The sequence below is a fragment of the Hymenobacter telluris genome (assembly GCF_017313265.1).
Lineage (GTDB): Bacteria > Bacteroidota > Bacteroidia > Cytophagales > Hymenobacteraceae > Hymenobacter > Hymenobacter telluris.
This window is the reverse complement of record NZ_JAFLQZ010000006.1, coordinates 1-115,343: the sequence shown is the minus strand read 5'-3', so window position 1 is coordinate 115,343 and position 115,343 is coordinate 1. Positions and strand designations below refer to the sequence as shown.

At 58.3% G+C, this 115,343-nt stretch carries 97 protein-coding genes, 2 tRNA genes and 1 pseudogene (1 of these 100 running past the window's edge); 39 read left to right on the top strand and 61 right to left on the bottom strand.

Features of this window, described 5'->3' with window-relative positions:
- Positions 1-1,371, top strand: partial view of a DUF349 domain-containing protein gene (locus J0X19_RS11385; protein ID WP_206984482.1) — the 3' portion only. 1,053 nt of this gene lie to the left of the window's left edge; only the last 1,371 of its 2,424 coding nucleotides appear in the window; its start codon lies off the left edge, out of view; it ends in the stop codon at positions 1,369-1,371.
- 167 nt (positions 1,372-1,538) lie between these two features.
- A complete protein-coding gene (locus J0X19_RS11380) occupies positions 1,539-1,952 on the top strand; it encodes a hypothetical protein (RefSeq protein WP_206984481.1) in 414 nt (137 codons plus the stop codon).
- A gap of 333 nt (positions 1,953-2,285) precedes the next feature.
- Here J0X19_RS11380 and J0X19_RS11375 read toward each other — a convergent pair whose 3' ends face one another.
- The 4 genes from J0X19_RS11375 to J0X19_RS11360 form a co-directional block, all read right to left on the bottom strand.
- Positions 2,286-3,203 (bottom strand): PAS domain-containing protein, encoded by a 918-nt coding sequence (locus tag J0X19_RS11375; protein WP_206984480.1) that lies wholly within the window; start codon positions 3,201-3,203, stop codon positions 2,286-2,288.
- A 57-nt stretch (positions 3,204-3,260) separates the two neighbouring features.
- On the bottom strand, positions 3,261-3,575 hold the full coding sequence (locus J0X19_RS11370) for a hypothetical protein (protein WP_206984479.1): 315 nt from the start codon (positions 3,573-3,575) through the stop codon (positions 3,261-3,263).
- A 179-nt stretch (positions 3,576-3,754) separates the two neighbouring features.
- A tRNA-Thr gene (locus J0X19_RS11365) sits at positions 3,755-3,827 on the bottom strand.
- Positions 3,828-3,916: 89 nt separating this feature from the next.
- Positions 3,917-5,350, bottom strand: coding sequence for a L,D-transpeptidase scaffold domain-containing protein (locus J0X19_RS11360; RefSeq protein ID WP_206984478.1), 1,434 nt, complete (start codon positions 5,348-5,350; stop codon positions 3,917-3,919).
- A 447-nt stretch (positions 5,351-5,797) separates the two neighbouring features.
- On the opposite strand from J0X19_RS11360, the gene J0X19_RS11355 reads away from it, so the two are divergent.
- The 6 genes from J0X19_RS11355 (at position 5,798) to J0X19_RS11330 (ending at position 15,615) form a co-directional block, all read left to right on the top strand.
- On the top strand, positions 5,798-8,209 hold the full coding sequence (locus tag J0X19_RS11355) for a malectin domain-containing carbohydrate-binding protein (RefSeq protein ID WP_206984477.1): 2,412 nt from the start codon (positions 5,798-5,800) through the stop codon (positions 8,207-8,209).
- Between the two features lie 137 nt (positions 8,210-8,346).
- Entirely contained in the window at positions 8,347-9,009 is a 663-nt protein-coding gene (locus tag J0X19_RS11350; protein ID WP_206984476.1) for an HD domain-containing protein, read from the top strand.
- Between the two features lie 52 nt (positions 9,010-9,061).
- The gene (locus J0X19_RS11345; RefSeq protein WP_206984475.1) at positions 9,062-9,298 is read left to right on the top strand and encodes a hypothetical protein; all 237 of its coding nucleotides are present in this window, start codon (positions 9,062-9,064) and stop codon (positions 9,296-9,298) included.
- 149 nt (positions 9,299-9,447) lie between these two features.
- Positions 9,448-12,072, top strand: coding sequence for a DNA gyrase subunit A (gene gyrA, locus J0X19_RS11340; protein ID WP_206984474.1), 2,625 nt, complete (start codon positions 9,448-9,450; stop codon positions 12,070-12,072).
- Between the two features lie 170 nt (positions 12,073-12,242).
- Positions 12,243-13,382: a tetratricopeptide repeat protein gene (locus tag J0X19_RS11335; RefSeq protein WP_206984473.1), complete on the top strand. Its 1,140-nt coding sequence runs from the start codon at positions 12,243-12,245 to the stop codon at positions 13,380-13,382.
- 1,153 nt (positions 13,383-14,535) lie between these two features.
- The gene (locus J0X19_RS11330; RefSeq protein WP_206984472.1) at positions 14,536-15,615 is read left to right on the top strand and encodes a hypothetical protein; all 1,080 of its coding nucleotides are present in this window, start codon (positions 14,536-14,538) and stop codon (positions 15,613-15,615) included.
- Between the two features lie 104 nt (positions 15,616-15,719).
- Here the strand turns inward: J0X19_RS11330 and hisIE are convergent, their stop codons facing one another.
- The 10 genes from hisIE to hisG form a co-directional block, all read right to left on the bottom strand.
- Entirely contained in the window at positions 15,720-16,361 is a 642-nt protein-coding gene (hisIE, locus tag J0X19_RS11325; RefSeq protein WP_206984471.1) for a bifunctional phosphoribosyl-AMP cyclohydrolase/phosphoribosyl-ATP diphosphatase HisIE, read from the bottom strand.
- A gap of 119 nt (positions 16,362-16,480) precedes the next feature.
- Positions 16,481-17,239, bottom strand: a complete 759-nt coding sequence (gene hisF / locus J0X19_RS11320; RefSeq protein ID WP_206984470.1) for an imidazole glycerol phosphate synthase subunit HisF — start codon at positions 17,237-17,239, stop codon at positions 16,481-16,483.
- A 123-nt stretch (positions 17,240-17,362) separates the two neighbouring features.
- Positions 17,363-18,079 (bottom strand): 1-(5-phosphoribosyl)-5-[(5-phosphoribosylamino)methylideneamino]imidazole-4-carboxamide isomerase, encoded by a 717-nt coding sequence (gene hisA / locus J0X19_RS11315; protein WP_206984469.1) that lies wholly within the window; start codon positions 18,077-18,079, stop codon positions 17,363-17,365.
- Between the two features lie 101 nt (positions 18,080-18,180).
- Complete coding sequence (gene hisH, locus J0X19_RS11310) at positions 18,181-18,768, bottom strand: imidazole glycerol phosphate synthase subunit HisH (RefSeq protein ID WP_206984468.1); 588 nt, start codon at positions 18,766-18,768, stop codon at positions 18,181-18,183.
- A gap of 143 nt (positions 18,769-18,911) precedes the next feature.
- The gene (gene hisB / locus J0X19_RS11305) at positions 18,912-20,018 is read right to left on the bottom strand and encodes a bifunctional histidinol-phosphatase/imidazoleglycerol-phosphate dehydratase HisB (RefSeq protein ID WP_206984467.1); all 1,107 of its coding nucleotides are present in this window, start codon (positions 20,016-20,018) and stop codon (positions 18,912-18,914) included.
- Between the two features lie 68 nt (positions 20,019-20,086).
- Positions 20,087-20,851: a tRNA(His) guanylyltransferase Thg1 family protein gene (locus J0X19_RS11300; RefSeq protein WP_206984466.1), complete on the bottom strand. Its 765-nt coding sequence runs from the start codon at positions 20,849-20,851 to the stop codon at positions 20,087-20,089.
- Entirely contained in the window at positions 20,841-21,290 is a 450-nt protein-coding gene (locus tag J0X19_RS11295) for an AAA family ATPase (RefSeq protein ID WP_206984465.1), read from the bottom strand. The genes J0X19_RS11300 and J0X19_RS11295 overlap by 11 nt, the downstream gene beginning before the upstream one ends.
- Before the next feature lie 6 nt (positions 21,291-21,296).
- On the bottom strand, positions 21,297-22,355 hold the full coding sequence (gene hisC / locus J0X19_RS11290; protein WP_206984464.1) for a histidinol-phosphate transaminase: 1,059 nt from the start codon (positions 22,353-22,355) through the stop codon (positions 21,297-21,299).
- A gap of 90 nt (positions 22,356-22,445) precedes the next feature.
- On the bottom strand, positions 22,446-23,783 hold the full coding sequence (gene hisD / locus J0X19_RS11285; RefSeq protein ID WP_206984463.1) for a histidinol dehydrogenase: 1,338 nt from the start codon (positions 23,781-23,783) through the stop codon (positions 22,446-22,448).
- 95 nt (positions 23,784-23,878) lie between these two features.
- On the bottom strand, positions 23,879-24,730 hold the full coding sequence (hisG, locus tag J0X19_RS11280) for an ATP phosphoribosyltransferase (protein WP_242582468.1): 852 nt from the start codon (positions 24,728-24,730) through the stop codon (positions 23,879-23,881).
- 562 nt (positions 24,731-25,292) lie between these two features.
- Here hisG and J0X19_RS11275 point away from each other — a divergent pair.
- Both J0X19_RS11275 and J0X19_RS11270 read left to right on the top strand, forming a co-directional pair.
- Entirely contained in the window at positions 25,293-26,216 is a 924-nt protein-coding gene (locus J0X19_RS11275) for a DUF2911 domain-containing protein (protein ID WP_206984462.1), read from the top strand.
- A gap of 203 nt (positions 26,217-26,419) precedes the next feature.
- A complete protein-coding gene (locus tag J0X19_RS11270) occupies positions 26,420-26,887 on the top strand; it encodes a MaoC family dehydratase (RefSeq protein ID WP_206984461.1) in 468 nt (155 codons plus the stop codon).
- A 62-nt stretch (positions 26,888-26,949) separates the two neighbouring features.
- On the opposite strand, the gene J0X19_RS11265 is transcribed toward J0X19_RS11270, so the two are convergent.
- Positions 26,950-27,630: an arylesterase gene (locus J0X19_RS11265; RefSeq protein ID WP_206984460.1), complete on the bottom strand. Its 681-nt coding sequence runs from the start codon at positions 27,628-27,630 to the stop codon at positions 26,950-26,952.
- A gap of 270 nt (positions 27,631-27,900) precedes the next feature.
- Between J0X19_RS11265 and J0X19_RS11260 the strand changes: the two genes are divergently transcribed.
- Both J0X19_RS11260 and J0X19_RS11255 read left to right on the top strand, forming a co-directional pair.
- The gene (locus J0X19_RS11260) at positions 27,901-28,608 is read left to right on the top strand and encodes an ABC transporter ATP-binding protein (protein WP_206984632.1); all 708 of its coding nucleotides are present in this window, start codon (positions 27,901-27,903) and stop codon (positions 28,606-28,608) included.
- Positions 28,605-31,172 carry an ABC transporter permease gene (locus J0X19_RS11255; protein WP_242582466.1) on the top strand — a complete coding sequence of 856 codons (2,568 nt, stop codon included), beginning with the start codon at positions 28,605-28,607 and terminating at the stop codon, positions 31,170-31,172. The genes J0X19_RS11260 and J0X19_RS11255 overlap by 4 nt, the downstream gene beginning before the upstream one ends.
- Before the next feature lie 108 nt (positions 31,173-31,280).
- On the opposite strand, the gene J0X19_RS11250 is transcribed toward J0X19_RS11255, so the two are convergent.
- Complete coding sequence (locus J0X19_RS11250) at positions 31,281-32,267, bottom strand: aldo/keto reductase (protein ID WP_206984459.1); 987 nt, start codon at positions 32,265-32,267, stop codon at positions 31,281-31,283.
- A gap of 89 nt (positions 32,268-32,356) precedes the next feature.
- Here J0X19_RS11250 and J0X19_RS11245 point away from each other — a divergent pair, with 89 nt between their 5' ends.
- Complete coding sequence (locus J0X19_RS11245; protein ID WP_206984458.1) at positions 32,357-32,911, top strand: NUDIX hydrolase; 555 nt, start codon at positions 32,357-32,359, stop codon at positions 32,909-32,911.
- 95 nt (positions 32,912-33,006) lie between these two features.
- Here the strand turns inward: J0X19_RS11245 and katG are convergent, their stop codons facing one another.
- A complete protein-coding gene (gene katG / locus J0X19_RS11240; protein ID WP_206984457.1) occupies positions 33,007-35,304 on the bottom strand; it encodes a catalase/peroxidase HPI in 2,298 nt (765 codons plus the stop codon).
- A gap of 642 nt (positions 35,305-35,946) precedes the next feature.
- On the opposite strand from katG, the gene J0X19_RS11235 reads away from it, so the two are divergent.
- The 3 genes from J0X19_RS11235 to J0X19_RS11225 all read left to right on the top strand — a co-directional run bounded on the left by J0X19_RS11235 (position 35,947) and on the right by J0X19_RS11225 (position 41,052).
- Entirely contained in the window at positions 35,947-38,208 is a 2,262-nt protein-coding gene (locus J0X19_RS11235; RefSeq protein ID WP_206984456.1) for a zinc metalloprotease, read from the top strand.
- 132 nt (positions 38,209-38,340) lie between these two features.
- On the top strand, positions 38,341-38,622 hold the full coding sequence (locus tag J0X19_RS11230) for a hypothetical protein (RefSeq protein ID WP_206984455.1): 282 nt from the start codon (positions 38,341-38,343) through the stop codon (positions 38,620-38,622).
- Positions 38,623-38,757: 135 nt separating this feature from the next.
- On the top strand, positions 38,758-41,052 hold the full coding sequence (locus J0X19_RS11225) for a gluzincin family metallopeptidase (RefSeq protein ID WP_206984454.1): 2,295 nt from the start codon (positions 38,758-38,760) through the stop codon (positions 41,050-41,052).
- A 23-nt stretch (positions 41,053-41,075) separates the two neighbouring features.
- On the opposite strand, the gene J0X19_RS11220 is transcribed toward J0X19_RS11225, so the two are convergent.
- From J0X19_RS11220 to mnmA, 12 genes are all read right to left on the bottom strand, one after another.
- Complete coding sequence (locus J0X19_RS11220) at positions 41,076-41,612, bottom strand: GNAT family N-acetyltransferase (RefSeq protein ID WP_242582463.1); 537 nt, start codon at positions 41,610-41,612, stop codon at positions 41,076-41,078.
- A 122-nt stretch (positions 41,613-41,734) separates the two neighbouring features.
- Positions 41,735-42,361 carry a hypothetical protein gene (locus J0X19_RS11215; RefSeq protein ID WP_206984452.1) on the bottom strand — a complete coding sequence of 209 codons (627 nt, stop codon included), beginning with the start codon at positions 42,359-42,361 and terminating at the stop codon, positions 41,735-41,737.
- 63 nt (positions 42,362-42,424) lie between these two features.
- A complete protein-coding gene (locus J0X19_RS11210) occupies positions 42,425-44,971 on the bottom strand; it encodes a TonB-dependent receptor (RefSeq protein ID WP_242582461.1) in 2,547 nt (848 codons plus the stop codon).
- 20 nt (positions 44,972-44,991) lie between these two features.
- Positions 44,992-45,696 (bottom strand): ribulose-phosphate 3-epimerase, encoded by a 705-nt coding sequence (rpe, locus tag J0X19_RS11205; protein ID WP_206984450.1) that lies wholly within the window; start codon positions 45,694-45,696, stop codon positions 44,992-44,994.
- 178 nt (positions 45,697-45,874) lie between these two features.
- Positions 45,875-47,020: a sensor histidine kinase gene (locus J0X19_RS25125; RefSeq protein WP_206984449.1), complete on the bottom strand. Its 1,146-nt coding sequence runs from the start codon at positions 47,018-47,020 to the stop codon at positions 45,875-45,877.
- Positions 47,021-47,034: 14 nt separating this feature from the next.
- Positions 47,035-47,481, bottom strand: a complete 447-nt coding sequence (locus J0X19_RS11195) for a response regulator (protein WP_206984448.1) — start codon at positions 47,479-47,481, stop codon at positions 47,035-47,037.
- 2 nt (positions 47,482-47,483) lie between these two features.
- A complete protein-coding gene (locus J0X19_RS11190) occupies positions 47,484-49,784 on the bottom strand; it encodes an ATP-binding protein (RefSeq protein ID WP_206984447.1) in 2,301 nt (766 codons plus the stop codon).
- Positions 49,781-50,350, bottom strand: a complete 570-nt coding sequence (locus J0X19_RS11185; protein WP_206984446.1) for a biliverdin-producing heme oxygenase — start codon at positions 50,348-50,350, stop codon at positions 49,781-49,783. Before J0X19_RS11185 ends, J0X19_RS11190 begins: the two co-directional genes overlap by 4 nt.
- A 277-nt stretch (positions 50,351-50,627) precedes the next feature.
- A complete protein-coding gene (locus J0X19_RS11180) occupies positions 50,628-50,948 on the bottom strand; it encodes a hypothetical protein (protein WP_022823705.1) in 321 nt (106 codons plus the stop codon).
- 193 nt (positions 50,949-51,141) lie between these two features.
- Positions 51,142-52,842 carry a S8 family peptidase gene (locus J0X19_RS11175; protein ID WP_206984445.1) on the bottom strand — a complete coding sequence of 567 codons (1,701 nt, stop codon included), beginning with the start codon at positions 52,840-52,842 and terminating at the stop codon, positions 51,142-51,144.
- A gap of 169 nt (positions 52,843-53,011) precedes the next feature.
- The gene (locus J0X19_RS11170; RefSeq protein WP_206984444.1) at positions 53,012-53,770 is read right to left on the bottom strand and encodes a hypothetical protein; all 759 of its coding nucleotides are present in this window, start codon (positions 53,768-53,770) and stop codon (positions 53,012-53,014) included.
- 10 nt (positions 53,771-53,780) lie between these two features.
- The gene (mnmA, locus tag J0X19_RS11165; RefSeq protein WP_206984443.1) at positions 53,781-54,950 is read right to left on the bottom strand and encodes a tRNA 2-thiouridine(34) synthase MnmA; all 1,170 of its coding nucleotides are present in this window, start codon (positions 54,948-54,950) and stop codon (positions 53,781-53,783) included.
- Positions 54,951-55,156: 206 nt separating this feature from the next.
- Here mnmA and J0X19_RS11160 point away from each other — a divergent pair, with 206 nt between their 5' ends.
- On the top strand, positions 55,157-55,744 hold the full coding sequence (locus J0X19_RS11160) for a beta/alpha barrel domain-containing protein (protein WP_206984442.1): 588 nt from the start codon (positions 55,157-55,159) through the stop codon (positions 55,742-55,744).
- Positions 55,745-55,853: 109 nt separating this feature from the next.
- Here J0X19_RS11160 and J0X19_RS11155 read toward each other — a convergent pair whose 3' ends face one another.
- The 5 genes from J0X19_RS11155 to J0X19_RS11135 all read right to left on the bottom strand — a co-directional run bounded on the left by J0X19_RS11155 (position 55,854) and on the right by J0X19_RS11135 (position 62,477).
- Positions 55,854-56,693, bottom strand: coding sequence for a maleylpyruvate isomerase N-terminal domain-containing protein (locus J0X19_RS11155; protein ID WP_206984441.1), 840 nt, complete (start codon positions 56,691-56,693; stop codon positions 55,854-55,856).
- Positions 56,694-56,774: 81 nt separating this feature from the next.
- On the bottom strand, positions 56,775-58,106 hold the full coding sequence (locus tag J0X19_RS11150; protein ID WP_206984440.1) for a carboxylesterase family protein: 1,332 nt from the start codon (positions 58,104-58,106) through the stop codon (positions 56,775-56,777).
- A gap of 304 nt (positions 58,107-58,410) precedes the next feature.
- On the bottom strand, positions 58,411-59,412 hold the full coding sequence (locus J0X19_RS11145) for a glycoside hydrolase family 43 protein (RefSeq protein WP_206984439.1): 1,002 nt from the start codon (positions 59,410-59,412) through the stop codon (positions 58,411-58,413).
- A gap of 63 nt (positions 59,413-59,475) precedes the next feature.
- A complete protein-coding gene (locus tag J0X19_RS11140; RefSeq protein ID WP_206984438.1) occupies positions 59,476-61,548 on the bottom strand; it encodes a beta-galactosidase in 2,073 nt (690 codons plus the stop codon).
- A gap of 245 nt (positions 61,549-61,793) precedes the next feature.
- Complete coding sequence (locus J0X19_RS11135; RefSeq protein WP_206984437.1) at positions 61,794-62,477, bottom strand: RibD family protein; 684 nt, start codon at positions 62,475-62,477, stop codon at positions 61,794-61,796.
- A gap of 480 nt (positions 62,478-62,957) precedes the next feature.
- On the opposite strand from J0X19_RS11135, the gene J0X19_RS11130 reads away from it, so the two are divergent.
- The 5 genes from J0X19_RS11130 to J0X19_RS11110 all read left to right on the top strand — a co-directional run bounded on the left by J0X19_RS11130 (position 62,958) and on the right by J0X19_RS11110 (position 70,092).
- Positions 62,958-64,577, top strand: coding sequence for a Na+/H+ antiporter (locus J0X19_RS11130; RefSeq protein ID WP_206984436.1), 1,620 nt, complete (start codon positions 62,958-62,960; stop codon positions 64,575-64,577).
- Between the two features lie 185 nt (positions 64,578-64,762).
- Complete coding sequence (locus J0X19_RS11125; RefSeq protein ID WP_206984435.1) at positions 64,763-65,482, top strand: NADPH-dependent F420 reductase; 720 nt, start codon at positions 64,763-64,765, stop codon at positions 65,480-65,482.
- A 668-nt stretch (positions 65,483-66,150) separates the two neighbouring features.
- On the top strand, positions 66,151-66,783 hold the full coding sequence (locus J0X19_RS11120) for a 2Fe-2S iron-sulfur cluster-binding protein (protein WP_206984434.1): 633 nt from the start codon (positions 66,151-66,153) through the stop codon (positions 66,781-66,783).
- Positions 66,780-67,760, top strand: a complete 981-nt coding sequence (locus J0X19_RS11115) for an FAD binding domain-containing protein (RefSeq protein WP_206984433.1) — start codon at positions 66,780-66,782, stop codon at positions 67,758-67,760. Before J0X19_RS11120 ends, J0X19_RS11115 begins: the two co-directional genes overlap by 4 nt.
- 97 nt (positions 67,761-67,857) lie before the next feature.
- Positions 67,858-70,092, top strand: a complete 2,235-nt coding sequence (locus tag J0X19_RS11110; RefSeq protein WP_206984432.1) for a xanthine dehydrogenase family protein molybdopterin-binding subunit — start codon at positions 67,858-67,860, stop codon at positions 70,090-70,092.
- Positions 70,093-70,263: 171 nt separating this feature from the next.
- Here the strand turns inward: J0X19_RS11110 and trmB are convergent, their stop codons facing one another.
- The 8 genes from trmB to J0X19_RS11070 all read right to left on the bottom strand — a co-directional run bounded on the left by trmB (position 70,264) and on the right by J0X19_RS11070 (position 81,007).
- A complete protein-coding gene (trmB, locus tag J0X19_RS11105) occupies positions 70,264-70,926 on the bottom strand; it encodes a tRNA (guanosine(46)-N7)-methyltransferase TrmB (RefSeq protein WP_206984431.1) in 663 nt (220 codons plus the stop codon).
- A gap of 72 nt (positions 70,927-70,998) precedes the next feature.
- Positions 70,999-72,300 carry a bifunctional folylpolyglutamate synthase/dihydrofolate synthase gene (locus J0X19_RS11100; protein ID WP_206984430.1) on the bottom strand — a complete coding sequence of 434 codons (1,302 nt, stop codon included), beginning with the start codon at positions 72,298-72,300 and terminating at the stop codon, positions 70,999-71,001.
- A gap of 57 nt (positions 72,301-72,357) precedes the next feature.
- Positions 72,358-73,278, bottom strand: a complete 921-nt coding sequence (locus tag J0X19_RS11095; protein WP_206984429.1) for a hypothetical protein — start codon at positions 73,276-73,278, stop codon at positions 72,358-72,360.
- 94 nt (positions 73,279-73,372) lie between these two features.
- Positions 73,373-73,783 carry an ExbD/TolR family protein gene (locus tag J0X19_RS11090; RefSeq protein WP_026880077.1) on the bottom strand — a complete coding sequence of 137 codons (411 nt, stop codon included), beginning with the start codon at positions 73,781-73,783 and terminating at the stop codon, positions 73,373-73,375.
- A gap of 104 nt (positions 73,784-73,887) precedes the next feature.
- Positions 73,888-74,619 carry a MotA/TolQ/ExbB proton channel family protein gene (locus J0X19_RS11085; RefSeq protein ID WP_206984428.1) on the bottom strand — a complete coding sequence of 244 codons (732 nt, stop codon included), beginning with the start codon at positions 74,617-74,619 and terminating at the stop codon, positions 73,888-73,890.
- Between the two features lie 93 nt (positions 74,620-74,712).
- Entirely contained in the window at positions 74,713-75,876 is a 1,164-nt protein-coding gene (locus J0X19_RS11080) for an HU domain-containing protein (RefSeq protein WP_206984427.1), read from the bottom strand.
- Positions 75,877-75,990: 114 nt separating this feature from the next.
- Complete coding sequence (locus J0X19_RS11075; RefSeq protein WP_206984426.1) at positions 75,991-77,694, bottom strand: hypothetical protein; 1,704 nt, start codon at positions 77,692-77,694, stop codon at positions 75,991-75,993.
- Between the two features lie 100 nt (positions 77,695-77,794).
- Positions 77,795-81,007: a tetratricopeptide repeat protein gene (locus tag J0X19_RS11070; protein WP_206984425.1), complete on the bottom strand. Its 3,213-nt coding sequence runs from the start codon at positions 81,005-81,007 to the stop codon at positions 77,795-77,797.
- A gap of 693 nt (positions 81,008-81,700) precedes the next feature.
- Here J0X19_RS11070 and J0X19_RS11065 point away from each other — a divergent pair.
- The 3 genes from J0X19_RS11065 to J0X19_RS11055 all read left to right on the top strand — a co-directional run bounded on the left by J0X19_RS11065 (position 81,701) and on the right by J0X19_RS11055 (position 83,510).
- Entirely contained in the window at positions 81,701-82,024 is a 324-nt protein-coding gene (locus J0X19_RS11065) for a hypothetical protein (protein WP_206984424.1), read from the top strand.
- A gap of 34 nt (positions 82,025-82,058) precedes the next feature.
- Positions 82,059-83,042, top strand: coding sequence for a helix-turn-helix transcriptional regulator (locus tag J0X19_RS11060; protein WP_242582458.1), 984 nt, complete (start codon positions 82,059-82,061; stop codon positions 83,040-83,042).
- Between the two features lie 75 nt (positions 83,043-83,117).
- On the top strand, positions 83,118-83,510 hold the full coding sequence (locus tag J0X19_RS11055; protein ID WP_206984423.1) for a RidA family protein: 393 nt from the start codon (positions 83,118-83,120) through the stop codon (positions 83,508-83,510).
- Between the two features lie 192 nt (positions 83,511-83,702).
- Here the strand turns inward: J0X19_RS11055 and J0X19_RS11050 are convergent, their stop codons facing one another.
- From J0X19_RS11050 to parS, 3 genes are read right to left on the bottom strand one after another with little or no spacing between them, the layout of a single operon-like run.
- Complete coding sequence (locus tag J0X19_RS11050; RefSeq protein WP_206984422.1) at positions 83,703-83,966, bottom strand: hypothetical protein; 264 nt, start codon at positions 83,964-83,966, stop codon at positions 83,703-83,705.
- 59 nt (positions 83,967-84,025) lie between these two features.
- Positions 84,026-84,487, bottom strand: a complete 462-nt coding sequence (locus J0X19_RS11045; protein ID WP_206984421.1) for an RES family NAD+ phosphorylase — start codon at positions 84,485-84,487, stop codon at positions 84,026-84,028.
- A 3-nt stretch (positions 84,488-84,490) separates the two neighbouring features.
- Positions 84,491-84,955, bottom strand: a complete 465-nt coding sequence (gene parS, locus J0X19_RS11040) for a type II RES/Xre toxin-antitoxin system antitoxin (RefSeq protein ID WP_206984420.1) — start codon at positions 84,953-84,955, stop codon at positions 84,491-84,493.
- Between the two features lie 329 nt (positions 84,956-85,284).
- On the opposite strand from parS, the gene J0X19_RS11035 reads away from it, so the two are divergent.
- Positions 85,285-85,923 carry an NUDIX hydrolase gene (locus J0X19_RS11035; RefSeq protein ID WP_206984419.1) on the top strand — a complete coding sequence of 213 codons (639 nt, stop codon included), beginning with the start codon at positions 85,285-85,287 and terminating at the stop codon, positions 85,921-85,923.
- A 37-nt stretch (positions 85,924-85,960) separates the two neighbouring features.
- Here the strand turns inward: J0X19_RS11035 and J0X19_RS11030 are convergent, their stop codons facing one another.
- From J0X19_RS11030 to holA, 3 genes are all read right to left on the bottom strand, one after another.
- Positions 85,961-86,383: a BLUF domain-containing protein gene (locus tag J0X19_RS11030; protein ID WP_219167765.1), complete on the bottom strand. Its 423-nt coding sequence runs from the start codon at positions 86,381-86,383 to the stop codon at positions 85,961-85,963.
- Positions 86,384-86,550: 167 nt separating this feature from the next.
- Positions 86,551-86,796: a hypothetical protein gene (locus J0X19_RS11025; RefSeq protein WP_206984417.1), complete on the bottom strand. Its 246-nt coding sequence runs from the start codon at positions 86,794-86,796 to the stop codon at positions 86,551-86,553.
- 398 nt (positions 86,797-87,194) lie between these two features.
- Entirely contained in the window at positions 87,195-88,274 is a 1,080-nt protein-coding gene (gene holA, locus J0X19_RS11020) for a DNA polymerase III subunit delta (RefSeq protein WP_206984416.1), read from the bottom strand.
- A 213-nt stretch (positions 88,275-88,487) separates the two neighbouring features.
- Between holA and tyrS the strand changes: the two genes are divergently transcribed.
- Complete coding sequence (gene tyrS / locus J0X19_RS11015) at positions 88,488-89,786, top strand: tyrosine--tRNA ligase (RefSeq protein ID WP_206984415.1); 1,299 nt, start codon at positions 88,488-88,490, stop codon at positions 89,784-89,786.
- A gap of 212 nt (positions 89,787-89,998) precedes the next feature.
- On the opposite strand, the pseudogene J0X19_RS25120 reads toward tyrS, so the two are convergent.
- Both J0X19_RS25120 and J0X19_RS11005 read right to left on the bottom strand, forming a co-directional pair.
- Positions 89,999-90,169, bottom strand: a pseudogene (locus J0X19_RS25120) (histone H1); the annotation flags it as partial.
- 246 nt (positions 90,170-90,415) lie between these two features.
- Positions 90,416-91,660: an aminotransferase class I/II-fold pyridoxal phosphate-dependent enzyme gene (locus tag J0X19_RS11005; protein WP_206984413.1), complete on the bottom strand. Its 1,245-nt coding sequence runs from the start codon at positions 91,658-91,660 to the stop codon at positions 90,416-90,418.
- 280 nt (positions 91,661-91,940) lie between these two features.
- Here J0X19_RS11005 and accC point away from each other — a divergent pair, with 280 nt between their 5' ends.
- Positions 91,941-93,449, top strand: a complete 1,509-nt coding sequence (gene accC, locus J0X19_RS11000; RefSeq protein ID WP_206984629.1) for an acetyl-CoA carboxylase biotin carboxylase subunit — start codon at positions 91,941-91,943, stop codon at positions 93,447-93,449.
- A gap of 97 nt (positions 93,450-93,546) precedes the next feature.
- Here the strand turns inward: accC and J0X19_RS10995 are convergent, their stop codons facing one another.
- The 10 genes from J0X19_RS10995 to J0X19_RS10950 all read right to left on the bottom strand — a co-directional run bounded on the left by J0X19_RS10995 (position 93,547) and on the right by J0X19_RS10950 (position 103,989).
- A complete protein-coding gene (locus tag J0X19_RS10995; RefSeq protein ID WP_206984412.1) occupies positions 93,547-94,011 on the bottom strand; it encodes a hypothetical protein in 465 nt (154 codons plus the stop codon).
- Positions 94,008-94,721: a membrane-associated protein gene (locus J0X19_RS10990; RefSeq protein WP_206984411.1), complete on the bottom strand. Its 714-nt coding sequence runs from the start codon at positions 94,719-94,721 to the stop codon at positions 94,008-94,010. The genes J0X19_RS10995 and J0X19_RS10990 overlap by 4 nt, the downstream gene beginning before the upstream one ends.
- 288 nt (positions 94,722-95,009) lie before the next feature.
- Positions 95,010-95,729 carry a bacillithiol biosynthesis deacetylase BshB1 gene (gene bshB1, locus J0X19_RS10985; protein ID WP_206984410.1) on the bottom strand — a complete coding sequence of 240 codons (720 nt, stop codon included), beginning with the start codon at positions 95,727-95,729 and terminating at the stop codon, positions 95,010-95,012.
- Positions 95,730-95,831: 102 nt separating this feature from the next.
- The gene (locus J0X19_RS10980; RefSeq protein ID WP_317194768.1) at positions 95,832-96,950 is read right to left on the bottom strand and encodes a M23 family metallopeptidase; all 1,119 of its coding nucleotides are present in this window, start codon (positions 96,948-96,950) and stop codon (positions 95,832-95,834) included.
- 142 nt (positions 96,951-97,092) lie between these two features.
- Positions 97,093-98,040 carry a thioredoxin-disulfide reductase gene (trxB, locus tag J0X19_RS10975; protein WP_206984409.1) on the bottom strand — a complete coding sequence of 316 codons (948 nt, stop codon included), beginning with the start codon at positions 98,038-98,040 and terminating at the stop codon, positions 97,093-97,095.
- 234 nt (positions 98,041-98,274) lie between these two features.
- Positions 98,275-99,138 carry a sigma-70 family RNA polymerase sigma factor gene (locus tag J0X19_RS10970; protein WP_022823752.1) on the bottom strand — a complete coding sequence of 288 codons (864 nt, stop codon included), beginning with the start codon at positions 99,136-99,138 and terminating at the stop codon, positions 98,275-98,277.
- Between the two features lie 113 nt (positions 99,139-99,251).
- The gene (pnp, locus tag J0X19_RS10965; RefSeq protein WP_206984408.1) at positions 99,252-101,414 is read right to left on the bottom strand and encodes a polyribonucleotide nucleotidyltransferase; all 2,163 of its coding nucleotides are present in this window, start codon (positions 101,412-101,414) and stop codon (positions 99,252-99,254) included.
- Positions 101,415-101,600: 186 nt separating this feature from the next.
- On the bottom strand, positions 101,601-101,876 hold the full coding sequence (rpsO, locus tag J0X19_RS10960; RefSeq protein WP_022823754.1) for a 30S ribosomal protein S15: 276 nt from the start codon (positions 101,874-101,876) through the stop codon (positions 101,601-101,603).
- Positions 101,877-102,027: 151 nt separating this feature from the next.
- On the bottom strand, positions 102,028-103,461 hold the full coding sequence (locus J0X19_RS10955; RefSeq protein WP_206984407.1) for an LptF/LptG family permease: 1,434 nt from the start codon (positions 103,459-103,461) through the stop codon (positions 102,028-102,030).
- Between the two features lie 114 nt (positions 103,462-103,575).
- Positions 103,576-103,989: an START-like domain-containing protein gene (locus tag J0X19_RS10950; protein WP_206984406.1), complete on the bottom strand. Its 414-nt coding sequence runs from the start codon at positions 103,987-103,989 to the stop codon at positions 103,576-103,578.
- A gap of 135 nt (positions 103,990-104,124) precedes the next feature.
- Between J0X19_RS10950 and J0X19_RS10945 the strand changes: the two genes are divergently transcribed.
- From J0X19_RS10945 to J0X19_RS10915, 7 genes are all read left to right on the top strand, one after another.
- Positions 104,125-104,198 (top strand) — tRNA-Met (locus J0X19_RS10945).
- 271 nt (positions 104,199-104,469) lie between these two features.
- A complete protein-coding gene (locus J0X19_RS10940; RefSeq protein WP_206984405.1) occupies positions 104,470-104,901 on the top strand; it encodes a hypothetical protein in 432 nt (143 codons plus the stop codon).
- Positions 104,902-104,913: 12 nt separating this feature from the next.
- Positions 104,914-105,258 (top strand): hypothetical protein, encoded by a 345-nt coding sequence (locus tag J0X19_RS10935; protein ID WP_206984404.1) that lies wholly within the window; start codon positions 104,914-104,916, stop codon positions 105,256-105,258.
- Positions 105,259-105,312: 54 nt separating this feature from the next.
- Positions 105,313-106,899: a T9SS type A sorting domain-containing protein gene (locus J0X19_RS10930; protein WP_206984403.1), complete on the top strand. Its 1,587-nt coding sequence runs from the start codon at positions 105,313-105,315 to the stop codon at positions 106,897-106,899.
- Positions 106,900-106,963: 64 nt separating this feature from the next.
- Positions 106,964-108,562: a T9SS type A sorting domain-containing protein gene (locus tag J0X19_RS10925; RefSeq protein WP_206984402.1), complete on the top strand. Its 1,599-nt coding sequence runs from the start codon at positions 106,964-106,966 to the stop codon at positions 108,560-108,562.
- A 155-nt stretch (positions 108,563-108,717) separates the two neighbouring features.
- Complete coding sequence (locus tag J0X19_RS10920) at positions 108,718-109,146, top strand: hypothetical protein (RefSeq protein ID WP_206984401.1); 429 nt, start codon at positions 108,718-108,720, stop codon at positions 109,144-109,146.
- Between the two features lie 507 nt (positions 109,147-109,653).
- Positions 109,654-111,819 (top strand): T9SS type B sorting domain-containing protein, encoded by a 2,166-nt coding sequence (locus J0X19_RS10915; protein WP_206984400.1) that lies wholly within the window; start codon positions 109,654-109,656, stop codon positions 111,817-111,819.
- Between the two features lie 38 nt (positions 111,820-111,857).
- On the opposite strand, the gene J0X19_RS10910 is transcribed toward J0X19_RS10915, so the two are convergent.
- On the bottom strand, positions 111,858-112,331 hold the full coding sequence (locus tag J0X19_RS10910) for a hypothetical protein (protein ID WP_206984399.1): 474 nt from the start codon (positions 112,329-112,331) through the stop codon (positions 111,858-111,860).
- A gap of 580 nt (positions 112,332-112,911) precedes the next feature.
- On the opposite strand from J0X19_RS10910, the gene J0X19_RS10905 reads away from it, so the two are divergent.
- The 4 genes from J0X19_RS10905 to J0X19_RS10890 form a co-directional block, all read left to right on the top strand.
- Complete coding sequence (locus tag J0X19_RS10905) at positions 112,912-113,232, top strand: hypothetical protein (RefSeq protein WP_206984398.1); 321 nt, start codon at positions 112,912-112,914, stop codon at positions 113,230-113,232.
- Positions 113,233-114,026: 794 nt separating this feature from the next.
- Positions 114,027-114,224 (top strand): hypothetical protein, encoded by a 198-nt coding sequence (locus J0X19_RS10900; protein ID WP_206984397.1) that lies wholly within the window; start codon positions 114,027-114,029, stop codon positions 114,222-114,224.
- 54 nt (positions 114,225-114,278) lie between these two features.
- A complete protein-coding gene (locus J0X19_RS10895; protein WP_206984396.1) occupies positions 114,279-114,590 on the top strand; it encodes a hypothetical protein in 312 nt (103 codons plus the stop codon).
- A 478-nt stretch (positions 114,591-115,068) separates the two neighbouring features.
- On the top strand, positions 115,069-115,343 hold a 275-nt coding region (locus J0X19_RS10890; RefSeq protein ID WP_206984395.1), incomplete at its 3' end, for a hypothetical protein.

Below are 115,343 nucleotides of genomic sequence, written 5' to 3'. Positions count from 1 at the left end.
ACCAAGGACAGCTCGGCCCGCATCAAGGCCCTGCAAAACGACTGGAAAGCCACCGGCCCCGTGCCGCAAAAAGACACCCAGGAGTTGTGGAACAGCTACCACGCCCTGCTCGACATCTTCTACAACAACCGCGGGTTGTTCTTCGAGATGAAAGAGCTGGACCGCCGCCGCAACCTCGAAGCCAAAGAAGCGCTTATCGTGCGTGCCGAGGCGCTGGCCCAGCAGTCGAGCATCAACAAAGCTCTCAACGACCTGCGCCAGCTACACGAAGAATGGAAGCACATCGGGCCCGTTCCGAACGAGCAGCGCGAAGCCCTGTGGCAGCGGTTCTTGCAAGCCTCCGAGCAAGTGCACAACCGCAAGAAAGAGTTTTTAGATGTCCGCTCCACCCAGGAAAATGCCAACCTAACCCGCAAAACGGCCCTACTGGAGCAGTTGGTCCCCTTCGGCGATTTTCACACGGAGCGTGTGAACGAGTGGCGCGCCAAAACCGACGAGCTGCAAAAGCTGAAAGAGGAGTGGGACGCCGCCGGCCTTGTACCCCGCGACAAGGCCGACGCCATGAACAAGCAGTTCTGGGGGGCTTACAAAGGCTTTTTCCAGCACAAAAACCAGTTCTTCAAGGCGCTTGATGAAGAGAAAAACGGCAACCTCAAGCGCAAGCTGGAGTTGATTGAACAGGCGGAAGCTGCCCTAGCCAACCCCGATTGGGAGCAGGGCCGCGAAGTGGTAATTCGGCTGCAAAAGGACTGGAAGACCATCGGCCGGGTGCCGGAAAAGCAGTCCGACAAAATCTGGAACCGGTTCCGTACCGCCTGCGACGCTTTCTTCGACCGTAAAAACCAGGAAGTGAAGCAGCGCCAGGAAAAGGTACAGCAGGCCAGCCAGGCTCAGACTGCCCACCTCGACCAACTAGCCGCGGATATTGCTGCGCTTTCACCCGATGCCCCTGGTAGCCTAGACGGTTTCCGGCAGCACGTGCAGGAGTGGCAGGCCGCTGGAGCCACGGAGGGCAACCCCCGCGGCGGCAACGAGCGCGCCGACGAGCGGTTCCAGGGCCTGATGGGTAAGTACCTTGATACCGTGCCCGCCTTGTCGTACCAGGAGCGGGCAGAGCTTCTCTTCAACTTGCAAGTGGAGCGCCTCAAAGCCAGCCCCGATTCGCAGCAGCAACTCTACAAGAAAGAGCAGGCGCTACGCCGCGAAATCAACGAGCTGGAAAACGATATTTCAACCTTGAAGACCAACCTGGAATTCTTCGCCCGCTCCAAAAACGCGGCGCAGCTCCGGGAAGAGTACCAGGGCCGAATCGACGAGGCCCAGGGCCGCATTGAAGCGTTGAAAAAGCAGCTACGAGTTATTCGAAGCTAGGCTCGCACCCAAAATCAGGAACGCAGAACGGGCGTTTGGTACTCCACCAAACGCCCGTTCTGCGTTCCTGATTTTGGGTATGATATGCTGCGTCAACGTAACCGCGGTTAAAAGTATATTAAAATGTGTATATAAGCGTACTTGCTGTTCCACTAACCACACTCCCTATGCAAACCTTATTTGAAAAACCCGGCATTACCATCATGTATGATATGGTGACTAAGTGGCTGTATGTAACCTGGCGCGGGGAACACGACGACGAATCGTCGTTGGCAGGGTGCGTAACCATCTTAAACAAGATACGCCAGACCAAGAGCAACAAGATTCTAAACGACAGCAGTCAAGTACTCGACGGCTGGAGTGAAGTAGTACGGTGGATTGGACAGGAATTTTTCCAAGCGCTAGCCGATGAGGGTGTAATAGCTATTGCCTGGGTTATGGCTCATGATTGGCCCGCTCGTGCCGATATCAATAAAGTTGTCGGCTATACCACGCGGCCGATAGTAGACACATTCGAGGATATTGAATCAGCTTATAATTGGTTACGGGCAGTGCCTGATAAACCAAGTCATGAGATATAAGATACGAGTAAATGAAATATATTTTACAATAAAGCCATATTAACAAGAATTAGTGATATTAATTGTTTTATATTTGATTGAATGATTTCAAAACTTTAAGAGTGGTTATCGATGAGATACATTATGATCTGGCTGCACCAGTGGTTTAAATTCGAAGAAGTACAGTCGGAAGAGTGGCAGGACGACCAGGAGTAATGAAAAAGCCCCGACCTACCCAGGCCGGGGCTTTTTCGTAGCAAAATAGCTTTGTTGAGAGAATCAAGGTAAAGTAGCCCTTCCCAGAAAGAGCCTGTGCATTAGGCAAGAAAGAGGCCGTATAAAGTTGGCAGTTGGTTACGACTCCTTGGATGGAATAGTAGCTGTTGAAAGACCTGGAGCCATTTGGGCGCGCAATTGTTGCACTTCGTGTTCGAGTTGCAGGGTACGAAAAGTGACTTTCACTTCCAAGTCTTCGTAAGCCTGGGTTAATTGCTCTTGTAACTGGCGCATCTCCGTCACGTCGGTATTGGTGCCAAACCAGCGGACCACCTGACCTTGTTCTCCGTACACGGGCACGGCCCGCGACAAAAACCAGCGGTAAAGACCGTCCTTGCCGCGCAACGGAAACGTGTCTTCCCAGGCCGTACCCGTGGCGAAGGCTTGGCGTAGACGTTCGGTAACCCCGTGTACGTACTCGGGGTGCTGCACCTGCTGCCAACCATCACCGAGCATCTGGGCCGCGGTGGTACCAGTATAGTCGTACCAGCGCTGGTTGTACCAGGTAATGGCCCCCGTCTTGTCGGCAATCCAGGCAAGTTGGGCAATGCTATTGGCTAGAGTGGCCAATTCGGTTTCACGCTGGCGTAGCAAGTCCTGGTTGGCTTTCTGCTCGGTGATGTCGGTAATAGTACCGATGAAGCGTTGGGCTTGTGTGCGGGCCGCATCGAAAAAGGCGCGGCCGGTGGCGTGGGTCCAGCGGGGCGGCGTGGCGGGGTCTTGCCACCGGGTGCGGTAGTCGATGGCATAGGTACCAGAACCAGACGGCCGTAATGCCTGCTCAACGGCCGCGTGAGTGAAGGCCCGGTCATCGGGATGCAGGCCTTCCAGAAACTGATCATAGCTTACGTCTTGATCCAGCGCAAAACCGAAGATTTCTTTGCAGCGGTCCGACCAGATTAATTCGCCGGTAAGCGGGTTGAAGTCCCAGGTGCCGGTACCAGCGGCATCTACAGCAGTTTGGAGGCGTTCGAATTTGGCGTCAGCAGTGGGCATTACACAACGATTAGGGTTGGACCAGAAACAACTCCAGGCCCGACTGGAAATACAAAGTCAAGGTGCGAAAGTGCCCATCGGCGGAAAACGCAGCCGCGTGATCAGGGCCGAAATTTCCTGCCCCGCCAAGTGCAGGAGTAGGTAGGGCCGACTCAACAGCGCATCGCGCTGCACGCGCCACTGACCGTTGGTAGCCTGGCCATTGGCATCGAGCCGTAGGAGTTGCGGCTGTAAGTGGACCTCCGTGGCTTGGGCTAAGGGGGATGTGGGGTCTTCGCGGCTTAAAACCTTGTTGACTACGCGCCACCGGCCTTCCAGATAAGGATCGGGCACTTGCTGCAGGTTAACATCGAGTAAGGCCGGAGTGGTCATAAATCAAGAAAAGTATACCTCAAAAATAAGACGCTAAAAACAGTTGTCCGTGCCTGACAGGCGAAAATAATATCGAGGGTTGCGTTGGTTGCCGCAACATAAGTACAGGCCGGCAAGCCAGCACACCAAGAAAAATCCCCTTGCAAATCATTGATTTACAAGGGGATTAAATTGCTGAGAGCCTCCTGCCGGGATCGAACCAGCGACCTACTGATTACAAGTCAGTTGCTCTACCAGCTGAGCTAAGGAGGCGTGCTGATGCTGCAAAACTAAGCTAGCAAACGAGTTTTTCAAACCCATTCAGCAACTTTTATCCTAATAAATAGGGAATCGTCTGATTGTCAAGGTTTGAAAAACGCAGCGGCAACGGCTTCATCCTGACAATATACATCGGCATAGTACCGAATGTGGTTGTTTTGTGCCTCACAGGTGTAATACCGTATCCGAATAGGTAACCCCCCAGCTAGGTCATAGCGGCACCGGTCGTGGGTGGCAATGCTGCGGCGAATATCGGGCAGCGCAGCCTGCTGGCCCTCACGCTTCAGCAGAAACGCCGCCAGCTCCAGTGGTTTCTCGATGCGGATACAGCCGTGGCTACGTGCCCGCTTAGGTTCCCGAAAAAGGGCACGGGCGGGAGTGTCATGCACATAAATGCCATGTTGATTAGTGAAGTAGAAAACAATGTTGCCGAGCGCATTGTGCCGACCCGCCGTTTGCCGAATGGTGTAAGGGAACGTTTGGGGGGTGATGCGCTGCCAGTTTACGCGCCAAGGATTTACCCGTCGCCCGCGGTAATCGAGTAGGAAATAGTTGTTGTCGGCCAGAAAACCGGGGTCGTTCTGGAGTTCTGGCAGCATCTCATTGACAGCAATGCTGTAGGGCACCCGCCATTCGGGAGCGGTGACAAAGACGGTAATGCGGCTGTCGAGGGTGGGAGTGGGGGTATCGGGTTTGCCTACTACTATCCGGTGACTTTGCACCACCTGCCCGTTCCGGATGAGTTGCAGCTGGTAGGCAGCAATATTAACCAGTGCATAGTCGCCGGAGTCGGGGCGTTGCAAGTCCCAGCGTAAACGCTCCAGATTAAGCGCGACCCGCCGGAAGTCGGCGGCGTTGCCGGTAGTAGGGTGCAATGAATCGGGGTGCTGACGCAGGGTGGCGCTCCAGGCCTGCTGCAACTGGCAGTACGCCCGGCTGGTTGGCTGGCAGCTCAGAAAAGCAGTAGTTAGTTCGGGACTGGCCAGGGCTTGCCGCAACCCATCCACGGCTTCCTGGGTTTGGGGCTGGGTGAGAACAATAGGAGTTAGCGTGAGGGGATGCAGACGGCCGTAACGCAAATGCGTGGCAAACCGGAGGAGGGCATCGGTGAGGCGCAGCTCATACCCAGCGAGCGTAGCAGTTTTTGCGGCGAGATAGTGCAGCGAGTCGGGGAGGGCTGACAGGATAGACCAGGAATAGGTGGCCGGATCGAGGCCGTATTCGGGGGCGCACCGCAGCAGTGCCAACGCCTGCCGGGCGTTGTGGTTCCAACCAGCCGAGTCGGCGTGTGTCCAGGCGGGCGTGAAGTCGCGCTGGGAGTAAAACTGTTGTACGGCGGGGCCGGCCTGCAATCCAAGCTGCGTATAGGTGGCCGCCGAACCCAGCGCTACCGTGTCGAGCGCTGTGCGTAGTGACAGGGCTGCAACCGGAGCCGGTTTGGGTTGGGGAGGGCCGGCGTGGGCTTGCGCGCTACCCAAAGAAAGTACGCCGCCCGTAACAGCTAGCCAAAGGAGCACTGTCCAAACGTTGCTGCTCAACCGTTCCATAGTATAAGGGCTGGTAGGACAGCCGGCGGGTAGAGTAAGTCGGCCGCCTCTGTTCTTCGTTTACCCTTCTAAAAGATACCAGCTTTACAGTGTGAAAGCAATAGGTATCGTGTTGATTTTCTGAGTCCTTTGTAAGGATTTCACCTGTTTTATTGATATATAAATAAATATTTGTATTATAATTCAAGATTTAAGCAAAGTATAATACATTCCTGCTGGAAAGTCTTTGTGTCTGCTCCGTATGCGGAAAGGATACAAGGCTGGATGAGGCTATTTCCTACTCGTTTTCTACTTATTTAGTACCACCTAATGTTGTCCAGGTTTACTGATCAGGGCAAGCAGGCTATTGGGGCTTTCTTGCTAGTGCTGTGTATATTATTTCCACTGACCGTAGCTGCTCAAAGTGCAGTTTACCGCTTGAATGCGGGAGGAGCGGCCCTTACCACCACCCTCGGCAATTTCAGCGCCGACCAGTACTTCTCGGGCGGTAGCACAGCCAGTGCTGCTTCAGGCGTTGGTATTGCTGGGACAAGCGACCCAGCCCTGTACCAGAGTGAGCGTACCGGTAGTTTTACGTACGCTCTGCCGGTAGCCAATGGGTCGTACACGGTTGTACTGCATTTCGCTGAGCTTACCTTCACCCGAAACAATCAGCGGGTTTTTGATGTGAATGCCGAGGGCAAGAAGGTGCTGGCCAACTACGACATTGCGCGCAAAGTAGGCGCCCTGACCGCCACCACGGAGCGGCTCACGGTCGGCGTAACGGATGGTGCCCTGACGCTGGCCTTTATTGCGGGCAAGGCCAGCGTGCCGAAAGTGTCTGCCATTGAGGTGCTCTCTACCAGCGTGCAGCCCTGTACCTTGCCGGCGCCCAGCGTTACGGCGCCCAGCGCGTATTGCGTGGGCAGCACGGCGGCGCTTCTGAGCAGCCACGTTACGTTGAGTGCGGGGGCCACGCTGCTGATTTACCCGAGCGCTACGCAAGGCAGCCCCATTCCCGATTTTCGACCGGCTACCACCACGGCGGGCACCAGCACCTACTATGTGGCCCAAGTGGCGAATGGTTGCGAGAGTGGCCGCACGGCTATATCGGTAACAGTTAACAGCGTGGCACCTCCCGCCGTGACTAGCCCGCTGACTTACACCCAAGGCGCAACGCCGGCCCCGCTAAGCAGCAGCGTATTATTGGCCGCTGGGGGAGCACTGCGTATCTATGATGGCCCTAGTGCTGGTACGGCGCTGCCGGCTACGTTCCAGCCGCCAACCAGCACGGTGGGTAGTGTGACGTACTATGTGGCGCAGGTGGTGAATGGCTGCGAAAGTAACCGGCAGGCCTTGGTCGTTACGGTTACGGCTGGGCCTACCACTCCGCCTACGTCTTCAACGTATACCATCACGGCTACTTACACAACGCTGCCTGCACTACGTACAGCTTCGTATGCGCTGCTGAAGTATAACAAGCGGATTGGGCTGCAACTTACCGATGACGACGGAGGCAAGGTGGATGTTACTTGTATTCCGCAGGTGCTCCACGGTGGTACTGCTGCCAACGGTGTCACGTACCCCGGTATTAGCTACACCGATGGCACCGGCCGTAGTTTGCGGCCCGGCTTCACATTTGCCGTTTCTACGCTCATTAACGGGCAGCCGGGCCGCGACGGTGCCCCTAACGCGGCGTATGCCACTTGGGCGGAACTACAGCCGCTTCGGGCCCAGCGTACCATTGGTTTTTCCAATCATTCTGCCAACCATGGCCCCGATTATCCGGCCACCCAGCTAGCCGATGCCGATGCTACTTTCTTGCAAAAGCTCGACCTTATTCCGCGTACCGTAACAATACCGGGGGGCTTCCCTGGTTTTGTGGCTGCCACTATTGCCGATGCTAAAAAGCTGGCCGTTATTTCGCAAGGCTACGGTTCCAACGGCGAGAGTGCCGATGGGCATTTCAGTGAGGTGCGGTATTTGGATAAAGTATCGGTCCCCTATGATCCGCCAACTATCCTGATTCTGACCCGCTACTTCCTGAACCAGGATTGGGGCGCGCCGGCCAGGGCCTGGGTTGACGAGAAGTTTCAGCTGGCTACCGACGAGTACAATGCCGGCCGGCGGGTGATGCTTTCGGCATTCGACCACTTCCCGGAGAGCCAAACCGCTAATCTGGCGGCTTTCTACGCGTACGTGCAAAACCACCCGCTCAACGTTGGTGGCGACAATGTCTGGTTTGCCAACCTACAGGAGTTTGCCGAGTACGAAGAAGTCAAGAAGAAATGCCCAATCAGCGCCCCGGTCGTGAGTGGCAACACCCTGACCTGGACCATTGATAAGTCGGCGCTGCCTTCGTACAGCTTGTATCAGGATGCTTCGTTGCTGATTCCGGCGGGTGGGCTGCAAAACGTTTCGGTGAGCGGCGGCGACAGTTTTACAGCCAACCTGGCTACGGGGCTGGTCAATATTGCCAAACTCAACGCCGCCACCCTCACGGCTACCCGCGCAGCTACAGGGGCGGTGCGTAGCACCTCGGCGCGGACGCAAGCCACTGCTGCCGCTCGGCCAACCCCAGGTGAAACGGCAGCGGAAGTCACTATCTATCCCAATCCGGCCACCAAAATAGCCACAGTGGCTTTCACGCTGCCAGCAGCTGAGCGGTATTCCGTGCACCTGTACAACAATAAAGGCGTGTTAGTGGAGCGCATAGCATCGGGGCAGGGGCCGGCCGGTGCGCAGTATAGCTACGGTATCAGTAGCAGCAAGCTACCGGCCGGAACGTACATGGTGCATCTGGTAATGGGTACTACCAGCAAGAAATTTCGGTTGAACGTTGGGCCGTAGCCTACCAGTAGCGGCTAGTACAGTAGGAAAGAAAGAAGGTAAATAGGGGAGGCGTGCCGGTTTCTCGTGGCTGTGCTGTTGCTTTGTGGTGCCCCGCCATTTTGCGGCTGGCTCCTTATTCCCGAGTTTTCCGCCTTATGGCTACTCCTGACTTGATTACCCGTACGGCCGATTTCGTCCGTGAAAAGTTTCTGCATGAAGGCTCCGGCCACGACTGGGAGCACATCCGGCGGGTGTGGCAGGTGGCCCGCGCCCTGGCCCGCGACACGCCCCAGGCCGACCCGCTCGTTACGGAGCTGGGCGCTTTGCTCCACGACGTAGCCGATTGGAAGTTTCATGATGGCGACGAGGAAGCCGGCCCGCGGGCTTCCCGTGCCTGGCTGGAAAGCCAGCACGCCGAGGAACGGGTTATTCAGGCCGTGGAGGCCATCATCCGCGAAATCAGTTTCAAGGGCGTGGGCGTACCAACACCCATGAGTACGGTGGAGGGCGAACTGGTGCAGGACGCCGACCGGCTTGATGCCATTGGCGCTATTGGCGTGGCGCGGGCGTTTGCCTACGGCGGCCACAAAGGCCGTCTGCTGCACGATGCCAGCATTGCGCCGGTGCAGCACACGTCGTTCGAGAGCTACAAGAACAATACGGCGCCTACCATCAACCACTTCTACGAGAAGCTGCTGCACCTGCGCGAGCGGCTGCACACGCCCGCCGCCCGCCGGGTGGGCGAGGAGCGCCACGCATTTATGGAGCAGTTTCTCGCCCAGTTTCTGCGCGAGTGGGACGGGCAGGACGTCGGTTAGGCGGCGGTTTGTGCCGGGGCCCTTGGGTTTGAATATCTTTGCCGCCATGAAAATGTCTACGCTATTTCCGCGGCTGCTCTGGCCGCTCCTGTTGCTATTTGTCGTTGCCTCGTGCCGCACGTGCCCCATCCTGTCGTGCCACACGCGTAAGGTGCATTTTCATGATGGTGTGAAGTACCGCGGCCAGCCAATCTTCAAAAAGCAGAACCCGGCCATCGGCGAGAAAATCAAGGTCTACAACCCCAAGTCCAAGAAGCGTAAAGCCGACAAAAGCAAGTCGTTGCGTTAAGGCGAAAGATAGGGGGGAGGAGCTGCCAAAATCGGGGCGGAAGCTGGGAAAAACGGGTTTTTTCACCTATCTTGCAGGCTTAACGCAACCATCATTCACGGGGTCGGAACTGCCGTTCAGGCAGGGGCCGGCCTCCTCAAGTTCTCCCTATGGCGGAAGGCGAAAAAATCATTCCGATTAACATCGAAGACGAGATGCGCGGCGCCTACATCGATTACTCGATGTCGGTTATCATCTCCCGGGCCCTGCCTGACGTGCGCGACGGCCTGAAGCCCGTGCACCGGCGCGTGCTCTATGGCATGAGCGAGCTGGGCGTCTCTTACAACAAGTCTTACAAGAAAAGCGCCCGTATTGTGGGCGAAGTACTGGGTAAGTATCACCCGCACGGCGACTCCAGCGTGTACGATACCATGGTGCGCATGGCCCAGGACTGGAGCCTGCGCTACCCGCTCGTGGACGGGCAGGGTAACTTTGGTTCCGTTGACGGCGACTCGCCGGCGGCCATGCGTTACACCGAGGCCCGCCTCAAGCGCCTGGCCGACGAAATGCTCGGCGACCTGGACAAGGAAACCGTTGACTTTCAGCCCAACTTCGACGACTCGCTGGAAGAGCCCAGCGTGATGCCCTCCAAGTTCCCAAACCTGCTGGTAAATGGCACGACGGGTATTGCCGTGGGCATGGCCACCAACATGCCGCCCCACAACCTAACGGAAGTGGTGAACGGCATCATTGCTTACCTGGATAACTCCGAGGTGACCATTGCCGAGCTCATGGAGCACGTCACGGCGCCGGATTTCCCCACGGGCGGTACCATCTACGGCTACGAGGGCGTGAAGCAGGCCTTTGAAACGGGCCGTGGCCGGGTAGTGGTGCGGGCCAAAGCGCACGTAGAAACCCTGGACAGCGGCAAAGAGCAGATCGTTGTCACCGAAATTCCCTACATGGTGAATAAGGCGTCGATGATCGAGAAAACCGCCAGCCTCATCAACGAGAAGCGCATCGAAGGCATTGCTGACCTGCGCGACGAGTCGGACCGGGACGGGATGCGCATTGTGTACGTGCTCAAGCGCGACGCCATGCCCAACGTGGTGCTCAACCAGCTCTACAAGTACACCCAGTTGCAATCCTCGTTCGGCGTCAACAACGTGTGCCTAGTAAAAGGCCGCCCGATGACGCTTAACCTCAAGGAACTGATTCACTATTTCGTGGAGCACCGCGCCGACGTGGTCGTGCGCCGGACGCGCTACGAGCTGGCCGAAGCCCAGAAGCGGGCTCACATCCTGGAAGGCTTGCTCATTGCGCTTGACCATCTGGACGAGGTTATTGCTTTGATTCGGGGTTCGCGCGACGGGGAAGTGGCGCGGGCGCAGCTTGTGGAGCGGTTCTCGCTGAGTGAAGTGCAGGCCCGGGCCATTCTGGATATGCGCTTACAGCGTCTGACTGGCTTGGAGCGCGACAAAATCGTGCAGGAATACGAGGAGCTGATGAAGCTGGTTGATTACCTGAAGTCGGTGCTGGCGTCGGACGAGTTGCAGCGGCAGATCATCCGCGACGAGCTGCTCGATATCCGGGAGCGGTACGGCGACAAACGGCGCACGGGTATCGAGTACGCCGGCGGCGACTTCTCGATGGAAGACATGATTGCCGACGAGAGCATGGTAATTACCATCTCCAACGACGGCTACATCAAACGCACGGCGCTGGCCGAATACCGCACGCAGGGCCGGGGTGGAGTAGGCGCCCGGGGGGCCGCTTCCAAGCAGGACGACTTCACGGAGCACCTGTTTGTGGCCACCACCCACGAGTACCTGCTGTTCTTCACCGAGCTAGGCCGGGTGTTCTGGCTGAAGGTGTACGAAGTGCCCGAGGCCGGCAAAGCCGCCAAAGGCCGACCCATTCAAAACCTCATCGAAATTCCGCGCGAAGACAGCGTCCGGTCGGTCCTCAACGTGCGCGGCCTGCGCGACCCGGACTACTTGGAGAACACCTACCTGATGTTCTGCACCGAGCAGGGTACGGTAAAGAAAACGCCGCTCGAAGCTTATTCGCGCCCTCGTACGGCGGGCATCAACGCCATTACCATCAACGAAGGCGACCGGCTGCTCGACGTGCAGCTGACCAGTGGCAACTCGGAAGTGGTAGTAGCCTTGCGCTCAGGCCGGGCGGTACGGTTCCCGGAAAGCAAAGTGCGCTCGATGGGCCGGACGGCCGCCGGGGTACGCGGCATCACGCTCGGCGACGAGCAGGATCGGGTAGTAGGCATGGTGTGCATTGCCAACGACAGCCAGGAAGAGTTGCTGGTAGTTTCCGAGAACGGCTACGGTAAGCGTAGTCCGCTGGAGGAATACCGCATCACCAACCGCGGTGGTAAAGGGGTGCGCGCCATGAAAATCACCGAGAAAACCGGCGCCCTGGTGACCATCAAAGCGGTGTCGGATTCCGATGATTTGATGATCATCAACAAGTCGGGCATCACTATCCGGATGAGTGTGGCCAAGGAACTGCGTTCCATCGGTCGGGCCACTCAGGGGGTACGCCTGATTCGGTTAAGTAATGGCGACGCTATATCGTCGGTGGCTAAAGTGGCGGCCGAAGACGAAAAAGAACTCGCCGATGAGGCAACAACTGCCGTTGCTGTCGACGGCGTTACGGATGCGTTGGTTGGCCAAGCGGCGGATGCTGATGATGCTTTGGACATCGAAGAGGCCGATGACGCGGATGAACTAGACGAGTTGGACGACGCTGACGACGACTCGGCTGACGACAACGAGTAAGTAATAATTGTACAGTTTTGGCAGGAGGGATGCTTCTCGGGCTTATAAGAGCGGTATCCTTCCTGTTTTAACTGAAAAAAAGATAGAAAACCGGCAAGCTGAACTTCCCGCCGGCCTTTCCCGTTTGTTCAGCAATTCCTTTCCACCACATTCTTCACGCAAAACTCCCCATGAAGAAGATTTTTCTGACCCTTGTTGCTGCGGCGGCACTCACTTCCGCTTCGGCCCAGAACTCGGCCGTAACCAACGCAATTCTATTCCAGCGCAACGGCACTCTCGATAAGGCCCGCACTGAAATTGACAAGGCGATTATCAACGAGAAAACCTCTACTAAAGCAAAAACCTGGTTTACGCGCGGAGAAATCTACGACGCCATGACCAGCAACCCGATTTATGGCAAAACACTGAAGCCCGGCGAAGGCACCAGTGTAGCCTACGAGTCGTACAAGAAAGCCATTGAGCTCGACGGTAAGGACGGTGAATTTGGCAAGCAAGCGGCGGCCAAACTCGACAACCTGTACGGTTTGGCGCTGAACGCTGGAGTAGAAAGCTACAACGGCAAAAACTACGACGAAGCGCTGAAGTCGTACAAAATGGCGCAGCAAATTCGTCCGCAGGACACCACGGCGTATCTGTACGCTGCTTATGCTGCCGAAGCAAAGCAAGATTATGCCTCGGCCAAGCAAACGTACGGCCAGTTGCAGGGCATGAATTACAAGTCGGCCCAGATGTACGGCCGGATGCTGGAAATTGCCCGTCAGGAGAAAAACGAAGCGGAATACAGCAAAGTCCTGCAAAGCGCTTTGGCCGCTTACCCGAACAACAAGAACTTCGTACTCGAGGACCTGAACCGTCTTATCAGCGCTGGCCAGGACAAGCAGGCAATTGATAAGCTCAAGCACGCCATTGAGTTGGATCCTACGAATTCCAACCTGCAAACTGTGCTTGGTTCGGTGTACGATAAACTGAAGCAGCCAGAGCAAGCATTGGCAGCCTATCAGAAAGCCGTTGAACTGGATCCTAAAAACTTTGATGCGCAGTACAACGCAGGCGTTTATTACTTCAACAAAGGTGCTGAAGTAAGCAAGGCGCTTAATGGTATGAGCTTGGCTACTTACCAAAAGGTAGGCAAGGCGAAAGAGGCTGAGTCGAAGAAATATTTCCAGCAGTCTGTTCCTTACTTTGAAGCAGGTTTAGCTGTTAATCCCAAAGACCAAGCTACGATGAAGGCCTTGCAGAAGGCGTACACTCAACTGGGCCGTACAGCCGACGCGAACCGGATGAATACTCAGATGTCAGGAGCTAACTAATAAGTAAACAAGCCTCTCATAACAGGAGAGGCTTGTTTTTAGAAATATTACTTAACATAATATAAATTATAAGACAAATTCCGTTTTGAAATCAGAGGCCCGGACAAGCGGACGTTAAGCTTGATTTTGAAATAAATCCTCAATAACCAGCTTGCCAGTGAGCACAGTATTTGGTGAAAAATTTTTCACCTGTCCGGGTGCTGTCTACGGAATAACAAAATCGCCGGGCGGATTATAGTTTATTGCGATTCGCGCAAAATCTTGGTAATAAGCTGATTCTCTTTCCTGTGTGTGCTGGTAGAGCCAGTAGCGGTCAATCCGCTTGGTAGTGTAATAATTGCCAGCACCTTCGACCCCGCCATTATTAGAGTAGAACTGGTAAATCTGCTCGTCTGCGCTCAGTTGGCCAATTGATTTGATTTGCGCGGTTTCACTAGGAGAAAGTTGGTCACCGCGGTGTATTCTCTCACAACTGCTTGGTTTATCTGTCGCAGCGGCTACTACTTAAACATATTCTTGTGGTTGGTCTAGAGGCCGGTGCTTAGTATTACTTAAGCGTGTTACAGGTTAAGCAGCAAAAAAATCTACTTAACATAATTCCGCCTAATTAAAATAATGTGATTGAGCGGCATCGTTTCCTAACGGCTACGCTGCTATGAGTTAACAGCGCAACGCTGTCCACCAGTGACAGGCCCAACGCGTGTGAACAAGTCAGAACTTTGCGCAGCTACCAGCACAGTTATCAGCAACACCTAGCCCCTCTCCTATTATTCTGCTCTGAAAAGCATTTGCCGAGAATGCCTTATTGCACACATTAGAGCTGTTGTAAGAGCGCCTACTAGTAAGTGGCCATTTTTCGATTTGAATAGGAATACTACTTTCATAATGCAGTTATTTAGGCTTAATAAGTTGGTCTAAACGAGCCAGGCCGTCCCGCCCACCCCAGATAATAGTTTGGTATATAATATAATGGCATATAAGCAGTAGAAAGCAGAGGGTTAAATAAAGTGAGTTGGCAGGCTGAATAAGTAAATAAAAGTATAAAAAGCACAAGAAAGTATAACTTATTTAAGCTATTTTATACTTTATACTACTTTTACATACTTATTATTCTTATACTTGTTTTCCATTTACCTAATAGCACTTTACTCTTATGCCTAAAACCATAGACTACCCTAGAACAACATACCAGAGCGCTTGGGAGGTTTCAGAAGTAGTTGATGATACTGGAGGTAAATGCTCCATCGAAACCTGTGCCCGCAAGCTTAATCGTAAGGTGAGCGGTTCTTTTAAAGCTATACTTGGCTCAGCAGTCAAGTTTGGCTTATTAACCAGCAAGCGGGAGTTACTGACAACCACCAATCTGTTTCGGCGCATTAAGCACGCCTATGACAAACAGGAAGAGATACTCTACCACCGCGAAGCCTTTTTGCATCCGCCACTATTCACGCAGATATGCCGCAAGTTTCGCAACCGGGAGTTACCGGTGCACATGTTCGACATCATGCTCATCCGAGAGTTTGGTGTTGAGGAGATAAATGCTCAGAATGTGTCCAAGGCTTTTGTGGAAGGCGCCCGTATGACTGGTATCATCGATGAGCGAAACATGATTGCCGATATCGATCAGCTTGCGGCGCAACAAGGCCCCCGACGTGAGTTGGCCAGTGGCGAGATGCCCCTGAATCTATTTAAAGGCGCTACGGCTACAGGCTCTAAACCAACTCCGATATCGACAACAGAACAAACTACTTCAGAAGAATCTGAAGAAGCACAAGAGACGGACAACGATTTAGAACTAGATAGCACTCCCCCTAGCATAAGACCCCCTAGCATGAGACCTAACAGGGCGTTTGTACCTGCGCCAGTGGTAAATAGGCCTGCTGCTCCTGAAAGCGCCGACACAGACCCCATATCTGCGTTATTTGGCCTGCATGGATCCACCTCCCCGGCTTCCGTAAACAACTCTGCTCCCGCCCCGGCATCTGAAGTATATAATAACACCCCTTCTTATACTCCTCCCGCATCCGAAGTTCCTTCGATAGAGCCTCCTGTTTACCGGCCAACTCCGGTTGCGACGCCTACACCACCTGCGCCATCCACCACGGCGGGTTCTCCCACCTTCATGATTCACATCAGCGGCCCGGGCCTAGACACCCAACTCCATATTCAGGATACTGACGACCTGGAGATTGTTCGTATTCTGTTAGATAAGATTCGCCGACAATTAACGTAACTGTACAAGCAAACCACTGTGTATCAAGAGTATACTAAAAAGCCCCCACTCGTACGATACGAATGGGGGCTTTTTAGTATGGCAGGCAGAGCTGCTGTTAGAGTTTATTCTTCCCGGCGGATGCCTTGCGAGATAACGCTGTGGCGCTGTCGGAGCACCTGCACGATGTCATCCAAGCCAAGGCCGGAGGCTGTGAGCAATACCACCAAATGGTAAAGCAGATCCGCCGCCTCTCCTTTAAGCCCTTCCTGGTTGCCACCGACGGCATCAATAACGGTTTCTACGGCTTCCTCTCCTACTTTCTGCGCCATCTTCGGAATGCCTTTCCGGAACAGAGAAGCGGTATAGGAATTCGGCTCCTCCTCGGGGAACTGCTGCCGACGCTGCACCAGCCGCTCCAGTTCCGCCACGAAGGTGATGGCCGGCGCTGGATACGCCAGCTGCTCGGGCTGCTCGAAGCAACTAGTGGTACCCCGGTGGCAGGTGGGGCCATCGGGAGTGGCCAGGATAAGCAGGGCGTCCTGGTCACAGTCGGGGTGGATGCTGACGACGGTGAGGAAGTGGCCGCTGGTTTCCCCCTTGGTCCAGAGCCGTTGCTTGGAGCGGGAGAAAAACGTCACGCGTCCCTCCTGCTGCGTTTTCGTTAAGGCTTCCTCGTTCTGGTACCCCAGCATCAAGACCTGCCCGGTATGGGCGTCCTGCACAATAACCGGCACCAGCCCATCGGACATTTTGGCGAAATCCATAGTTCGTTTTTCGTTATTGGTTTATCGTTTTCCGGTTGCGGGGACCTTTCGCTTACAACAGACGAGCTGGCTGGTAAGCCGACCTGCCGTACAGGGAAAGCCAACAACCGAAAACAAGCTTATAGCCGGACCGGAATCCCGTCCTGGCGCAGATGTTCTTTCAACTCCCGGATACCGATTTCGCCGAAGTGAAAGATACTCGCCGCCAAGCCCGCATCGGCATCGGCCTGCTGAAACACGTTGGTGAAGTCCTGCTTGGACCCCGCCCCCCCCGACGCCACCACCGGCACGCCTACGGCCCGGCTGACGGCGCCCGTAATATCGAGGGCGAAACCATCCTTGGTGCCGTCGTTGCTCATGCTGGTGAGCAGGATTTCGCCGGCCCCCCGGTCAGCGGCTTCCCGGCACCAGTGCACGGCATCAAGGGCCGTATTGTGGGTGCCGGCCCGGGTATAAATCTGCCAGCCGTCGGGGGCGTGGTAGCGGGCATCAGCGGCCACCACAATGCACTGCGACCCAAACCGCCGCGCCAACTCGTCAATCAGCGCTGGCCGGGCCAGGGCGGCGGAGTTGATGCTGACTTTGTCGGCCCCGTTCATCAGTAAGGCCTCCACATCCTGCACCGTCCCGATGCCCCCACCCACCGTGAACGGAATATCGAGTTCCCGGGCTACGTCCCGCACCAGCGCGACCAGCGTAGCCCGTTTCTGGTTGGTGGCCGTGATGTCGAGAAACACCAGCTCATCGGCTCCTTCCCGGGCGTAGCGCGAGGCCAGCGCCACCGGGTCGCCGGCGTCGCGCAGCCCCTCAAAGCGCACCCCTTTCACGGTGCGGCCATCTTTCACGTCGAGGCAGGGAATGATACGTTTGGTTAGCATTAGTTACGTTTTTTGTTGGTGATTTTCCGTTTTTTGTCTTGGCTGTTGTCTACTTCTTGTTCTAGTGGGCAAGGCCAGGGCTTTACCGTCGAAAAACAAAAACCCAACGACGAAAACCGAAACTTATAGCCACGGCTGCAACTCGGTTAGCGTGATGGTGCCTTCGTAGAGGGCCTTACCAATAATGGCCCCGTGCATCCCTACTTCCGCCAGGGCCTCAACATCGGCCAGGGTGGTAACTCCCCCACTAGCAATCAGGCGGGCTTGCGGTAATGCCGCCCGCAACGTTCGGTAGGTTTCCAACGCGGGGCCTTGCAGCTTGCCGTCCTTGCTGACATCGGTGCAAATGAACGTAGTGGCACCCACGGCCAGGTAATCGGCCAGAAACTCCTGGAGGGTCCGCTCACTTTGTTCGGCCCAGGCATTAATAGCAATGTAGTCGTCGCGGAAGTCGGCCCCCACGATGATCTTCTCCGCCCCAAACGAGTGCAGCCACTCTCCTACCAGCGCCGGCTCACGCACGGCAATGCTGCCCGCCGTTACCTGCTGGGCGCCGGCGTCCAGCGCCTGGCGCACAGCCTGCTCACTTTGCAAGCCCCCCCCGTAGTCAATCACCAACGACGTGCGGGCGGCAATGCGCTCCAGTATCGGCAGATTCACTGGTTGCTTGGCCCGGGCCCCATCCAGGTCCACCAGATGCAGCCGCTTAACGCCTTGCTGCTCGAACCGCTGAGCCACGGCCACAGGGTCGGTATCGTAGGTGGTTTGCTGGCTGAAGTCTCCCTCCGTGAGGCGGACACATTGCCCGTTAATCAGGTCGATGGCGGGTATTATTTCCATTTAGTTTGGTGCTTGGTGCTTGGTGCTTGGTGCTTGGTATTTAGGCCATTCTGCTCCAATATGCCAGAACGACCTAAGCACTACGCACCAGGCACCAGGCACTACATTTTCAGAAAGTTTTCCAGAATGCGGTTCCCAACCGGGCCGCTCTTTTCGGTGTGGAACTGCACGGCGTAGAAGTTCTTATGCTGCACTGCCGCACTAAAGGAGATTGGATAGGCCGCCTCGGCAATAGTGTATTCCCCCACGGGGGCGTAGTAGCTATGCACGAAGTACACGTAGTCTTCTTCGCGCAGGCCAGCAAATAAAGGCGACCGAAGCTGCTGCAAGGTGTTCCACCCCATGTGCGGTACCTTGAAGCCCGGAGTCGTGGGAAACCGTACCACATCGAAGGGCAGGATACCCAGCAGGTCGGCGTTGTTTTCCTCACTGTGCTGGCCCAGCAACTGCATACCCAAACAGATACCCAGAAAGGGCTGCGTAAGCGTTGGCAGCAGCTGGTCGAGGCCTTGGGCGCGTAGCTCCTGCATGGCAGAAGCGGCCTCCCCCTCACCAGGGAAAAGAATCTTGTCGGCCCGGCGAATGGCCTCGGGGTCGGCCGTTAGGGTAGCACGTACGCCTAACCGGTCGAGGGCAAAAAGCACGGACTGCACGTTGCCCCCTTTATAATCTATTACCGCTATTTCCATGGTCTTATTAACAAGATGCAGAAGGCTTACTCATATGTTTATACAAATGAAAAAGCTTGATTACTGCCGTTTTCCGTACTTCTCTTCGTGGCCAGCCGTGCAGAAACAAACCTTACTCATTTGTATAAACATATGGAAAAACTCTATAGAATGCCTTTGGTGCTTGGTATCTCCATCTTGCCGGCATCACGCACCAGAGCCATCTTTATAGCTTTAGCCACGGCCTTGAATATGGCTTCAATCTTGTGATGCTCGTTGGTTCCTTCCGCTTTAATGTTGAGGTTGCACCGCGCAGCGTCGGAAAAGCTTTTAAAGAAATGGTAAAACATTTCGGTAGGCATATCCCCGATCTTTTCCCGCTTGAACTCCGCCTCCCACACCATCCAGGGCCGGCCCGAAAAGTCGATGGCAGCCTGCGCCAATACGTCGTCCATCGGCAGCAGGAAACCATACCGGGCCAGGCCGCGCTTATCCCCGAGCGCCAGCGTGAAAGCTTCGCCGAGCGCAATTGCGGCATCCTCTATCGTGTGGTGTTCGTCGATGTGCAAGTCGCCCTGCACTTCAATCTTCATGTCCACGCCGGAGTGCTTGCTAAGCTGGTCGAGCATGTGGTCGAAAAAGCCCAGCCCGGTGTGCATCTGCGGCCGGCCGTTGCCATCCAGGTTCAACTCCACCCGAATCTTGGTTTCATTGGTATCCCTTTGTACTACAGCCGTGCGGGCAGGCAGGCGCAGGAATTGGTATATACTTTCCCAACTCGTAGTAGTTAAGGCCGCCCGCTCATCTGGCTCGTTCCTAATCAAGACAGATTGACAGCCAATATTTTCAGCTAACTCTACATCTGTGAGCCTATCCCCGATGACAAAAGAATTAGCAAGATCATACTCCCCTCTGTTACCCATATAATGTTGTAACATCCCAATTCCGGGCTTACGGGTTGGCAGGTTTTCGTGGGGGAAGCTCCGGTCAATGTGCTCACGGGCAAACTCCACCCCTTCTGAGCGCAGAATATCCAGCATCATGGTGTGAGCCGGCCAGAAGGTTTCTTCCGGAAAGCTGGCAGTGCCGAGGCCGTCTTGGTTGCTCACCAGTACCAGTTCGTAGTCTAGCTCACGGGCAATGCGGGCCAGCCCGGTAATAGCACCCGGTACAAACTGAAATTTGTCGGGCGTCAGGGCGTCCACCTGAAAATCGGTGGGGGGCTCTATCAGGATGGTTCCGTCCCGGTCGATGAAAAGAACTTTTTTCATGAAGTGAAAATCCCACCAGCGAATAAGCTGGTTCGGGAAAAGAAGATGAATGAAAAATAAACCATCCCTTACAAGAAGGCTGGTAATAAACTCTGCACAAACTCGCTGTACGGTTCGCCCAACGGTAGCTCCAGATTAGTTGCCAGCCGCCGCCGACTGGTTTCCACTATTTCTTGCCGAACCGGGTTCAACCCACTTTTACTGTACTCTTCCCAGTATACCCCTACTCCCCGCTTTTGCCAGGCCGGCAGGTTGTTGTAATTGATGCCGTTGGCAAACAATAGGTCGTGCTTAGTGGCAGTACGCTGCCCTTTCACTTGGGCCGTAGCTTGGGCTACCGTTTGTCCTTGCTTGCGGAGCAGCCAATAGCAATGCGCATTAAGCGAGTTGCGCCCCGCATCTTCCTGCCGCCACCGGAAATAATCAACGACATCCTGCGGGCGGGGCAACTGAGAAATCCGGCAGTCGAACACACCGAGGCTTCCTAACAGCAAAGAGAACTTGGCCGACGCCTCGCCCGCCAGCACCGAGGTATACTTGCGCAGCTTCCGCCCAAAAGAATCTTCCTCGGGATGTAGTAGCAGAGATATTTCGTCGCTCTGGGTGTAGCCGTATACCATACGGAAGCCGCACTCCAACAAATGGCGCGTAGTTTCCACCATATAGTCGCGCATACGCACATCGAAGGGAGCCTCGAAAGGGTGTACCTCTTTGGTAAGCCGGGTGAAACCGCGGCCGTCGAGGCGGGCCACCAGATAGAGGCCGGGCAACGCGCAGTGGTCGTGAGCGGTTTCGAATACGCGCAACCGCGTATCCAGGTCATCAAATTTCATCTTGCCACTCGTTAACTATGAATTCCTCGTTGCCGACGGCCCGCACAAAGTAGAGCTGGTTGAAGCCTTCGGCGCGGGTAGGTAGTTCCAACCGGTTGCGCGTCGCCCGAATGCCTTTATCCGGTACCTGCCGTTCTAGTGGGCGCAGCTGGTTGCGTACCAAGGCCTCAGCGGCCACCGACTGAAAAAAGTAGCCGACTACTTCGAATTGGGCGGCGCGGGCAGCTTGTATATATACGGCTCGCTCGGCCTGGGTGGGATTGGTATTATCAATGACGCAACGCATTTGCGTATCCAGGCACAGGTGCAGCAGCCGGTGCTCCCGGTGGCGCGTGCGCAGCAAATCCAAACTGATGCGCACGTGCGAATGAAAGAAGCGTTGCTGGTAGAAGGTGGACTTCCCCGTGGCCTGAATGCCGCAAAATACAACCAGTTGCATAACGGCTTAGCTGGCGAAATTAAACTCCCGCAAGGCCTGCACCAACAGCTCGTTTTCGGTGGGCGTGCCAACGGTCAGGCGCAACGTGCCGGCGCAGCCCGGCTGGGTGGTCCGGTTCCGGACCACCACTCCTTTTCCTAACAGATACTCGTAGACGGCCGTAGCATCAGGCCGGAACCGCGCCAGCAGGAAGTTGGCATCCGAGGGAAACACTGCCGCCACGATGGGCAATGCCGGTAGCTGCTCTGCTAGCCAAGTGCGGCCGGCCAGGAGCTGCTGGCGCATCTGCTCGAAATGCGGCGCATCGTGCAGGGCCGCCAAGGCGTGCTGCTGGGTGGCTTCCGATATATTATACGGCGGCTTGATTTTGTTGAGGTAGCCAATGATTTCGGGAGACGCGAAGGCCATGCCCAGCCGCAGCCCTGCCAGGCCCCAGGCTTTCGAAAAAGTCTGCATCACCACTAGGTTCGGAAATTCCGCCAGCCGGGTGGTCCAGCTGGGGGCATCGGTGAAATCGGCGTAGGCTTCATCTACCACTACCAGCCCGCGGAAACCGCGCAGAATTTCTTCGATGCCCGCGGCGTGCAGCAAATTGCCGGTGGGGTTGTTGGGAGAACACAAGAACACCAGCTTGGCCTCGGAGGCTACCACCCCGGCTACGATTTCCGGCGAGAGTTGAAAATCAGCAGTGAGCTGGATTCGCTCGATCCGCACATCATTCAGGTTGGCCGCCACCTCATACATACCATAAGTTGGGGGCAGGAGCAGCACGCTGTCCTGGCCGGGCACGCAGGTAAGGCGTACCAGCAGGTCGATGGCTTCGTCGGAACCGTTGCCCAGGAAGATGTGGGCGGGCTCCACCCCTTTCAGCTTGGCCAGCTCCTGCTTCACGGCCCGCTGCTGCGGGTCGGGGTAGCGGTTGAACTGCTCGGGGCCGGCGCTACCCAAGCTGTTTTCGTTGGCGTCGAGCATGACGCGGGCTTCACCCTGGAATTCGTCGCGGGCCGAAGAATACGGTTTCATGCCCCGGATGTTGGGGCGCACCAAACTTTCTAAATCAAACATGAAGTACAGAATCAAAAAATAGACAACAGAAAACCGAAGCTGGGGCAAGACGGGTGAACACCAACCCCGTGGCGCCACTCCCCGCCTTGCCTAGCTATGCGCCGCCGGGCGGGCCGAGGCGGTTGGCGTACTGCTGGCACTATGAATGGCATCGAGCCGCAACGTCACGGCGCGGGCGTGGGCCTGCAGGCCCTCGGCTTCGGCCATGATTTCCACTACCGGACCCACATGAAGTAAACCTTCGGCGGTGATGCGCTGAAACGTGATTTTTTTGAAAAAGGAATCCAGCGACACGCCGCTGTAGTTGCGGGCGTAGCCGTTGGTGGGCAAGGTGTGGTTGGTGCCCGAGGCATAGTCGCCGGCGGCTTCGGGCGTGAGGTGGCCCAGAAACACCGACCCGGCGCTGGTTACCCCCTCGGCCAACTCTTCGGGGTTGCGCACGGCCAGAATCAGGTGCTCGGGGGCGTACTGATTGGAGAAATACAGCATTTCCTCGGGCGTGCGCAGCAAAATGGCCCGGCTTTCGGTTAGAGCTTGGGTGGCCACCGCGGCCCGCGGTAGTGCGGCCAGCTGCCGCTGCACTTCCGCCTGGGTTTGCTCCAGCACCGTTAATGAATCCGAAAGCAGAATCACCTGCGAGTCGGGGCCGTGCTCGGCCTGGCTCAGCAAATCGGCCGCCACAAACACCGGATTGGCCGATTCATCGGCAATTACCAACACTTCCGACGGGCCGGCCGGCATGTCAATGGCCACGCCGTAGCGGGTAGCCAGCTGCTTGGCAGCCGTTACGTAGCGGTTGCCGGGCCCGAAAATCTTGTCAACTCCCGGCACGCTCTCCGTGCCGCCGCTCAAGGCCGCAATGGCCTGCGCTCCGCCGGCTTTAATAATGGTATCAATACCAAGTAAGTGGGCCGTGAACAGAATCACCGGATTCACCGAGCCATCTGGTTGCGGCGGCGTGCACAATACTACCTCGGGGCAACCCGCCAGCCGGGCCGGTACGCCCAGCATCAGCAACGTGCTAAACAACGGCGCCGTCCCGCCCGGAATATACAGCCCCACCCGTTGCACCGGCACCGCCCGGCGCCAGCAGCTCACACCCGGCATGGTTTCCACTTGCTTTTCTTCTTCGCGCTGGGTGGCGTGAAACTTCCAGATGTTGGCGTGCGCCTGCCGAATGGCGGTTTGCAGTTCCGAGGGCACCTGCGTTACCGCCGCGGCCAGTTCCTCGGGGCTCACCCGCAGCCCGGAGGCCAGGTCGGCCCCGTCAAACCGCTGGGCGTACTCAAGCAGGGCCGCGTCGCCGCGCTGGCGCACAGCCTCGAAAATCTGTTGTACCCGCTGCTCCACGTCCTGGGCTTGTTGCGCGGCGGCCCGCTGCTGCAACGCCGCCCACTGCTGCTGCGCCGGGTATTGAATAAGTTGCATGAGGTGAATTGTTGAAAGGTTGAATTGTTAAATGGCTGTCTCTTCTGTTAGCTTGTTGAACGGTTAATTATTTAACCATTCAACCTTTAAGCCATTTAACTAATCATCTTCTCGATGGGCAGCACCAGGATGCCTTCGGCGCCGACGGCTTTCAGCTGGCCGGTAATGTGCCAGAAGTCGTCTTCATTCACCACCGACTGCACCGACACCCAGCCTTCTTCGGCCAGCGGCGTCACGGTGGGCGACTTGATACCCGGCAACAAGGCCTTCACGGCATCGAGCGAAGCGGTGGGCGCATTCAGCAGAATGTATTTGTTGCGGCGGGCCCGGCGCACGGCCTGCATCCGGAACAGCAATTGCTCCAACAATTCCCGCTTTTCCGCCGACAGGTTCTCGTGGGCAATCAGCACGGCTTCCGACCGGAACACGGTTTCCACTTCGCGCAGACCGTTGCCGAGCAAGGTAGAGCCGCTGCTCACAATGTCGCAGATGGCTTCGGCCAGCCCGATGCTGGGAGCAATTTCCACTGAGCCGCTAATGGTATGCAGGTTGGCCTGCACGCCCCGCTCAGTGAGGTATTTGCCCAGAATGGCGGGGTACGAGGTGGCAATGTTCATGCCCTGCAAATCGGCCACCGAGTCGTAGGCGGCGGCGCGGGGCACGGCCAAGCTCAGGCGACACTTACTGAAACCCAGGGCCTGGATTTCCAGCGCCGGATAGCCGGCTTCCACCAGCACATTCTGGCCCACAATGCCCAGGTCGGCCACGCCGTCCTGCACGTAGCCCGGAATATCGTCGTCGCGCAGGTACAGGATTTCGAGGGGAAAGTTGGTGGCTTCGGTTTTGAGCTTGTACGAGCTGGCAACAAAGCTAATACCGCACTCCCGAATCAGGTTCAGCGAGTCTTCACTCAAGCGGCCCGATTTCTGGATGGCAAGACGAATCATGGTAGGAATTAAAAATGAAGAATTAAAAAGTAAGAATTGGCCAGCAGACCAGGTTCTGATTTTTAATTCAAGAGAGGGGAAAACCCGTGGCGGGCATACGTGCAAAACGGGCAAAAGGCCGGGCGAAATGCGCCACGACGAGCGGGGCCACCTTTTTGGGGAGACCGGGCCGCCACTTGCGGGCGCCCAACAGGACAATATGGTGCGTTATTCCTCTAAAAAGAGGAATGGTGGCCGTGCTGATGAGGATGCGCCGCGCGCAGCCCCGCTGCTTCGCTCAGGGCGAAAGCAGCCCGGGGGCTGATAGAGCAAGAAAATGGCGCGGCGAAAGCAGGCATATACTTGGAAACAGTGAGGCAAAAGTACACGCTCAACTCAGGAAACGAAATTTTTTTATGGAAAAACTTGCCGCCAACCAGGACCTTTGCAGCCGAGCGTACGTTTCAAGCTCGTTTTGGCACTATTGTTTCTTGGATTCTTTTGATCTTCGGTGCCGGCCGGTACGTTTTATAGGTGCTCGGTTGTTGCCTGTTCTGCTTTTCTTACCGCCTATTGCCTGCGTATGCGTTGTTTTCTTTCCCGGTTGCTGGCCACCGCTGGTATTACTCTCCTGCTAGCTCTGCCCCCCCTGGCCGTGGTGCGGGCGCAAACCACTACTCCTGCTGCCCCTGCGGCCCCCGCCGAATCGTTGATTCCGTTGCCCCAGGCCAGCCCGCAAGTGGTGCTCAAGCAAGCCGTGGGCCTCACCAACATTACGGTGGACTACCACGCGCCGAGCGTAAAAAACCGCACCATCTGGCAGGGCCTGGTGCCGTACGGGCAAGTGTGGCGGGCCGGCGCCAACGAAAACACGATTATCACGTTTTCGGATACGGTGCGGGTGAACGGCAAATCGTTGCCGGCCGGCCAGTACTCGTTCTACGTACTGCCCCGCTCCGACCAGGATTGGGACTTGATTTTCAACCGCGTCACTACCCACTGGGGCGCTGAAGGCTACCAGGAAAAAGACGACGTGCTGCGGGTGCCGGTGGTGCCCGAAGCCTCCGCGCACCACGAAACGCTGCTCTACTGGTTTTCCGACCTGACCACCGGCAGCGCCCACTTCAACCTGAGCTGGGAAAAGAAAACGGTGAGCTTGCTGATTGACACCAACGTGCAAGCCCGCGTGGTAGCCGGCATTACCAAGGCCGTGGCCGCCCGCCCCAACGACTGGCAGTTGCTGGCCCAGGCCGCCGACTACCTCGTGCAAAACAACCTCAATGCCGAGCAAGCCTTGCAGTATATCAATGAGTCTATCCGGTTGCAGGATGTGTACACCAACAACTGGATTAAGGCCCGCCTGCTGGCTTCCAAGCAGGATTTCGACACGGCCATTGTGTACGGGCGCAAGGCCATCAAGCTCGGCGACAAAGACGACGACGCCTTTAAAAGCAAGCTCCCCAACATGCGCGTAGCGCTGATTGAGTGGCAGTCGAAGGCGTATTAGGTAGCTGGTAGTAAGTAGTAGGCAGTAAGATGGCCGCCAACTTCCTTTTCAGCTGACGCAGCTACGCAGCCTACCAATTAACGGCTTCCTGATTCTTCAGGAAGCCGTTTTAATTTTTGTAGCGGTGGCGAGCCACGTTGCCAAACAGATGTAGGGCTACAGTATCTTTCGCCCGCCAACTCACCTAAACCGCGCCCTTCTACATGAACAAGCTTACAATCCGCAGCCTCACTGAACTTGAACAACACGTAGGCCAGGAACTGGGCGTGTCCGACTACCACATTATCACGCAGCCGCAAATCAACAGCTTCGCGGCCGCCACCCTCGACCACCAGTGGATTCATGTGGATGCGGAGCGCGCCGCCACCGAGTCGCCGTTCAAAGCCACCATTGCCCACGGTTACCTCACGGTGTCGCTCTTGCCCTACCTCTGGCAGCAGATTGTCACGATTGAGAACCTGAAAATGCAGGTGAACTACGAAATTGAGGCCCTCCGCTTCAACCAGGCCGTAACGGTGGACAGCGCCGTGCGGCTGCGGGCCAAGCTGGTAGCCGTGAAAAACCTGCGCGGCATTGCCAAAGCCCAGCTGGAAGTAACCCTGGAAATCAAGGACCAGCCCAAGCCCGCCTACACCGGCCTTATCACCTTCCTGTACCACTTTATTGGATGAGTGCGTGATTGGATGAAGAATTGTTTTTCCTCATCCAATCATCCTCTCACCCAATCATCCAATCATAGCACCGGCTGCAGGATGGGCCAGATGGTGCGGGCTACCAGGCGGTGGCCGGCGGGCGTGGGATGAATACCGTCCTGCTGATTGAGTTTGGCTACTCCGCCCACGCCTTCTAGCAGAAACGGAATGAGCACCAGCTGGTTTTTGCGGGCCAGCTCGCCGTACAGGGCCTTAAACTCGGTGGCGTAGTCAGCGCCGAGGTTGGGCGGTATCTGCATGCCCGCCAGCACAATGCGGGCCTGGGGGCTGCGGCGGCGCACCGTATCGATAATGGCTTGCAGGTTCTGGCGGGTGTCGGTGAGAGGCAGGCCGCGCAGGCCGTCGTTGCCGCCCAGCTCCAGCACAAACACCGACACCGGCTTGCGGAGCACCCAGCCCACCCGGCTGCGGCCCCCGGCGGTGGTTTCGCCGCTCAGGCCGGCATTTACCACCGTGTAGTTCAGGCCCGCCGAATCTATTTTCTGCCCAATTAAAGCCGGGAAAGCCTCTTCGGGCTCCACACCGTAGCCGGCGGTCAGGCTGTTGCCGAAGAACAGAATGGTTTGCGTATTGGTGGCGGCGGGTGCTGTAGCTACGGGCGGCGTAGCGGTGGCGGGCGCCTCGGCAGGTTGGGTAGTGGAGTTGCACCCGGCCAGCAACAGCAGCAGGCAGCAACTAAACAAGGACAGGACAGGTTTCATAGACACGAAGCTACTTTATTGAGGCTGTACGTAACAGGCTAAAGTAACGCCAGCTCTACTTCGTCTGGTAATTCAGACAAGTCAACAGAACGTCATGCTGAGCTTGCCGAAGCATCTCGCGTGCTGACGTTGCAATAGTAATCAACCTCAGCACGCGAGATGCTTCGGCAAGCTCAGCATGACGGTCCCAATAACTACTTGAGTTAGAATACCTGTCTTTACCTATTCCCAATCCCTCCACTCTCGCTGATTTTGGCGGGCGCAACTTGCTTGTTTGTGCTTACAGTAGAAAACCTCACCAAATCATACACCAGCGGCGGCCGGACCCTAACGGTGCTCGAATCCGTCAGCTTTGCGTTGCAGGCCCAGGACACGTTTGCCATTGTGGGGCCGTCGGGCAGCGGCAAAACAACCCTGCTCGGCTTGTGCGCCGGCCTCGACCGGGCCAGTTCGGGCAGCGTCGCGCTGAACGGCATCGTGCTCGACAACCTGAATGAAGACCAGCGGGCGGCCGTCCGCAACGAGCACGTCGGCTTTATCTTCCAGAACTTCCAGCTGCTGCCCACCCTCACGGCCCTCGAAAACGTGCTGGTACCGCTGGAACTGCGGGGCGTGCGCAACGGCACCCGCACCGCCGAGGAGCTACTGGAACGGGTGGGCCTGGCGGGGCGCGGCCACCACTACCCCACCCAACTATCGGGCGGCGAGCAGCAGCGCGTATCGTTGGCCCGCGCCTTTGTTAATCGGCCCAAGATTTTGTTTGCCGACGAGCCCACCGGCAACCTCGACGCCGACACCAGCGCCCGGGTGGTGGAACTGCTGTTTGAGCTGAACCGCGAGGCCGGCACCACGCTGGTCCTCGTCACCCACGACCTAGAGCTGGCGGCCCGCACCCAGCGTATTGTCCGCATCAAAGGCGGCCACATGCTGTCGGATACGCGTACTGCGGCTTCCGTTTCTACCCCGGCTGCCTTATGAGCAAGGTTCCACTTCCTGCCACTCGGCCGGCGCTGAGCTGGCTGTGGCGCATGGCCTGGCGCGACAGTCGCCGGAGCCGGTCGCGCTTGCTGCTGTTCGTGTCGGCCATTGTGCTGGGTATTGCCGCGCTGGTGGGCATCCGGGGCTTTGGCGACAACCTGGCCCGCAGCATCGACGAGCAGGCCCGCGAGCTGGTCGGCGCCGATTTGGTGCTTTCCGGCAGCGCCCCCTTCGATTCCACGCTGGCCCCCACGTTGCGCCAGCTCGGCCGCAGCCGCAGCGACGAGGTGGCGTTTGCTTCGCTGGTGCAGTTCCCAAAAGGGCAAGGTGTGCGGTTGGCCCAGATAAAAGCCCTGAACGGCAACTTCCCGTATTACGGCGAGTGGCTGACCGAGCCCGCTGCCGCCGTAACCGATTTCCGCCGGGCCATGACCTCGCGGGAACAAGTGGCCCTGGTGGATGACGCGCTGCTGGTGCAGTTTGCGGCCCGCCCCGGCGACTCTATTCGGGTGGGCCGGCTCACGTTCCGCATTGCCGGGCGGGTGCGCAAAACGCCGGGGCAGTCGGGCTTTAGTGCCGCCGTGGCGCCCACGGTGTTCATTCCGAGTGAATTCTTGCCCGAAACCGGCCTGCTGCAGCGCGGCAGCCGGGTGCAGTACCGCACCTACTACCAGTTTGCGCCCGGCACCGATGTGGACGCCGTGGTGAAGCGTCTGGAAACGCGCCTGGATAAGGTGAACATCAACTCCGACACCGTGGCCGAGCGCAAGCGCCAGACCGGCCGCTCCTTCACCGACCTCACCCGCTTTCTGAACCTGGTAGCGTTTGTGGCGCTGCTGCTGGGCTGCGTGGGCGTGGCCAGCGCCGTGAGCTTGTACGTGCGCGAAAAAGTGGCCTCGGTGGCTGTATTGCGCTGTTTGGGGGCCAGCGGCAGCCAGGCCATGCTCATTTATCTGGTGCAGATTGCCGCTATGGGCTTGGTGGGTGCTACCATCGGGGCGGCGTTGGGCACGGCCGTGCAGCTGCTGCTGCCGCGGCTGTTTGCGGGGTTTCTGCCGGTTACGGTAACCGTGGCGGTTTCGTGGTCGGCGGTGGCGCAGGGGTTGCTTACGGGTGTGCTGGTATCGGTGCTGTTTGCGCTGCTGCCGCTACTGAGTATTCGGCGGGTGTCGCCGCTGCGCACGTTGCGGGTGGCCTACGAGGAAGACACCGCCCGCCCCGACCCGTTGCGGGTGGTGGTGTACGGGCTGATTGTGGTTTTTATTACGGGCTTCGCCTACCTGCAAACCCGCGAGTGGAAGCAGGCCCTGGGCTTTGCCGGTGGCCTGTTGGTGACGTTTTTCGTGCTGGCGGGGCTGGGCCAGAGCTTGCGCCTGCTGGTGCGGCGCTTCTACCCCACTTCCTGGAGCTACGTGTGGCGGCAGGGCCTGGCCAACCTCTACCGGCCCAATAACCAGACGCTGCTGCTTACCGTGTCCATCGGGCTGGGCGTGTTTCTGATGGCTACGCTCTCGTTGCTGCAAGGCCTGCTGCTGAGCCGGGTGCAGATTTCGGCCAGCGACGGACAGCCCAACCTGGTATTGTTTGATATTCAGCCCACCCAGCAAGCGGGCGTTACGCAGCTGCTTACCAGCCGGAAGCTGCCCGTGTTACAGCAGGTACCCGTCGTGACCATGCGGCTGGCGGCCATCAACGGCCAGCGCACCGCCGACCTGAAAAAAGACTCCACCAACGGCCGTTCCAAAGGCTCCCTCACCCGCGAGTACCGCGTCACGTACCGCAACCAGCTCATCAGCTCGGAAACCTTGGCCGAGGGCCGCGCCCCCTATCTGCCCGCCGATGGCACGCCCCGGATTTCGGTGGATTCCGACTTCCTACGCCGCCTCAACGTCCGGCTCGGCGACACGCTCACCTTCAACGTGCAGGGCGCCCCGCTGGCCACCATCATCGGGGGCACCCGCACCGTGGACTGGACCCGGGTGCAAACCAACTTTCAGATTGTGTTCCCGGCCGGGGTGCTGGAGCCGGCCCCGCAGTTTCTGGTGCTGATGACGCGCGTGCCCAACAACACCGTGCTCGGAGCCGTGCAGCGCGACCTGGTGCAGAACTTCCCCAACGTGTCGGCCATCGACCTGGGGCTGGTGCTGCAAACCCTGGACGATATTCTCAGCAAAATCTCGTTCGTCATCCGGTTCATGGCGTTTTTCAGCATTGCCACGGGCCTGGTAGTGGTGGTTAGCTCGGTGATTGTGAGCCGCTACCAGCGGGTGCAGGAAAGCGTACTGTTGCGCACCCTCGGCGCCAGCCGCCACCAGATTCTGCGCATCACGCTGGTGGAATACGCCCTGCTGGGGTTGCTGGCGGCCGTGGCCGGCTTGGTGCTGGCCGTGGGTGCCGCCTGGGCGCTGGCCTATTTCCTGTTCGAAGTGCCGTTCCTGCCGGCCATCGGTCCGCTGCTCGTGCTGGCCGCCGTTACCACCACCCTCACCGCACTCATCGGCCTCTTCAACAGCCGCGACGTACTCACCCGCCCCCCGCTGGAAGTACTCCGCGGAGAAGCATGAGGTCAATTAAGAATTAAAAGTTAAAAATTGGCCGTTCAACGACTTCCTTGTGAATCGTTGAACGGCCAATTTTTAACTTTTAATTCTTAATTTTTAATTGAATCACTCCTACCAAATCTGGTGGACTTGGGGCTTGATTTTCCGGTCGTAGATGGCTTGCACTTGCTGTAGTTGCTCGGGGGTGAGGGCGGGCAGGTCGGCGGCGTGGAGGTTGGAGGCAAGCTGCTCGGGCCGGGAGGCGCCGGGAATCACGCAGCTTACTTCGTTGAATAGCAGCACCCAGCGCAAGGCCACGGGCGCCAGGTTAGGCTGGTCGGGGAAGAGCTGCTTGATTTCTTCCACGGCTTCCAGGCCGGTGTTGTAGTCCACGCCCGAGAAGGTTTCACCCTTGTCGAAAGCCTCGCCCTGGCGGTTGAAGTTGCGGTGGTCGTCGGGCGCGAAGCTGGTGTCGGCGGTGAACTTGCCGGTGAGCAGGCCGCTGGCCAGCGGCACCCGCACAATCAGGCCCACGTCGCGGCGCTGGGCTTCCTTGAACAGCAGCTCAGCGGGCCGCTGCCGGAACATATTGAAGATGAGCTGAATGGTAGTAACGTTGGGATACTCCAGGGCTTTGAGGCCTTCTTCCACCTTCTCCACGCTCACGCCCAGGTGCTGGATTTTACCTTCGGCCTTCAGCTGGTCGAACACCTCGAAAATCTCGGGACGGTAATACACTTCGGTGGGTGGGCAGTGCAGCTGCACCAAATCCAGCGTTTCCAGCTGCATGTTGCGCAGGCTCTCTTCCACGAAGCCCCGCATGGCGGCGGGGGTGTACGCCTCGCTGGTGTGGGGCTGGAGCTGGCGGCCGCACTTGGTAGCCACGTAAATCTGCTCGGAGCGGCTGCGCACCAGCCGGCCCACGGCCTTTTCGCTTTCACCGTCGCCGTACACGTCGGCCGTATCAATGAAGTTGATGCCGCCATCCACGGCGGCGTTCAGGATGGTGTCGGCGTTGGCGTGGCTGAATGGCTCGCCCCATTTGCCACCCACTTGCCAAGTGCCCAGGCTGATTTCAGAAACCGAGAAGCCGGTTTTACCAAGTTTGCGATACTGCATGCGGAGTTGTTGGTTGTGGGTTGTTAGTTGCTGGTCTTATACGGCATAGTTAACCAACAACTCACAACCTGCCACTAATACCTCCTTAAATGGCCCAAGAAATCAAACCCTGGACGACGCTTCACTCTGAATTGGTAGTTGACCACCGCTGGTACCAGCTCCGCCGCGACCATGTGCAACTCCCTACCGGCCAGCAGCTCGACGACTACTTTGTGAGCGTACGAGCCAATGTGGCGCTGGTATTTGCCCTCACCGACGACCAGCACGTGCTATTCGTGCGGCAATACAAGCACGGCATCGGCGAAATCCTGACTGAGCTGCCCGGCGGCGTAGTAGATGCCGGCGAAACCTCCCCGCTGGCCGCGGCCAGGCGGGAACTGCTGGAGGAAACCGGCTACGCTTCCGACGACCTCGAGCAGCTGGCCGAAGTCAGCGACAACCCCACCAAAGACACCAACCGCATCTACTTCTTTCTGGCCCGCAACGCCCGCCGCGTAGCCGCCCAGCACCTCGACGAAACCGAGAACATCGAAGTTCTGAAAGTGCCGCTGGCCGACATTGAACGCATGATTCTCAGCGGCCAGATCAAAGTGGCCGGCTCCATTGCGCTGGGGCTGCTGGCGCTGCGGAAGCTGGGGTTGTAAGAATTTCCCTCTGCCCCGCCGTTCACGCAACAGCCCGGCCCCCACAGGAGCGGGGCCGGGCTGTTGCTGGTTGTACTATTATAGCTGCAAGGATTTTAGGCTTTTACATCGTAGCGGTCCAGCATCATCACCTTGTCCCAGGCCTTCACGAAGGCTTTCACAAAGCGCTTGTGCCCGTCGCTGCCGGCGTATACTTCCGCCACGGCGCGCAGGTGGCTGTTGGAGCCGAATACGAGGTCGGCGCGGGTGGCCGTAAAGCGGGTTTCGCCGGTCTTGCGGTCATTGAGCGTGAGGGTCAGGCCCTGGGCGTCGGCTTTCTTCCACTCCAGGTCCGTGCTGGTCAGCACCGTGAAGAAATCGTTGGTCAGCACGCCCTCCCGGTCGGTGAAAACGCCGTGCTTGGAGCCGTCGTGGTTGGCATTCATGGCCCGCAGGCCGCCTACCAGCGCCGTCCACTCGGGAGCGGTGAGCGAGAGCAGGTGCGCCTTATCCAGGAACATCTCCTCCGGAGCCACGCCCTGCGCCATTTCATTGAAGCCTGCGTCGAGGTAGTTGCGGAACCCGTCGGCCACGGGCTTCAGCCAGGTAAACATCTCAATGTCGGTGAGTTCCTGCGTCGTGTCGCGGCGGCCCGGCGTGAACGGTACTTCGGTGGGCGTGCCGGCGTCGGCAGCGGCTTTTTCGAGCGCGGCACAACCGCCCAGCACAATCAGGTCGGCGAGCGACACTTGCTTGCCGCCCGCGGCCTGGCCGTTGAATTTCTCCTGTACTGTACGTAGCGCCTCAATTACGGGCACCGTCCGGCGGTTCACCGCCCAGTCCTTCTGCGGCGCCAGCGCCAGCCGGCCCCCGTTGGCGCCGCCGCGCTTGTCGCTGTGGCGGTGCGTCACGGCCGCCGAAAAGGCGGTGAAGACCAGGTCGGAGGGCGAGATACCCAGCCCCATAATCTGCTGCTTCAGCGCCGCTACATCGGCCGCATCGATGATGGCGTAGTCGGCTACTGGGATGGGGTCCTGCCAGAGCAGGTCGTCTTCATTGCGTTTTTCGGGGCCGAGGTAACGCTCGCGCGGGCCCATGTCGCGGTGAGTCAGCTTGTACCACGCCTTGGAAAAGGCCTGAGTAAACGCGTCGAAATCGTTGAGAAACTTCTCGCACACCTTCCGGTACTCGGGGTCGAGCTTCAGGGCAATGTCGGTCGTCATCATCATCAGCGCGTTCATCTGGCCGGGAATGTGCGCGTCGGGCGTTTTGGGCGCGTTTTCATCCACGGGCGTCCATTGCAGCGCGCCGGCCGGGCTCTTGGTTTGCTTCCATTCGAACTTGAACAGGTTGGTCAGGTAGTCGTTGTCCCACTGCGTGGGGTTCGGCGTCCAGCTGCCCTCAATGCCGTTGGTCATCGTGTTTTCGGCGTTGCCCGAGCCCTTGGGGTTGTGCCAGCCCAGGCCCATAAGCTCCATCGGCGCAATTTCGGGCGGCATGCCGATTTCGGTAGCTGGCACCATGCCGTGGCTTTTGCCGAAGGCGTGGCCGCCGGCAATCAGGGCCACGGTTTCCTCGTCGTTCATGGCCATACGCGTGAACGTGGTCCGAATGTCGCGCGCCGAGCCCAGCGGGTCGCCGTTGGCGTAAGGGCCTTCGGGGTTCACGTAAATCAGGGCCTGGTGCGAGGCGGCCAGCGGGTTTTCCAGGTCGTAGTCGGCGTCGCCGTTCTGGCCGCGCCAGCGCTTGTCGCGGTTCACCATCTTATCGGGCGCTTCGGCTTTCGAGAGGTCATGCACCACTTCGGGGCCCCAATAAGTGGCATTATCAGCCTCCCAGGCATCCTGGCGGCCGCCGGCAAAGCCGTAAGTCGGGAAACCCATGATTTCCAGCGCGCAGTTGCCGGTCAGCACAATCAGGTCGGCCCACGAGAGGGCACTGCCGTACTTCTGCTTAATGGGCCACAGCAGGCGGCGCGACTTGTCCACGTTCCCGTTGTCCCACCAGCTTTCAATGGGGGCGAAGCGCTGCATGGCCTCGCCCGCGCCGCCGCGCCCATCGGCAATACGGTAAGTGCCGGCCGAGTGCCAGGCCATGCGAATCATCTGCGGGCCGTAGTTGCCGTAGTCTGAGGGCCACCACTCCACCGACGAAGTCAGGAAGCCTTTGATTTCCTGCTTCAGCGCCTCCAAATCAATGGTATTGAAGGCCTCGGCGTAGTTGAAATCCTCGCCCAGCGGGTTGGCCTGCGGGCCGTTCTGGTGCAGCAGCTCCACTTTCAGCCGGTTGGGGTACCAGTCGGAGAGGGCGGGCGGCGTGCTCTCCACCCCACCGATACGGTCGCCGCCGAAGGGGCATTTACCCGGCATTTCAAAGGTCTTGGTGTTGGTCTTGTCGTGGCTGATGTTCAGCATAAAGGCTTTGGTAAAGGTGAGGAGCAGCTTTCAGACTAAGCAGGGCGTGCCTGATGCTAACGGGAAATTTGATTGGGTAACAAGTGGTTAACAAGGGACGCCACTCAAAGTTAAGCTGGACGCTAACAAAGTACCCGTTGTGCATGGCCCGAGCTTACGCAACGCGCCTACCAACCAAATTGCTTCCACGAAAAATGCCGCATATACACGTGAAGCTGAGCGCTTTTACGGCAACGGTGGCAGGCCCGCCCGTCGAACAAGCAGCCTCTTACTACCCGACACTAATCTAGTATAACCCGCTGACAAACAAAGGCGAACAACAAGTAGCACCACCCACCACATCTATATGTGATTGACAACGCCTCTCGAATAATAGAACTTGCCTATGTTTTAATGGCTGTCCGTTGAACGCCGCTTATCCAGTAACGCGCTTATCCTGCTCGGGTACTACGCCCGGCCGCCGCCTCTACCACCTCGCCGGTTTCCGGCCACCACACCTACTTCCCTTCCTGTCAGCCAGTTGCCCGCCGGGCGTGGCGTTGCTTAGCGCGCTTGTTTGGCGGGCCCGGCCCGTGGCTTGCCCTTTCCGCAGCCTTCCCTTCAGAAGTTCAGTTCCCTTCCAACCTTACTACCATAATACGCATGAAAACAACCCGAGTAAACGCCAAAAAAGCCGGTACCACCACCGGAAAAGCCCCGGTCGGTACCGAGCAGGTCGAGCATTCCACGCGCATGCCGCAGGACGGCCCGCCCGTATTCCCGCAGCTGCCCGACCCGATAACGGTGCTGCCTAAGCTGCCTGAGGAACTGCTGCGCCTGCCCATCGAGCGGCAGCTGGAGCTGGAAAAGCTGTTTCCGCTGAAGTTCTACAGCCTCGATGCGGGCTGCTACCTGGTGCGGTTCAACCCTACCGGCCTCAACTACCACTACGACGGCACCATTCGGGTGCAGCGCCAAGGCAACAACACCATTGCCAGCGGCGACTTATACCAGCACAATCCTATTCAGATCTGGCCGCTGCCAACCATTCCGGTTATTAAAGGCGGCATCCTGGTCCCGCAGAATGATGCGGGCATTTTCCTCGGCGAACCGAACCCAGCCAACGGCATCCCGGTTTTTGCCCGCTCGCGCTACCGCTATTACCTGCGCATCACCCAGATTCTGGAGTCCATCAGCCTGTCGAACACCTTCACGCTGGGCTTTGAAATGTGGAAATTCAACGGCGTGAGCGCCTCGCCCATGTGGACCAAGGAAGCCACCGGCCCCTATCAGGCCCAAATGACGTTTGGCACGGCCCCGGCCGGCTACCCCGCGGGGGCCGACTACCTCACCGGCCCGGTGCGCAACGCTGCTAACGTAGTAGTGGGCAATATTACGATGGGGCGCGTGTCCAGCTACCTGCGCAAAGCCACCGTGGAAATCGACCGGGTAGCCAACTCGGAAGCACCCCTCGACAGCGGCGCCGGCCACACCTGGCAGTCGATTTTCGACCAGGTGAAATGGCAGCTCAACGTGGTGAGCAGCAACGCCGACGTGGCCGAGCCCAGCGGCAACTCGTGGAGCGACGGCGAGATGCACGCCGCCATGCTGGCCCGCCGCGACTCGGCCAACCTTGATACCGAGTGGCGCTACCACGTGCTGGCCGTTAAGCGCATTGACTCAACCGAACGGGGTATTATGTACGACAACGGCGGCACCGATTCCAATAACGTACCGCGCGAAGGCATCGGCATTTCCACGCACTGGATGATTCCGAATACCGCCACCTGGGGCAAGGTGAAAGGGCAGCGGTTTGGAGCGGCCAAAGCGCCATACTTCCGCACGGCGCTGCACGAAATCGGGCATGCCATGGGCCTTTACCACAACACCGTGGACATGGGCATTATGAACACCACCGACGTCATTTCGGCCAATGCCGTGCTGCCCGTGCAGTTCCCCGACAACATCAAGTGGGCCCACGCCGCCGACGACCAGAAACGGCTCATGCACATGCCCGATGTGTTTGTGCGGCCCGGTGGCGTGTCGTTCGGCACCTCCTATTCCACCCACCCGCTCAGCCCCGACGACGCGCACGAGGAAGCCGTGGGCCTGGAGCTGCACGTTATGCCGGTGCAGGAAGTGCTGCCGATTGGCGCGCCCGTGCGGCTGGAAATCAGCCTGGCCAACACCGCCCCCTATTCGCTGCCCGCGCCCGAAAGCCTGAACATGAAGTACGGCTGCGTGAGCGGCCGGGTCATCGACCCCTCGGGCACGGTGCGCACATTCAAAACCATGCTGCTGTGCGTAGATGAGGTGCAGCTGCGCTATCTGGAGCCCGGCGAGCAGCTCACCGACTCGCTGACGCTGCTGCGCGGGGCCGAGGGCGCCTTGTTCCCCAGCGCCGGCAGCTACACCGTGGAGGTGGAAGTGAGCTGGGATATGAACGGCGGGCATGTGGGCGTCAGCGGCCAGGCCCACCTGTTCGTGACGACGGCCCAAACCAAATCCCACGCCCGGGCCGCGCTACAAGTGCTATCGACGCCGGATACGCTGCTGAGCTTGGTGCTGACCGGGGACCACCTGCTGGAAGGCAACGCCGCCATTCAGGCCGCCCTCGACGACAAGGTGCTGCGCCCGCACTACGCCTACCTGGAAGTGAAGCGGCTGGCCCAGCCTTTTCAGGACCGCAAAGCCAATCTGGATGCCGCGGCCGACCTGCTGGATGCCGAAACGGTGATGAGCGCTGGCGAAATCCGCAAGTGCACCAAGCTTGTGAAGCAGGCCGACGCCGGCAATGGCAATGGCAATGGCGACGCCAGCCACGACAGCGACGCGAAAAACCGGATAGCCGGGGTGCTACGGGCGAAAACCGAAGCCCACGCCGACACCGATTCGATGACGGCCACGCTGGTTGCCCTCTCGTAGGCTGGTCGCGTGAACCCGCGCTACCGTAGCCGAATCACTGCATTGCAACTGGTCATAGCGCTCTGCCTGCTGGGTGGAGGGCTATGGCCAAGTTGCGTATTGTCCCCCGTCCATCCTTCCACAATCTCCCCTATGAACCTGATTGGCAACTGGCAGAAAACCACCGACTCGGAGTGCGGCAAGAAATACCCCGCCGCCATCCAATTTAAAGCCAACGGGCTGTACGAGGCCCAAGGCGACCCGAAAGCGGCCGTGCACCCTACCTGGGACGTGGGCACCTTCAAGCTCAAGCACGATACTGTAAGCCTGTCCACGTCCAACGACGCGGTTATCGACTACCAAGCCTCGGAGGAGGCCGGCACCCTCACCTTCCGCGACCCGGAAGGCTGCACCGTGGCCTATCGGCGGCTCTAGCACGGTGAAATGGTGAGGTGGTGAAATGGTGAGTTTGACGTGCTGGCGGCGCCAATAGCGCAATCTGTGCAGACTCACGCCGCTGAAACATCAAACTCACCATCTCACTATTTCACCATCTCACCATCTCACCTCATGGCAACCAACTTTCATCTGGCCCCGCCGCCCAAAACGGTGGACGGGCTGCTGGCTGTGCCCATCGACATCCAGACCCTGACCGGCACGCTGCTTTTTGATGGTAGCACGTCTTCGGGCAGCGCCGACGCTACCATTACCTTCCTGACGGGGGCGCAAAGTGGCTGCCCCATCTTCGATTTGCGCCAGACCATTACGGCGGCCTGGCTGGATGGCGCCGCTATTCCGGTAGCCAGCTTGGCCCATCATGATTTTGGCGGCGGTCCGCAGGCGCAACTGCGGGTGGTGAACACCGTGCTGCCGGCCAATACCACGCATACGCTGCGCGTCACCTACTCCCTGGGGTTGCCGCAGGCCTCCACGGCCGGCAGCTACCCGCCCCAGCTAACCTGGGCGGCGGGCCCCCGGCTGACGTTCAGTTTCGGCTTCACCGACCTGGGCGCCGGCCGGTATCTGGAGGCCTGGCTGCCGGCCAACCTGATTTACGACCAGTTTGCGTGCACCCTCACGGTGCGGGTGCTGAATACGGGCGTCGCGCATTCCATCATCACCAACGGCAACACCAGCGTGCTGGGCAGCAACCACTGGCAGGTTGCGTTTCCGGCGCGGTTCACGGCGTTGTCGCATTTGCTGGAAGTGCGGGCCACGAATACGGTAGCCACGCAGTCGGCGAGTGTGGTGCTGCCGGTGAGTGGTACTACCGTGGCGCTGGAGGCCTGGAAGCTGCAAACTGGCTCGGCCGACTTCCCGGCGCAGCTCAACCTGCTGAAAACCTACCTGGCGGCCAACGAAACCAACGTGGGGCCCTACCTCCACGGCAACCGGTTTGTGGCGTTCTTCCACGTGGGCGGCATGGAATACGACGGCGGTACCACCACCGGCACCGGGGCTTTGAGCCACGAGGTGTTTCATAGCTGGTGGGCGCGGGGCGTGAAACCGGCCAGCCAGCCCGACGCCTGGTGGGACGAGGCCTGGACCACTTATTTCAACGACAACGGCGGCACCCAGTCCGTACCCTTCGATTTCACCAAGCCGCCCATCGAGCTACGCTCCTCGAACCCCTACGCCCGCATTACGGCCGGCAATGCCTACGGCGACGGCAACAAGTTTTGGCAGGGCGTGTCGGCGCTGCTGGGCAATGCAGCGCTACGCGGCTACATGAAGGATTTCTACCAGTTGCGCCAAGGCCAGTTGGTGCGCACCACCGATTTGGAGGAGTATCTGCTGTGCCGCTCAGGCAACGCGCGGCTGGTCGATGCCTTCCACCGGTTCGTGTATGGCTTCCCCGACCCCACCGCCGTGCCCGACCTGTGGCTGAAAGACGACGCGCTGGATACGGCGGGCCACAACGACTGGAACGGCCGCTTCTGGGACTCGCCCGACCTGTGGGTGCGCAACCAGGACGACGGCGGCACCACCCACCAGGCCCCGGAATATGGGCAGGACAACTGGTTTTACGCCCGCGTCCGGAACCGGGGCAGCGTCACGGCCCGGCATTTTGTGGTGAGCTTTCAGGTGAAGCAGTTTGCCGGCACCCAGTTCACCTACCCCGCCGACTTTCTGCCCTGTGTGGCCGCCGCCAGCGGCTTCGAGCTGGCGCCGGGCAGTAGTATCATTGTGAAGGCCCGCTGGCCGCGCCACCTCGTGCCCACCGCCGGTACGCACGCCTGCCTCACGGCCGCCGTACTTTGCCGCGGCGACCAGCCGGGCAGCGGCAAGCACGTGTGGCAGCACAACAACCTGGCTCAGAAAAACCTGACCGTAGTGGACCTCAAGTTGAACGGCTTTCTGGTGTTGCCCTTCGTGGCGGCCAATTTTATAACGCAACAGCTGCAACTACGCGAATTCAACCTGGAAGTGTTCCGGCCGGCTACGCTGCCCGACCTCCGGGTGAGCTTACTACACGAGCAGCCCCATCTATTTAAAGGCTTCGAGCGGCTGCAGCCGTTCCTACTGCCGGGCCGCCTCACCGATGCTGCCGCCAGCGCCCACCTGGACTGCGGCGGCCACGCGCCCCTTTCCCCGCAGCAGCACCGCATGCTCACCGACGAGCACCTGCTGGCCACGGCCCCCAGCCTCACCGACCAAACCCAGGAACTACTGTTCAAAGCCGGCGGGCAAGCCAGTATGCGCTTTGCGCTGGCAGGCGGCAACCAGTTGCTTACCCAGCTCCGCATCGAGTTGCCGCCCACGGCCCGCGTGGGCCAGCAACTGCGGCTTGATGTGGTGCAGCGCGACACGAAAACGCAGCAGATAACCGGCGGCATTGCCGTGCTTGTGCGCGTGGTGCCGTAGCCGGTCGTTTTTGATTCGGTGGCTTATTGCTCGTCGAGGTTGGCGCGTAGCACCACAATGGGCTGCTCGCGGTACTGGGTGCGGGCCCACTCCTGGTACCCGAATTTGCGGGCTACCCGCAGGGAAGCCTCGTTGTCGGGGTCGATGATACAGGCCGTTTGCCGCTGCTGAAAATGCGCCCGGCCCCAGGTTAGGGCCGCTTTGATAGCCTCGGTGGCGTAGCCCAGCCCGTGTACCCGCGGGGTAAGCACCCACCCGATTTCCGGGAAGCCTTTAATGGACGGCTCCAGGGCGCGGTTGTAATCAGAGAAGCCCACGCAGCCGATGAAGCGGCCGGTGCTTTTCTCTTCCACGGCCCAAAATCCGTAGCCCATCATCAGCCAATGCCCTTGCTGGGCCAGCATCTTCCGCCACACATCTTCCTCCGACAGCGGCTTGCCTCCCAGGAACTGGTAGAAACCCGGCTCATTCCACATGGCCGTGTATTCCTCCAGGTCGGTTAGCTGATGGCCCCGCAGCACAAGGCGGGCAGTTTCCAGCACGGGTATAACCTGAGACAAAGCTGGTGCGGATACGAGTGGCGAAGTAGGCATGATGGCAAGATAAGAAAAGCCGGGAGCGACATTGCGCCCCCGGCTTTTCTTTCGAGTTGTCAATTTGTGTCTAGCAGGCCTGCTTTTATTTAAAACAGAAACCCGACCTGCAAATCCGAGCCGGCTGTGACGTGTACCTCGCGGCCGCCCTGGCCGGGTCGTTGTGGGTCGAACTGCACCTCGTCTCGGCGGGTGAAATCCAGCCCGGTGCTGCCGCTCAGCAGCCAGCGGCCCTTACGAAGTTGGTAACCGATGCGGGTAGATAAGGGCACGTGCACTTGAATATCACTCACGTAGTTGGAGTAGCTGGTTCTCGGTTGTTGAAACTCTTCGAATACCAGTTGCAAGCCAGCTCCCACAAACAGCCCCGCCGCCGGGCGCCGGGCCGGCCACAGAAAATAGCGGACTTGAGATGTTAGCAGCAAGCTGTTGTAGCGGTGCTGGCCGACCTCCTCATACGACACCCTTCCTGTAACCGGGTCGAAGACTTCAGTGTAAACCGGATAGCTACGGTGGACGCCCCCGATGCCCGCCCGTACGCTCACCCGCGGACTCAGCCACCATTCGTAGTTAAGGCTGGCATAATGGCTACCGCCACCGTATTCGGCGCTGTGGACGCCCACGTACGCCGCGTGGCGGAATTGTGGGCGAGCAATGGTATCGGGTGGGGCGGCCAGAGCGGCGCTGGCGCTCATGGCAAGTAGGGAAGCAAGCACAGTACGTTTAATTTATTGTTTAACAGACTTTTGTGAATACAGCACGACTTATTTCGTAAGTTGCTAAAACCGCCCGATAACCCGCAGATTGACTACGCGCTGGGAGAGGTAATTGGGCACGGAATACGTGCGGCCGTTCAGGTCCTGGATGTAGCTATAGCCGCCCACGTTGTTGGCACCCAGCACGTTCAGTATTTCCAACCCAATCCAAAGGCTTTCTAGCTTGCCCGCGGGCCGGTCGGGCTGGTTGTTCAGGGCAATGACTTTCGAGAAGCCCAGGTCGGCGCGCTTGTAGGAGCGGGTGAGGGCGCTGGTGCCGCGCAGCTCGGGCAAGCCGGGCGGGCTAAACGGCAAACCCGTGCCAAACACCAAGTTCACGTAGCCCCGCACCGACGGATTGTCGGGCAGGTGGTCCTGAAAGAAGATACCCAGGTTTACGCGCTGGTCCTGCGGCCGCCGGATATAGCCCTTGGCGTCGCGCCCTACCATGGCCCCGTCGGCATTGTAGCGCGTAATCGAGTCGCCGTCAATGTTTTCCCGCGTAGTAAGTACGCCCAAGCTGAACCACGATTCGGCCCCATTCACGAACTCGCCACCCAAGCGGGCGTCGAAGCCGGCCACGTAGGCATTGGCGTTATTCTTGGCAAAATAGCGCAGCCGCACGTTGTCGATGTCGTAGGGCACCACGTCGGTGAGGTACTTCAAGTAGGCCTCGCCGGTAAAGCGGAACGGCCGGCCCCACTGCTCGAACCGGATTTCGTTGCCCACAATCAGGTGCAACGAGCGTTGAGCGCGCAGCTCCGGGTTCAGGCTAGCCTGAATGAGTAGCGGACTGCCCGGCGTGGCGCGGGTGCCCTGCTGGTCGCGCAGCTCCCGGTAGAACGGCGGCTGGTAGTACAGGCCCGTGGCTACCTTATAGGAATGATTCGGGTGCTTGCGCGGCACAAACGAGTACTGCACCCGTGGGCTCACCACCACCTGCTGGTTGGTAGACCAATAGTGCGCCCGCACCCCATACGTGAGCGTGCGCGCCGAGTCCAACTCGATGGTATGCTGGGCGTAGCCCTGGGTGCGGGTGCTGCTCAAATCCAGGTCGGATACCTGCCGGGTACGGCGGCCGTCGGGCACGTAGTCGGCCGAGTCGGCGAAGCTGTACTCGTTCAGCGTATCCTCAATCCGCTCCCGGCCCGACTTCACCCCGAAGCGCACCACGTTGCGGGCGCTGGGTGTCCAGCGGGCCCGGGCTTCCACGGTGGCAATGCGGGCCGTGAGCGTATTGCGTGAGTGGTCGAAGCGGGAACCCACGTCGCGCTGGCGCACGGGCAAATTGAAGTCCGGCTGGCTGGGGTCCCGGTTGATGTCGGCGAGGCTGTAGGCGGCTTCCACGTCGCGGTATTCCAGCTCGCGCGAGTACACCAGCCCGCCCAGCAGCTCGGTTTGGAACTTGCTGCTGAAGTTGTGCTTCAGATTGAGGCCGCCCTGGTACATGTCGTACTGCATTCGCTCCCGGCCCTGGTAGGCAATAAAGAGCCGGGTGAACTGGTTGGTAGCGGTGCTGAACGTGCTTTGGCCGGTTTCGGGCGTGAAGCGGTAGTCGTTGTGCGAAAACGTGGTCAACAGCCCCAATGACGTCCGCTCCGGGTTGTCCTGCGGGCCCAGATTGGCGTTGATGTAGGCCTGGCCGTCGTAGAAGGTGGGGTTGTAGCCGCCCTGCTGCTGCTTGAGCGAGCGGAGCACGTAGGTGGCATTCTTGTAGCGGATGCCGGCCAGGTAGCTGAGGCGCTTGTTAGGCGAAGTGGCCTCGGCATGCGCCGCGCCACCCACCAAACTGGCCGTACCCGACGCCGCAAACTTGGTGGGCTGCTTGTACTGCACGTTCAGCACCGAGGAAAGCTTGTCGCCGAACTGTGGCTGCCAGCCCCCGGTGGAAAATTCCACCTTGTTCACCAGGTCGGGGTTAATGAAGCTCAGCCCCTCCTGCTGGGCTGCCGTCACCAGAAACGGCCGGTATATCTCGATACCGTTGACGTACACCAGGTTTTCGTCGTAGTTGCCGCCCCGCACCGAGTAGGTGCTGGTCAGCTCGTTGGTGGACGATACGCCGGGCAGGGTTTTGAGGATGGCGTTGAAGTCGCCGAACGGCGAAGGCAGCACTTTGGCGGTACGCGGGTCGAGCTTGATCATGCTCACCTGCTCGCTGGTATTGGCCTCGTCGGTGCGGGCGCGCACGGTTACGTTGCTCAACGCGCGCGTATCGCCCTGGAGCGTCAGGCGCAACTCAGGCTGATCCTGGTTGAGGGTGAGGGGCACGCGCAACGGCTTGAAACGCAAGCCGCGCACCACCAGCACGGCCGAGCGGCCGGTGCGCGGCACCCGCAACGTGAAGCGGCCCTGGCTGTCGGTGGCGGTACCGCCGGCCTGGCCTTCCACGCCCACACCCACCAGTTCCACGGGTTGGCCGGCGGCGTCGCGCACGGTTCCGCTGATGGTGATGGTGTTTTGCTGGGCTACGGCCGTTGGCGCAGGCAGCAGCAAAACCGGCAGAGCCAGCGGCGTGAGGGGCATGGCGCGCCACAAACACCAACGGACAGGGCGCAGCAAACGGCCCATAGCAGCGGAAAAGTGGGGCATTAGCTCGGTTCTTCTTCCTCGTTTACACTGGCTGCCACTTGAGCCCGCAACTCCGCCAGCGTGGCCACGGGGTCGGGGGAGCTGAACACGAACGAACCGGCCACCAGCACATCGGCCCCGGCTTCTACCAAGGCCGCCGCGTTGTCGATGTTTACGCCGCCGTCTATTTCAATCAAAGCCGAGGAGCCGCTGTCCACCAGCAGCTCTTTCAGCTCGGTTACTTTGCGCAGCGTGTTCGGGATAAACGACTGCCCACCAAAGCCCGGATTCACCGACATCACCAGCACCAGGTCGAGGTCGGCGGCAATGTCTTCGAGCAGCCACACCGGCGTGTGCGGGTTGAGGGCCACACCCGCCTGGCAGCCCAGCGCCTTAATCTGCTGCACCACCCGGTGCAGGTGCGTGCAGGCTTCGTAATGCACCGTAATGTTGCGGGCGCCGGCGTCGCGCACGGCCGAGAGGTAGTTTTGCGGGTCCTCGATCATCAAATGCACGTCCAAGGGCTGCTTGGCGTGGCGGTGAATGGCCTGGAGCACCGGAATCCCGAACGAAATATTGGGCACGAATCGGCCATCCATGATGTCGCAGTGCAGCCAGTCGGCGGCGCTACCAGCGAGGCGCTCAGTTTCGGATTGAAGATTGCCGAAATCGGCGGCAAGCAAAGACGGAGCCAGCAAGGGCGCCCGGCGGCGAGTTGAAGTCATACCGCGAAGGTAGAGAGTAACACAGTAATTGAGTAACCGAATAGCGGCGTATAGCATATAGGCACCAGCCGTTGCCGCTGGCCCCCGCCGCTACAACGCACTGGCTACCCAACTTATTGGCTGCTCCGGCATCTATTCCTACTCGATTTCGGGGTGCCGGCCTCCTGTGCTCAATGCCCTAGCCGCGCAGATACACCCGGAAGGTGGTGCCCAGTTCTTCCTGGCTTTCCACCTCAATATGGCCGCCTTCGGCCCGTACCAGCCGGTTTACCAGGAACAGGCCCACGCCGGTACCCTCACTCGCCTCCGGATGGAAACGCCGGAACAATTGAAACAACTCGTTGCCGTACAGGTCCAGGTTCATGCCCAAACCATTATCCTGCACTTCCAGCACTGCCTGCCTGCCGTTCAGATAAGTGCGGACCCGCACTCGGGCGGGACGGTTTGGGTGGCGGTACTTGAGCGTATTGGCCAGCAGATTAAGCAGAATGGTACGCAGGCTACTCGGGGCGTACGTGAGGGTGGGCAAGCCGGTGAAATCCGTTTCAATAGTGGCGGCAGCTTCTACCACCTGCGGGTGCAGGGTTTGCAGCACCAGTTCGGTTAAAGCGGCCATTTCCACGGTTTCGGTGGCTTCCCGGTCGGGCTGGCGGGCCACTTGCACCACGTCGGCCAGGTCGCTGATGGTGGTGGTCAGTGCCTGCAACGACTTATCAAACAGAAACCACATGTGGGCCGCGTCGGGGTCGTTTACAGTGGCCGTACGGCGCAGCTCGTCGAAGAGCCCGCGCAGATTGTTGACCGGCTGGCGCAAATCGTGCGAGGCCGCGTACACAAAATTATCGAGGTCGGTATTGGTGCGGGCCAGTTGCTGGTTGGTAACGGCGAGTTCGGCGTTGGCCTGCGTAAGCTCCTGATGATAGCGCGCCATCCGTTGCTGCCACTCGCTTTTTTCGATGGCGTGTATCACGGTTTTACAGAGCAGCTCCTGGTCGAACTGGCCCTTCACGAGGTAGTCGAAAGCACCACTATTAAGGGCCCGAACTGCCAACTGCTCACTGCCGCCCCCCGTAATCATTACCACGCACAGAGTGTCGGGAGCCAGCTCCTTCAGCTCCCGTAGCAACGTAAGCCCATCTGTGTCAAGCAGATTGTAGTCAAGCAACACACAATCGGGCTGCTTGGCCGCAAACAATGCCACCGCCTCGGCGCCCGAAGCCGCTTCGTGTAGCTCTAACTGCTCGTACTCTCGCTGCTTGCTTAAGTACCGCTTGTAAAGCATGCGGTCTTGCTCATTATCATCAACGAGTAAGATGTTTTTCACTAGGCAAGCTCAATCTAATTCGCAAACGGTAATTCCGACGCCTCCAGCCAATAATGGATTGTGAGGCGGATTTTCTCTTCCAGCGCAGCGTACTCAATTGGCTTGGTCAAGTAGCTATTAGCGCCCAATTGGTAGCAATCCTCAATGTCGCGGACGTTGGAAGACGTGCTAAAAATAATAACGGGAATGGAATGCAGGCGTTTGTCCTGCTTCAGTTTGCTAAGCACGGTGCGCCCATCGGTGCCGGGCAGATTCAAATCCAGCAGTACAATGGCCGGCAGCGTCTGGGGCCAGCCTACTGCTTTGCCGTAGCCTTGCAGGTACTCCAGTGCCTGGTCGCCGTCTTCGCAGCGCAACACGGGGTTGCGGAGCGCGTGCTTGCGAAACGCCCGGCCCAAGGCCGTAAAATCTTCGGCGCTGTCCTCCACTACGAGGATGGGTTTGAGAGGGAAAACAGACACGGTTACAAATGTTTTGAAAGCGAAAAATAGAAAGTGGCGCCGGCTCCCGGGGTTGACTGCACCCACAGGGTACCGCCATGCTTTTCCACCATTTTCTTGACGATTGCCAAGCCAGCGCCGGTACCGCCCCCGTACTTTTCCTGGGAGTGCAGCCGCTTGAAGATCTTGAAGATATTCTCGTGGTGCTTGGGGTCGATACCGATGCCGTTGTCACGTACGTAAAACACGTGAAAATCGGTTGAGTTTACAACGCCTTTTGGCCCGGCTATGTTTTCAACCACCGCCCCAACTTCCACCATTTTCTCGGGCTTGTCGTTGTAGCGCATGGCGTTGGTAAGCAGATTATTGAACACCTCCCGGATGCGCACCTGGTCGCAGTGCACCACGGGCAGCGGAGTGGCTACGGTTACGGTGGTGCCGGTTTGCTCGAGGCGGGGCGAAAGCAAATCCAGCACTTCGGCCAGCAACTCGTTCATGTCGGTGGGTTCCACCACCAAATCGGTGCGGCCCACCCGGGAAAGCTGCAACAACGATTCAATCAGGTTTTCCATGCGCTGGCTGAGCCGCACCAGGGTTTGCAGCTTGTTCACACCGTCGGCATCGAGTTGCTCGGCGTAGTCTTCCAGCAGAAACAGCGAGTAGTTGTGAATACCGCGCAACGGCTCTTTCAAATCGTGGGAGGCCACGTAGGCAAACGAGTCCAGCTCGTCGTTGCTGCGTTCCAGCTCGGTGTTGAGCTTGCTTAGGCTGGCGGCCCGGGCCTGCAACTCGTTGAACACCTTCAGGCGCACATCGGAAATGTGCAGCCGGATTTCCTTGGCGGCTTCAATTTCCAGGGGCTTCCAGGGGGCGGAGGTGCTTTCCACCGTCTGCTTCCAGGCCTCAAACGACTGCCGCGGCGACAGGAACAGCTGGCCGTCGGCCAGGGTTTCCACCTTCTGGTTTTGCCCGGCCCAGGTCACGGTCTGAATCACCTCGGGCCGAAACCAGAGGATGTAGTTGCCGGGTGCCTCCGCCAACGACACCGCCAAAATACCGCTGGCCGTGGGCCGAATGCTGATGCCGGCCGGGTTGAGCTGCGCGTAGGAGTTGGTGTAGAACACGTCCTGCGGGGCGTGCTGCTGCAACCAGTCCAGCACGTCCTGCACCTGCGCCTGGCTGGGCGTATTGCCCAGCAGAATAATCTCCTGGTCGAAGCAGATGGCCGCGCCGCCGCAGTCGAACACGTCCATTACCGTGGGCTGCTGGCGGTAGAGCCCATCCACGAAGTTTTCGTTGCTAGATACGTGTTCCAGCAGCCGCACCTGGTTTTCGCGGATGCGGAGCTGATAGTCCTGCTCGTCGTGCTGCTCTTTGGTTTTGATAAGGGCCGAAAACGTTTTGCCGATAAACTGGCACAAGTCGCGCAGCTCGTAGCTCACCAGGCGCGGCGTGCGGTGGTGGCAGGTAATCATGCCCCAGAGCTGGTTGTCCCGAATCAGGGAAATGGTCATGGTGGCCGCCGAGCCCATGTTGTGCAAATACTGCAAGTGAATCGGCGACACGCTCCGCAGCACCGAGTAGGTCATGTCGGGCGGGCGGTTGGTGGCGGGGTTGTGCACGGGCACCAGCCGGGCGGGCGTGTAATGCGCATCCGGAATAAAGCGCAGCCAGTTTTTCAGGTACATGGCCCGCGCCTGCTTGGGAATGTCGGTGGCCGGGTAGCGCAGGTGCAGCCACGGCTCCAGGTCTTCGTGCCTGGCTTCGGCAATGACTTCCCCGCTCTCATCCCCGCCGAACCGGTAAATGGCCACCCGGTCGAAGCCGGTAATGGCGCGGACCTGCTCTGCGGCGTTCTGGCAGAACTCCAGCACCTGCGTGGCGGCCAGCATCTGGCCCAGGGCCTCGTTGAGAAACGGCAGGTCCAACGTGCTGGCCGGGGCAGCCGTCACCGGCTCGAATTCCAACCACAGCAGCTGGTCGTAGCGGTGCAGAATAATCTTGTAGAATGGCTGGCCCGCCACTTCACTGAGTTGCGCGCCCAGCAGCCGGGGCGTGGTGGTGAGCGTAGGGCGCAGTTGCTCGATGGCCGCCAGCGGCTCCGTCCCCAGCAGTCGGCTCAGCTTCGCTCCTAGTAACTCTTCAGCCGGGATGCCCAGCAAGTCCAGCGTGTTTTCACTGGCTTGCACAATGCGCATGGTGGCCTCCTTCAGGCACAGCAAAAACCCATAGGGCTGCACCGCCCCCGGAATATGAATGGGCTCCCGGTCGCAGTTGGTGGTATCAATGGTTGCGTTCAGCAGGCTTTCGTCGGTGTAGTTCATGCCTTGTTAAGCCAGGTTTGCAGGTGTTGAAACGTACTGCTGGCCGACAGCACAATTTCGTCTTCGTTTTCGGGGGTGGCGGCTTCACCCAGCTGCTGGCAGAATACCTTCCACAGGGGGCCGGTGCGTTCGGCATAGCCTGTAAAGTAGGCCCGGGCCGGAATGCCTGCTTTGGCCAGCTGCCGCGCAATTACCTGCCCCCCGAGCGTGGAGCCTTCCAGCACGTACATGGCACCCAGCAGCCGGGGCAGCGTATCGAGCGGGGGCAGCGTGGGGCACAGCGGCAGCGCGGCAGGTGCCACCTGCAAATCTTCCAGAATCAGATGGGCGCGGTAACGGTGCTGCTGTTGCCAGGCTGGCGGCAGCGTGTAGTGGCGCAGGTGGTCTTCGTAGGGCTTGAGAAAACCGTACATCTTCGCCAGAAAATGCGCGGTGGTTTCCCCAGACAGCGTACCTGCCGTGAGGTTTTCATTGAACTGGTTTTGTTCCAGTGCCTCGTGATACGGGCGGGTTTCAAGCCGCAGCCGTTGCAGAATACCAGGAACAACAGAAGATTCTAAACGCATGCAAAGTGGGCTGGGCGGGCTTTCGGACGCAGAAACAGTAAGCAAATAGTCAGGTACGAAGCTCAAATTTACCGCACCTGCCACAAAGACCCCAACCGTTCCGGCGCGCTGAGGTTTGGCGCCGGCTGCTATTCACGTAAAAGACAGCCGAAAGTTATTGCATCGGCCGCAGGAAAACGCGCCGAAACGCAACAAGCCCCGACCAGCAGGGCGTCGGGGAAACCGATGCGTGCTGCTGGCCGGGGCTTGCTTAAAACGTAGTTGATTATAGGAAAGACTACTTGGTTGCTTCGTCCTTGTTCCAGGCTTTCCAGTCGAGCTTGCCGTCTTCGGTTTTGCGCAGGAAATAGGTCTGGTCGTCTTCCTGGCGCTTCCCGAACGTAACATCGGAGCGGCAATCCAGGCAGCGGAGCGAGGTGTATTTGAATTTGTCCTGCGCCACGCGGGCGGTCAGGTCGAGGTTATCGGAACCGCAGATGCCGCACTTGGCTACATCCGGAAAGCTCAGCCGCTCATACTCGGTGACTACCTCGTGAAGGTTGGCCCCCTGAACGGTGAAGTGAAACTGGCGACGCCCCAGGCGCTTCGAAATCATCATTTGTAGCATGCTACTAGTGTTTTGGGTTTATAGAACCCGAGTTAAAAAAGAGAAGAATTCACCTCGTTGAATTCCGGAACAAGATACTAATATTTTTCGCAATAAGCTAAAATTTTGAGCTGTGTTAAATTATGAGTTGGTGGTTTTGAACTGTGAGAACAGTCAACTCATACTTCATAACTCTTAACTCTTTTCAGATCTTCACAAACCGCACGCTACGCTGCACTTTGGCGCCGGCTTGCACAGCGCAGGTATAAATGCCTGCAGTTAGGGTGCTGGTTGGCAGACGAACTTCGGCGGCGGTGGTAGCGGCTAGGCGCTGTTCCAGCACCAGGGCGCCGCGTGCGTCATAAAAGCGCACCAGCAATGGCTGCGCCCGCAAAGCCGACGGCAACTGCAGATTGATGTCGTTGCCATCCAAAGGATTGGGATATACCACCAACTGCTGGGTGCCGCCCGCCGGCCCCGCCGTGGCCAACGGCGTACCAGGGTTGGCCAGGTTATAAGCCACCACAAAATTGGGAATACCATACCCGAGCAGGTTGTCGGGATTGGTGTATTGAGAAGCAGAGCGCTGTAAAAAGCTGATAACCTGCTGGGCCGTCAGCGTAGGATTGGCCTGCCAGAAGCCGGCCACCATGCCAGCCAGCACCGGGCACGCAAACGAGGTGCCGCTGCCGCGCCCTGGTTGCCCAAGGGCATTCACAATAGCGGCCTGGGAACCCTGCGCCGCCAGGTTGGGCTTCACGCGGTTATCAGCGCTAGGGCCCTGGGAGCTGAACCCGGCGTAGTTGCGCAACGAGTCCACCGCGCCCACAGCCAGGATGGAATCGGCATCGGCAGGGGCCAGAATTTTCTGCCAGGGCCGGGCTCCTTCGTTGCCCGCCGAGTTTACTACCAGCATCCCCACCCGAGCCGCCACAGCGGCTGCACGGGTGGAAATGGCGGTGCGGCCGTTTAAATCAGAATAGGCATAGTTTATATACAGCACGTCGAAATCCCGGTAGCCCAACGACGAACTGATGATGTCCACCCCGGCCGAATCGGCCCGCTCGGCGGCCACCAGCCAGTTCACTTCCTCAATCGGATTCTCCGTAAAAACGTCTTCGGTTAGGTACAGCCGATACGTAGCCTTGGGGGCCGTACCCACGAATACGCCGGTTTCGTTGGCGGCCATGGTGGAGAGGGTGTTGGTGCCGTGGCTGTCGCGCCCGTACACGGCGGTGTTGCGCTCCACAAAGTTGTAGGCGTCCAGCAGGCGGCCTTCGCTGCGCAGGGAGGCAAACGGCGAGGTGGTATTCACCCCCGGAAATCCATCGTCAAACACGGCAATCTGCATCCCCTCTCCCCGGAACCCGGCATTGTGCATGGCTACGGCTCCAATCATGCGGGCTTGCTCGTAGGCGGTGCCGTACACCGGGTTGGCCTGCCCGCGCTGCTGATCGGTGCCGGTAGGCAACACGTCCTGCTTGCGGGGGCTGGCAACCGGGGCCGTGCGGTTCAGGGTTTGGGCAGTGCGCACGAATGGCAAGGCCTGCACTGCTCCCAGGGTAGTGGAATCACAGTTGACTACCACCGCGTTAAACCAGCGCGACGAATACCACACCGTGGCGCCGGGTACCGCCTTCACCTGGGCCACGTAGCTGGGGTTCACGGGTAAGTCGCGGGGTTGCACAGTGATATTCTGGCGGGTACGGCGCGCAATAGCCCGCGCCGACAGAAACTGCTGAGGCTGCCCAACCGTGAAGGGCGTACCGGCTTTGTCGCGGAAATAGACCAGGTGCTTGCGCACGGTGGCCGCAGTGGTACCGCCGGGTCCGCTCTGGGCCGCAGCTTGGCCAAGGCCCGTGGCCGCCACTAAACCGGTAAGTAATAGTAAAGATGAAAGACGCATAGAAGTATACCGCTGAATGACGTGCTGGAAGATACGGATTTTGTACTAAATCCGGGTTGATGCTACCCGACAAACGCACACAACAGGTTTCGGTTACATCACTAAAAAACCCGCCGTCTGGTACTTCAGACGGCGGGTTTGTTGATTATCACTCACTAGCGCGCCCTACTTATCGGCCTTTTTCCACTAGAGTTTCCGTGTGCGCTACGCCGCTGAAAATGACGTTAGGCGAGGGAATGCAGTTGATGCCGGGCTCACAGTATATAAACCGGCGGCGGCTCCGATACACCGGGCCTTCCCCCTGCGCGTACACCTGCCGCACCCGCAGATAGTAGAAGGCATTCACGTATTCGGTTTCCTCCACGCCATCGGGCGTGGAAGTGGTAATGGTTTGCGGATATGTGCGGCTGACAGTGCCCGACGTGGCGGTGAAAGGCTCACCAACGCGGGTGTAGTGCAGATTTTCATCTTTGATGCCGTTCATGTTGTTGAAGGCATTGGCGTTCCAGTACCCCTCGCGCACTGGAAAAATCAGCTCTACCCGCGGGTTGTTGTTGCGCGTTACCAGCACGTTGGTAGCGGCCGGGCTTACCACTAGCACACTGTCGTCGCGCCAGGCATCGGTGGCGGTGGCGCGGCGCGAGCGGATGATGCGGAACGCTTCGCGACCTGCATTATCGGTGTACTGTTCCGTCACCTGCTCCCGAAACTGATACCGGTTGTAGGTCTTTACGTTGCGCGTCCAGATGGTGTCTACCACGTTGTAGATGCGGTAGTCGCCCACGGCCAGCGGGTAGTAGTTGGTATCGGCGGGCTCCACCGGCACCGACTCGTTTTTGCAGCCGGCCACGGCCAGCGCCAAAAGGCCCGCCGCCACTAAGCGGCGCGACGACAATATCCAACTTTCACTGAACAGATAGCGCAACATAAAACTAGGATTATAGCGTGGCAGTAACGGCCGAAGATACGGGAGTTTCGCCAATTGTGTGCCGCTCAATCCAGCCGCCACCCAGCACGTCCTGCCCGTCGTAGAATACGGCGGCCTGGCCGGGCGTTACGGCGTGCACCGGCTCCTCGAAGTAGATGTTGATTTTGTCGCCAATCTGCTCCAGAAATGCCGGGGCACCGTCGTGGTTGTAGCGGATTTTGGTGATGCTTGGCACCAGCCCCCGCCCTTCCAACGACGCAAATTTGCCCATGTTCAACTGCCCTACGGTGGTACGGCTGCTGGCCAAATCGTCGAAATTACCCAGCACCACTTCGTTGGTATCAGGCCGGATTTCGGTTACGTACACCGGGAAACCCAGCGCCACGCCCAAGCCTTTGCGCTGCCCGATGGTGTAGAACGGGTAGCCTTCGTGGTTGCCCACAAAGGTGCCGTCGCGCAGCACAAACCGGCCGCCCGCCACTCGCTCTTCCAGGCCCGGCACCCGGCGGCGCAGGAAGCTGCGGTAGTCGTTGTCGGGAATAAAGCAGATTTCGTAGCTCTCCGGCTTGTTTACCAGCTCGGTGAAGCCCCGGCGGCGCGCCTCGTCATAGATTTCGGTTTTGCGCATGTGGCCCAACGGAAACAGCGTGCGGCTCAGGCTCTCCTGGCTCACGCCCCAGAGCGCATAGCTTTGGTCTTTGTTTTGGTCGAGGCCTTTGCTGACCACGTAGCGCCCGTCTTCCAGGCGCACATTGGCGTAGTGCCCGGTGGCAATGAACTCGCAGCCCAGCTGGTCGGCGCGGCGCAGCAAAGCGTCCCATTTGATGTGGGTGTTGCAGAGCACGCAGGGGTTGGGAGTGCGGCCAGCCAGGTATTCGTCGGTGAAGTTGGAGATAACAAAATCACCAAATTCGTCGCGGATATCAATGATGTAGTGCGGAAAGCCCAGGTCCACGGCAATCTGGCGGGCATCGTTGATGCTGTCGAGCGAGCAGCAGCCGGTTTCTTTTTTCGAGCCGCCGGCCGAGGCGTAATCCCAGGTTTTCATGGTCATCCCGACCACCTCGTACCCTTGTTCGTGCAGCAGCACGGCCGCTACCGATGAATCAATACCGCCGCTCATGGCGACGAGGACGCGGCCCTTGGTAACGGGCGGCGTGGAAGATGCAAATTGCGTCATAAAGAAAAGCGCCCGTGGAGTCAAGGTCCGCGGCCGCGTGGCAAAGATAACACCGATAGGGCCGTCGTTGGTTTCCTCTGGTTTCCTTTAGCTGCCTGGCTGCATTCAGGCGGAAACAATAGCGCCTTGCCTGCGCCGGAATCCTTACTTTTGCGCCTCGATAGGCCGCCTGTTTTTGGTGCTGCCACCCTCAATTTCGACTGCATATGGCTTTGCTTACTTCCGTGCTGGTGCGCGGTATCAACAACCTTTCCGATGCCCGTTACTGCGCCGGCATGGGCGCCGACGGCCTGATTTTCACCCTCGACCCGGCCTTGCCCGGCGCTGTTGATGCGGCCACGGTGAAGGAACTGGCCGGCTGGGTATCAGGCGTGGAAATCATTGGGGAGTTTGGCAGTACAATGCCCGCCTCGGAAATCAACCGCCTGATTGAGGAGTGCAACCTAACGCGGGTACTGCTACGCGACTTTGCCGCGTGGCCTGCCGTACCCCCACTGGCCGTACCGGCGCTACTGGAAGTTTCGCCGCTGGTGGCTTTCGATGCCGAAGAAAGCGCGCATGCCGTACCCGCCACGGCGTTTCCGGCCGGTTACGCATTGCTCACCTCCGCCGAAGGCGCCGATAGCACCGCAGCTCCGCTCTGGCTCAACGGCAGCTTCTCACCCGATACGCTGCCTACCCTGCTAGCTACCGTCCAACCGGCTGGCCTCGTGCTCGAAGGCGGCAACGAAATCAAGCCCGGCCTGCGCGACTTCTCGGAAATGGAAGCCGTATTCGAGGCTCTGGAAGAGTAGTTAGTGCTTCGTGCCTCGGGCTTGGTGCTTAGGTCGTTTTAATAGGTGCAGGACGAACTATCTGTTAGAACGACCTAAGCACCAAGCCCGAGGCACGAAGCACTATAAATCAGGCCATTACCGTAACCAAGCTAAAAATTGGCTCGGTCAATTGTGGCTTGCCTGTGGTGGTGATATGGCGTTGGGCTTCGGTGCGAGGCAGGCTCTTAGTAAAAAGCCGCCAGGCCACGGCGCCATCAAGGGTGATGGTGGCGGCTACCGGCCCGCGGTAATCGGTGCCCAGGTGCCAGGTGGTGGCTTGCCGTTGCAGAAACCAGGTGCCACCCCCTGCGCCGGTTACGGTGAACTGCAACGTGGTGCCGGGTGCGGCTGCTACATTGCGGTAGTGGTGCGGCAGCGCCCGGATGCAGGTAGCCAGAAACGGGGAGTACAGCTCCGGCGTCAGCAACGGCTGCTCCTGCCCTACCGCCTGCCGAATCTGCTGCTGGTGGTGCCACTTCTCGGTGTAGTCGCGGGCCACATGGAACCAGTTCAACGACTGCTCCTCCCCGGCCCAACCCACTGAAAACACGGCTGGTTCCAGCAGCGGCAACGAGGCCATGTAGCTGTTGTAAGCCGGCCCAATGGCTTCCAGCAGCCAGGCAACCAGCTGCGGACTCAGCCGCTGGCCAGCCCGCACCCAGTCGGCGTTGAGTTGGTTGAGGTAGAGCACCACATCGTCGGGGGCGGGACTGGCGGGCCCCGAACTACCAAAGTGCCCGTCGCGCAGCATGGACAGGGTGCGCAACGAGCCATCGAGCAGATGCAGGGCCACGTCGTGCACGCACCATTTGGGGGCCACGGTTGGTTTCAGCCAATCAGCAGGCTCCAGGGCGCGCAGCAAGGTCAGCAAGTGCTGGTCGAGCACCGGAAACAGGTGGGCAGTGGACAGGATGGGCAGCGGCTGCATCAGTGAAACAGGGAAGTGGCCGCTCAAATTGCGCAATCTATCTTGCTTGAACAACGAACGACCACCGTGCAGAACAGCGCCCTAGAGCTGCTTTAGGCGCAACACGCCTGGCAACTCTATTGGCGCGGGCAGTACGCCAGTGCGCGCAAAATCCATCCACAGCTGCCGGACCGGCCGGCCGGCTTCGTTGATGGCCGCCCACTTCACCTGGCTAAGCAGTGGGGTTGCTTCCCACCCGGCCCGGGTGCCCAGCAGCAGCGGCAAATCCAGGGTGTGCGCCGCGCCCAGGGTGCGGCCAGCAGGTTGAAACTGCATCAGAAAATGATACGCACGCCCCCCGGCGCGGGCATGCTGCCGGGCAAAGGCCAGGGCCGGCTGCCGGTAAATCAGTCCGGAAGTAACACCCACCAACAGGCGCAACAGCAACTCCCCCACCACGGGCACCCGCCTTACCCACCGAAACGTCGGGTTGATGACCGCAAAAAAACGTGTTTCCTCGGCCGTAGCACCAATCAGCACGTCCACCTTGGAGGCTACGGCCGCCCACGCCCGGTCGAGTTCGGCTTCGGCGGGCAAGGGGTAGGCGCCGTACTGCGTGCCAAAGGGCATCCCGCTTTTCAGCCCAAACCGCCGCACAGCTTTGTACACAACCTTTTCCCGCGCCAGCACTTCCTCAACGGTTACGGTGGCAGGAAACGGGCCGGCGGCGGCTACCATGGCCCTGGTCATGGCGTGGCGGTGGCGGGCCAAGCCCAGCGGCGCGCTGTGCAGAATCACGCGCCGGAACAGGCCAGCTGCCCCTTCGGCCACCATGAGGTGCGCCACAGCATCGGCCCCGGAAGAGTGGCCCAATAGCGTGACCAGGTCAGGATTACCGGCAAAGGCTTGGATGTTGCGCTGCACCCAGCGTAGCGCTTCCAGCAGATCCAGCAACCCCAGGTTGGGCGGCGGGCCACCTTCGCTCCCCAGAAAACCCAATAGCCCGAGCCGGTACGTAACGGCCACAAACACCACGCGCTGCTCCTGCACCAGCGTGGCCGGGTCGTAGAGGGGCAGGTCGCCGGCCCCGCTCACGTAGGAGCCGCCGTGCACCCACACAACAACGGGCAACGCCTCGCCCGGCTGCCGGTTGGCGGGGAGCGTGATGGAAAGCCGCAAGCAATCCTCATCGAAAGTGGCCCCCGTATGGAAGTCGCCGAAGGCCTGCGCCAGCTGCAAATCGGCGGCCTGCGGGCACGCCGGGGCGGGCGTGGTAGCGTAGATGGGAGCTGCCGCGGCCGGCTCGGCTACCGGATACTGAAACCGCGCGGCGCGGGCGTATCGGATGCCGCTGGCCCGCAGTACGGCGCCTTCTGCCCACCCAATAATGGTGCCCGCGGGGGCATGAAACTGAGGGGAAGCCTCGGCCGACATATAAATAAGGCTTGGTAAGGAGCCGGAAAACCCACAAAGCGCGCCATTAGTTTACGAAAGGCCCGTAGCTCCCTGAGAACGACGCTCCGCCCATGCACTAATGCATGGGGATAATAGCGCTTTCTGATGTAAAAAAGGCCGTCATGCAGAGCGCAACGAAGCATCTGGCGTGCTGATGTCCGGGTTACTACCACAACCTCAGCACGCCAGATTCCTCGACTGCGCTCGGAATGACGTTCTGTTTATAATGACATTCTTTTTATGTAGGTATATACTTAGCCCACTCAGCGTTTGAGGCAGGCTGCTAAGGCCGATACGGCTTGCCCAGCACCAGCTTATTGCCCGTTACATCTACCTCAAACAAGTGCGGAATGCGGCGGTATTTGCCGTTGATGTCTTTGTGGCTGTGCACCGACATGAGCAGCTTGCCCTCGAAGGTGCGGAACAGCATGCCGTGCCCGAAGTTGGGCGGAGTAATCGGGTCTTTCTCCTGCACCCAGGGGCCATCGAGGGTGCCGCTGGTGGAGTAGGCCACGCCCTGCGTGTAGGCGTCGTACACCCAGCTGGTCCAGAGCATGCCCAGCCGGCCAGTGCCGGTGCGAAACAGCCAGGGGCCGTCGGTTACTTTGTTGGGCCGGGGCGGACTGTTGCGCGGGTTTTCGCGGCTCCAGGGCGCGGCGCTGGCCCGAAACAGGATGTTGCCGGTGCCAACAGTGCCGGTCAGGTCGGGCTTCAGCTCTATCTTTTCGATGGTACCGTCCATGTTTTGCAGCCATTCGTGGCAGTACACCAGGTAGGGCTTGCCGTCCTGGTCCACCCAAAACGTACCGTCCAGCGTCAGCTTGTTGGCCGGCAGGTAGGTGGCATCTTTCATCGGCACGTACGGCCCATCGGGCTGACTGCTTACCAGCACGTGGCTGGCCCGGCGCTCCAGGGGCCTACCCGCCACGGTATCTACCTTGATAGCCGAGTTGGTGAACGTAGCGAAATAGTAGTATTTGCCTTTATAGGCATGGATTTCGGCGGCCCAAATCATCGGCTTGGGGCCCATCCAGGAAGCGGGGTCGGGCTTGGCTACCGGGTACGGGCCTTCCCAGGCTTTCAGGTTGCTGCTTTTCCATAATAGCCCGCCGGTACCGGTCATGTAGTAGGTGCGCGTTTTCGCGTCGGCCAGAATAAACGGGTCACTCAGCCCGATGGAATCCAAGGGTACGTTTTTGCGGATGGGCGGCGGCCCCGCCTTTTGGGCCGCTACGGCCAGCGGCAACAACAGGCAGCTCAACGAAGTCAACCAGGTACTTTTCATTAGGCGCGGGGTGGAATTTAGACGCATGGAATGGTTTAGAAAGTTGACTACAAAGCAGCTACGTTACTTCTCTTCTATAATCTGCACGCCCCAGGGCGCCAGCGGCAACTGCTGCCCCGATGCAACGACGGTGCCGGCCAGTAGCTCCCGGCCCGCCCCATGCGGGTAGCGCACCGTGCCCGGCGTGGCCGAATAGTTGAAGTAGTAGTGCACTGCTTTCCGGCGCTGATTGACGCCCGAGCGGGTGATAAGCGGGAACCGCAGTTCCTGGTCGGGGCCCCAGAGGCCGGCTTTGCGCACCACGTTGGTTACCAGCTTTTCCACCACCGCATCGGAGGTGTGGCACCCAACGTAGGTAGCCAGTCCTTTGCCGTACTGGTTTTCGGTGATGGCCGCGTACTGGCCCCATACCGGGTGGTCGTAGCGGGCCAGCACCTTGGCGGTGGTGGGCGTGAGCAGCTCCATCCAGGTGGTTACCTGGTTGTCGTCGCGGCCGGCCTGGTAGGCGTCGCCTTGCAGGCCCACGTGGTCGGGCACGGTGAACTGGCTGTAGGTCACGCCGCAGGCCGCGCTCAGAATCCCCGGCTGCACAGTGGTGCGCACCTGCACGTTCTCGTCGGAAAAGCCGCTGCGGTAGGTGCACAGCAAGTGCCCGCCCTTTTGCACAAACTGATTCAGACGCTCCAGCAGGCTAGTAGGCGCGGCGTAAAGCATGGGCACAATGATGAGCGAGTACTGCTCCAGGTTGGTGCTGCTGGGGTCCACCAGGTCGCAGCCCACGTTTTGGCGGTAGAGGGCGTCGTAGAACGGGCGCAGCACTTGGTTGTAGTCGAGGCCGCTGCTAAACCAGCCTTCGGCCGTCAGGGCCTGATTGCTGAACAGGATGGCGACTTTGTTGGTTTTTTTCAGGTTCAGCAAGCTCGGACTCAGCCGCTGAAAGTCGCGCCCGATGGTTTTGGCTTCGTCGTAGGTGGGGTTGGGCAGCAAATCGTGGCTGAGCAGGCCTTTCCAGTAGGTTTCGGCCGAGTTGTGGATGCTGCTCCAGTGCCAGTACTCCACCATGTTGGCGCCCGACGCCAGGTGGCTGAACGCCTGCAAGCGCAGCTGCCCCGGATACGGTACCCACTGCGGGAAGCCCTGGGCCTCGGTTTCCAGCACAAAATAATTCTGCCCGCCCTTCATCGAGCGGGTCAGGTCGCCGCCGAGGGCAATTTCGGTGCCCGTGAGCTGACTTTGGCTGGGGTGGTAGATGTCGATGCCGGCCACGTCGAGGGCCTTGGCGGCGGCAAAGTGGTCTACGTCGGGCTGGATGCCGTAGGAATGGCCGCGCCAGCCCAAATCGAAGTTCTGGGTGATGAACTGATTGGGCTGCTTGTACTCGCGCACCAGCCCCGCCTGCCAGGCCAGAAAATCGGTAACCAGCTGGCGCTGAAACGCACTGAATTCGCTGCCCAAGCTGGCGTTGATGGTGCCTACCACCGACGGAAAATCTTGCCAGGTGTTGATGCGGTTGCTCCAGTAATCGAGGCCGTAGGCTTTGTTGAGGGCCTCCAACGACGGAAACTTACGCTTCATGTGCTCCACAAACAGCTGCTGCACTGCCGGGCCCGCCGTGCCGTAAGCCTTGGTTTCGTTGTCGATCTGGTAGCCGATGATGGCCGGGTGGTTCTTCACGTGCCCCAGCAGCGCCCGAATTACCTGCTCGGCATGGCGGCGGTAGTCGGGGTTGCTGATGTCCATGTTCTGGCGCGGGCCGTACTGGTTGGGGCCCCGGTTGGTGACGGCCAGCACCGCCGGATACTTGCGCACCAGCCAGGTGGGCACGGCGTAGGTGGGCGTGCCAATGATAACCCGGATGCCCGCCTTGTGCATGGCATCCAGCACCCTATCAATGTGCGAGTAGTCGAACACGCCCTCCTGCGGTTCCAGCGTGCTCCACGTCGATTCGGCAATGCGCACCACGTTGATGCCGGCCGCTTTCATCATGGCCACGTCCTTGTCGAGCCGCTCGTAGGGCGAGTACTCATCGTAGTAGGCCACGCCGTAGAGCAGCTGGTCTTGCTTGATGGTTTGGGCCGAAGCCCGGCCGTAGCCAAGGGCGAGAAAAGCGGTAACCGTGAGCAGCGGCTTGAACATAGAGTGGGGCGGAGCGCGGGAATGGGAGGAAGTACAGTCCCGGTAAAAGTAGCGGAACCGCCCGCTCACCAAAGGGCAAAAATCGGTCAATAACCCACCCTAAAATGGTCAGTAGGCGTCAGGCCCACCCAGAAACGCGGTTTTCGGGTAGGCCTGACGCCTAAAGCAGCATTGTAGGTAGTATTTCCTCACTCAGCCCCGGTGCGGTGGGCCTCACGTGGCCCCGGCACCGCGCGGCTAGCTGTTTAGCTGCGCACCACGTCGTAGCGGAGCCACACCAGGTTGTCGGGCAATTGCTCTACGTGCTTCAGTTGCAGCTGAGCCGGTGGGCCGGGCTGCTCGCCTTGCTCGAACACCGCCGCCGAACTGCCGGCGCCATCAATGGCAGGGTAATGCAGCAAACTCAGCTCATCTACCAGGCCAGCCTTGAGCAAGGAGCCGTTGATGTGGCCGCCGCCTTCGAGCAGAATGGTTTTGATGGGAAACAAGGCGCCGAGCTTATCAAAAACCAGCTTGAAATCCAGCTCCCGCACCCCGCCAAAAAGGTAGGAAACACCCTGCCGACGCAGGTAGGCCAGGTACTCGTTGCTGACCTGCTCGGTGAGGACGCTGATGATGTGGTCGTCGTCGATGTGGCCCGTTTCCCAGCCCAGCTTGCCTTGCCCATCAATGGCCACGGCGAAGGATGTGGCTGCTTTGTCGGCTATGAAATCGTGGCGGTCGGGTACGGTGGCGCCGGGTTCGAGGTCGGGTTGCAGGTTGTCGGTGAAGTCTTTCTCAAACGTTACGCGGCCGCAGAGCCAGGCCTGAGAATCGAAGTTGGCGGCGGTGGTTTCGTAGGCTTTGAGGTTGGGGTTCTCACCCCAGCGGCTGGTGATGATGCGGCCGTCGAGGGAGGCGGCCATGTGGCAGATGACGTGTGGTTTCATAAGGTAAAGCACGACTATGGTAGGGTGGTCAGAGCAGCTGAACTGCTGGCCTTCGGTACGGGCCGGGGCAAGCAGCCGTTGCCAGGGGCAGCAGGACTGTTTGAAAGTCAGCGGCATCGGTTTGATTTGTGATTGTAGCGGCCCGCCGTTGCCCCGCTTCTGCAAGGCACCCCAGAAGCCACCCCAGTGCCCTTTTCAACCACCACGCCCCAACAACCGTGAAGTGGGTGGCACGCCGCACGCCGGAGGCGGCTATGTTCTTGGCAGCCTCGGGCGTACTACTATTGTTGTCTTAGCGTCTGTTTTTCGTTTTAGTGCACACGCTAGCGGTGGCTACGCTACGCCCCTCAATCCTGTGCTAAAGCGCTCCTGCGTAGCGGCTTATCATTCCTTTTATAGCCAACTTGAAACCACTCTCTGTGCACTACCTTGCGCAGGCCCAGCGGTGAGCTTGCGTTGTTTTATTTCCAGCGTTGCCTTATGCAAAACCTGTTCTTTGAGTTCGTTTTTCTAATTCTGATTATTCTGGCGCTGGTGATGGTAGCCAGCAAGCTACGGCTGGCCTACCCGATTGTGCTGGTACTGGGCGGGCTGGCGCTAAGCTTCACGCAACTGTTCGACAACATCCGGATTGACCCGGAGATTGTGTTTCTGGTGTTTCTGCCGCCGCTGCTCTACGAGGCGGCCTGGCAGGTGTCGTGGAAGGAGTTCTGGAAGTGGCGGCGGGTAATTACCAGCTTTGCGTTTCCGGTGGTCATCATCACCTCGTGCATTATAGCGGTGGTGTCGCACGCCCTGATTCCGGGCTTCACGCTGGCGCTGGGGTTTCTGCTGGGGGGCATTGTGTCGCCGCCCGATGCTATTTCGGCCACCACCATCATGCGGCAGGTGCAGGTGCCGCGCCAGATGGTGAGCATTATTGAGGGCGAAAGCCTGCTGAATGATGCGGCCTCGCTGATTGTGTTTCGGTTTGCACTGGCGGCAGTGCTTACCGGGCAGTTTGCGTTTGGCCAGGCGGCGGGTAGCTTTTTCCTGGTTATTGTGCTGGGCACGGCTATTGGTGTGGGCCTGGGGCTGGTGTTCTACGCCATTCACCGCTGGCTGCCCACCACCCCCAGCATTGATACTGTTCTGACGCTGGTTACGCCTTACTGCCTGTATTACGCGGCCGAGCATTTCCACTACTCCGGGGTGCTGGCGGTGGTGAGCGGCGGCCTGCTGCTCTCCAGCAAGCGCCACTCCATGCTCACCTACCGCAGCCGGATTGAGAGCGTAGATGTGTGGTCGGTGCTGAGCTTTGTGCTGAACGGGCTGGTATTCCTACTCATCGGGTTGGAGCTGCCCACCATCACGCGGGAACTCGACGGCGGCTTAGAACCGGCCATTGGCTACGGGCTGCTCATCTCCCTCACGCTAGTGGTGGCGCGGCTGCTGTGCTCGTTTGGCGCGGTGCTGTTCACCATGTTTGCTAGCCGCTTCATCACCGTCGCCGATGCAAACCCCGGCTGGCGCGGACCGATGGTGCTGGGCTGGGCGGGCATGCGCGGGGTGGTGTCGTTGGCCGCCGCGCTATCCATTCCGCTGCTCACGCCGCAGGGCCAGCCCTTCCCCTACCGCAACCTGATTCTGTTCATCACCTTCATTGTCATTCTGGTAACGCTGGTTTTCCAGGGCCTGACGCTGCCCTGGCTGATTCGGAAAGTGAAGCCCGAAGACCGGCACCGCACGTTCTCGGACGAAAAGCAAGAACTGATTCTGCAGAAAAAGCTGGCCCTACAAGCGTTGCGCTACGTGGAATCGAACACCATGCCCACCACCGAAGCCCCGAACGAGTACCTACAAAACCTACAGTCGCGCCTCCAACTTGATGCCGCGTTTTTCACCCACGAGTTGGAAGAAGCCCCCGGCCCGCCCAACGAAACGCTGCACCACTTTCACCAGAACTACCTGGAGCTGCTCAACCAGCAGCGCAGCCTGTTGCACGAAATGAACCACCGCATGGAGTTCGACGAGGAAATCATTCGCAAGTACCTGACCATTCTGGATTTAGAAGAATACAAACTCCGCGAAAAGCAGCTGCAAAAGGCAGGCCCGGAGTAGCTTATACAGCCGTTTAGCAGCCGTCGCTAGGTTCTTTAAAAAACCGCCAAACACCAGGCCGAGCGTAGTGAAACACCGCTAGCTTTCAGCTGATTATTTATTGGCGAAAAGCATTTGGCTGCCGAAGCTGTTTAGCTACGTGCAGCGGCACGAAGCTGCTGTTTCCCTTTTTAACTTCTATCAAGATGAATATTGGAATCATTGGAGCCGGCAACATCGGCAGTGCCCTCGCCGTGCGGCTCGTCAGCCTCGGTCACTCGGTACTTATTGCCAACTCGCGCGGCCCCGAAACCCTACAAGACGTAGCCCGGAAAACCGGCGCGACGCCCGCTACCGCCCAAGAAGCGGCCCGCCACGGCAACATCATCGTGGTAACTATTCCGCTGAAAAACATTCCCGACCTGCCCAAAGACCTGTTCGAGGGTGTGGCTCCGGAAGTGCCCATCATCGATACCAGCAACTACTACCCCCTGCTGCGCGACGGCCAGATACCCGAATTGGAAACCGGTGACCTGACCGAGAGCGAGTGGGTGCAGCAGCACCTGGGCCGCCCGGTAGTGAAGGTGTTCAACAACATCTACGCCCACCACATCGAGCAGAAAGGAGTGCCCGCCGGTACGCCCGGCCGCATTGCCCTGCCCGTAGCCAGCAACGATGCCGCCGCCAAGCAGCAGGTAATGACCCTGGTAGAAGAGCTAGGTTTCGACGCCGTGGACGCCGGCAACCTGCACGAGTCGTGGCGGCAGCAGCCCGGTACCCCCTCCTACGGCGCCGATTTTCCCGCCGATAAACTGAAACAGAATCTGGCCAGCTTGGGCACCAAGCGCACACCCGAGCAACACGCGCAATTCGCCGCCAACCACGCCGCACAAGAACGCGAAATGATCAAGCAATTCCAGTCGTAGCCATTCGTCTATCAACGACTTACAACGGACCATAAGTAGAAGGCCGTCATTCCTCGGATAGCTTGGAATGACGGCCTTTAGTGGTTGCTGCCCACACAACCTAGTCAGCAGCGCCAGTATTGCATCCCCGCTCAACAACCTACCGCCTGCCCATCCCCGCCATCAGCACTTACTTTCCAACAGGCAGGTATTGAAGCGCAACATCAATTGATTTTCTTACTACATCCTTTGATTCGTGTTATGCAGCGGGTTACCAGCCGGGAGACCTTTGCGTTGCTTCCGATAGGAAGTCACTACAATGCCACACTTGCCAGTCAGCGTGAAGGCGTTGTTATTGCGCAAGCTACGTGCTGGTAATATGCCGCGCCGTGGTTGCCGCTAGGCTGATTTTTCACATTTTATTACAGCGAAAGTGAGCCTGTATGACGTATAACTTGTTGCACGTGTGCGCCTACGCGTTGCCCGTATAATAGTAGCGCAACAATTGCTTTGAACGCCCGTTAACGCAGGCTTTCCAGCCAATTACACAGCAACTGGCATAGCCGGGCGCATGCCTACACCAGCAGGTTTTACACCGTGGGCTCGGGCAGCCAGAAGATGTTTTTCTGGCGGTTAAACTGCCCGGCTTAGTTTGAAAAGAGTATCCAAGAAACTGTAAATTTTCACTTATGGCCACGAACCACGAGCCGGACGTACCGGCCAACCACAACGAGAACCGGCGTACGTTTCTCAAACAGTCGTCCTTGCTTACGGCGCTGGCGTTGGTCCCTGGCCCAGTCGTATCGGCGGCCGAGGCCAAGCTAGACGAGCGGGTGGCCGAGGCCATCGAGCAAATACCGCTGAGCTTGAAAGTCAACGGCAAGAAGCTGAAGCTGAAAGTGGAGCCCCGCACCACCCTGCTCGATTTGCTGCGCGAAAACCTGAACCTCACCGGCACTAAAAAAGGCTGCGACTACGGGCAGTGTGGCGCTTGCACCGTGCACGTAGACGGCCAGCGCGTGAATAGCTGCCTAAGCTTTGCCGTGATGCACGAGGGCCAGGAAATCACCACCATCGAGGGCCTGGCCGACGGCGACAAGCTGCACCCCATGCAGGAGGCTTTCGTGAAGCACGACGGTTTCCAGTGCGGCTACTGCACCCCCGGCCAGATTATGAGCGCCGTGGCGTGTGTGCGCGAAGGCCACGCTGGCTCGGAAGGCGAAATCCGGGAGTACATGAGTGGCAACATTTGCCGCTGCGGGGCCTACACCAACATTGTAGCCGCTATTCAGGACGTGAAATCGGGAGGACAGAAGGTATGAACCAGTTCCAGTATGTGCGCGCTACCAAGCCGCAGGCCGCCATTGAGGCGGTAGCCAAGGATGCCAATGCCCGCTTCATTGCCGGCGGCACTAACCTTGTGGACCTCATGAAGCGCGGCGTGATGACCCCGCAAAAGCTAGTGGACATCAACCGCCTGGATTTCCGCAAGATTGAGCGCCAGAACAACGGGCTGCGCATCGGGGCTTTGGCCTTGAACTCCACCGTAGCCGACGACAAGCAGGTACGGGAGCGGCAGCCGCTGCTGGCCTTGGCCCTCAACGCCGGCGCTTCACCGCAGCTGCGCAACATGGCCACGGTGGGCGGCAATATGCTTCAGCGCACCCGTTGCGCCTACTTCTACGACGTGACCATGCCCTGCAACAAGCGCCAACCCGGTACCGGCTGCGGGGCGCTGGAAGGCATCAACCGCATGCACGCCATCTTCGGGTTCAGTGACAAGTGCATTGCCGTGCACCCCTCCGACATGAGCGTGGCCCTGGTGGCCCTCGATGCCACCGTGCAGGTAAGCGGCCCGAAAGGCAACCGCAGCATCCCCTTTGCCGACTTCCACCGCCTGCCCGGCGACACGCCCGAAAAGGACACCAACCTGGAACCCGGCGAGCTGATAACGGCCGTAGACGTGCCCGATGGGCCTTTTACCAAGCACGTACACTACCAGAAAGTGCGCGAGCGGGCCAGCTATGCCTTCGCTCTGCTTTCCGTAGCGGCTGCCCTGGATATTGAGAATGGCACCATAAAAGCCGCCCGGCTGGCTATGGGCGGCGTGGCGCATAAGCCTTGGCGCCTTACAGCCGCCGAGCAGGTGCTGGTAGGTAAGCCCGCCACCGAAGAAACTTTCCGGCAGGCCGCTACCGTGGCCATGCAGGGCGCCAAGTCTTTCAAACACAACGAATACAAGCTGCGCTTGGGGCCTAATGCCATTGTGCAGGCCCTTAAAACGGCCGCGGCGGCGTAGCAACTATACAAAAGCGTAACAATGCCCGTTTGGCTCCCCCTCTCCACCGGAGAGGGGGCCGGGGGGTGAGGCGCCCACCAGAACGAAGCAGAAACTAATGAACGCACCAGAAAAGAAAATCGGAGCGCCCATGAACCGGGTGGACGGCCGCCAGAAAGTAACCGGCGCGGCCAAATACGCAGCCGAGTACGAGCTACCCAACCTAGCCTACGGCGTGCTGGTGGGCAGCACCATCACCAAAGGCCGTCTCACGAGCATCGACACGAAAACCGCCGAGCGGGCTCCGGGCGTGCTGGCCGTCATTACCCACCTCAACGCGCCCAAAGCCCCCGGCACCAAGCCCACGGGCAAAGACCCCTCGCAGCCGCAAACGGTGGGCAACGCCTTGCAGGTGTTCATGGACGATAAAATTCGCTTCAACGACCAGCCTATTGCCGTAGTGGTAGCCAATACGCTGGAACGGGCCCGCTTCGCGGCACGGCTGGTAAAGGCGCAGTACGCCAAGGAAAAGCACCAAACCAACCTGGAGGCCAACAAAGCCAACGCCTTCCTGCCCACTCAGGCCAAGAAAAACCCGAAGTCGCCAGCGGCCGATTACCAGCGCGGCCAGGTAGACGCTTACAAAACCGGCGCCTTGAAGCTGGAATCCGAGTACGTGATACCTACGGAGGTGCATCACCCCATGGAGCTGCAAGCCATTACGGCCCACTGGGAAGCCCCCGACCGGCTCACGCTCTACGACAAAACCCAGGGCACCATGGCCACCCGCCGCGACTTTGCCCGGCAGTGGGGCTTGCCCGAGGAAAACGTGAAGGTGATTGCCACCTACGTGGGCGGCGCCTTTGGCAATGCCCTGCACAGTTGGCCTCACGAGTCCGCGGCCATTATTGCTGCTAAAGTGGTGAACCGGCCCGTCAGGCTGATGCTCACCCGCGAGCAGATGTTCACGATGGTAGGCTACCGGCCGCACACTTGGCAGAAAATTGGGATGAGCGCCACGCCCGACGGCAAAATCACGGCCATCACCCATGAGAGCATCGGCCAGACTTCCACCTATGAGGAGTTTGTTGAAGCAACGCTGGGCCAGACCAAGATGATGTACCAGTCGCCGAACCTGACCACGCGCTACCGGCTGGCGGCCTTGGATGTAGGCTCGCCCATCTGGATGCGCGGCCCCGGCGAGGCTACCGGTGCGTTTGCTTTGGAATCGGCCATGGATGAAATGGCCTTCCTGCTGAACATAGACCCGATGGAGTTCCGCTTGCGCAACTACACCGACCAGGACCCCGAGAAAAACCGGCCCTGGAGCAGCAAATTTCTGAAGGAATGCTACCAAGCCGGCGCCCAACGTGTTGGCTGGAACAAGCGCCAGCTCAAGCCCGGCGCCCTGCGCGACGGTGAGTGGTTCATTGGCTACGGCATGGGCGTGGGCACGTTCGGGGCGCACCGCGGCTCCTCTAAAGCCAGCGCCCAACTCCTGCCCAATGGCACGGTGTTGCTGCAAAGCGCCGTCACGGACATTGGCCCCGGCACCGGCACGGCCATGACCCAGATTGCCGCCGACACCCTGGGCCTGGCCCCCGAAAAAATCCGCTTCGAGTGGGGTAATTCCGATTTCGCGCAGGCGCCTACGCAGGGCGGTTCGGCCATTGTCAACACCGTAGGCCCAGCTGTGCAAGAGGCTTGTATGGCCCTGAAAGACAAGCTGCGCGAGTTGGCGGCTACCAGTAACAGCGCCTTCACTTCGGCCAAGAAGGAGGACGTAGCATTTGCCGATAACTACCTCACCCTAAGCGGCAACTCCACCGCCCGCGCCACTTACGCCGACTTGGTACGGCAAGCGGGCGGCACGGCCGTAACCGTGGAGTCCAAGCCCAGCGGCGAGGGGCAGAAGTACTCGATGTACTCGTTTTCGGTGCATTTTGCCGAAGTGCGGGTGCATGAGCTAACCGGCGAGGTGCGGGTAAGCAAGCTGGTAAGCTGCGCCGATGCCGGCACCATCATCAACGAGAAAACCGCCGGCAACCAGATGAAAGGCGGCGCCGTGGGCGGCATCGGGATGGCCCTGATGGAGCACGCCATCATCGACGACCGGTTCGGCCGCTACGTCACCAAGGACCTGGCCGACTACCATGTGCCCGTGCAGGCCGACTCCCCCGCCATAGAGGTATTTTTCGTCAACCAGCCCGACCCCTACGTCAACAAGCTAGGCACCAAGGGCATCGGCGAAATTGCCACCATCGGCGTCGCCCCGGCCATTGCCAACGCCGTGTTCAACGCCACCGGCAAGCGCGTGCGCGAGCTGCCCATCACCCCCGATAAGCTGGTGTAGCTCCTGCTACTAACCTGGTTATAAACGAACAACGCCTCCTGTAACCCGCAGGAGGCGTTTTCATTAGCTGTAGCGCGAAGCTGGGCTTCGCGTATCGTTGAACGATAATCGTTGTGATAGTCCGGAAGTCAGCATCGATACGCGAAGCCCAGCTTCGCGCTACAGCCTTTATTACCCTAGCTGAAACTGCACGTACTTGATGGGGACGCCCAGCGCGCGGTATTTGCTTTCAAAGTTGGTTTCGATGTCTTCAGCGTGCGGCAGCAGCTCGGGCGTGGCGTACAGGTCCTTGGTGAAGGCCAGAATTGTGACGCCGGGGCGCTGTTGCAGGGTTTCCAGGGTGTAGTCGAACAGGCCTTCGTTGTCGGTTTTCAGGTGCACCAGCCCGCCGGGTTGCAAAAGCTGCTGGTACAAATCGAGGTAGCGCGGGGCCGTGAGGCGGCGCTTGATGTCCCGGTCGCGCGGCCGGGGGTCGGGAAACGTTATCCAGATTTCACTTAACTCACCGGGCGCAAAGTGCTTCGGCAAATCCAGCGCCCGGGTCCGGATGAAGCCCACGTTGCGCAAGCCCAGCGCCTCGGCCCGGGTGCTCCCCCGCCAGATTCGGTCCCCTTTGATGTCGAGCCCCAGGAAATTGCGCTCCGGATACCGGGCCGCCAGCCCTACCGTGTACTCCCCTTTGCCACAGCCCACTTCCAGGGTTATGCCGTGGTTGTTGGCAAAAAAGTCTGGCCGCCAGCGGCCGCCCAGTTGCTCGTAGGTGGCTTTGCCGGGCTCTACAATATCGGCTCGCTCTGCGTTTTCCGCGAAACGCTTTAGCTTGATTCTGCTCAATGGGTTCGGTTTTCGTTATTGATTTTCGTTGGTGCGGTCAGGCAGTTAACTGAACAATCAGCAGCCCAGAAACTATAGCTCATCCAAGTCTGCCACCACAAAGGTACTGCCCCCAATGAACACCACATCCTCAGGCGTAGCAGCGGCGCGGGCAGCGGCAACAGCTTCCGGCACCGGCCCATAAACCGCACCTTGCAGCCCAACCGCCGCCGCCTGAGCGGCCAGCTCAGTTGCCGGCAACGCCCGCGGAATCGAGGCCTGGCAGAAGTAATACGTGGCGTCAGCCGGCAGCAGCGTCAGCATCTTCGACACATCCTTGTCGTTGACGACGCCCAGCACGAAATGTAGCTGCCGCCGCGGCAGCCGGGCCAATTGGGTTGTCACAAAGCGCAAACCAGCCTCGTTGTGGCCGGTATCGCAGACCATCAGCGGACGACGCCCCAGGATGGTCCAACGGCCCCGGAAGCCGGTAAGGTCCCGCACGTGGCGCAGCCCTTCCCGCACCGCCAACTCCGGTAGAATGAACCCTTGCCGGCGCAATTCGTCCAGCACTGCCAGCACGCCCGGCAGATTCAGCTGTTGGTAGTCGCCCACCAAGCCTAGCTCCAGCTGTCCGAGCAGCAGTTGCCCGTCATGCAGCACCGTGAGCACCTGCGTGTCCTGGTCGGGGGCCGGCGGGGTTTCCTGCACGGTGCGGTAGTGTTGATCGGCGAACAGCAACGGGGCTTGTTCGGCGGCCGCTTTCTGCTGGAACACGGCCGCTACCTCGGGCTGGGTTTGGCTGATGATGGCGGGCACGCCGGGCTTGATGATGCCGGCTTTTTCGGCGGCAATCAGCGGCAGCGTATCCCCCAGCAGGTTTTGGTGGTCGAAGCTGATGTTGGTAATCAGGGAAACCAGCGGCGTGATGATGTTGGTAGAATCCAGCCGCCCGCCCAAGCCCACTTCCACCACGGCCACGTCCACCTGCTCCTCAGCGAAGTAGGAAAACGCCAGCGCCACGCACATCTCGAAAAACGAGGGCTGCAACTCGGCAAACAGCGGCTGCCAGCGCGCCACCCATTCCACCAGGTAGTCGGGCGCCAAATCCTGCCCGTTCACTTTGATGCGCTCCGTAAACTCGCGCAGATGCGGCGAAGTGTACAGCCCCACTTTGTAGCCGGCGGCCTGGAGCACGGCTGCCAGCAGATTGGAGCTGCTGCCTTTGCCGTTGGTGCCCGCCACGTGCACGCACCGTAGTTGCCGCTCGGGGTTGCCCATGGCGGCAGCCAGCTTCTCGGTAGTGCCCAGGCCGGGCTTGTAGCCAGCCGCGCCCACCCGCTGAAACATGGGCAGCTGGTTGTAAAGAAAGTCGAGCGTTTGCTGGTAATTCATGCGCAAAAGAAAGCCGCCGGCCGGAGAAATCCGACCGGCGGCCCGAAATAGCGAGACTTAGCGAACCGTGAAGCGGAACGTGTAGAACCCCGAAGCGCCCCCGTTGGCTGAGTTGGTACGGCGGAACTCGGCGTTTTGCAGGGCGTCGCGGCATACCTTCTCCTGCGCCGCCGACACGTTGCCGGATACTTTGGTAACGGCTTCCACCTCGCCGTCGGCACTCACTTTGATGCGGAAACGCACGAAACCGGACGTATTATCGATGGCCGGAGCACTAGGACGGTTCACGAAGGCCCATCCGCTCATGCCTTCCAAGCCGCCCGAGCCGGGGCTGCTGCCACTGCCGCCGCTACCGGGCTGGCCGTACAGCGCTTTGGCATCCAGGGAGCCGTTCGGGTCGCCTTGGTCACCCACGGAGCCGGGCCGGTCGCCGTTGTTGTTGCCGGTGGCCGCGTTGCTGGTTCCGTTTACGCCGTTGCCTCCACCGTTGGCGCTGCCTTTCGGCGTATAGAGGGTGCGCGGACGCTCCACGGGTTTAGGCGCTTCGCGCACTTCCTCCTTGGCCGGCGTGGGCTCGGTTCTCTCCACTCTCACCGGCGCCGGCTTAGTTACGGGCGGGGCCGTAACGGGGCTTTCCTCGGCTTCACTGGTGACGACGCGTTCCTGAGCGGCCTGTTGCGGCGCTGGTGGTGAAGCCGGGGCCGTAGGCTGCGGCGGTGTGGGCTGCGGGTCGGGGTTGGAAGCTGGCGGGCGGCTGTCTTCCCGGTTCTGCGAAGCGTTGGCGGTAGCCAGGCTCTGAATGTCGCCGGAGCCGGCTTCATCCACGCCGTAGTTCAACTCTACCCCGTCGCCACCCATTGCATCGAGGGGCGGATCGGGGCCTTTAAATACGGTCAGGAAGAACAGCAGCGCCAGCAAGCCATGCAACGCCACGGTCCCGATAATGGCTTCTTTGCGGTGTTCTTCGCGGTATTCCATGGTTGGTTTTTCGTTGTTGGTTTTTCGTTGTTCGGCGCGGTGCTCAAGCAGTGCCGGTTTCCTTGTGCTCTTACGAACAACGAAAAACGAAAAATCATTTACCGGCAGCTTGTTGCGCCTGGGTGGCCATTACCATTTTGATCTTGAGGCGGTTGCCGATTTCCAGAATATCCACCAGCTTCTGCACGTTCAGGGAGGCATCTACGCGTAGCACGGCCGTGGGGCTTTCGGCGCCTTGCACGCGGCGCTGTAGCTCACTTTCCAGCTGCTGCGCGGTGGTCGGCTGCCGGTCGATAAAGTACTGGCCCGCCCCGTCCACGGAAATGGTAATGGGCTGTTTCATCATCTGCTTGCTGCTCTTGGCACTGGGCAGCATCAGCTTGATAATGTTGGGATTCACCATCGTCGACACAATCAGGAAGAACAGCATCAGAAAGAACATGATGTCGTTCATCGAACTGGTCTCAACGTGCGAGGAAAGCTTACGGCGCCGGCTTAGATTCATTAGAGTAACGGAGTAGCGGAGTAACTGAGTAAATTTTCAGACTGAACTGGTTGGGCTGTGGAGCATTTCACGCAGTTGCTCAGCTTACTCAGTTACTCTCAACGTTAGTTGTCCTGAAGGATGTCCATGAACTCGATGGCCGAGTTTTCCATCCGGAATACAAGGCGCTCAACCATGATACTGAGCCAGTGGTAGCCAATGTGAGCAATGATACCCACAATGAGGCCAGTAGCCGACGTCACCATCTTGGTGTACAGACCACCCGAAATCTGGGCAATACCAAAGTCGCCGGTGGCGGAAATGGCGTAGAAAATCTTGATTACCCCGATGATGGTACCTACGAAACCCAACATGGGCGCAATACCGGCAATGATGCCCAAGATGCTGATGTTTTTTTCGAGGCGGGCAATTTCCACTTTCCCTACGTTCTCCACGCTGGCCTCAATGTCTTTGAGCGGCAACCCAATGCGGCGGATACCTTTCTCAATCATGCGGGCCAGCGGCGTAGCCGTTTGAGCGCACAGCATTTTAGCGCCTTGCAGGTCGCCTTTCACCATCAGGTTGCGGATGCCGGGCATGAACGACTCCGGCACCGAAGCAGCTTTGCGGATGGTGATGTAGCGCTCAATGATGATGTAGAGCGATACAAACGAGAGCAAAAACAGCGGGACCATAATCCAGCCGCCTTTCACAATCAAGTCAATCAGCGACAGGTCGCCGGCTACGGCGTTGGCGGCCGCATCGGCAGCCTGAGCGGTGGAATCGGCCGCGGCAGCTCCGGCGGCGGGGGCGCTGCCGACTTGCATCTGAAGCAGCAGGGAAAACAAAAACGTCATGCTAGGTGTGCAGGTAGTTGTTAGTTATCTGTTGTTAGTTGTTAGCCAGATGCTTAGCAAGCGTCTAACAACTAACAACCACAATCGAACAACTTAATAATTGAGAACCCAAAGAGTGTTGCCCATCCGCTTACGCAGAATGGTGGCCTGCCGGTCGGCCGAAGTCCGATCAGCAAAGTCGGCCACGGAGAGCTTGTACTGCCGGCTACCGGCGGGCGGCGTGATGATGCGCGCGGGGTGTCCGAGCCGTACCAACGCCTGCCGGCCTTTCTCGGCATTCACCATCGTGGTGTAAGAGCCTGCAATAACGTAGTAACGGCCGGTCCGGCTTTTAATTGTCGTGGCAGCGGTGGCGGGGGTTGCATTGCCGGCGGCGGCTTTTTCCCAGCCCGGCGCTTTCGGGGCGGGTTTGGCGGCTGGTTTCGCAACCGGCGCTTTCTTGCCCTGCCCGTCCAGCACGGCTTTCGCTACTGGCGCGGCGGCCTTCGCTACCGGGGCGGGCTTGGTTACTGCCACTACTGGAGCCGCAGCTGCGGGTTTGGGTTCGGGGCGGATGGCCTCGAAATTATCGGTGGTAGCCAGGGCCGCCTGCTGCCGGCTGATGCGCGGGGCAGTTGGTTCCGGCAGGCTGGCGTGCTGCACTGGCTCGGAGCTGGGCAGGCGCAGGGCTTCAGGCAAGTAGCCCTGCTGGTCGGCAAACATATAGTTAGCCGAAAACACCAGCCCTACCAATACGGCCGTTACGGCCCCGCGCAGCACCCGTCCGGCGCGCGTAACCCGGCCAGCGGCCAGTTGCGGTGCGGCCGGCTGCCGTTCCCGCGAAAGCAAGGCGTCGGTGGCGCGCACGGGGCGTGCTACCAGCTCAGGCAGGCCAAAGCTGGCGGTGAGCAGGTTATCGGTGCCCGTATACTCGAACTCCAGGCCCCGACCAGCCGACCGGCGGAAGATGCCCACGCCCGTCAGCTCGGTGCGCTGGCTGGCCTCCAGCTCCTGCTGCATCCGCGTCACGGCTTCCCGAATCATCTGCCGGGCTTGCGCCGGGCTCAGGTTCAACTGCACGCACAGCGCATCTACCAGCAGCCCATCATTGCGGGTCAACGACTGGTTGAAGGCCACGCGCTTGGAAGGCGGGGCCAGGGTGTGCCGCACCGGATGAATCCGAGCCGGCGCGTAATCGGCAATCAGCCCCCCAAAATCAGGAATAATTACGCAGTCGTGGTCCCGAAGCAGGGTGCGGATATGAGCGGATAGCGGCATTGTTTAGTGCTTGGTGATTTAGTGCCTGGTGCTTGGTGCCTAATGCTTAAGTCGTTCAACTAGTGGCTAAAAGAACGGCCTAAGCACTAGGCACCAAGCACCAGGCACTAAAACTTAGAAATCGTACGTGGCGCCCAATAGTACGTTGGCTCCCTTCACCGGATAGTTCAGGAACCGTTCGTACTGGCCGCCAATCAGGTTATTACCCATAGCAAAGATGGACAGTTTTTCCATAATCCGGTAATCGGCCCGCAGGTTGAGGTCGATTACCGAGTCGGTGGGGCGCACATATTCGCGCTTCGCCAGCAAGCTGCTGCCTGCGGCCCGGCGGTACGACGAGCCGTAGCTAGAGCTGTAGGTATAAAGTTCGGCACCGAGCAGCAACTTGTCGTAGACGTTGTGCGTGGCGAAGAGAGCCGACTGGAAAGCGGGCCGATGGAAGGCCTCGTTCAGAGTCTTCACGTTATAGCCGTTATAGTCGAGCTTAACACCGATGCGGGTTTTCTCGGCAGCGTTGTAGATGACCTCGCCGTGGGCGTTGAATAACTGCGTAGACTTCTTATCATACACCAGGTCGAACTTGGTGGAGTCGCGCCGGGAGTTGTTGTAGAAGTACAGATTCCGGTCGTTGCTCAGCGTCACGCGGGCGTTCAGCTCCAGGTTGCGGGCCGGCGTGGAATTGAAGCCGAAGTACAGCGTGGGGCCGCGGCGCGTATCAGCCACGCGCTGGTTGGGAGCCAGCCAGGGGTTTTCAGTGGTGAGGTCGTACATGGTGACGCGCTGAATACCGCCACCCAGGCCCGCAAACACCACAAACTTGTCTTCCGTAACGGTATAGCCCACGCGCACGGCCGGATACACCTTGAACTGCGGAGCCTGCCGAATTGTGTCGCCGGTGTAGCCGATGGCCGCTCCCACCGAAACCGCCAACCGGTTCAGGGTCAGCTCATATGCCGGCGTCACCTGAAAGAAAGGCCGGCTATACTTCAGCGAGTCCTCGAAGGAGATAAACGAGAAGTCTCCGTTGACGCTCACTTTGCTGGTTTCGCTCAGCACATAAGCGGTCCGCACCTCGCCGTAGATGTTGTTTTCCTTGGCGTTGAAATTGTCGTTCCAGTGGCGGAAACCTAAAGCCACATCGTACTGCAACTGCGCATCAGTGGCGCGGTTGCGGGCGTACACCTTGATGCCGGCGCGGCTGAAAGTTTGCTTGAGCGTATCGGCAATGGGCAGGCGCGCTACGTCGCGGTTGTAGCCGTAGAAGTTATACCGCTCCCGGCCCAGCTCCACTTTCGCGCCCAGCGCCGTGGTGCCGCTGTAAGTTTCGCCGTTGAGGTCGAGGGTAGTGCGGCTCTGGCCGGAGTTCTGCTTATCAATAGGCCCGCGGGCCGACGAGAGGTGGTTCAGGTCGATGCCGTACGAAGCGGTAGTGCTACGGGTGTTGTGCAGGTGCGCCCGCCCCAGAAACGTGCCGTAGTTACCAACCCCGGCCTTGAGGTAATTACCCGTTTGCGGCGCCAATTCCTCCTGCCGAATGGTGAGGACTCGCACCGAAGGGTTGAGCAGGTCGGCGGGCAGGCGGAAATCCGGGTAGGTGTAGTTGACGTTGCCGGTGGTTTTGGCCGGCGGGCTGATCTTGATTTTTTCGAAGTTGCGGGCGGCTTCGGGCAGTTGGTTGACCCGCTCTTTTACGATTTCAATTTCAGCCTCTTCAATCTTACCACGGGTACCTGGGCGGGTGGGCTGCGCCTGAGCAACCGCCGGCACAGTAGCCAGCAGGCCAGCTAGCGCCAGCAATTTCGACGGGTGAAGCGTCATAGTTCGGGAGTTGAATGCTATGCAGGTTACCGTTTAAGTAACCCATGACAATTTTCTGTAAATCAGCCTTCTATTTTCACTAAAGAAACCAGCACCGCGTCTATTCCTCCTGCCCAATCGGGCCATCGGTGCGGTTGGTAACGGTATCGGAAGGCTGCTCGGTGGAAGGCACCAGGCTACTCCGGCCGGCGGTTTTGCCTTTGGTAGCAGGGGGCGTTTTGGTGGCGCCAGGCTTGGTGGTTGTGGGCTTCGGCGTGGTGGTTTTGGTGCCGCCAGCCGGGGCTTCGGCGGGCAAGGCCGCCAGCCGCTTCTTCGCGCCGTCGATGATTTCCGCTACCGGAAATTTGTTGTCGATGATGGAGTTGAGCGTGGCCCGCGCCTGGAAAGTTTCGCCCTGCGCGGCGTAGATGTCGGCAATCAGCAGGAAGCCCCGGCCCTGCCACAGCTCGTAGTTGGAGGCGTTGGTTTTGTAGGCCGCGTCCAGCGCTTCGTTGTACTTCTTTTGCTGGAACAGCGCGTCGGCCACCAGGTACAACGCCTCAGCCCCGTTCTCGTCGGCGGCAGCGGTGGTGGCAGCGTTGTTGAGCTCGGTAATGGCTTGGTCGAGGTTGCCGGTTTTCAGGCTGGCCTTACCTAAATAGAGCAACGCGGCGTTGGTGGCGGCGGGTGAGGCGGCCTGGGTTTGCAGCTCGGCGGCCACCCGGCGGGTGCCTTCGTAGTCGGCGCTTTCGTAGTAGCTTTTCATCAGGCCGAGGCCGGCGTTGGCCACCTCGCGCTTGTTCTGCGACACTTCGCGCAGGCGGCTGTAGTACTTGATGGCTTCGGGGTAGTTCTTGTTTTCAAACTCCAGCTCGGCCACCCGGCCCACGGCGCGGTTCACAAACTCGGATTTGCCTTCCTGCGCTACGGCTTTCAGCTTGGGCAGCGCCTCGGCTTTCTTACCGGTTTTCAGCAATGCATCGGCCAGGAAATAGCGGCCATCGGCAGCTAAGGCATTATCAGGATACTGCTTCAAGTAAGACTCCAGGCGCGGAATGGCTTGGGCGTATTTCTCAGCGAGATACAACGATTTGGCGGCTTCAAATTCCACGCTTTCGGTGGCCTTGTTATCGGGATTCTGCTGCTTGAACTGCGCCAGGTATTGGTCGAATTCCTCGGTGCGCCCCAACTCCGACAGGCTTTCCTGCAAGCTGTAGATGGCACTGCTGGCGGCTTTGGTGCGGGGGTAGGCGCTGAGCACCTGCTTGAAATCGGCAACGGCTTTTTCGTGCTGTTCCAGGTTGGCGTAGGCTACCCCGCGCTTCTGCAAGGCCTGCGGCAGCAGCGCCGAGTTGGGCCGGTTGGTGATGAGCTTACTGAACCCGTCCACGGCCTGCTGGAAACTGCCCGCCTCGAAGTCGAGCTGGGCCTGCTGGTACACGGCATCGTCGGCGTAGCGCGAGGTCGGCGAGGTTTTGAGCAGGGTACTCAGGGTGCTGTTAGCTTCGTCGCGGCGGCCCAGCAAGCCCAGCACCACGCTTTTCTGGTAGTAGGCGTAGTCCTTGTCGGCGGCGTTGGCCGTAATTACCTTGTTGTAGAGGTCGAGGGCCTGCTGGTAGTTTTTGGCTACGTAGTAGGTGTCGGCCAGGCGCAAAGTCACGTCGTAGTAGTTGGGGTCGGCGGGCTTGGCTACGGGGTCTTGCAGCCAGGCCTGGAACTGGGGCCGGGCCCGCTCGTACTGCTGGGTGTTGTAGTAGGCGTAGCCGAGGCCGTAGCGGGCCTTCTGCTCGAAGTCCTTTTCGTCGGCATCTACGCCGCCCTGGCGGGCGGTGCGGGCGGCGGCGGTGTAGGCCGTAATGGCCTCGGGGTATTTCTGGCCGACGCTGTAGATTTCGCCTTTCAGCACCTGTGCGGCGGCGCGCAGGGCGTCGTCCTGCGGGTACTTCAGGCTCTTGTCGAGCAGTGGCAGGGCCTCGGTGTAGCGGGCGTTGTTGTAGAGCGTGGCGGCCTGCAAATACGCTACGCGCTGGTAGGTAGCATTGAGCTTGGTGCTTCGGTCGTCGAGGTTGTCGAGGTAGTTGAGGGCCTGCGTGTAGTCCGACGAGTTCAGGAAACTCTCGCTCAGAATGTCGTCGGCGGTAGCCCGGTTCTTGGAGCGCGGAAACTTCTTGTTGAAGTCTTTCAGCGCCGCAATTACCTCGGGCGTGTTGCCCAGCTCGTACTGCACCTGCGCGTACTTAAGGGCGGCGTTTTCCGAGATATTCCGGTCGTAGCCCAGCTTGCGGGCGGCATCGAACGAGTTCAGGGCCAGCTGCTTCTGGTTGGTTTGCAGGTAGCTCAACCCCAGGTGGTAAGCAGCATTCTGCCCCAGCGAGTCGCGGCGCACGGCCACGGTCTTGAAGCTGCCGATGGCGCCTTTGAAGTCGCCCTGCTTGTAGTTGGCGTACCCGATTTTGTACTGCACGGCCGGCTCGATCTTCTTGCGGCCCGCGGCATACTTATCGAAGTAGGTAGCCGCCGATTTGAAATCCTGCTTCTGATAGTACGCATCGCCCACCAACAGCTGAATCTCGTCGGCCGACTGGGGCGGCGGGGTTTGGGCCAGGGCGTTGGTGCCGTAGGTGATGAGGCCGTCGAAGTCGCCTTCCTTGTAGTAAATCTGGCTCATTACGGCCGGCACTACGGGGCGGTAGGCATCATTCTGCTCGGCCACGGCCAAATCCTTGCGGGCCCCGGCGTAGTCGCCGGCGCGGTAGGCCAGGTAGCCGGCGTAGTACGAGCTGGCGTAGCGGTACTCGTGCTGGCCCTGCTTGTTGCGGTCGAATTGCAGCTTGGCTTTGTCGAACTCCTTCTGCGCGAAGTAGCTGTAGCCCAGCTTGAACTCCGCTTCGGCCCGCTGCTCCCCCGACAGGTTATCGGCGCCCACCCGTTGCAGGTAGTCGGTGGCTTTGGCGTAGTCTTTCTTGTCGAAGTAGAACTTGCCCAGCTCGAAAAACGCCACGGCGGCTTTGGGGTGGGCCGGGTTTTGTGAGGCAAAGGCTAAAATCCGGTCTTCGGCATCGGGGTGAAACAGGTACAGGCCCGACACGGCGTAGTAGTACTCGGCATCCACGGTGCGGCCGGGGGCCAGCTCGCCGGTGCGGCGCTGGGTTAGCTCCAGGTAGCGCTGAAAGGCCTGTTGGGCGGCCCCGTACTTGCCGTGGTCGAATAGTTCGAGGCCTTCCTGGAAGGAACGCTCATCGGAGGCGAAAACCTGGGTTTGCTGGGCGTGGGCGGCAAGCGGGGCAGTGGCGCTAAGAGTGGCGGCCAGCGCAATCCGGGGTATAAACTTCATTGCTCGGCGTTACGGGAAGCGGCCGGGAAAGGCCGGAATAGCCAAAAGTAGTTAAAAATGCCGTTGGGTTGCGGCAAAAAGGCCTTTTCAATCTTCGTAACGTGCTAAGAGGCCGGTTTGGTGTAAGCCCGACCGGATTGGTATCTTGCCTTCCTTTATAGCTACGCTGTTTCTATGTGCCGCTTCAGTCTTATCATACCGTTTGCGGCCCTGCTTATCAGCGCCGCCTGCTCGTAGCAAAAGCCGACCTTGCCCTATCCGCAAAACCCAGCCGTTTCTGATGCGCAAGGCCACCCGCGGGACTCTACTACGTTCTACTTCCCGGCGGTAGATTCATTACACGCAACATACGTACCTAAGAGTAAGCGCCCGGATTCATACGTCTTTGACGAAAGGATGATGAACTGCGCTTACGAACTGGAACACGCGTCTTACTCACTCACGTATTTCGATGCACCTGTGCTATCCAACTACTATTTGGGCGCAGATATATTCCGGTTCCTCTGGCTCCGCTCCTTTCACAGGCCGGCTCTCCTCACGCTACGCCACGATTCCGCTGGATATTTTCTTCGCACGCAGCTTTTAAGCAAATCTCCGAGGTTTTACATTTTAAGCGTCCAGCATCCGGACAGTTTACCAGCTAATAGCTCAACTGAAGAAAAGGCATACGCAAGAGAATATTACGAGGAAACAATGTCTGATCCAGCTTTCCATGCGGAAGTCGCAGAGGGCAAGCGTCGGGCTGTACAGCTTCTCGAAAAGGAAACTACTATTTCCATCACCTTAGAGCAATACAAAGAATTTCAGCAGTTATTACAACAAGCCCAATTTTGGCAATTGCCTAGTTGTAAGCCTATTCCAGGCCTACTAGACGGGGCATACTGGTTTCTTGAAGCCCATCAAGCCAGTGGCTACCACATGGTAGCCCGGCGTAGTCCCGACGAAAACGACGATTTCCGTAAGGCTTGCGAATACTTGGTTGACCTAAGCTCCGTTCTGCACGAGGAACGATACTGAGCATCAACCATACTCACCCACTGGTTCCCCGATAATGGACTCCGAAGTAACTCGCCTTTCCCGGCTCGTCGCGCTGCTCACGCTGCTGCAAACCAAACGGCTGCTGACAGCAACTGAGCTGGCGCAGCGCTTTTCGGTGAGCACCCGCACCGTGTACCGCGACATTCGGACGCTGGAGCAGGCGGGTATTCCGGTAATTACGCAGGAGGGGAAAGGCTACACCCTGCTGGAAGGCTACCGGCTGCCGCCCGTTATGTTTACGCGGGAAGAAGCCTTTGCCTTACTCACGGCCGAGAAGCTGGCTGCCCAGCTCACCGACGCGCCCACCGCACAGCGTAGCGGCGCCGCCATGGACAAGGTGCGAGCCGCCCTCCGGCGCTCCGACCGTGACCATCTGGCCACGCTGGCCCCGCACATTCAGGTACTGCCGCCCCACCCCGCCCAGGCGGCCCGCCCGAGTGCCTATCAGCAGCTGGCACTGGCCGTGGCTACGCAGCGAGTGGTGCAGCTGGACTACGCCGCCGCTGAAACCGGGGAGGTTACCACGCGCGAAGTAGAGCCCATTGGCCTCTACCTGAGCCGGCAGTGGCACGTGGTGGCGTACTGTCGGCTGCGGCAGGCCTTCCGCAACTTCCGGCTCGACCGGATTCAGGCGTTGGAAGTCAGCACCGTCAGCTTTACTCCCCGCCCCGAAACCTTGCAGGACTACAGGGCGGCTGAGGCTCAGCGGCGGCAGAAAGAAAAAGTGGTGCTCCACCTCCGGATGGCGGCCCTGCTGCCGGCCCTGGCGCAGCACCTCCACGATACCAAGCACCAGTACGGCTGGGCCCACGAGCAGCCCCTACCCGATGGCCAGCTGGAAATGACCTTATTTATTGGCTCATTGCCTTACCTGGCCACCTGGCTGCTGCCCTACGCGGGGGCCGTTGTGGTGCAGGAGCCGCTGGCGCTGCAGGAGCATCTGCGTGAACTGGCGCAGCAGGCGCACGATTTTTTTTGCGCCCCGCCGCAGGTCTGACATAAGGCTGTCATAGGCGGCCCCGAAGTTTGCAGAGTCAAGAAACCAACCCCTTGACTTAACCTTCAATACCAGATGGAAAAGCAAACCGTTGACCCGTGGAAATGGGGAGAACACACCAATTCAGTGCAGGCCGTAGAAGTGAAGCAAGTGGCTGGCACCCTCTATTGCTCCGGGCAGGTAGCCATCGACGCCAACGGCCAACCTAGCACCGCCGACATGAGAAGCCAGCTACTACAAACCTTCCAGAACCTAGAGCAGCTCATCGGGGAGGCCGGGTACGAGTGCTCGGGCATTGTACGATTGAATGTATACACCACCTCCGTGACGGAGTTTTTCACCACCTGCACCGACGTGTATCAGGCCTGGATTGCCAGCCACGGTGTCAAGCAAGCCACCACGCTACTGGAAGTGCAGGGCCTGTTTGCCGGTTTGACTGTAGAGCTGGAAGCTACCGTAGTGAAATAACCCCTGCGGCCAGCTTTATAACCAGCTGTTCCTACAACCGGGCTGAGTTATGGTTGTGAAGTCAACTAGCGTGAAGGCACTCTGTACTCAACGTAGGCAGCACGCCCAACCACCTTAGAATGCCCCGGCTCTCGCAGATGCCGGGGCATTTTTGGGTGGTATGAGAACTGGAAACGGTTTGGTGGCCTTGCCTTATCCCAGCCGCACCAGCGTCACTTCGTCTCGGGTGAAGTCGATGGCGCGCTTGTCTACGGGGCCGCGGCAGACCACGGCGCGGGGCGGCGCCAGCTTGCCTTTGCGGCCGGCTTCCAGTTGTGCCTCACCGGTTACTTCCACGGTGGCTACCGGCTCACCGTTCACGCGCAGCTCCCATGGGCCGGCCTTCACCGAGCCGTCTGGGTAGCCAACGATAAAGGTTTCCTGGGGGGATAGGGCAATAATGTCGAGAACTTGCATTAGGGTGGATAATCGAATTCGAGAAACGGACAGAAAGGTATTGCGGTACAAGCTGAGGCTTAGGCTACATCCCCGGCCTTTATCCGCGCATCAAACATAAACTCCTCGCGCGCCACAATGCTGATGCGCTTGAAATCGGGGTGGCGGGTGTTCAGGATGTAGTTGAACTCCTGCGGCACGATGGACGACGGCACCCGTAGCACGGCCGCGCTACGCCGCTCATACCACGCGTCGCCGAGGGGCTGGCAGACACTGTAGCGGCTAGCTGTTGACCAGCCGACGGGCAGCTGAGCGGCTGGTATTTCCTCTACCGTTACGTCATCGGGCACGTCGATGACGAGCACCCGGAACTGGTCGTTGAGGCCTTCGCCGCTGCGGTGCACTACGTTTTCGAGGCAGGCCAGGGCGCGGGAAGCGGCGGTGTAAATCACAAACTTGTCCTGCGTGTTCCAACGGGCTCGGCGGCCAGAGGCAAACAGGTCGTCGGCGTACTTGGCCAGGCAGATGCGGTATACCTGCATGGGTTACGACAGGTCGCCGTAGGCAATGCGGGTCAACTCCTCTTCTACCAGGTCGATGCCGCCGCTGGTTTCCAGCAGGCGCAGGGGCACTTCTCCATCGAGGCCGTGGGCCGGTTTGCTGAGCCAGCGCAGAAACGCCGCCGCGTCGCCGAAAACCTCCACGCCGGCTTCGTAGAGGGCAATGATTTTAAGGGTTTTTTCGCTACTGGAAGCGCTTAGGTTGCGGTTTTCCTGCGTGTAGCTGCGGAGCGTTTTCGTGGACAGTTCGTAAATGGCCTCCAGCTGGCTGGCCTGCAACTGAAACGCATCGGCTACCTCAAATGCTGTTGCGGCCGGCAATCCTTTGCGGGCGGCCATTACCAAAGCAAACGAATCCTGCCCCGTCCGGCTCCAGGCGGCCCACTTCTTGCGTAGCGGCTCGGGCAGCGTGGTAGTTACTTTCACTTTGGGGGCGGTTACGGTGCTCATGGGAGTAAGGTCGGTTACAGGATTGAAACTACGGAAATATTTCTATTCAACGCGGAAAAACTTCCTTTTGTTTCTTAACCTCCACTGCCTGCGTTAGAGCGGTTTCGGCACCAGTGTAAATAGGGGCGGCCCCCGCCCCTATTTACACTGGTGTCGTTTCACCGATTCCGTTCGACGAGGGGCGGGGGCCAGCCCCGCCCCTACCTACCGCGTGCAATCTGTCCTCCGGACTCGGAAACCGCTCTCAGTGGCCGCTTCCAACCGCCAATTCGCTCCATCTACTCGCCATACGCGCCTTAACTTGCATCCGAACCCTGTTATCCGTTTTCATGACTGCTTCTACCCTTCTGCTGCACGCCCAGCGCCTGCAAGCCCTGGCGCAAGCCGGCCTTGCCTACCCTTCAACCGCCTATGACGTGGAGCGGTACGAAGAAATCAGGGCCATCAGCGTGCAGTTGTTGCACCACCTAGTGCCCGACGAGCCGCTGGAAAAACTGACGCAGCTATTCGCCTCCGAAACCGGCTACCAAACCCCCAAAGTGGATATCCGGGCCGTGCTGTTTCGGGGTAAGGAGGAAATCCTGCTGGTACAGGAGAAGATTGATGGCAACCGGTGGGCGTTGCCTGGTGGCTGGGCCGATGTGGGCTACACCCCATTTGAGGTGGCCGTGAAGGAAACCCACGAAGAAACCGGGTTTGTGGTGCGCGCCGTCCGGCTGCTGGCCCTCCTCGACAAAAAGAACCACCCCCACCCACCCCAGCCCTGGTATATCTACAAGGCCTTTGTACTCTGCGAAATTGAAGGGGGCAGCTTGCTGGAAAACACGCCTGAAACGGCGGGCGGACGTTGGTTTCGGGAAGAGGAAATTGCGGGCCTTTCTTTGTCAGTTGACCGAAACACCGCGTCGCAGCTACACACAATGTTTGAGTTTGCCCGCAACCCGGCCTTACCTACTCTCTGCGACTAAATGGTTTTAGCAGTGCGCTAAGGCAAACCAGCACAGGCTATTCCTGCTCCGACACCATAAAAGTGCGCATAATATTGAGCAGCAGCGCGTCGGCACCGCTCAAGCCTTGCGGTGCCGTATCGAGGGCAGCGGGGTTTTGGTAGCCTTTTAGCTGGGCAAACGCCTCGGCATCAACCGGCTTAAACGCCATAGCCCACTCTGAAAAGCTTCGGGCTTCGATGGGCTTATCGGCTAGCTTGAATATTCCGGTGTGCCGGGTATCCTGTTCAATCACCTGGTACAGTGACCGTATCACGGAGGCTTCTCCTTCGAGCAACTGCATGAACTGGCCTTCGTGGTAGAGCAGTACGCCCGTTACCTGCAACTGTTCGTTGTTTGCCCGTGCCGTGGTTAGTAGTTCCTGCAAAGCAGCGTCCGTGAATGGCACGGTTGCGGAACTGCTATAAATGAGATGGTGCATACTCTGAAAAAACAGGTGACTCTCACCTGCTTGCAAACATATAACGGACTGCTAAGAAAAAAGGCTTACTTTTTACTGAAACATAACAACAGGCTATGTTGCTTTTGCTCGGCCAAGCGGCTCCTCTCCGCATTACCGCAACTGACACAGCATGCTGTTACGCGCTGCTAAACAGTGAAATCCACCGCTTGAGGCAAGTAGCCCGCCGCCGCCTGAATGAGCGCAACAGCCCCAATTTCGGCCCGTTGCGTTAGTAGCGTATGGCAGCCCGCTTGCAAGCGCAGAATCTGCACTGGCGTTAGATGTTGCTGCTGCTCATAGCGCGCTTCCACCACCTGAGCCAGCAGCACAGCGGCCGTAGAAAATTTTTCTTCGTGTAGCGCTGCCCGAAAGGCTACTTCAATTTCGTTCATGGGTTTACTTTGGCTGGGTTCAGGGTGGTGTTTACAACAAGTGTACCAGATCAGCCATGAGCGTCTCATGAACTAGGTAGCTCTGGCTACGCCCCATAAACAGTAAAAGGCCGAAGATTACTCTTCGGCCCTTCGGTGTTGGTTGTGGAAAGGAGGCTGGAACGTGGAAAAGCTTTGTTGTGTAGCTGCTGTTCGCTGTTTGGCTAGTAGCAGCATACAAATATCAACAGTTGTTATGCCGTTATAAAGGCAAAGCTGCGCAACGACGTGACTGGTACAATTCAATTATCAACCCAGCAACATTCCCAGAAATTGCACCACTCACCTCGAATTGAATTTTATTTATTCGCGCAATGCTGCTACAGTCCGTACTCACCTGTGACTTCGACTAACCTTGCTTACGCTGCCCCTACCACTGCGTGCAGCGGTACCGGATGCAGAATCAGCCACACCAACTCCCGCAGAATCTCCCCGTCGGTCATCGAACCCGACTCGATGCCTTTGCTTTGCGCATCGGCGCGGCGGATGAGGTGCACAATACTGCGGGTGCGGTGGAAGTCGAATACCTTCAGGCCGGTCTGGTAGTCTTTGCGGGCGAAGGTGCTGCGCAGGTTCAGGCGGTTCCAGTCCACTTCGGTGGGGTTGGGCAGCTGGTGCAACGCCAGCAGCCGCGAGAAGTAGTTGAACAGCAGCGTCAGGTTCGGAATTAGTGGGTTGGCCTTGGGGTTGGCCTCGAAGTAGAGCAGAATCCGGTTGGCCTTGAGCACGTCGCGCCGGATAAGCGCGCTTTGCAGCTCGAAGATGTTGTACTCCTTGCTGATGCCTACCATCCGTTGCACCAACTCCTCGTCGATGGGCTGGTTGGGAGCCAAGTTGAGCAGCATCTTGTCTACCTCATTGGTGAGCCGGCCCAACTCGGCCCCAATATACTCGGAGAGCATGGCGGTGGCCTGCGGCGTGATGTTGCGCTGCTTGCTGCGCACGTAGCTGGTCAGCCAGGGAGCCACCTGGTTGTCGTAGAGCTTTTTGCTGGTCATGAGCACCGTTCCGGCCGGGCTGGGTTCCTTTTTGTCGCCGGTGAGCAGCTTGCCGAGCTTCTTGCGGGCATCCAGGGTTTTGTGCTTGTAGCAAAACACCAGCACCGTGCTTTGCAGCGGGTTCTTGAGGTACGCTTCCAAAAACGGCCAGGCCTTCTCGGTTTCCAGGTCGGCCACGGCTTGCGCTTCTTTCACAATGACCACCGACCGTTCGGCCATCATCGGGAAGCGCTTGGCTTGCCCCAGGATGGTGGCTACGTCGGCATCCTTGCCATACAGCACCACCTGGTTGAAACCCTTCTCGTGTTCCTGGAGCACGGTTTTTTCCAGAATATCCGCTACCAGATCAATATAGTAGGGCTCCTCCCCTTGCAGGAAATACACGGGCTGGAACTGCCGCTGCTGGAGCTGCTTCAGAATTTCGTCGGCGGTGAGGGTCAATTCAATTAAGAAGTAAGAATTAAAAATTAAGAATTGAGGTGCTAATGGCGTAGTCAATTCTTCTTTATCAAAGGTACAGCCTGCCTCTTACCTTTGCGGACTGCTTTGTAAGAATTGAGCAGTTGTTGCCTTCCTCGCGCCACAACTGAAACGTTGCTTTTCGCGCCGCTACAACTCAATTCTTAATTCTTAATTCTTAATTTTTAATTGACTTTGGACTTAATAGAAGAACTGCGCTGGCGCGGCATGTTTCACGACATGATGCCGGGCACCGATGAACACCTACGCCAGAACGCCCCCATCACCGGCTACATCGGCTTCGACCCCACGGCTTCGTCGTTGCACATCGGCAACCTGGCTACTATCATGCTGCTGGTGCACTTGCAGCGCGCCGGGCACCGCCCATTGGCGCTGGTAGGCGGCGCCACCGGCATGATTGGCGACCCGTCGGGCAAGTCGGCCGAGCGTAACCTGCTCGATGAAGACGCCCTGCGCCGCAACCAGGCCGGTATTCAGGCGCAGCTGGAGAAGTTCCTCGACTTCAACGACAGCCCCACCGGCGCTCGGGTGGTCAACAATTACGACTGGTTCAAGGAGTTCGGCTTCCTGCAATTCCTGCGCGAAGTAGGCAAGCATCTCACCGTCAACTACATGATGGCTAAGGATTCGGTGAAGCGCCGCATCAGTGGCAATGAGGAAACCGGCGCCGACGGCATCAGCTACACCGAGTTCAGCTACCAGCTCCTCCAAGGCTACGACTTCTTCCACCTCTACAAAGAGCTGGGCACCACCCTACAAATGGGCGCCTCTGACCAGTGGGGCAACATCACCACCGGCACCGAGCTGATTCGGCGCATGAGCGGCGGCGAAGGCAAAGCCTACGCCCTCACCGGCCAGCTCATCACCAAGGCCGACGGCACCAAATACGGCAAGAGCGAAACCGGCACCGTCTGGCTCGACCCCACCATGACCTCGCCCTATCAGTTCTACCAGTTCTTCTTTAACAGCAAAGACGAAGATGTGCCACGCCTGATTCGGGTGTTCACGCTGCTTACCCAGCCGGAAATCGAAGCCCTGGAAGCGGAGCATGCTCAAGCTCCGCACCTGCGCGTGTTGCAGAAGGCCCTGGCCAAAGACGTAACCATCCGGGTGCACTCCGAGGAAGCCTATGAAGCGGCGTTGGCGGCCTCTCAGGTACTATTCGGCGGCGGCGAGCTAAGCAGCCTCGATGAGGCGACCTTGTTGGACGTGTTTGCTGGCGTACCCCGCGTGGAAGTGCCGCACGCGCTACTAGCTGAATTGAACGTGGTAACGCTGCTGAGCGAAGCCACCAACGCCGTCATCTTCCCGTCGAAAGGCGAGGCAAAAAAGATGATTCAGGGCGGTGGCGTGAGTTTGAACCGGGTGAAAGTAGCCCCCGACCACATGGCGCTTGACGTGCCGTTGCTGCTCGACAAGTATTTTGTGGCCCAGAAAGGCAAGAAGAACTACTTCCTGATTAAGCTAGTGTAGCTTTTGGTTACATCCTAAAACGAAAAAGGCCCTGCCGATATAGTATCGGCAGGGCCTTTTTGGGTAGTCAGAAACGCCAGGAAGCCCGAGGGCTACACCTGGCGTAATGATTACTTCTTTTTAGCTGGAGCAGCTTTCTTGGCAGCAGCAGGAGCAGCAGCCTTTTTGGCTGGAGCAGCTTTAGCAGCACCGGCATCTGGAGCAGCGGCAGCGCTGTTTTTAGCGTTCTGTACTTCGGTGCGGATGCTCTGAGCCAAGTTTTTCAGCTCCTGCATGCCTTTACGAACGCGGGTGCCGGCAGCCGAGTTTTTCTTGTCGTAGAATTTCTCGAAGTCGCTTTCCAGGCCCATTACGAGGTCCTTGAGTTGGCTGAAATTGCTCATGTTTGATGGGGTTGAGAGGAGTGAAACAATGGGTTTGATGGGGCCTAATATACAGGGATTTCAAATACAAGCAAGTCCCCGTTTTTTTTTCTAATACGGCTAATTCAGCCCGAGAGGCACATTTTCCCTCAACTTTTTTGTATTTGCCTTCAACAGACCCCACCCTATTTATTAGCTCAGTACAAAAAACAAAGGTCGAGACCCTTCCGGAATCTCGACCTTGCTTGCGTTTTGCGCCTGTTTCGCTTAGAGCCCGGCAGGAATCTCCGCTTTCGAATAAAGCCCTTTGCTGAGCTTATCGGCCACTGCTTCAAAGGCGGTAATGGTCTGCGCCACGTCGTCGAGCGTATGGGCCGCGGTGGGTATCAAACGGAGCATAATCACGCCCTTTGGCACCACCGGATACACCACGATAGAGCAGAAAATACCGTGATTCTCGCGTAAATCGAAGGTTATTTGGGTAGCATCGGGGATTTGGCCCTGCAACAGCACTGGCGTCACCGGCGACTTGGTAGTGCCGATGTTGAAGCCTTTTTCGCGCAAACCGCTCTGTAGTGCCCGTACTACGGTCCAGAGGTTGTCTTTCAGCTCCGGACGGGTTCTGAGTAGCTCCAAACGCTTGATTGCGCCCACTACAAGCGGCATTGGCAGGCTTTTGGCGAAGATTTGGCTACGCATATTATAGCGCAAATATTCAATTACGTTTTCCGGGCCCGCTACGAAGGCGCCAATGCTGGCCATAGACTTCGCAAACGTCGAAAAATATAGGTCTATGCCATCCTGCACGCCTTGTTCTTCGCCCGTTCCGGCCCCAGTAGCACCCATAGTGCCGAAGCCGTGGGCGTCGTCAACGAACAGGCGGAACTCGTATTTATCTTTCAAAGCCAGCACGCCGCGCAGGTCGCCCATGTTGCCCGACATGCCGAAAACGCCCTCGGTAATAACCAAGATACCCCCGCCGGTTTCGTCGGTGATGCGCTTAGCGCGCTGCAGCTGCTTCTCCAGGCTGCCCATGTCGTTGTGCGGGTACACAAACCGCTTGCCTTGGTGCAGGCGCACGCCGTCAATGATGCACGCGTGCGACTCGGCGTCGTACACAATCACGTCGTGGCGGTTCACCATGGCATCAATGATGCTGACCACGCCTTGGTAGCCGAAGTTCAGCAGCATGCAGTCCGGCTTCTGTACGAAGTCGGCCAGCTCGCTTTCCAGCTGCTCGTGCAGGTTGGAGTTGCCCGACATCATGCGGGCGCCCATCGGCAGGGCCATGCCGTACTCGGCAGCGCTGTCGGCATCGGCTTTGCGCACCTCAGGGTGATTAGCTAAACCCAGATAGTTATTCAGGCTCCAGGTGAGTACCTCTTTGCCGCGAAAAATCATGCGGGGCTTGATTTCGCCTTCCAGCTTGGGAAAAGTAAAATAGCCGTGCGCGTAGTGCGAGTGGCTGCCCAGGGGGCCGCGGTTCGCGGCAATCTTCTCGAAAAGATCCACGAGGGAACAGGTTAAAAGTGAAAAGAAATTGAGCCGTTAAGCATGCACTTAACCCTCCGATAATGTACAAAGTTATGGCAATCTGCAAAAGTAGTGGCACTAGCCGGGGCTTTCCGCTCTCTATTTCGCTTGCCCAACTGGTTGCGAGGCTTTACGGAGCCACCGGAAAGGCGTTTCTTTGGCTCTCGATTTGTTGACTGCTACCAGCGGGTTGCTGGCTGTTCCCTGAGCCGCCGTGCCTATTTTCGCCAACAATCCGCCATCCACTACTCCCACCATCATGAAGAAAATAAGCAAGCTCCTTGTTGCGAACCGCGGCGAAATTGCCCTGCGCGTACTGCGTTCCGCCAAGGAAATGGGCATCAAAACCGTGGCTATCTACTCGGAAGCCGACCGCAACGCCCTGCACGTCCGCTACGCCGACGAAGCCGTGTGCGTGGGGCCGCCCGCCTCGGCCCAAAGCTATTTGCGCGGCGACAAAATACTGGAAGTATGCCAGCAGCTCGGGGTTGATGCCATTCACCCCGGCTACGGGTTTCTGAGCGAAAACGCCGGCTTTGCGCGCATGGTGAAAGAGGCGGGGCTGATTTTCGTGGGTCCTTCGCCCGAAGCCATGGACATTATGGGCGACAAGCTTTCGGCCAAGCAGGCTGTTAAGGCCTATAACATTCCGCTGGTGCCCGGCACCGACGAAGCCATTTCCGATGTCAATGAAGCCAAGCAGATTGCCCAGCAGGTGGGTTTCCCTATCCTGATTAAGGCCTCGGCGGGCGGGGGTGGCAAAGGAATGCGCCTGGTGCATAACCTGGAAGAGTTTGAGGAGCAGATGCAGCTGGCCATCAACGAGGCCACCTCGGCCTTCGGCGACGGCGCGGTATTTATCGAGAAGTTCGTGACGGGGCCCCGCCACATCGAAATTCAGGTGCTGGGCGACGAGCACGGCAACATTGTGCATCTGTTTGAGCGGGAATGCAGCATTCAGCGCCGCCACCAGAAGGTGATTGAAGAAGCGCCTTCGTCGGTGCTTACGCCTGAGCTGCGGGCCGCTATGGGCCAGTGCGCCGTGGATGTGGCCCGCGCCTGCGACTACACCGGCGCCGGCACCGTGGAGTTTCTGCTTGATGAGAACAAGAACTTCTACTTCCTGGAGATGAACACCCGCCTTCAGGTGGAGCACCCCGTAACCGAGCAGATTACGGGCCTGGATTTAGTGAAAGAACAAATTAAAGTGGCGCAGGGTGAGCCCCTCAGCTTCCGCCAAGACGACCTCACCATCACCGGCCACGCCCTGGAGCTGCGGGTGTACGCCGAAGACCCGCAGAACAACTTCCTGCCCGACATCGGCACGCTCACCACCTACGTGCGCCCTCAAGGGCCCGGCGTGCGGGTGGATGACGGCTTCGAGCAAGGCATGGAAATTCCGATTTACTACGACCCCATGATTGCCAAGCTGGTGACCTTCGGCAAGGACCGCACGGAAGCCATAGCGCGCATGCTACGAGCCATTGAGGAGTATCAGATTACCGGCATCGAAACCACGCTGGCCTTCGGGCGCTACGTGTTGCAACATCCGGCCTTCGTGAGCGGCCACTTCGACACCAACTTTATCCGGGACCATTTCCCGGCTGACGCTCTCAAACCTGCTCCTTTGAGCGAGGAGTTGGCCAAGCTGGCTGCCGTGCTCGGCGCCATGCTGGTCAGTGAGAAAAAGCCCGCCGCCGTAGCTTCCGCAGATACGCCGGCCGCTGCCACCTCAGCCTGGAAACGCAACCGGCTGGGCGTGCGGTAAGCACTGAAGTCAAGTTTGCAAGCAACCGCCCGGCTAGTCAGTCGGGCGGTTTGCTTTTTTATACAGTCTGTGGCTGCCTTGCGTAGCAGAAAAGCAGCTACACCAACAGCCGCGCTTGGTGGGCAGCATTGAGCAGGGCCGGCGCGTTTTTGAGGGTAGCCAGCACCACTTCCTTGGCGGCCTGCTGAAGCTCGTCGCGGCTGATGTCGCGCACTTCTTCGCGTACCAACTCAGTAAGAGCATGCAGGGCGAATTGCAACGCCTGCTGCCGGGGCCGCTCGGCTCGCATTTCCTGACGAATCTCGGCCAGATGGGCCTGAATTTTCAGCCGCCGCAGGTGAAACACCGAGTCGCTGGCGACTTGGGGCTGGATGGTGTCGAGCAGCTTGAACAGCGGTAGCAGCTGGGTGGCAGTGGTAGCGGCCAGGCGCTTGCGGCGGCCGGGCGCAGCAGGTGGGGGCGTTGCATCAGGCAACTGTTCAGGACCGAGGAGGGACATCAGGCTACACCGGGTAATGCGGGCCACGAAGCGCGGCATTTTCAATACAAGATAGTAGTTCACCGGGAAAGTATTGCTGGCTCGCGTTGCCCCCACTCCGACTCGCCCCCGGAATGGGCTGGCAACGCCGATGTGGCGCGGCGTGGGGCCAGCCATTTGCGCAGCACCAAATGCGTAGGCAAATATGCCACCAAGAACAGCCCGGCCATCCAGGCTAGCAGGTACACCGGGGCGGGCAGCCACGTTTGCGGGTGGGCATCATCGAAGCCAAATACGTAGTTGATGTTGACGGGAATTTTGGGGTCGGGCAGGACGGTGCCAGCGGGCGGCAGGAAGAAATAGGCCACCAGACACAGTGCCCACGCCAGCCCGGTCCAGGCCCAGAGGGCGCGCCGGTCGTAGCCTAGGCGCTTCACTAGAAACACCAGCAGAAAGGGCAGCCAGCCGTGAAAGAACGACAGGCCGCGCAGAAACAACGAGCGGTTGGGGTCAAACATGTACGCCGTCATGCCAACCAAGTGCACCCCAAACAGCTCGCCCAGAAAATCAAGGCACCACAGCACCTGCGGCAGCAAAATCCCCACTGCTGCCATAGAGGCCGGCAGTTTCTTCTCGGTCCACAAACTGATCAAACAGAGCAGCAGCGAAATATCACAGAAGTAAAGAAAATTGGTGGGTCCGTAATTCACCCAGTACACGGGCACCATAACGGCCAAAAATGCAGTAAAAAGTAGTTTCAGTCCTAGTGGCAATCGGGCAGGCAGGCTTTTCATACAGTAGCTTCTTAGTGGTTAACTGTCGGGCCAGGGCACGCACCAGATGCGTAGCCGTGAATCGATGCGGGAAGTACCACTAAGAATCTGTGCTTACCTGATGAATTAATCTATTCATCAGACTTTACACCTGCCAATAAAAACCTGCTTAACAACTCTGCAAAGGATATTATCAAAAGAAATTCAGACTTTATAAATCACTTGAAACAGGTAGTTTCAACAGCAACCCGCCTGACCAATGGAGCCAAGCGGGTTGCTGTTGAAACTACTTTTGGTTGCCAAGAAGTGCTAGATGAAGTCGGTTATCTGGCTTACCCCTAAAGTTCGTTCGCGCGTGAAACCTTCGCCGAACTCCACCCCTATCAGGTGGCCAAACTCACGGGCTCGGGCCTCCATAAAATTGCTGAACTCCTGGCTCGACAAGTAGGTGGCGGGCTCCTGGCTGTTAGGGTTGAAGAATTGCGTTTGGTAGGCCTGAATAGAGGCCCACTTCGTTGGCCAATGCGCAGTAATGTCCACCACAAAGTCGGCCGGAATCTGGCGGTCTTGGATGTAGTGGTACACGTGCTTGGGGCGCCAGGCTGGTTGGGGTTGGCCATCGTCGCCCAGGGTTTCTATCATGCGCAGGCCGGCTAGAAAGCAAGCTTCGGAAGCCAGCTGCGCCCCGCGGCCGTGGTCGGGGTGCCGGTCGTGGATGGCGTTGCAAAGCACCACGTCGGGCTGATACCGCCGGATAGCCGCAATCAGCGGCAACTGATGTTCCCGGTCGTTGCGGAAAAAGCCGTCGGGCAGCCCCAGGTTTTCGCGGGCGCTCAGGCCCAGGATGCGGCTGGCCGCTTCAGCCTCCTGGGCCCGGATGGCCGGCGTGCCGCGCGTACCCAGCTCACCCCGCGTGAAATCCACAATGCCTACCTTTTTGCCGGCTGCTACGGCCGCTGCCAGCGTACCAGAGGCCGACATTTCCACATCGTCGGGGTGGGCTCCAAGAGCCAGAATATCAAGTTTCATTGAAATTGAATTGTTGATTGCTGCATCACTAAATAGGTAGCCATTCTGACGAGAATAGTAGCCCGGCCAGCTGTCCTACCAGGCAGCAATCAGCTATTGAAGTTATTTAATCCGCAGACTTCTGCCGATGCGCAACACGGCAGTACCGCCGTTCAGGCGCCGAATCTGGGCCTGTGACACCCCGTATTTATCAGCAATTTCCGACAGCGTATCTCCACTCCGGATTTTGTGGGTAACCACCCGCCGAGCGGCCGAAGGCTGGCTACGACTACTGCTGCGGGTAGCAGCCCCCGGTACGCTCCCCCCCCGGTACTTCAACGACCGGCTGTAGTAGTTGAACAGTGCCGACGTAATCTGGAAGTTGTCTTTGATAAGCCGATAATCGGGGAAATCATACATCCGCTCCGGGTCGATGGGGTTGCCTTCGTAACGGACCTCGAAGTGCAAGTGGGACCCGGAGCTGCGGCCGGTACTCCCGCCCCAGCCAATAAGCTGCCCGGCCTTCACGAAGGTACCAGGCGTTACCAGCGCTTTTTGCATGTGCCCATATAAGGTCTCGATGCCATTATAATGGCGCACCAGCAGGTAGTTGCCGTAGCCTGAGCCATCCCACTTACTGATGCGCACCACCCCGTCAAAAGCAGCCTTCACCGAGTCGCCGGTTTCCAGATCCAGGTCAACGCCATAGTGCCAGCGGGAGCCCCGGAAGCCGAAGTCCGACGTCATGGGGGTTTTCACCAGGGGCATTTTGGCGTAGCGTTGCCGCTCCGGTTCCGTAAGCCGCAGGTTCAGCGTGTCTTTGATGCGGCGCCCGTCTACGCGGTACGGGTTGATGTTGTGCGTGTCCCAGATGGCATAGTACCCCGCCACTTGAATCCAAGAAGAATCAATCTTGACCTCTTCTTTTATCTCCACAATGTGCTGTTCCCCCTCGTTCAACGACGACGTATCCTCGCTGACGATTGACAGCTTTTTGGCCGGATTGAAGAAGATGGATTTGGCCGCATCAGAGCCATCATCAGGCAGTTCCTGGGTTTCAATCAGGATAGTGGTGTCGGGCCGCACGTAGCGAATAATCGGCGACTTGATGCGGAAAAAGTCGCTTCGTTTTTTGGTAGTACCAGGCTTTGGTTTCGGCACCGGACGACGCTGGGCGTGCAGCTGGCCGGGCAAGCCAATGAACAGCCCGATCAGTAGCAGCGGCAGCAGCCAGTGTTTCACAAAATTTAGCAAGAGCAAAGCAATAAAGTGGTGAAATAGTGAGGTGGTGAAATGGTGAGATTCAGGAATTGACCGCTCAATCTGCGCATAAAGCACAATATGAACAGTCAACTCATGCCCTCACCATTTCACTATTTCACTGTTAATGGTCGCCGAGAGCCGCCAGGTAGCGCTCCGCATCCAAAGCAGCCATGCAACCTGAGCCGGCAGCCGTTACGGCCTGGCGGTAGGTATAGTCCTGCACGTCGCCGCAGGCAAATACACCATCCACGTTGGTTTTGGCCGTGCCGGGCAGGGTTTTCAGGTAGCCTTGCTCATCATGGTGCAGGTAAGGCTGGAATATTTTGGAGTTCGGCTCGTGGCCGATAGCCACAAAGAAGCCATCCACGGCCAGCTCGCGGGTTTCGTGGGTCAGGGCGTTTTTCACCCGCACTGCTTCTACGGCGTGCTCACCCAGAATTTCGTCGGTTACGGTGTTCCACAACACCTCAATCTTGGGGTTGTCGGTTACCCGCTTCTGCATGATTTTCGAGGCGCGCATCTCCCCTTTCCGTACAATCATGTACACCTTGCTGCATAGGTTGGCCAGATACGTAGCCTCTTCGGCAGCCGTGTCGCCGGCGCCCACAATGGCCACGTCTTTGCCGCGGTAGAAAAACCCGTCGCACACGGCACAGGCCGACACGCCCGAACCGTTGAGCCGCATTTCGGAAGGTAGCCCCAACCATTTGGCCGATGCCCCAGTGGCAATAATCACCGTATCGGCCGTCAGCTCCAGCTTTTCGTCGATAGTAACCTTATGTGGGTGCCCCGAAAAGTCAACCGCCGTGGCAATGCCGTAGCGAATATCCGTACCGAAACGAGCGGCCTGCTTTTTCAGGTCCTCCATCATTTCCGGCCCCATAATGCCATCGGGGTAGCCGGGAAAGTTTTCTACATCGTTGGTAATGGTGAGTTGGCCGCCGGGTTGCAGCCCCTGGTACATCACCGGCGACAAGTTGGCCCGAGCCGCGTAGATGGCCGCCGTGTACCCCGCCGGGCCGGAGCCAATAATCAGACACTTTATGTGTTCTGGGGTGGTATTCTCCATGAGAGTAAAAGTAGCGTAGGCTCGCGCCAGCGCCGTAAAAGTTAAAGTAGGATGGCAAAGGTAAGCGAGTAGAACGCAGTGGCCCTTGGTTTGCCGGTTTAGCTAGCGGGTTGCTACACTATAGTTGACCCCCAGGCGGGTTTTCACTTGTTACCGGCAATAAAGCAAGCTGTCATTCGCCAACAAAAAACCCCAACACTAGGGCCGGGGTTTTTATTGAATGGGGTAAAATAATTACCCCAAGTAAGGCTTCAGCGCTTTGGAGCGTGAAGTGTGGCGCAGACGACGAATAGCCTTTTCCTTGATCTGACGAACCCGTTCCCGCGTGAGGTTGAACTTTTCCCCGATTTCTTCCAGCGTGAGCGAGTGTTCCCCGTTCAAACCGAAATAGAGCGTAATAACGTCGGCTTCGCGCTTGGTGAGGGTGCTCAGGGCACGCTGCACTTCCTTGCGAAGCGAGTCGTTCATCAGGCCGGTATCCGGCGACTCTTCATCTTCGTTTTCCAGCACGTCGAGCAGGCGGTTTTCCTCGCCTTGCACGAACGGAGCATCAACAGATACGTGGCGGCCCGAAATTTTCAGGGTATCTACCACTTCCGAAGTGGTCAGTTCCAGTACTTCGGCAATTTCCTCGGGCGAAGGCTCCCGCTCGAATTTCTGCTCTAGCTCCGAAAACGACTTGCTGATTTTATTGAGCGAACCTACCCGGTTAAGGGGCAGACGCACAATGCGCGACTGCTCAGCCAAGGCTTGCAAAATGGACTGGCGAATCCACCACACAGCATAAGAAATAAACTTAAAACCGCGGGTTTCATCGAAACGCTTAGCGGCTTTAATCAAGCCAAGGTTTCCCTCGTTGATCAAATCCCCCAGCGACAATCCTTGATTCTGATATTGCTTAGCTACCGATACCACGAAACGCAGGTTGGCTTTGGTAAGCTTTTCCAACGCTTGCTGGTCGCCTTCCTTGATGCGCTGCGCCAGCGTCACCTCCTCGTCGGGCGTGAGCAGATCCACTTTACCAATTTCCTGGAGGTATTTATCCAGCGACTGGCTTTCGCGGTTGGTGATCTGCTTGCTGATTTTTAACTGTCTCATTGCGGGCGCGAGAAGTATGTATTTCTGAAATTGATAAACGTCCGAAAACCCAATCTACGGGTACCGATCAGTTGTTAGCAACGTATCAGTACCCGCGAAAGTTCTACAAGTGGCTACTGGGCCGTACCGTTCTGTTCGGTTGTCCGTTCCGGCTTCGGCAAAAGCACCTTGCGCGACAAACGATACTTGCCCGTTTTCTTGTCGATATCAAGCAGTTTCACGTCAATTTCCTGCCCTACTTCCAGCACGCCTTCCAGCGCCGAGAGGCGCTCATGCGATACTTCCGAAATGTGCAGCAGTCCGTCTTTGCCCGGCATAATCTCCACGAAAGCGCCGTATGGCTGAATGCTACGCACTTTGCCTTTGTAGGTTTCCCCCACTTCTGGCGTAGCAGCAATGGCCTGAATCCGGCTGATGGCCGCCTGCATGTCTTCCTTGTTGGAAGCGTAAATGCTCACGTGGCCTTTTTCGTCCTTCTCCTCGATGATAACCGTGGCGTTGGTGTCTTTCTGGATTTGCTGAATCACCTTGCCGCCGGGCCCGATAACGGCACCGATGTACTCCTTATCGATGAGCATCTTGTGAGAACGGGGCGTATGCGGCTTGAGGTCGGCGGCCGGCGCATTGATGGTTTTGGCCATCTCGCGCAGGATGTGCAACCGGCCCTCACGTGCCTGGTGCAAGGCAGCCGTCAGAATTTCGTTGCTCAAACCCTGGATTTTAATGTCCATCTGGCAAGCTACGATACCCTTCTCGGTGCCGGTTACTTTGAAGTCCATGTCGCCGAGGTGGTCTTCGTCGCCGAGAATGTCGCTCAATACAGCGTATTCACCGGTTTCTTTGTCTTGTACCAAGCCCATAGCAATGCCTGCTACAGCGGCCCGCACTTTCACGCCAGCATCCATCAGCGCCAATGAACCAGCGCATACCGTGGCCATCGAGCTAGAGCCGTTCGACTCCAGAATGTCCGACACGATGCGGATGGTATAAGGATTCTCGTCGTCGGAAGGCAGCACGCGCTTTAAAGAGCGCAGGGCCAGATTACCGTGGCCAATTTCGCGGCGGCCAGGGCCCCGGTTCGGCTTCACTTCACCAGTCGAGAAGGCCGGGAAGTTGTAGTGCAGCATGAACTTACTGTAACCCGACTGCATCGCCGAGTCAATGATTTGCTCGTCGAGCTTAGTGCCGAGGGCTACCGTGGTCAAAGACTGGGTTTCGCCGCGGGTAAACAAGGCCGAACCATGCGCGCCAGGCAAGTAGTTGATTTCCGACCAGATAGGACGAATTTCGGTGAGCTTACGACCATCGAGGCGGGTGCGCTCCTTGATCATCATGTCGCGGATAGCTTTCTTCTCGGCCGATGAATAATAACGGCCGAACTGCTTCATATCCAACTCAGGCTGCTCGGCAACCAGTTGCTGCAAGAACTGCTCCCGCACGCCGCCGAAGCCTTTTTTGCGGCCGGCTTTGCTGGTATCACCCAACTGGGCCACTTTGTAAGCCAAGTCGTAGATGCCCTGCGTAACGCGGGATTTGAGGTCTTCGTTTTCCTCGTATTTAGGATACTCGCGCTTGATTTGCGCCTTCTCTACAGCAGCAGCCAGCTCGCTTTGCACGCGGCACTGCTCCTTGATGGCCTCGTGAGCGTAGGCAATGGCTTCCACCATTTCCTCTTCGCTTACTTCGTTCATCTCGCCTTCCACCATAGCCACCGAATCGGCCGTAGCACCTACAATCAGGTCGATGTCGGCGCGGGCAATATCGGCCGTTTTGGGGTTGATTTGCAGCTTACCGTCGATGCGAGCTACCCGCACTTCGGAAATGGGGCCGGCAAACGGAATGTCGGAAATAGTAATGGCCGCAGAAGCAGCCAGTGCGGCCAGCGCGTCGGGCTGCACGTCCTTATCGGCCGAAATCAGCGAAATCAGCACCTGCACCTCATAGTGATAATCCTTGGGGAACATCGGGCGCAGAATGCGGTCCACAATGCGGCACACCAGAATTTCGTAATCGGACAGGCGGCCTTCGCGGCGCTGGAACGAACCGGGAATCTTACCAGCCCCACCAAATTTCTCTTGGTAATCAACTGACAGCGGCAGGAAATCCACGTCGCCGCGCGCGCTCGGCTGCGACACCACCGTCGCCAGCAGCATGGCATCACCTAGGCGCACCACCACGGCGCCATCGGCGAATTTGGCCAGTTTGCCGGTTTCAATGGAAATCTGCCGGCCATCCGGCAGGGTAATGTGTTTGGTAACCGCGTTGTAGTTGGGCATCTTCTATTTGCTTGGAAGCGACAGCGGGCGAGCAGCCGAAAAAACAGGGCCCTCGAAGGCCCTATTTTGCTCTGAAAATTATTCTCTGGAATATAACAGCCGAGTGCGGGGAAAGGTACCCAACCCGGCAAAAAAAGAGCAGGGAACCTTCCGATGAAGAAAGGCTCCCTGCTCCAACGGGGCGGGTTACTTACGAATACCCAGCTCCTTGATGATGGCACGGTAGCGGTTGATTTCGCGGTGCTGGAGGTAGTCCAGCATCCGGCGGCGCTTACCAACAAGTTTCAACAAACCCAGGCGGGTCGAGAAGTCCTTCTTGTTAACTTTCAAGTGCTCCGTGAGGTGCGTGATGCGGTGCGTGAACAGCGCAATTTGTGCTTCGGCCGAACCGGTGTCGGTGGCCACTTTTTGCAGGCTGTTTTTCTCGAAAATGGCCTGTTTTGCTTCGGTTGTAAGTTTCATCGGCAGATAGGTTTTCCCCGTCTTGGATATAAAAATGAAAAAAATGTCACCCCGCACCTCGAGGTGGCCGCAAAGGTACGAAAAATAGTTTCTAGTTGTGAGTTGTTGGGTGTCAGTTGAGAAGTATCCGTACGCCCTGACACCCAACAACTCACACCGTCCGCTTATATCCGCGGAAAGGCCAGCGGATTTTGGCGGGCAGTTTGTCCCACAGGTTCCATTCCCACAGGCCTGAGTCGTTACGAGCTTGGTAGAGAAAGAACAAGCCGAACGGCAGCAGAATCAGAGTTGACATCCACATGCCAAAATCAACGGGCATTACGCCTTCCCGGCCATACTTCTCCCCGATAATGGAGAAGATATAATAGATGATAAAAAACAAGATGGACACCAGAATAGGCACACCCAAACCGCCCTTTTTGATGATGGCGCCCAACGGTGCCCCAATCAAAAACATCAGCAGAATAGCCGCCGACTGCACGTACTTGCGGTAGACTTCGATGCGGTAATTGCCGGTTTCCTTTGCCAGATTGGCCAGCCGCTCCCCGGTACTCCCCGCAAAGGCGCGCACATTGCGCGCTCGATTAGCGGCCTGTTCCATAGTACTCACGCTCACCACTGGCAGCTTAGCCACCGGCACCTGCCACTGCTCCACCCGATGGTTGGCGGCCTGCCCAGTGGTATCGAAGCGCAGATACGTGTAGTAAGGCGACACCATGCGGGGTACCTGGTGCTGCTCGGTACGCAGCCGGTTTTGCAAAGAATCGATGAAATTGTGCAGCTGCCCCACATTTTTCATCATTTTATTGTCTTCAAACAACTCTTCCTTGGTCCGGTTCAGATCGAAAGAGGCCAGCGAAAACGTAATCATGTTGCGGCTGAAGGCCTGCCGAATAAAGCTAGCGCCGGCCCGGCTGTTAGCATCGGGCTGTTCTACGTAGCTCTGGCCCCGAAACAGCTCCAACCCCAAGTACTGGCCGCCGAACCGGGTGAACATCCGGCCCGAATCAGCCAGAATCACGCGCATATTGCCCGAGCCCTGGGTGTGGTCATAAATCATGATGCCCATCAGGATGTCGCCATCTTCGCCCAGCTTGTCGTTCACCTTAATGGTATAACCGGGGATACCATTGTAGAAAACGCCGGGCCGAATATCAAGGGCTAGTTTCTGTTGGCGCAAATCCCAAAGCAGGCTGTACGCCCGCAGGTTGGCCTTCGGCACAATGTTGTTATTGAACCAGAATGCAAACACGGCCAGCAGAATACTGGTAATCAGCACGGGCCGCAGAATGCGCGTTAGAGAAATACCCGACGTTTTGATGGCAGTTAACTCGTGGTGTTCCCCCAAGGTACCAAACGTCATGAGCGACGAAAGCAGCACCGCCAGTGGCATCGACACCGGCACCATGAGCACGCTGAAGTAGAACAGTAACTGCCCAATAATATCGAAACCCAGGTCTTTGCCCACTAGGTCGTCGAGATACTTGAGCATGTATTGGGTGAGCAGAATGAACTGCACTACCGCAAACGTGAGCAGGAACGGGCCAGCGAAGGCCTGCAGAATCAGCTTATCGAGTTTTTTCATGTTATGCTACAAACTGCCCCATTCTGCGGGGCTAGTTATCGGAGCAGCCACCGACCAAGAAACGAAGGTACTATCCGTTTCGCGTGTGCTCTATGCCCGTAGCTGAAAACGTAGCTAGCCCCCTACCTGTTCCCGAAGCTTTTGCGCTAGTCCCTCCCACATTTCCTGCAACTCCTCCTCGTCCGTCTCCTCCGAGTAATCCATCACCCGCACGTATACTTCCTGGGTTAGCTGCGACTCTTCGAGGCTGAAATCAAGAAAATTGGCATCCGGCGTGTGGCGCTTGTTGGCGTCGAGAAATACAAAGCGCACCGAGCGGTTGGTGCGGTGCGAGTTCATTTCGGCGTAGTGGGGCTGATTGTCCCAGATGAAATTGAAGCGGTGGTCTTCGTCGATTCTTACATCCTGGCAAAACCACTGCGACAGGCCAGAGGCCGATGCCAAGTAGGGATACAGAATTTTGGGCGACGCATTGACGGGAAATTCCACCGTAAACCGGTGTTTGCGACGAGTAGCGGAGAGAGGCATAAGCTGAAGAAACTAAAATAGGCACTTTCTAGCAGGCGGAAACTGCCAGAATGCAGCCAATATACATGAGTTTTTTTCAAGGCAGCACTTGCACCAGAACAAATATAGTTGCTACCTTTGCGGCACCAAAAACCCGGCGGGGTAGCTCAGTTGGTTAGAGCACAGGATTCATAACCCTGAGGTCACGAGTTCAACTCTCGTCCCCGCTACTTGCAAAAATGGCCTCTCCGCAATGGAGAGGCCATTTTTTGTTACTTGTTATTTTTTTATCGTAGAATTATCACAACACCATATATCCGCTCGAGTACGAACCCCGGCTTTTTGACGCTGATGGCGACATAAGCAAACGGTGGTATATCGACTACCGGATCTGGAGATGTGCTGCTGCTGGCCGTGCACTGCGCCAACTACTACATTACTATGATGCCGGCCGCGGCCTAGGTGCTGTGCCCAGTTAACTCGTTTTACCCCGTACCCCTTATGCGCCATCTGTTCCTCGTATCGCTATTGAGCCTGGCCGGGGTGCTGGGTGCCTGTAAAAAGAATGACCCGGAACCCGCGCTGGAGGGCCACTGGACGCCGGAAAACAGTACCCTCTACTACTACGATGGGGCTGGTACGCTCACGCACCAGGAAGAGCGTGCCGGCTTTCAGTACTCGAAAATGGCCATCACGAAAGACTCGCTAATCTACCGCTATCAAAACACTAATGTAATGATGCTTAATAGCGGCCCCATCATTCGCCAAGGAACTAGCAGTTTTTCCTTCTTCTCTTTCAATACCACCTACCACGTGCTCATCAAGGAGCTGACGGACGACAAACTGGTGTTGCGCTTCAAGATTACGGTACCGCCCCGGCCAACGGCGCCGGGTGGGCCTTATACCGAGCACGAAGAAATCTACTCCCGTTAAGCCCATACCGTTATGCGCCACCAGTATCTGCTGTTGCTCGTTACCCTCCGCCTGGGGGCAGGCCTTTCCAATGCTCACGCCCAGCAAGCGCCAGCCGCCGCCGCGCCCGCCAAACCGATGTACGGGTCGGCGCGCATCTGGCTGGCTAACACCGACTACTGCCACCTCGGGCTGGCCGATGGCGTCACGCCCACGCGCACGTTTGACTATCTGGAGGAAAATGGCAAGAGACGGCGCTTTACCGACGAAGCAGCGGCCCTCAACTTCCTCTACCAGCTGGGCTGGGACGTACAGCCATTGGGCGTTACTAGCGACGGTATCATACATTATTTCCTGCTCAAGCGCCGCCTGCTGTAGCCGCGGCCGGTGCTAGCTTTAAACCGGCCTTTTCCTGTTTCTCTATTTCAACCTATGCGCATACTTCTATCCGCTCTCTTCTTAACCGCCGGCTGCCTGCTCAGCGCCGCGCCCCAGGCCACCGCCCAAGCCGTGGCCCCCACTAAGCAATGGGACAAGACGTTTGGTGGGAGCGGAATTGAGTATGTGGATGGCATCCGGCAAACTAGTGATGGTGGCTATATCATAGGAGGCACTTCATTCTCTGGCATCAGTGGCGACAAAACCCAGGCCAGTCAAGGTGATTCCGATTACTGGATCGTCAAGGTGGATGCCAGCGGCACCAAACAGTGGGATCGAAGCTTTGGGGGAACAGCGCAAGATATTCTATATAGCCTCCAACAAACCAGTGACGGCGGTTATATTCTGGCCGGACAAAGTGATTCCGGAATCGGTGGCGATAAGACGCAAGCCAGCCAGGGTTCTTTTGACTATTGGGTAATCAAGCTTGATGCCAGCGGCACTAAACAATGGGACCGAAGCTTTGGGGGCAACACGTCCGATTACTTGTATAGCGTCCAACAAACCACTGATGGAGGGTATGTGCTGGGCGGGCATTCTTATTCCGGAGTCACTGGGGATAAAACACAACCTAATCGGGGGCTCGCTGATTACTGGATCGTCAAGGTGGACGCTAGTGGCACCAAACAATGGGATAAGACCTTCGGGGGTTCCAGCGAAGATTTAAGTTCTACCCTCCAGCAAACCAGTGATGGCGGCTATATAATCGGCGGAGCATCCGAATCCGGTAGCAGCGGCGACAAAACGCAACCCAGGCAAGGTCTCTCCGATTATTGGATCGTCAAACTCGATGCGAGCGGCAGCAAACAATGGGACCGTTCTTTTGGGGGGAGCGACGACGACTATCTCCAGAGCCTGCAGCAACCCAGCGACGGCGGCTATATTCTCGCGGGTAGCTCGTCCTCCGGTAGTAGCACGGATAAGACGCAAGCCAGCCAAGGCGGAGTTGACTACTGGGTACTCAAGCTCGATGCCAGCGGCGCCAAGCAATGGGACCGCACAATTGGAGGAAGCAATAATGACGTTTTGAATGCTATTCAGCAAACCAGTGATGGGGGCTACATTTTGGGCGGTAAGTCTAATTCCAGTATTGGTGGTGATAAGACGCAAGCCAGTCAAGGAAGTAGGGACTATTGGCTAGTTAAGCTCAGTATGAATGGCACTAAGCTTTGGGACCGTACTTTTGGAGGAAATTCGGAGGATGCCTTTGAAGCGCTTCAGCAAACCAGTGACGGCGGCTATATCCTAGCGGGCTGGAGTGAATCGGGTATCAGTGGTGATAAAACGCAAGCCAGTCAAGGTTCCTTTGACTGCTGGATAGTCAAACTCAGCGCCGCGCCTCTAGCTACCACGGCCGCTACTATTAGCCCGGCGCTGTCGGCCTACCCCAACCCCGCCCGCACCCAGCTCACCCTGCGCGGCCCGCTCGGCACGCCCTACCAGCTGCTCAACCAACTCGGTCAGGTCATGCTGTCGGGCAAGCTCACCAACCAGCCCCTGGACGTGCACTCCCTGCCTGCCGGCCTCTACCTGCTGCGCGACCAGACCACCGGCCGCATCACCCAGCTCGTGAAAGAGTAAGATCTACGGCAGGTTGGTCATTGCCAGGAATATACCTTTCTTTCTATCTCCTTATCTCCTCTATATGAATCAATTAGTACTCTCCCTGCTGTTTGCCGCCGCCTGCCTGCTTGGCAACGCCTATTACGCCACCGCCCAAACCCAGACTCCTCTCGTACAATGGGACCGTACCTTTGGCGGCACTGCAGCCGATGAGTTGTACGCAACAGTGCTCACCAGCGATGGGGGCTACATTGTAGGGGGAGCTTCTAGATCGGGCATCAGCGGCGACAAAACCCAACCTAGTCAAGGAGACTATGACTATTGGATCGTCAAGATGAGTGCCACCGGTGTCAAGCAGTGGGAACGCTCATTCGGCGGTACGGACCAAGATATTCTTTTTACGCTGCAACAAACCAGCGATGGGGGCTATATCCTGGGCGGCATATCGTACTCCGGTATCGGCGGCGACAAAACCCAGGCGAATCAGGGCATCATGTACGATTACTGGGTAGTTAAGGTGGATGCCAGTGGCACCAAGCAATGGGATAGAACCTACGGCGGCACGGCAGCCGATGAACTCAGAACTCTGCAACAAACTAGCGATGGGGGCTACATTCTCGCGGGCTACACCAGTTCCCCCGATGTTATCGGATCATCATTTCCCTTTTCAGTTCCCGCCGATTATTGGCTCATCAAGGTGGATGCCAACGGCACCAAGCAGTGGGACCGCACCTTTGGTGGATCCAATAGCGACTATCTCTCTACCCTGGTGCAAACCAGCGACGGGGGCTACCTACTCGGAGGCAACTCTACTTCTCCCATTAGCGGCGATAAGACCCAACCTAGCCAGGGCAGCCAAGGCAGCCCGGACTATTGGGTAGTTAAAGTAGATGCTAGTGGCACCAAGCAGTGGGATAGGACCTTCGGCGGCACGAACGTAGAAAGCTTATCGAGTCTGCAGCCAACCAGCGACGGTGGTTACATCCTAGGGGGCTATTCTTATTCGCCCATCGGCGGCGATAAAACGCAACCCAACCCAGGCTATACTAGCTTCTGGGTAGTGAAAGTGGATGCTAGTGGCACCAAGCAATGGGATAGGACCTTCGGCGGCACGGGCCGAAATGAGCTCTATGCGTTGCAACAAACCAGCGATGGGGGCTATATCCTAGGCGGCCAATCCGACTCCTCTATCAGCGGCGATAAAACGCAGGCCAGTCTAGGCGGGGATGATATGTGGCTGGTTAAGGTGGATGCCAACGGCACCAAGCAATGGGATAAAACGATTGGCGGCAGCGGGGGTGATTATATCCTTCGCATTCAGCTCACTACGGATGGAGGCTACTTCCTTGCAGGCTCCTCCACCTCTGGCATCAGCGGCGACAAAACCCAGCTCAATTACGGTGGCAAAGACTATTGGGTCGTCAAGCTGGGCGCCGCTCCGCTGGCCACTACGGCCGCTACTACCCGCCCAGCCCTGTCGGCCTACCCTAACCCCACCCGCACCCAGCTCACCTTGCGCGGCCCGCTCGGCACGCCCTACCAGCTGCTCAACCAACTCGGTCAGGTCATGCTGTCGGGCAAGCTCACCAACCAGCCCCTGGACGTGCACTCCCTGCCTGCCGGCCTCTACCTGCTGCGCGACCAGACCACCGGCCGCACCACCAAGCTCGTGAAAGAGTAGGCGACTTAGTGCTTGCAGAAGCCTGCCGGGTAGCCGCTACAACCCGTGCCAGTAGCTCGGCCGTGGTATCGCCGCGAATTTTCGTTAGCTTACTAGGGCCAGCCCGCGCTGCCCCATCTTACCCTTTCTTATTCTTCCCTTTACCCTACAATTCCATGAGCAAGTATTTATCGATCATAGGCGCCGCCCTGCTGTTGGGCGCCGCCAGTTGCCAGGACAAAGACGAGGCGCCCGCTGCCCCCAAGCTAGAGGGCAGCTGGACGCACGAGAGTACCACCCAATACAGCTATGATGCCGGCGGCAGATTAGTTTCCACTAAAGGCCCCGAGCCGTTCCCCATTCCTTACCGGCTTGACATCACGGCCGACAGCATTTTTATCGTAATTACCTCTCCTCCCGTCTATAAAGCGAGTGCTAAGGGCTACAAGCGGCAAGGAAACAATCTAATATATGCCCACAATCCTGTTTCGGTTGAAATCAAAGAATTGACGGCCCACACCTTGGTGCTTTACACCAAGGGGCCTCCCGCCTATGGGACTATCATTCCCTATCAGATAGATGAGGAAGAACGCTTCACGCGGTAACACGTCTGAAGCGCAGTGGCCGCACCACCAAGCGCGTGAAAGAGTAGTCTCGCTGCGGCCTGGTTATCTTGCCTGCCGGAATCTCCACGCACGCAGTGAAAAACAGGCAGAATTTTTATCACAATTTTATCACAAACAGCCCCAAAAGCTGCATCGGCTTCACCGCCAAAACTGCTTCTATTGCGCGGAAATGGCCTTTCGCTTTTGTGGCAACTAATTCAACTCTCGTCCCCGCTACAAGAAAAGGCCTTCCTAATTCAGGGAGGCCTTTTTCGTTTTTCCAGGGGCTACTTTAGGGGACGGAGTTCAACATGCAATATTGGTAAAGCCCCTGATTGCCTGCAGTCTGGCTCCAGATTCTTACACTGTACCTTCTGCTTCTTATCCGACAGTGAACTATGTCAGCTTTGGCAAGTAGGTAAAACGTGGCTTTAGCACCGTACATATTGCTGCTATTGTTAGCTAGCAAGCGGTTATTGAACCCTCTACTCTCATATCCACTCGTTTATGTTTGCTGCCACCAAGCGGACCATTACTCTATGGTTAGCCCTGTTTTGGCTCTTTGGATTACCGGCCCTCGCCCAAGGAGAATTCAACACCTGGTATTTTGGACGGCAGGCCGGGCTGCTCTTCTCCAATACTGGCGTGCAGGTACTCACTGACGGAGCGCTAATTTCGGGCGAAGGCTGTGCTTCCATCTCGGATGCGCAAGGTCAGCTGCTCTTCTACACCAACGGTATTACAGCCTGGAACCGCCAGCACCAGGTGATGACCAATGGCCAAGGGCTTGGTGGCTTCGAGGATCCGATTCGCTCCGAGTTACCTCCTAATTCCGCTACCCAAGGGGTAACCATTGTGCCGCTACCCGGAGCGGCCAGACAGTATTACGTTTTCACTGTTGACGCTGCCGAAAACGGCTTACAACGAGGCCTGCAGTACTCCGTAATTGACATGAACCGCCAAGGTGGCCTCGGCGAAGTGGTGCGTAAGGCTGTTCCGGTGCCGGTGCCTCTACCCGAGAAGCGTCTCACCGAAAAGTTGGTGGCCGTACGGCATGCCAACCAACGGGATATGTGGATTGTGGTACACGGCTGGAACAGCAACATCTTTTTGAGTTACTTGCTGACAGTCAACGGGTTCACGCTCCCCCCTGTGCAGTCCGCCGGAGGCATTGTCCATCAAGGTGGAGCTAATTTACGCAGCGACTATAATGCCGTCGGCTACATGAAGGTCTCGCCCACGGGCCAGCGCTTAGCAGTAGCACAGTTCAGCGGAGCCGTGGAAGTGTTTGATTTCAACTATGGCACGGGCGTAGTATCGGGGCCGCGCCGCCTGCCGGATGTTTCCCGCGCAATAGCGCAGAACTATTACGGGCTGGAGTTTTCTCCCAATGGGCAGCTGCTGTACGTTAGCTCCTCTCCTAGCCTCTATCAGTATGACTTACTCGGCGGGGGCGTAACGGAAATCACCCGGATTCCCTTTGCGCCGGTAGGAGCAAATTCGGCGTTAGGAGCCCTGCAACTTGGCCCAGACCAGAAGATTTACGGCGCATTGTACGCTGCCTTCATGAATTCGAACGGGGTCTGCGTGATCAACTCACCGAATACGCCTGGCCTAGGCTGCGGCTATCAATTCAATGCCGTGGCAGGATTCTCGCCCGGCCACAACAGCCAACTGGGGTTGCCCAACGTACTCGTACGCCCCCCCGTACCGGGGCAGCTACTCGTCAACTTCGGCCTCCTGCGCTCTGAGCTTTGCCTGGGACAGGCAGCAGTATTTACGGCCTCTATTTACCCGGAAATTCCTGATGCCATTGTCACCTGGAACTTTGGTGAGCCAGCCGCAGGACCTGCCAATACGGCCGCTGGATACACGGCTACGCACCAATACGCCGCAGTTGGCACCTACACAACAACGATGACGGTACGGGAAGTGAGCGGCGCTACCCATACGTACACCCAAACCGTAACAATCTTGCCCTACACCCAGGCGCGGCTGAGCGTAGAATCAGCCGCGCTCTGTAGCGGTACGCCAGCCGTGCTGCGGGTCACACCAGTGCAACCACTGGGCACGACCTTCCGCTGGCAAGATGGTTCTACGGCCGCTCAGTACACTGCCACCCGTAGCGGACGCTACTGGGTGGAAGTAACGGCCCCGCAGCGGTGCCCGATTCGGGATTCCGTTAACCTGTCGTTTTTACCAATTCCCTCGGTTTCGTTAGGCCCCGATCAAACCATTTGTGCCGACCAGCAAGTGGTCCTCGCCCCGACTGGACAACCCCTTGGCAGTACCTACCGGTGGCAAGACGGCAGCACCGCGCCTAGCTTTACCGCTACGGCCCCCGGAACGTATGCCGTTACGGTTACCTCTCGGGATGGCTGCTCCAGCCAAGCACAAGTACAATTGCGCTTCGGCGACGACTGCCCTCTGCTGATTCCCAACGTCATTACCCCAAACGGCGACACGAACAACGAAACGTTCAGGCTGGTTGGACTCGAACCTAACGTATGGGACATACAGGTTTACAACCGATGGGGCAAGCGCGTGTATGAACAAGCGCAGTACAGTGGCCAATGGGCAGCAACTGGCCTGCCCGACGGCGTGTACTATTATTTGCTTGTGCACTCAAGTACGGGCCGGCGCCTCAAAGGCTGGGTGGAAGTGATTCGCTGAACAGCTTGCTTGCTGACATTTCGCTCATGCGTGTTCTGCTAGTTAGGCACATCACTGAACTCGCCGGTGATAACCGCCTGAGGAATACCGAATTGGTTGGTTGCCGTACCCGCAAAGGCCCCCGTCCATTTGCCACTCCGGGTTCCCAGTGTACCCTGCACTGAAAGCCCCCACGTGAGGTTGTTGGCCGAGTCGGTAAAGCGGATAGAAATAATGCGGTATTCGGAATCTGGCCGGCCAGGCCCCTTAAGAAAGTCTATTTGCACATGCTCTCTCCCCGAAGTGCTGCTGGTATCTCTCCCTTCGATGCTCAGTACGTCAAAGGTGTTCGTTACTAATGAGCCGGGCTGGTAACGCGCAGTGGCCGAGTGAGAGCGGGATTGGCCATTCACTTGGTAGCTGATTATACTCTTGCCTACATTAGCTACAGGCTGCGGATCGACCTGTTTTTTCTCCGTGCTACAGCCCGCAGCTAGCAGCAAAGCGCCTATCAACAGTAATAGTTTACTCATAATGATAATAGTACGCAAAAAGGCATAATCCCGCTAAACATTCGACTTTGTACGCACCTTATCCTTGCTGCTATTCTATAGCAACCAGGCCAGTACAATCCACTTACCTGGCCGCTCGGCTTCGTAATTCCGGACTGTCTGCCGCAGGATGACCTACTACCATCCCGGCCCTCGTGTGCTACTACTTAGCTATTGCCTGGTTGGTTGCCTGGTTCTCATTAAAGCTCCAAACGGGTTATGTCACGTTTGGTCCCTATTTGTGCCGAGCTACAAGTAAGTGGCAGCGCAGGTTAGCGTAAGTAATTCTTACAGTATCAGCCAAGCAATAGTAGTTGTGATGAGGAGGGCTGGCTCAATTACACAGCTAGTTTGGAACCGGTTTTCAACGTGGGTGGGGCTAGATAACCGAGGGCCGCATGCTACCGTTCGGCGTTGTAATGCGCGCGGTACTAGCTGATTACTAGGAGTGGCTGCGCTCGGGTTGCAGAAACTGCTGCCGTTTACCAAGGACCTGAAGCCAGGAAAGCAGAAAACCGGCCAGGTAACCCGACCGTATGCGGAGGCCCACCCACTTGTTGAAATGGAAAATATATACCCCCGCCTACAGCAATTGCGCGCGGAGCTGGAAGGCAGCGCCACCTCCCCCGAACATGGCCTGTCGGTGCTTTATGCCATCCGGCGCGAACTGCTGCGCCACTACCACGAGATGCCGTTTGCCCAATTGCTGATCTGCCCGCCTGAGCTGCGTGACCAGTTCTACAAAAACCAGCTGGCGCTGCAACAGGCACCGGCTTTTCCGGCACCCAGCGCCAGCGCGCAGTTTGCCAGCACCGTGCAAGCCCTGAGCGTACTCGAGCAAGTTGCCACCTGTAGGCGCAAGCAGGAGCAGTTACTCGCTTAAGGCAGTAGCGCTAGCCAGCAGGTAGGCGGTGCGGGCCTGAGTTAAGCAGTGGTTGCCAAGCACCAGCAGGCGCACCTTGCGCAAGCGGCTCACTTGCAGACAGCAACAGCCCCTCCCACGGAGCCCCACTAATGGAATTTTACCACCGGTTCCTGCATATGATTAGCTTCCTTGATGTTAGTACCAGCATCGGTTTGGGCGCAAGATACCCTACCGCTACCAGGCACTACTAGCCACCCAATTCGGGCCACTGCCACTATGAATCCTCACGGATTGCAACTTGCCACTTCTACCGTGCTCTACCGCCAGCTGCGGGATACCCTAACCGGCTGCCCCGCCAGCTTCCTACGCCCTCATGACGCCGTTATTATTCGTCAGCTAGCACATCAGGCCTGGCTGAAGGCTGTAGTACGTGGCACCAGAAACCTCCATTACTCCTCCAACACCGCCACCTATTGCGTGCCCAAATCCGGGGCACTCAGTGCTAGCACATTTATTTTTTTCTGACACAGCAGATTCGCTGAATCTGCTGTGTCAGAAAATACTTTCCCATTTTTTCAATTGCAACCAATTACAACCTGCTCATCAAGGAGTTAACGAACAATAGGCTGGTCTTGCGCTTCAAAGTCACCACCCCGTTCAGCCCAACGGCACCAGTCGCCCCTTACACCAAGCACAAAGAAATTTATTCTCGCCGACTGCTTGCCGCTAAGTCTTCACGTATTTAGTATTGCTGTTGTGCTGGGACGTGGTGCTGGACGGCAGACATAATCAACTTACTACTCCACTCTCTCATGCCCCAATTCATTGAAGTAACGCACCTAGCAAACGGCCAGCAACAGCTCATCAACACCGATTACGTGGTGCGCATTGTGCCAGCCGGGCAACACACGCTCTTAAGCTTCAACGGCTTTTTAGAAAAGGAATACCCCAATTTTTTGGTGCAGGAATCCTACGACACGGTACGCAATTTGCTCAATGGTGTGGGCTAGAGGCTAAGCAAGGCTTCTATGCTACTTAGTTTATGAAGCACTTACTCCTTCCTATTGCTCGCTCTTGGCATTAGTGCGGCCCTGCCAGCCGCCCAAGCTCAGCAAGCGCCTGCCGTGGCTACTGCGGCGCCGCCTATGTACGGGGTTGCCCGCATCTGGCAGTTAGGCTCGTACTGTCAGCTCTCCCTCTCCGATGGCGTAACCCCCACTCGCGAGTATGATTACGTGCAGGAAAACGGCAAAGCGCGCCGTTTTCCCGACGAAGCCGCCGTCCTCAATTATCTCTACGCGCTTGGTTGGGAAGTGCTGCCCAATGGCGTGCATGAGGATCGTTACCGCTATTTGCTCAAGCGCCGCACGCCGTAGCCCTACACATAGAGAAACCCTGCCTGGTGTTGGTGGTAAGCACAATTGATGGTGACGCACCCTGTAGAGGCTATATCTGCTTTCGTGGCAACCCATTCAACTTTTGTTCCTGATGCTTGTTAAAAGCGGCCTCTCTGTAGTGGAGAGGCCGCTTTTTGTTTTTTAGAACACACTCAAGGCGTAGCGTGAGTGGAATCATATAAATATACAGTAGTCGCTGTGCTTCAATCAATTAAGCTGGCTGGCTGCGTCTCGCAACGGGCCGTGGGTACTATGGGCTGGTATCACCCGATAGTTTTTAGGCTTTACCTCGTTTTTGCCTTACCGTGTCCGTTTGTTCGGTAACGCTTCCGACCTTCTACCGTGCTAAAAGCTTACCCAAGCATGATTGGCTTTTAGTGTTTCAGCTTACTTATTCACGACTTTATTTGCTTCTACCACTTCATAGTCTAACGAGCTTAGTTTGGCTAACTAAAGTGTGCTAGCTATTTTAGCTGACTCGCTTAGTTTGTTAGAAATGGCTGCCAAAAGAAAAAACCCGCAAACTGTTGTGTTAGACCCTGTTGTAGCGGAAGAAGCGGACGTCATGGATTCCGTGGCCGATGCCGCCGATGAAGTTGCTTACGATGATGGGGTTGCCTCTAGTTGCCCGACGTGTGGCGAATTATTGGCTTGGCATGAAGAAGCTTGCCAAGCCGTTTCGGTGCCTTCACCTAAGCCGGCCCTCGCTACGCCGGAGGAAGCTACCGAAAC

Excerpts from the sequence above, each read along its gene's own strand:
- J0X19_RS11380 (WP_206984481.1), top strand. The coding sequence starts at position 1,539 with ATGCAAACCTTATTTGAAAAACCCGGCATTACCATCATGTATGATATG.
- J0X19_RS11375 (WP_206984480.1), bottom strand. The coding sequence starts at position 3,203 with ATGCCCACTGCTGACGCCAAATTCGAACGCCTCCAAACTGCTGTAGAT.
- J0X19_RS11370 (WP_206984479.1), bottom strand. The coding sequence starts at position 3,575 with ATGACCACTCCGGCCTTACTCGATGTTAACCTGCAGCAAGTGCCCGAT.
- J0X19_RS11350 (WP_206984476.1), top strand. The coding sequence starts at position 8,347 with ATGGCTACTCCTGACTTGATTACCCGTACGGCCGATTTCGTCCGTGAA.
- J0X19_RS11345 (WP_206984475.1), top strand. The coding sequence starts at position 9,062 with ATGTCTACGCTATTTCCGCGGCTGCTCTGGCCGCTCCTGTTGCTATTT.
- gyrA (WP_206984474.1), top strand. The coding sequence starts at position 9,448 with ATGGCGGAAGGCGAAAAAATCATTCCGATTAACATCGAAGACGAGATG.
- J0X19_RS11335 (WP_206984473.1), top strand. The coding sequence starts at position 12,243 with ATGAAGAAGATTTTTCTGACCCTTGTTGCTGCGGCGGCACTCACTTCC.
- J0X19_RS11330 (WP_206984472.1), top strand. The coding sequence starts at position 14,536 with ATGCCTAAAACCATAGACTACCCTAGAACAACATACCAGAGCGCTTGG.
- hisIE (WP_206984471.1), bottom strand. The coding sequence starts at position 16,361 with ATGGATTTCGCCAAAATGTCCGATGGGCTGGTGCCGGTTATTGTGCAG.
- hisF (WP_206984470.1), bottom strand. The coding sequence starts at position 17,239 with ATGCTAACCAAACGTATCATTCCCTGCCTCGACGTGAAAGATGGCCGC.
- hisA (WP_206984469.1), bottom strand. The coding sequence starts at position 18,079 with ATGGAAATAATACCCGCCATCGACCTGATTAACGGGCAATGTGTCCGC.
- hisH (WP_206984468.1), bottom strand. The coding sequence starts at position 18,768 with ATGGAAATAGCGGTAATAGATTATAAAGGGGGCAACGTGCAGTCCGTG.
- hisB (WP_206984467.1), bottom strand. The coding sequence starts at position 20,018 with ATGAAAAAAGTTCTTTTCATCGACCGGGACGGAACCATCCTGATAGAG.
- J0X19_RS11300 (WP_206984466.1), bottom strand. The coding sequence starts at position 20,851 with ATGAAATTTGATGACCTGGATACGCGGTTGCGCGTATTCGAAACCGCT.
- J0X19_RS11295 (WP_206984465.1), bottom strand. The coding sequence starts at position 21,290 with ATGCAACTGGTTGTATTTTGCGGCATTCAGGCCACGGGGAAGTCCACC.
- hisC (WP_206984464.1), bottom strand. The coding sequence starts at position 22,355 with ATGTTTGATTTAGAAAGTTTGGTGCGCCCCAACATCCGGGGCATGAAA.
- hisD (WP_206984463.1), bottom strand. The coding sequence starts at position 23,783 with ATGCAACTTATTCAATACCCGGCGCAGCAGCAGTGGGCGGCGTTGCAG.
- hisG (WP_242582468.1), bottom strand. The coding sequence starts at position 24,730 with ATGATTCGTCTTGCCATCCAGAAATCGGGCCGCTTGAGTGAAGACTCG.
- J0X19_RS11275 (WP_206984462.1), top strand. The coding sequence starts at position 25,293 with ATGCGTTGTTTTCTTTCCCGGTTGCTGGCCACCGCTGGTATTACTCTC.
- J0X19_RS11270 (WP_206984461.1), top strand. The coding sequence starts at position 26,420 with ATGAACAAGCTTACAATCCGCAGCCTCACTGAACTTGAACAACACGTA.
- J0X19_RS11265 (WP_206984460.1), bottom strand. The coding sequence starts at position 27,630 with ATGAAACCTGTCCTGTCCTTGTTTAGTTGCTGCCTGCTGCTGTTGCTG.
- J0X19_RS11255 (WP_242582466.1), top strand. The coding sequence starts at position 28,605 with ATGAGCAAGGTTCCACTTCCTGCCACTCGGCCGGCGCTGAGCTGGCTG.
- J0X19_RS11250 (WP_206984459.1), bottom strand. The coding sequence starts at position 32,267 with ATGCAGTATCGCAAACTTGGTAAAACCGGCTTCTCGGTTTCTGAAATC.
- J0X19_RS11245 (WP_206984458.1), top strand. The coding sequence starts at position 32,357 with ATGGCCCAAGAAATCAAACCCTGGACGACGCTTCACTCTGAATTGGTA.
- katG (WP_206984457.1), bottom strand. The coding sequence starts at position 35,304 with ATGCTGAACATCAGCCACGACAAGACCAACACCAAGACCTTTGAAATG.
- J0X19_RS11235 (WP_206984456.1), top strand. The coding sequence starts at position 35,947 with ATGAAAACAACCCGAGTAAACGCCAAAAAAGCCGGTACCACCACCGGA.
- J0X19_RS11230 (WP_206984455.1), top strand. The coding sequence starts at position 38,341 with ATGAACCTGATTGGCAACTGGCAGAAAACCACCGACTCGGAGTGCGGC.
- J0X19_RS11225 (WP_206984454.1), top strand. The coding sequence starts at position 38,758 with ATGGCAACCAACTTTCATCTGGCCCCGCCGCCCAAAACGGTGGACGGG.
- J0X19_RS11210 (WP_242582461.1), bottom strand. The coding sequence starts at position 44,971 with ATGGGCCGTTTGCTGCGCCCTGTCCGTTGGTGTTTGTGGCGCGCCATG.
- rpe (WP_206984450.1), bottom strand. The coding sequence starts at position 45,696 with ATGACTTCAACTCGCCGCCGGGCGCCCTTGCTGGCTCCGTCTTTGCTT.
- J0X19_RS11190 (WP_206984447.1), bottom strand. The coding sequence starts at position 49,784 with ATGAACTACACCGACGAAAGCCTGCTGAACGCAACCATTGATACCACC.
- J0X19_RS11185 (WP_206984446.1), bottom strand. The coding sequence starts at position 50,350 with ATGCGTTTAGAATCTTCTGTTGTTCCTGGTATTCTGCAACGGCTGCGG.
- J0X19_RS11180 (WP_022823705.1), bottom strand. The coding sequence starts at position 50,948 with ATGATGATTTCGAAGCGCCTGGGGCGTCGCCAGTTTCACTTCACCGTT.
- J0X19_RS11175 (WP_206984445.1), bottom strand. The coding sequence starts at position 52,842 with ATGCGTCTTTCATCTTTACTATTACTTACCGGTTTAGTGGCGGCCACG.
- J0X19_RS11170 (WP_206984444.1), bottom strand. The coding sequence starts at position 53,770 with ATGTTGCGCTATCTGTTCAGTGAAAGTTGGATATTGTCGTCGCGCCGC.
- mnmA (WP_206984443.1), bottom strand. The coding sequence starts at position 54,950 with ATGACGCAATTTGCATCTTCCACGCCGCCCGTTACCAAGGGCCGCGTC.
- J0X19_RS11160 (WP_206984442.1), top strand. The coding sequence starts at position 55,157 with ATGGCTTTGCTTACTTCCGTGCTGGTGCGCGGTATCAACAACCTTTCC.
- J0X19_RS11155 (WP_206984441.1), bottom strand. The coding sequence starts at position 56,693 with ATGCAGCCGCTGCCCATCCTGTCCACTGCCCACCTGTTTCCGGTGCTC.
- J0X19_RS11150 (WP_206984440.1), bottom strand. The coding sequence starts at position 58,106 with ATGTCGGCCGAGGCTTCCCCTCAGTTTCATGCCCCCGCGGGCACCATT.
- J0X19_RS11145 (WP_206984439.1), bottom strand. The coding sequence starts at position 59,412 with ATGAAAAGTACCTGGTTGACTTCGTTGAGCTGCCTGTTGTTGCCGCTG.
- J0X19_RS11140 (WP_206984438.1), bottom strand. The coding sequence starts at position 61,548 with ATGTTCAAGCCGCTGCTCACGGTTACCGCTTTTCTCGCCCTTGGCTAC.
- J0X19_RS11135 (WP_206984437.1), bottom strand. The coding sequence starts at position 62,477 with ATGAAACCACACGTCATCTGCCACATGGCCGCCTCCCTCGACGGCCGC.
- J0X19_RS11130 (WP_206984436.1), top strand. The coding sequence starts at position 62,958 with ATGCAAAACCTGTTCTTTGAGTTCGTTTTTCTAATTCTGATTATTCTG.
- J0X19_RS11125 (WP_206984435.1), top strand. The coding sequence starts at position 64,763 with ATGAATATTGGAATCATTGGAGCCGGCAACATCGGCAGTGCCCTCGCC.
- J0X19_RS11120 (WP_206984434.1), top strand. The coding sequence starts at position 66,151 with ATGGCCACGAACCACGAGCCGGACGTACCGGCCAACCACAACGAGAAC.
- J0X19_RS11115 (WP_206984433.1), top strand. The coding sequence starts at position 66,780 with ATGAACCAGTTCCAGTATGTGCGCGCTACCAAGCCGCAGGCCGCCATT.
- J0X19_RS11110 (WP_206984432.1), top strand. The coding sequence starts at position 67,858 with ATGAACGCACCAGAAAAGAAAATCGGAGCGCCCATGAACCGGGTGGAC.
- J0X19_RS11100 (WP_206984430.1), bottom strand. The coding sequence starts at position 72,300 with ATGAATTACCAGCAAACGCTCGACTTTCTTTACAACCAGCTGCCCATG.
- J0X19_RS11095 (WP_206984429.1), bottom strand. The coding sequence starts at position 73,278 with ATGGAATACCGCGAAGAACACCGCAAAGAAGCCATTATCGGGACCGTG.
- J0X19_RS11090 (WP_026880077.1), bottom strand. The coding sequence starts at position 73,783 with ATGAATCTAAGCCGGCGCCGTAAGCTTTCCTCGCACGTTGAGACCAGT.
- J0X19_RS11085 (WP_206984428.1), bottom strand. The coding sequence starts at position 74,619 with ATGACGTTTTTGTTTTCCCTGCTGCTTCAGATGCAAGTCGGCAGCGCC.
- J0X19_RS11080 (WP_206984427.1), bottom strand. The coding sequence starts at position 75,876 with ATGCCGCTATCCGCTCATATCCGCACCCTGCTTCGGGACCACGACTGC.
- J0X19_RS11075 (WP_206984426.1), bottom strand. The coding sequence starts at position 77,694 with ATGACGCTTCACCCGTCGAAATTGCTGGCGCTAGCTGGCCTGCTGGCT.
- J0X19_RS11070 (WP_206984425.1), bottom strand. The coding sequence starts at position 81,007 with ATGAAGTTTATACCCCGGATTGCGCTGGCCGCCACTCTTAGCGCCACT.
- J0X19_RS11065 (WP_206984424.1), top strand. The coding sequence starts at position 81,701 with ATGTCTGATCCAGCTTTCCATGCGGAAGTCGCAGAGGGCAAGCGTCGG.
- J0X19_RS11060 (WP_242582458.1), top strand. The coding sequence starts at position 82,059 with ATGGACTCCGAAGTAACTCGCCTTTCCCGGCTCGTCGCGCTGCTCACG.
- J0X19_RS11055 (WP_206984423.1), top strand. The coding sequence starts at position 83,118 with ATGGAAAAGCAAACCGTTGACCCGTGGAAATGGGGAGAACACACCAAT.
- J0X19_RS11050 (WP_206984422.1), bottom strand. The coding sequence starts at position 83,966 with ATGCAAGTTCTCGACATTATTGCCCTATCCCCCCAGGAAACCTTTATC.
- J0X19_RS11045 (WP_206984421.1), bottom strand. The coding sequence starts at position 84,487 with ATGCAGGTATACCGCATCTGCCTGGCCAAGTACGCCGACGACCTGTTT.
- parS (WP_206984420.1), bottom strand. The coding sequence starts at position 84,955 with ATGAGCACCGTAACCGCCCCCAAAGTGAAAGTAACTACCACGCTGCCC.
- J0X19_RS11035 (WP_206984419.1), top strand. The coding sequence starts at position 85,285 with ATGACTGCTTCTACCCTTCTGCTGCACGCCCAGCGCCTGCAAGCCCTG.
- J0X19_RS11030 (WP_219167765.1), bottom strand. The coding sequence starts at position 86,383 with ATGCACCATCTCATTTATAGCAGTTCCGCAACCGTGCCATTCACGGAC.
- J0X19_RS11025 (WP_206984417.1), bottom strand. The coding sequence starts at position 86,796 with ATGAACGAAATTGAAGTAGCCTTTCGGGCAGCGCTACACGAAGAAAAA.
- accC (WP_206984629.1), top strand. The coding sequence starts at position 91,941 with ATGAAGAAAATAAGCAAGCTCCTTGTTGCGAACCGCGGCGAAATTGCC.
- J0X19_RS10990 (WP_206984411.1), bottom strand. The coding sequence starts at position 94,721 with ATGAAAAGCCTGCCTGCCCGATTGCCACTAGGACTGAAACTACTTTTT.
- bshB1 (WP_206984410.1), bottom strand. The coding sequence starts at position 95,729 with ATGAAACTTGATATTCTGGCTCTTGGAGCCCACCCCGACGATGTGGAA.
- trxB (WP_206984409.1), bottom strand. The coding sequence starts at position 98,040 with ATGGAGAATACCACCCCAGAACACATAAAGTGTCTGATTATTGGCTCC.
- J0X19_RS10970 (WP_022823752.1), bottom strand. The coding sequence starts at position 99,138 with ATGAGACAGTTAAAAATCAGCAAGCAGATCACCAACCGCGAAAGCCAG.
- pnp (WP_206984408.1), bottom strand. The coding sequence starts at position 101,414 with ATGCCCAACTACAACGCGGTTACCAAACACATTACCCTGCCGGATGGC.
- rpsO (WP_022823754.1), bottom strand. The coding sequence starts at position 101,876 with ATGAAACTTACAACCGAAGCAAAACAGGCCATTTTCGAGAAAAACAGC.
- J0X19_RS10955 (WP_206984407.1), bottom strand. The coding sequence starts at position 103,461 with ATGAAAAAACTCGATAAGCTGATTCTGCAGGCCTTCGCTGGCCCGTTC.
- J0X19_RS10950 (WP_206984406.1), bottom strand. The coding sequence starts at position 103,989 with ATGCCTCTCTCCGCTACTCGTCGCAAACACCGGTTTACGGTGGAATTT.
- J0X19_RS10940 (WP_206984405.1), top strand. The coding sequence starts at position 104,470 with ATGCGCCATCTGTTCCTCGTATCGCTATTGAGCCTGGCCGGGGTGCTG.
- J0X19_RS10935 (WP_206984404.1), top strand. The coding sequence starts at position 104,914 with ATGCGCCACCAGTATCTGCTGTTGCTCGTTACCCTCCGCCTGGGGGCA.
- J0X19_RS10930 (WP_206984403.1), top strand. The coding sequence starts at position 105,313 with ATGCGCATACTTCTATCCGCTCTCTTCTTAACCGCCGGCTGCCTGCTC.
- J0X19_RS10925 (WP_206984402.1), top strand. The coding sequence starts at position 106,964 with ATGAATCAATTAGTACTCTCCCTGCTGTTTGCCGCCGCCTGCCTGCTT.
- J0X19_RS10920 (WP_206984401.1), top strand. The coding sequence starts at position 108,718 with ATGAGCAAGTATTTATCGATCATAGGCGCCGCCCTGCTGTTGGGCGCC.
- J0X19_RS10915 (WP_206984400.1), top strand. The coding sequence starts at position 109,654 with ATGTTTGCTGCCACCAAGCGGACCATTACTCTATGGTTAGCCCTGTTT.
- J0X19_RS10910 (WP_206984399.1), bottom strand. The coding sequence starts at position 112,331 with ATGAGTAAACTATTACTGTTGATAGGCGCTTTGCTGCTAGCTGCGGGC.
- J0X19_RS10905 (WP_206984398.1), top strand. The coding sequence starts at position 112,912 with ATGGAAAATATATACCCCCGCCTACAGCAATTGCGCGCGGAGCTGGAA.
- J0X19_RS10900 (WP_206984397.1), top strand. The coding sequence starts at position 114,027 with ATGCCCCAATTCATTGAAGTAACGCACCTAGCAAACGGCCAGCAACAG.